The 115,343-nt window shown below is 65.6% G+C and carries 99 protein-coding genes (2 of these 99 only partly in view); 61 read left to right on the top strand and 38 right to left on the bottom strand.

Annotation, left to right across the window (positions count from 1 at the left end; all coding sequences use genetic code 11):
• A protein-coding gene (locus WCL10_RS06465) for an amino acid adenylation domain-containing protein (protein ID WP_336894815.1) crosses the window boundary here: on the top strand, positions 1-1,940 show its final stretch. 2,065 nt of this gene lie to the left of the window's left edge; the window shows 1,940 of its 4,005 coding nt (coding positions 2,066-4,005); its start codon lies beyond the left edge, outside the window; it ends in the stop codon at positions 1,938-1,940.
• On the opposite strand, the gene WCL10_RS06460 is transcribed toward WCL10_RS06465, so the two are convergent.
• Positions 1,937-3,688 carry a M10 family metallopeptidase C-terminal domain-containing protein gene (locus tag WCL10_RS06460; protein WP_336894814.1) on the bottom strand — a complete coding sequence of 584 codons (1,752 nt, stop codon included), beginning with the start codon at positions 3,686-3,688 and terminating at the stop codon, positions 1,937-1,939. The two genes, WCL10_RS06465 and WCL10_RS06460, sit on opposite strands and share 4 nt — an antisense overlap.
• A 189-nt stretch (positions 3,689-3,877) precedes the next feature.
• A complete protein-coding gene (locus WCL10_RS06455; protein WP_336894813.1) occupies positions 3,878-5,407 on the bottom strand; it encodes a glycerol-3-phosphate dehydrogenase in 1,530 nt (509 codons plus the stop codon).
• 278 nt (positions 5,408-5,685) lie between these two features.
• Between WCL10_RS06455 and WCL10_RS06450 the strand changes: the two genes are divergently transcribed.
• Positions 5,686-6,945, top strand: a complete 1,260-nt coding sequence (locus WCL10_RS06450; protein WP_336894812.1) for a dienelactone hydrolase — start codon at positions 5,686-5,688, stop codon at positions 6,943-6,945.
• 47 nt (positions 6,946-6,992) lie between these two features.
• Here the strand turns inward: WCL10_RS06450 and WCL10_RS06445 are convergent, their stop codons facing one another.
• Positions 6,993-7,913, bottom strand: coding sequence for a LysR family transcriptional regulator (locus WCL10_RS06445; protein ID WP_336894839.1), 921 nt, complete (start codon positions 7,911-7,913; stop codon positions 6,993-6,995).
• Positions 7,914-8,097: 184 nt separating this feature from the next.
• On the opposite strand from WCL10_RS06445, the gene WCL10_RS06440 reads away from it, so the two are divergent.
• The 5 genes from WCL10_RS06440 to WCL10_RS06420 all read left to right on the top strand — a co-directional run bounded on the left by WCL10_RS06440 (position 8,098) and on the right by WCL10_RS06420 (position 13,177).
• Entirely contained in the window at positions 8,098-9,054 is a 957-nt protein-coding gene (locus WCL10_RS06440; RefSeq protein WP_336894811.1) for a LysR family transcriptional regulator, read from the top strand.
• Positions 9,055-9,170: 116 nt separating this feature from the next.
• A complete protein-coding gene (locus WCL10_RS06435) occupies positions 9,171-10,307 on the top strand; it encodes a TauD/TfdA family dioxygenase (protein ID WP_336894810.1) in 1,137 nt (378 codons plus the stop codon).
• Entirely contained in the window at positions 10,304-11,032 is a 729-nt protein-coding gene (locus tag WCL10_RS06430) for a class II aldolase/adducin family protein (RefSeq protein WP_336894809.1), read from the top strand. Before WCL10_RS06435 ends, WCL10_RS06430 begins: the two co-directional genes overlap by 4 nt.
• A gap of 132 nt (positions 11,033-11,164) precedes the next feature.
• Positions 11,165-12,217 (top strand): alcohol dehydrogenase family protein, encoded by a 1,053-nt coding sequence (locus tag WCL10_RS06425; RefSeq protein WP_336894808.1) that lies wholly within the window; start codon positions 11,165-11,167, stop codon positions 12,215-12,217.
• 6 nt (positions 12,218-12,223) lie between these two features.
• A complete protein-coding gene (locus WCL10_RS06420; protein ID WP_336894807.1) occupies positions 12,224-13,177 on the top strand; it encodes an NAD(P)-dependent oxidoreductase in 954 nt (317 codons plus the stop codon).
• Positions 13,178-13,211: 34 nt separating this feature from the next.
• Here WCL10_RS06420 and WCL10_RS06415 read toward each other — a convergent pair whose 3' ends face one another.
• The 7 genes from WCL10_RS06415 to WCL10_RS06385 form a co-directional block, all read right to left on the bottom strand.
• Complete coding sequence (locus WCL10_RS06415) at positions 13,212-13,595, bottom strand: TonB family protein (RefSeq protein WP_336894806.1); 384 nt, start codon at positions 13,593-13,595, stop codon at positions 13,212-13,214.
• Between the two features lie 70 nt (positions 13,596-13,665).
• On the bottom strand, positions 13,666-15,276 hold the full coding sequence (locus WCL10_RS06410) for a GMC family oxidoreductase N-terminal domain-containing protein (RefSeq protein ID WP_336894805.1): 1,611 nt from the start codon (positions 15,274-15,276) through the stop codon (positions 13,666-13,668).
• Positions 15,276-16,463 (bottom strand): mandelate racemase/muconate lactonizing enzyme family protein, encoded by a 1,188-nt coding sequence (locus tag WCL10_RS06405; RefSeq protein WP_336894804.1) that lies wholly within the window; start codon positions 16,461-16,463, stop codon positions 15,276-15,278. Before WCL10_RS06405 ends, WCL10_RS06410 begins: the two co-directional genes overlap by 1 nt.
• Positions 16,460-17,914, bottom strand: a complete 1,455-nt coding sequence (locus tag WCL10_RS06400) for an aldehyde dehydrogenase family protein (protein ID WP_336894803.1) — start codon at positions 17,912-17,914, stop codon at positions 16,460-16,462. Before WCL10_RS06400 ends, WCL10_RS06405 begins: the two co-directional genes overlap by 4 nt.
• A complete protein-coding gene (locus WCL10_RS06395; RefSeq protein WP_336894802.1) occupies positions 17,907-19,217 on the bottom strand; it encodes an MFS transporter in 1,311 nt (436 codons plus the stop codon). The genes WCL10_RS06400 and WCL10_RS06395 overlap by 8 nt, the downstream gene beginning before the upstream one ends.
• Positions 19,218-19,251: 34 nt before the next feature.
• Entirely contained in the window at positions 19,252-21,324 is a 2,073-nt protein-coding gene (locus WCL10_RS06390; protein ID WP_336894801.1) for a sulfotransferase, read from the bottom strand.
• Positions 21,325-21,446: 122 nt separating this feature from the next.
• On the bottom strand, positions 21,447-24,098 hold the full coding sequence (locus tag WCL10_RS06385; RefSeq protein WP_336894800.1) for a TonB-dependent receptor: 2,652 nt from the start codon (positions 24,096-24,098) through the stop codon (positions 21,447-21,449).
• A gap of 602 nt (positions 24,099-24,700) precedes the next feature.
• Between WCL10_RS06385 and WCL10_RS06380 the strand changes: the two genes are divergently transcribed.
• From WCL10_RS06380 to WCL10_RS06345, 8 genes are read left to right on the top strand one after another with little or no spacing between them, the layout of a single operon-like run.
• Complete coding sequence (locus tag WCL10_RS06380) at positions 24,701-25,912, top strand: aromatic ring-hydroxylating dioxygenase subunit alpha (protein ID WP_336894799.1); 1,212 nt, start codon at positions 24,701-24,703, stop codon at positions 25,910-25,912.
• Positions 25,902-27,167 carry a cystathionine gamma-synthase family protein gene (locus WCL10_RS06375; RefSeq protein WP_336894798.1) on the top strand — a complete coding sequence of 422 codons (1,266 nt, stop codon included), beginning with the start codon at positions 25,902-25,904 and terminating at the stop codon, positions 27,165-27,167. Before WCL10_RS06380 ends, WCL10_RS06375 begins: the two co-directional genes overlap by 11 nt.
• A gap of 3 nt (positions 27,168-27,170) precedes the next feature.
• Positions 27,171-28,631 (top strand): NAD(P)/FAD-dependent oxidoreductase, encoded by a 1,461-nt coding sequence (locus WCL10_RS06370; RefSeq protein ID WP_336894797.1) that lies wholly within the window; start codon positions 27,171-27,173, stop codon positions 28,629-28,631.
• Positions 28,631-29,851: an FAD-binding oxidoreductase gene (locus WCL10_RS06365; RefSeq protein ID WP_336894796.1), complete on the top strand. Its 1,221-nt coding sequence runs from the start codon at positions 28,631-28,633 to the stop codon at positions 29,849-29,851. Before WCL10_RS06370 ends, WCL10_RS06365 begins: the two co-directional genes overlap by 1 nt.
• Entirely contained in the window at positions 29,848-31,107 is a 1,260-nt protein-coding gene (locus WCL10_RS06360) for a sarcosine oxidase subunit beta family protein (protein ID WP_336894795.1), read from the top strand. The genes WCL10_RS06365 and WCL10_RS06360 overlap by 4 nt, the downstream gene beginning before the upstream one ends.
• A gap of 13 nt (positions 31,108-31,120) precedes the next feature.
• Positions 31,121-31,384 carry a sarcosine oxidase subunit delta gene (locus WCL10_RS06355; RefSeq protein ID WP_336894794.1) on the top strand — a complete coding sequence of 88 codons (264 nt, stop codon included), beginning with the start codon at positions 31,121-31,123 and terminating at the stop codon, positions 31,382-31,384.
• The gene (locus tag WCL10_RS06350) at positions 31,381-34,146 is read left to right on the top strand and encodes a 2Fe-2S iron-sulfur cluster-binding protein (protein ID WP_336894793.1); all 2,766 of its coding nucleotides are present in this window, start codon (positions 31,381-31,383) and stop codon (positions 34,144-34,146) included. Before WCL10_RS06355 ends, WCL10_RS06350 begins: the two co-directional genes overlap by 4 nt.
• Complete coding sequence (locus WCL10_RS06345) at positions 34,139-34,633, top strand: sarcosine oxidase subunit gamma family protein (RefSeq protein ID WP_336894792.1); 495 nt, start codon at positions 34,139-34,141, stop codon at positions 34,631-34,633. The genes WCL10_RS06350 and WCL10_RS06345 overlap by 8 nt, the downstream gene beginning before the upstream one ends.
• Before the next feature lie 146 nt (positions 34,634-34,779).
• Here the strand turns inward: WCL10_RS06345 and WCL10_RS06340 are convergent, their stop codons facing one another.
• The 3 genes from WCL10_RS06340 to WCL10_RS06330 form a co-directional block, all read right to left on the bottom strand.
• On the bottom strand, positions 34,780-36,144 hold the full coding sequence (locus WCL10_RS06340) for an FAD-dependent oxidoreductase (protein ID WP_336894790.1): 1,365 nt from the start codon (positions 36,142-36,144) through the stop codon (positions 34,780-34,782).
• A 107-nt stretch (positions 36,145-36,251) separates the two neighbouring features.
• Positions 36,252-36,650 (bottom strand): PilZ domain-containing protein, encoded by a 399-nt coding sequence (locus tag WCL10_RS06335; RefSeq protein WP_336894789.1) that lies wholly within the window; start codon positions 36,648-36,650, stop codon positions 36,252-36,254.
• A gap of 214 nt (positions 36,651-36,864) precedes the next feature.
• On the bottom strand, positions 36,865-37,563 hold the full coding sequence (locus WCL10_RS06330) for a pirin family protein (RefSeq protein ID WP_336894788.1): 699 nt from the start codon (positions 37,561-37,563) through the stop codon (positions 36,865-36,867).
• Between the two features lie 124 nt (positions 37,564-37,687).
• On the opposite strand from WCL10_RS06330, the gene WCL10_RS06325 reads away from it, so the two are divergent.
• A complete protein-coding gene (locus WCL10_RS06325) occupies positions 37,688-38,617 on the top strand; it encodes a LysR family transcriptional regulator (protein WP_336894787.1) in 930 nt (309 codons plus the stop codon).
• Positions 38,618-38,620: 3 nt separating this feature from the next.
• On the opposite strand, the gene WCL10_RS06320 is transcribed toward WCL10_RS06325, so the two are convergent.
• Entirely contained in the window at positions 38,621-39,778 is a 1,158-nt protein-coding gene (locus tag WCL10_RS06320; RefSeq protein WP_336894786.1) for an acyl-CoA dehydrogenase family protein, read from the bottom strand.
• A 199-nt stretch (positions 39,779-39,977) separates the two neighbouring features.
• Between WCL10_RS06320 and WCL10_RS06315 the strand changes: the two genes are divergently transcribed.
• A complete protein-coding gene (locus WCL10_RS06315; protein ID WP_336894785.1) occupies positions 39,978-41,267 on the top strand; it encodes a DUF3391 domain-containing protein in 1,290 nt (429 codons plus the stop codon).
• Here WCL10_RS06315 and WCL10_RS06310 read toward each other — a convergent pair.
• On the bottom strand, positions 41,243-42,883 hold the full coding sequence (locus WCL10_RS06310; RefSeq protein WP_336894784.1) for an FAD-dependent protein: 1,641 nt from the start codon (positions 42,881-42,883) through the stop codon (positions 41,243-41,245). The two genes, WCL10_RS06315 and WCL10_RS06310, sit on opposite strands and share 25 nt — an antisense overlap.
• A gap of 39 nt (positions 42,884-42,922) precedes the next feature.
• On the bottom strand, positions 42,923-43,237 hold the full coding sequence (locus WCL10_RS06305) for a PilZ domain-containing protein (protein ID WP_336894783.1): 315 nt from the start codon (positions 43,235-43,237) through the stop codon (positions 42,923-42,925).
• A gap of 127 nt (positions 43,238-43,364) precedes the next feature.
• Between WCL10_RS06305 and maiA the strand changes: the two genes are divergently transcribed.
• Positions 43,365-44,000 (top strand): maleylacetoacetate isomerase, encoded by a 636-nt coding sequence (maiA, locus tag WCL10_RS06300; protein WP_336894838.1) that lies wholly within the window; start codon positions 43,365-43,367, stop codon positions 43,998-44,000.
• A 35-nt stretch (positions 44,001-44,035) separates the two neighbouring features.
• Positions 44,036-45,277: a dipeptidase gene (locus WCL10_RS06295; RefSeq protein ID WP_336894782.1), complete on the top strand. Its 1,242-nt coding sequence runs from the start codon at positions 44,036-44,038 to the stop codon at positions 45,275-45,277.
• Here WCL10_RS06295 and WCL10_RS06290 read toward each other — a convergent pair.
• Positions 45,274-46,758 carry an exopolyphosphatase gene (locus WCL10_RS06290; protein WP_336894781.1) on the bottom strand — a complete coding sequence of 495 codons (1,485 nt, stop codon included), beginning with the start codon at positions 46,756-46,758 and terminating at the stop codon, positions 45,274-45,276. The genes WCL10_RS06295 and WCL10_RS06290 overlap by 4 nt on opposite strands.
• A complete protein-coding gene (locus WCL10_RS06285; protein WP_336894780.1) occupies positions 46,755-48,953 on the bottom strand; it encodes an RNA degradosome polyphosphate kinase in 2,199 nt (732 codons plus the stop codon). The genes WCL10_RS06290 and WCL10_RS06285 overlap by 4 nt, the downstream gene beginning before the upstream one ends.
• A gap of 421 nt (positions 48,954-49,374) precedes the next feature.
• On the opposite strand from WCL10_RS06285, the gene WCL10_RS06280 reads away from it, so the two are divergent.
• The 6 genes from WCL10_RS06280 (at position 49,375) to WCL10_RS06255 (ending at position 55,845) form a co-directional block, all read left to right on the top strand.
• A complete protein-coding gene (locus WCL10_RS06280) occupies positions 49,375-50,415 on the top strand; it encodes a sulfate ABC transporter substrate-binding protein (protein ID WP_336894779.1) in 1,041 nt (346 codons plus the stop codon).
• A 12-nt stretch (positions 50,416-50,427) separates the two neighbouring features.
• Positions 50,428-51,279 carry a sulfate ABC transporter permease subunit CysT gene (gene cysT / locus WCL10_RS06275; protein WP_336894778.1) on the top strand — a complete coding sequence of 284 codons (852 nt, stop codon included), beginning with the start codon at positions 50,428-50,430 and terminating at the stop codon, positions 51,277-51,279.
• Positions 51,276-52,115, top strand: coding sequence for a sulfate ABC transporter permease subunit CysW (gene cysW, locus WCL10_RS06270; RefSeq protein ID WP_336894777.1), 840 nt, complete (start codon positions 51,276-51,278; stop codon positions 52,113-52,115). The genes cysT and cysW overlap by 4 nt, the downstream gene beginning before the upstream one ends.
• Positions 52,112-53,104 (top strand): sulfate/molybdate ABC transporter ATP-binding protein, encoded by a 993-nt coding sequence (locus WCL10_RS06265; protein WP_336894776.1) that lies wholly within the window; start codon positions 52,112-52,114, stop codon positions 53,102-53,104. The genes cysW and WCL10_RS06265 overlap by 4 nt, the downstream gene beginning before the upstream one ends.
• Positions 53,101-53,271 carry a YezD family protein gene (locus WCL10_RS06260; protein WP_336894775.1) on the top strand — a complete coding sequence of 57 codons (171 nt, stop codon included), beginning with the start codon at positions 53,101-53,103 and terminating at the stop codon, positions 53,269-53,271. Before WCL10_RS06265 ends, WCL10_RS06260 begins: the two co-directional genes overlap by 4 nt.
• Before the next feature lie 90 nt (positions 53,272-53,361).
• Entirely contained in the window at positions 53,362-55,845 is a 2,484-nt protein-coding gene (locus WCL10_RS06255) for a TonB-dependent receptor (protein ID WP_336894774.1), read from the top strand.
• A gap of 280 nt (positions 55,846-56,125) precedes the next feature.
• Here WCL10_RS06255 and WCL10_RS06250 read toward each other — a convergent pair whose 3' ends face one another.
• From WCL10_RS06250 to WCL10_RS06240, 3 genes are read right to left on the bottom strand one after another with little or no spacing between them, the layout of a single operon-like run.
• A complete protein-coding gene (locus WCL10_RS06250; RefSeq protein ID WP_336894773.1) occupies positions 56,126-56,962 on the bottom strand; it encodes an AIM24 family protein in 837 nt (278 codons plus the stop codon).
• Between the two features lie 50 nt (positions 56,963-57,012).
• Positions 57,013-59,076 (bottom strand): bifunctional diguanylate cyclase/phosphodiesterase, encoded by a 2,064-nt coding sequence (locus WCL10_RS06245; protein WP_336894772.1) that lies wholly within the window; start codon positions 59,074-59,076, stop codon positions 57,013-57,015.
• Positions 59,073-59,612, bottom strand: a complete 540-nt coding sequence (locus WCL10_RS06240) for a heme NO-binding domain-containing protein (protein WP_336894771.1) — start codon at positions 59,610-59,612, stop codon at positions 59,073-59,075. The genes WCL10_RS06245 and WCL10_RS06240 overlap by 4 nt, the downstream gene beginning before the upstream one ends.
• Positions 59,613-59,882: 270 nt before the next feature.
• On the opposite strand from WCL10_RS06240, the gene ahpC reads away from it, so the two are divergent.
• From ahpC to WCL10_RS06205, 7 genes are all read left to right on the top strand, one after another.
• Positions 59,883-60,446: an alkyl hydroperoxide reductase subunit C gene (gene ahpC, locus WCL10_RS06235; protein ID WP_336894770.1), complete on the top strand. Its 564-nt coding sequence runs from the start codon at positions 59,883-59,885 to the stop codon at positions 60,444-60,446.
• Positions 60,447-60,620: 174 nt separating this feature from the next.
• Positions 60,621-62,177, top strand: coding sequence for an alkyl hydroperoxide reductase subunit F (gene ahpF, locus WCL10_RS06230; protein ID WP_336894769.1), 1,557 nt, complete (start codon positions 60,621-60,623; stop codon positions 62,175-62,177).
• Between the two features lie 230 nt (positions 62,178-62,407).
• Positions 62,408-62,872, top strand: coding sequence for a MarR family transcriptional regulator (locus WCL10_RS06225; protein ID WP_336894768.1), 465 nt, complete (start codon positions 62,408-62,410; stop codon positions 62,870-62,872).
• Positions 62,873-62,957: 85 nt separating this feature from the next.
• Entirely contained in the window at positions 62,958-63,362 is a 405-nt protein-coding gene (locus WCL10_RS06220; protein ID WP_336894767.1) for a cytochrome c family protein, read from the top strand.
• 215 nt (positions 63,363-63,577) lie between these two features.
• Positions 63,578-64,873, top strand: coding sequence for a sugar MFS transporter (locus tag WCL10_RS06215; RefSeq protein ID WP_336894766.1), 1,296 nt, complete (start codon positions 63,578-63,580; stop codon positions 64,871-64,873).
• A gap of 56 nt (positions 64,874-64,929) precedes the next feature.
• A complete protein-coding gene (locus tag WCL10_RS06210) occupies positions 64,930-65,373 on the top strand; it encodes an Rrf2 family transcriptional regulator (RefSeq protein WP_336894765.1) in 444 nt (147 codons plus the stop codon).
• 99 nt (positions 65,374-65,472) lie between these two features.
• Positions 65,473-66,279, top strand: a complete 807-nt coding sequence (locus WCL10_RS06205; RefSeq protein WP_336894764.1) for an outer membrane protein assembly factor BamD — start codon at positions 65,473-65,475, stop codon at positions 66,277-66,279.
• 15 nt (positions 66,280-66,294) lie between these two features.
• Here WCL10_RS06205 and WCL10_RS06200 read toward each other — a convergent pair whose 3' ends face one another.
• The gene (locus WCL10_RS06200) at positions 66,295-67,359 is read right to left on the bottom strand and encodes a glycosyltransferase family 1 protein (protein WP_336894763.1); all 1,065 of its coding nucleotides are present in this window, start codon (positions 67,357-67,359) and stop codon (positions 66,295-66,297) included.
• Entirely contained in the window at positions 67,356-68,249 is an 894-nt protein-coding gene (locus WCL10_RS06195) for a UDP-2,3-diacylglucosamine diphosphatase (protein WP_336894762.1), read from the bottom strand. Before WCL10_RS06195 ends, WCL10_RS06200 begins: the two co-directional genes overlap by 4 nt.
• Positions 68,250-68,470: 221 nt before the next feature.
• On the opposite strand from WCL10_RS06195, the gene recN reads away from it, so the two are divergent.
• Genes recN through WCL10_RS06170 form a run of 5 tightly spaced genes read left to right on the top strand, consistent with a single transcriptional unit; the run spans position 68,471 to position 73,753 of the window.
• On the top strand, positions 68,471-70,147 hold the full coding sequence (gene recN, locus WCL10_RS06190) for a DNA repair protein RecN (protein WP_336894761.1): 1,677 nt from the start codon (positions 68,471-68,473) through the stop codon (positions 70,145-70,147).
• A gap of 10 nt (positions 70,148-70,157) precedes the next feature.
• On the top strand, positions 70,158-70,841 hold the full coding sequence (locus WCL10_RS06185; RefSeq protein WP_336894760.1) for a GNAT family N-acetyltransferase: 684 nt from the start codon (positions 70,158-70,160) through the stop codon (positions 70,839-70,841).
• A gap of 53 nt (positions 70,842-70,894) precedes the next feature.
• Entirely contained in the window at positions 70,895-72,943 is a 2,049-nt protein-coding gene (ligA, locus tag WCL10_RS06180) for an NAD-dependent DNA ligase LigA (protein WP_336894837.1), read from the top strand.
• A gap of 16 nt (positions 72,944-72,959) precedes the next feature.
• Positions 72,960-73,262, top strand: coding sequence for a hypothetical protein (locus WCL10_RS06175; RefSeq protein WP_336894759.1), 303 nt, complete (start codon positions 72,960-72,962; stop codon positions 73,260-73,262).
• A complete protein-coding gene (locus WCL10_RS06170) occupies positions 73,259-73,753 on the top strand; it encodes a CinA family protein (RefSeq protein ID WP_336894758.1) in 495 nt (164 codons plus the stop codon). Before WCL10_RS06175 ends, WCL10_RS06170 begins: the two co-directional genes overlap by 4 nt.
• On the opposite strand, the gene WCL10_RS06165 is transcribed toward WCL10_RS06170, so the two are convergent.
• From WCL10_RS06165 to WCL10_RS06155, 3 genes are read right to left on the bottom strand one after another with little or no spacing between them, the layout of a single operon-like run.
• The gene (locus WCL10_RS06165; RefSeq protein WP_336894757.1) at positions 73,731-74,630 is read right to left on the bottom strand and encodes a 50S ribosomal protein L11 methyltransferase; all 900 of its coding nucleotides are present in this window, start codon (positions 74,628-74,630) and stop codon (positions 73,731-73,733) included. The genes WCL10_RS06170 and WCL10_RS06165 overlap by 23 nt on opposite strands.
• Complete coding sequence (gene bla / locus WCL10_RS06160; protein WP_336894756.1) at positions 74,627-75,535, bottom strand: subclass B3 metallo-beta-lactamase; 909 nt, start codon at positions 75,533-75,535, stop codon at positions 74,627-74,629. Before bla ends, WCL10_RS06165 begins: the two co-directional genes overlap by 4 nt.
• Positions 75,525-76,238, bottom strand: a complete 714-nt coding sequence (locus tag WCL10_RS06155; protein ID WP_336894755.1) for an SDR family oxidoreductase — start codon at positions 76,236-76,238, stop codon at positions 75,525-75,527. The genes bla and WCL10_RS06155 overlap by 11 nt, the downstream gene beginning before the upstream one ends.
• Positions 76,239-76,393: 155 nt before the next feature.
• Between WCL10_RS06155 and sdhC the strand changes: the two genes are divergently transcribed.
• The 6 genes from sdhC (at position 76,394) to WCL10_RS06125 (ending at position 80,798) form a co-directional block, all read left to right on the top strand.
• Positions 76,394-76,819, top strand: coding sequence for a succinate dehydrogenase, cytochrome b556 subunit (sdhC, locus tag WCL10_RS06150; RefSeq protein WP_336894754.1), 426 nt, complete (start codon positions 76,394-76,396; stop codon positions 76,817-76,819).
• A gap of 44 nt (positions 76,820-76,863) precedes the next feature.
• Entirely contained in the window at positions 76,864-77,247 is a 384-nt protein-coding gene (sdhD, locus tag WCL10_RS06145) for a succinate dehydrogenase, hydrophobic membrane anchor protein (protein ID WP_336894753.1), read from the top strand.
• A 3-nt stretch (positions 77,248-77,250) separates the two neighbouring features.
• The gene (gene sdhA, locus WCL10_RS06140; protein WP_336894752.1) at positions 77,251-79,077 is read left to right on the top strand and encodes a succinate dehydrogenase flavoprotein subunit; all 1,827 of its coding nucleotides are present in this window, start codon (positions 77,251-77,253) and stop codon (positions 79,075-79,077) included.
• Between the two features lie 10 nt (positions 79,078-79,087).
• A complete protein-coding gene (locus WCL10_RS06135) occupies positions 79,088-79,861 on the top strand; it encodes a hypothetical protein (protein ID WP_336894751.1) in 774 nt (257 codons plus the stop codon).
• A gap of 10 nt (positions 79,862-79,871) precedes the next feature.
• Positions 79,872-80,273 carry a cupin domain-containing protein gene (locus WCL10_RS06130; protein ID WP_336894750.1) on the top strand — a complete coding sequence of 134 codons (402 nt, stop codon included), beginning with the start codon at positions 79,872-79,874 and terminating at the stop codon, positions 80,271-80,273.
• Between the two features lie 117 nt (positions 80,274-80,390).
• Entirely contained in the window at positions 80,391-80,798 is a 408-nt protein-coding gene (locus tag WCL10_RS06125; RefSeq protein WP_336894749.1) for a hypothetical protein, read from the top strand.
• An 8-nt stretch (positions 80,799-80,806) separates the two neighbouring features.
• Here the strand turns inward: WCL10_RS06125 and WCL10_RS06120 are convergent, their stop codons facing one another.
• A complete protein-coding gene (locus WCL10_RS06120) occupies positions 80,807-81,439 on the bottom strand; it encodes a hypothetical protein (protein WP_336894748.1) in 633 nt (210 codons plus the stop codon).
• 35 nt (positions 81,440-81,474) lie between these two features.
• Positions 81,475-82,368, bottom strand: coding sequence for a neutral zinc metallopeptidase (locus WCL10_RS06115; protein ID WP_336894747.1), 894 nt, complete (start codon positions 82,366-82,368; stop codon positions 81,475-81,477).
• Positions 82,369-82,519: 151 nt separating this feature from the next.
• Here WCL10_RS06115 and WCL10_RS06110 point away from each other — a divergent pair, with 151 nt between their 5' ends.
• The 4 genes from WCL10_RS06110 to WCL10_RS06095 all read left to right on the top strand — a co-directional run bounded on the left by WCL10_RS06110 (position 82,520) and on the right by WCL10_RS06095 (position 87,425).
• Complete coding sequence (locus WCL10_RS06110; RefSeq protein ID WP_336894746.1) at positions 82,520-84,112, top strand: M28 family peptidase; 1,593 nt, start codon at positions 82,520-82,522, stop codon at positions 84,110-84,112.
• Between the two features lie 80 nt (positions 84,113-84,192).
• Positions 84,193-85,650, top strand: a complete 1,458-nt coding sequence (gene guaB, locus WCL10_RS06105; protein WP_336894745.1) for an IMP dehydrogenase — start codon at positions 84,193-84,195, stop codon at positions 85,648-85,650.
• 21 nt (positions 85,651-85,671) lie between these two features.
• Positions 85,672-86,853 carry an RsmB/NOP family class I SAM-dependent RNA methyltransferase gene (locus WCL10_RS06100; RefSeq protein WP_336894744.1) on the top strand — a complete coding sequence of 394 codons (1,182 nt, stop codon included), beginning with the start codon at positions 85,672-85,674 and terminating at the stop codon, positions 86,851-86,853.
• 65 nt (positions 86,854-86,918) lie between these two features.
• Entirely contained in the window at positions 86,919-87,425 is a 507-nt protein-coding gene (locus WCL10_RS06095; protein ID WP_336894743.1) for a tetratricopeptide repeat protein, read from the top strand.
• Positions 87,426-87,435: 10 nt separating this feature from the next.
• Here WCL10_RS06095 and WCL10_RS06090 read toward each other — a convergent pair whose 3' ends face one another.
• Together WCL10_RS06090 and WCL10_RS06085 are read right to left on the bottom strand one after the other, a co-directional pair.
• Positions 87,436-87,921: an RNA pyrophosphohydrolase gene (locus WCL10_RS06090; protein ID WP_336894742.1), complete on the bottom strand. Its 486-nt coding sequence runs from the start codon at positions 87,919-87,921 to the stop codon at positions 87,436-87,438.
• The gene (locus WCL10_RS06085; RefSeq protein ID WP_336894741.1) at positions 87,921-88,874 is read right to left on the bottom strand and encodes an alpha/beta hydrolase; all 954 of its coding nucleotides are present in this window, start codon (positions 88,872-88,874) and stop codon (positions 87,921-87,923) included. The genes WCL10_RS06090 and WCL10_RS06085 overlap by 1 nt, the downstream gene beginning before the upstream one ends.
• A gap of 242 nt (positions 88,875-89,116) precedes the next feature.
• Between WCL10_RS06085 and WCL10_RS06080 the strand changes: the two genes are divergently transcribed.
• From WCL10_RS06080 to WCL10_RS06060, 5 genes are all read left to right on the top strand, one after another.
• Positions 89,117-91,006, top strand: coding sequence for a 2-oxoacid:acceptor oxidoreductase subunit alpha (locus tag WCL10_RS06080; RefSeq protein WP_336894740.1), 1,890 nt, complete (start codon positions 89,117-89,119; stop codon positions 91,004-91,006).
• 12 nt (positions 91,007-91,018) lie between these two features.
• On the top strand, positions 91,019-92,044 hold the full coding sequence (locus WCL10_RS06075; protein ID WP_336894739.1) for a 2-oxoacid:ferredoxin oxidoreductase subunit beta: 1,026 nt from the start codon (positions 91,019-91,021) through the stop codon (positions 92,042-92,044).
• Between the two features lie 12 nt (positions 92,045-92,056).
• Positions 92,057-93,001 (top strand): metal-dependent hydrolase, encoded by a 945-nt coding sequence (locus WCL10_RS06070; protein WP_336894836.1) that lies wholly within the window; start codon positions 92,057-92,059, stop codon positions 92,999-93,001.
• 57 nt (positions 93,002-93,058) lie between these two features.
• The gene (locus WCL10_RS06065) at positions 93,059-94,423 is read left to right on the top strand and encodes a deoxyribodipyrimidine photo-lyase (RefSeq protein ID WP_336894738.1); all 1,365 of its coding nucleotides are present in this window, start codon (positions 93,059-93,061) and stop codon (positions 94,421-94,423) included.
• Positions 94,424-94,484: 61 nt separating this feature from the next.
• The gene (locus WCL10_RS06060; RefSeq protein ID WP_336894737.1) at positions 94,485-95,756 is read left to right on the top strand and encodes a cyclopropane-fatty-acyl-phospholipid synthase family protein; all 1,272 of its coding nucleotides are present in this window, start codon (positions 94,485-94,487) and stop codon (positions 95,754-95,756) included.
• Between the two features lie 41 nt (positions 95,757-95,797).
• Here the strand turns inward: WCL10_RS06060 and WCL10_RS06055 are convergent, their stop codons facing one another.
• From WCL10_RS06055 to purF, 3 genes are all read right to left on the bottom strand, one after another.
• A complete protein-coding gene (locus WCL10_RS06055; protein ID WP_336894736.1) occupies positions 95,798-96,160 on the bottom strand; it encodes a PilZ domain-containing protein in 363 nt (120 codons plus the stop codon).
• 68 nt (positions 96,161-96,228) lie between these two features.
• Entirely contained in the window at positions 96,229-96,984 is a 756-nt protein-coding gene (locus tag WCL10_RS06050; RefSeq protein ID WP_336894735.1) for an SDR family NAD(P)-dependent oxidoreductase, read from the bottom strand.
• Positions 96,981-98,471, bottom strand: a complete 1,491-nt coding sequence (purF, locus tag WCL10_RS06045; protein WP_336894734.1) for an amidophosphoribosyltransferase — start codon at positions 98,469-98,471, stop codon at positions 96,981-96,983. Before purF ends, WCL10_RS06050 begins: the two co-directional genes overlap by 4 nt.
• Positions 98,472-98,644: 173 nt before the next feature.
• Between purF and WCL10_RS06040 the strand changes: the two genes are divergently transcribed.
• The 8 genes from WCL10_RS06040 to WCL10_RS06005 all read left to right on the top strand — a co-directional run bounded on the left by WCL10_RS06040 (position 98,645) and on the right by WCL10_RS06005 (position 107,745).
• Entirely contained in the window at positions 98,645-99,886 is a 1,242-nt protein-coding gene (locus tag WCL10_RS06040) for a lipoprotein-releasing ABC transporter permease subunit (RefSeq protein WP_336894733.1), read from the top strand.
• The gene (locus WCL10_RS06035) at positions 99,879-100,586 is read left to right on the top strand and encodes an ABC transporter ATP-binding protein (protein WP_336894732.1); all 708 of its coding nucleotides are present in this window, start codon (positions 99,879-99,881) and stop codon (positions 100,584-100,586) included. The genes WCL10_RS06040 and WCL10_RS06035 overlap by 8 nt, the downstream gene beginning before the upstream one ends.
• Positions 100,587-100,807: 221 nt before the next feature.
• The gene (locus WCL10_RS06030; protein WP_336894731.1) at positions 100,808-101,296 is read left to right on the top strand and encodes a glutathione peroxidase; all 489 of its coding nucleotides are present in this window, start codon (positions 100,808-100,810) and stop codon (positions 101,294-101,296) included.
• A gap of 167 nt (positions 101,297-101,463) precedes the next feature.
• Complete coding sequence (gene dnaE / locus WCL10_RS06025; protein WP_336894730.1) at positions 101,464-105,057, top strand: DNA polymerase III subunit alpha; 3,594 nt, start codon at positions 101,464-101,466, stop codon at positions 105,055-105,057.
• Between the two features lie 28 nt (positions 105,058-105,085).
• Positions 105,086-106,690 carry a long-chain fatty acid--CoA ligase gene (locus tag WCL10_RS06020; protein WP_336894729.1) on the top strand — a complete coding sequence of 535 codons (1,605 nt, stop codon included), beginning with the start codon at positions 105,086-105,088 and terminating at the stop codon, positions 106,688-106,690.
• 1 nt (position 106,691) lies between these two features.
• Positions 106,692-107,120, top strand: a complete 429-nt coding sequence (locus WCL10_RS06015; RefSeq protein ID WP_336894728.1) for a DUF1330 domain-containing protein — start codon at positions 106,692-106,694, stop codon at positions 107,118-107,120.
• Entirely contained in the window at positions 107,117-107,437 is a 321-nt protein-coding gene (locus WCL10_RS06010) for a YbjQ family protein (RefSeq protein ID WP_336894727.1), read from the top strand. Before WCL10_RS06015 ends, WCL10_RS06010 begins: the two co-directional genes overlap by 4 nt.
• Positions 107,434-107,745, top strand: a complete 312-nt coding sequence (locus WCL10_RS06005) for a hypothetical protein (RefSeq protein ID WP_336894726.1) — start codon at positions 107,434-107,436, stop codon at positions 107,743-107,745. Before WCL10_RS06010 ends, WCL10_RS06005 begins: the two co-directional genes overlap by 4 nt.
• A gap of 50 nt (positions 107,746-107,795) precedes the next feature.
• On the opposite strand, the gene WCL10_RS06000 is transcribed toward WCL10_RS06005, so the two are convergent.
• Positions 107,796-108,878, bottom strand: a complete 1,083-nt coding sequence (locus WCL10_RS06000; RefSeq protein ID WP_336894725.1) for a PA0069 family radical SAM protein — start codon at positions 108,876-108,878, stop codon at positions 107,796-107,798.
• 151 nt (positions 108,879-109,029) lie between these two features.
• On the opposite strand from WCL10_RS06000, the gene WCL10_RS05995 reads away from it, so the two are divergent.
• Positions 109,030-109,725 (top strand): hypothetical protein, encoded by a 696-nt coding sequence (locus tag WCL10_RS05995; protein WP_336894724.1) that lies wholly within the window; start codon positions 109,030-109,032, stop codon positions 109,723-109,725.
• 13 nt (positions 109,726-109,738) lie between these two features.
• Here WCL10_RS05995 and WCL10_RS05990 read toward each other — a convergent pair whose 3' ends face one another.
• The 4 genes from WCL10_RS05990 to WCL10_RS05975 form a co-directional block, all read right to left on the bottom strand.
• Positions 109,739-111,973, bottom strand: a complete 2,235-nt coding sequence (locus WCL10_RS05990) for a hypothetical protein (RefSeq protein ID WP_336894723.1) — start codon at positions 111,971-111,973, stop codon at positions 109,739-109,741.
• A 224-nt stretch (positions 111,974-112,197) separates the two neighbouring features.
• Positions 112,198-112,725 carry a molybdenum cofactor biosynthesis protein B gene (gene moaB / locus WCL10_RS05985; protein ID WP_336894722.1) on the bottom strand — a complete coding sequence of 176 codons (528 nt, stop codon included), beginning with the start codon at positions 112,723-112,725 and terminating at the stop codon, positions 112,198-112,200.
• Positions 112,715-114,490 (bottom strand): lytic transglycosylase domain-containing protein, encoded by a 1,776-nt coding sequence (locus WCL10_RS05980; protein ID WP_336894721.1) that lies wholly within the window; start codon positions 114,488-114,490, stop codon positions 112,715-112,717. The genes moaB and WCL10_RS05980 overlap by 11 nt, the downstream gene beginning before the upstream one ends.
• Before the next feature lie 65 nt (positions 114,491-114,555).
• Positions 114,556-115,343 carry the 3' portion of a hypothetical protein gene (locus WCL10_RS05975; RefSeq protein ID WP_336894720.1) on the bottom strand. Its footprint extends 1 nt past the window's final position, so only the last 788 of its 789 coding nucleotides appear in the window; the start codon is cut by the window's right edge — 2 of its three bases fall inside, at positions 115,342-115,343; the stop codon is at positions 114,556-114,558.

The following is a 115,343-nucleotide window of genomic DNA, read 5'->3' as shown; positions in this document are numbered from 1 at the left end:
TCACGCTGCTCGTCAAGCGCGTGGTGCTGGGGCGCTATCGCCCGCTGCGCGCACCGGTGTGGAGCACGTACTATCTGCGCCATTGGGTCACCGTGCAGTCGGCGCGTCTGATTCCCTGGCCGATGCTCTCGGGCACGGTGTTTCAGAATGCTGTGCTGCGCCTGCTCGGCGCACGCATTGGGCGCGGGGTCCATATTCACCGGGGTGTTCATCTGCACCGCGGCGGGTGGGATCTGCTCGAAATAGGTGACAACGTCACGCTGGGGCAAGACGCGCATCTTGGCCTCGTCGAGCTCGACCGGGGTGATATCTTGGTCGGCCCGATCGTGATTGGCGCGGATGCCACGCTGCAATCGCGCGCTTCGGTGGAGCATGACTGCCGCATTGGAGCGGGCAGCGTGATCGCGCCGCTCTCGGTGGTGAATGCCGGAGGAACGGTACCGCCGGGCGAGTTGTGGGACGGCGTGCCCGCGCGCTGCGTCGGCCCCGCGCCGGCCGCGCCAGCCGTAACGGGTGGTGGCGGCAGGATGAGCCCCGTCGCCCATGGCCTCGCGACGCTGGCCGCAGAAGGCATCGCGACGATTCTGGGCTTGCTGCCCACCGGGGCGCTGGCGCTGTTTCTCTGTCACCTGTTCGGCGTCGGCGAGAACGAGATCTGGACCTGGATTTACGATCCCAAGCTTGATCCCGGGGCCATGGCCGTGGTCTTCGGTCTTGCGGTGATCAGCTTGCCGGTCAGCCTCGTATGGAGCGCGCTGATGGTGCGCGCGATGGGCCGGGTGAAACCCGGCGTGATCGACCGATGGAGCCTTGGCTACATTCGCGTCTGGTTGAAATCGGCCGCCGTTTTCAATGCCGGACAATGGCTTTCGGGCACCTTGATGTGGAAGCAGTGGCTGCGCCTTGCGGGCGCAAATATCGGCGAGAAATGCGAGATCAGCACGATCTTCGACGTCACTCCCGAACTCGTGACGATCGGCGCGGAAACCTTCTTTGCCGATGGCATCTACCTTGGCGGGCCGGAAATCACGCGCGGCACGGTGCGGCTTGAACCCATCGTGCTCGGGCGCAACACGTTCCTTGGCAACCATGCGGTGATCCCGGCGGGCGAGGTCCTGCCTGACGATATCCTGATCGGCATCAGCACTGTCGCCCATGCGAGCGAGATCGCCGCCGGCCAGTCGCGCTTCGGGCGCCCGAGCTTCGATCTGCCGCGCCGGCAGGTCGTCACCATCGATCGCAGCCTCACGCACGACCCCTCGCCGATCCGCTACTGGAACCGCGTGTTCTGGGAAGTGCTGCGCTTCGTGCTGCCGGTGGGGCCGCTGTTCGCGACTTTGCTGTGGTACAAGCTCCTGGTCGAGGGCGCACCGGAATCGACCAATCTGGAATTCGCGCTGATCGTGATTCCGCTTGCCACGCTCGCGCCGATTGTCGCGCTGTGCCTCGCAGTGACGGCCGCCAAGTGGCTGCTTGTGGGTCGGGTCAAACCCGGGCAGCATGCGCTGTGGTCATGCTGGGCAAGCCGGTGGGACTTTGTCTTCGTCGTCTGGGCGCGCTATGCCAATGCGATCCTTCAGCAGCTCGAAGGTACCTTCCTGCTTACGGTCTACCTGCGCCTTATGGGCCTCAAGATCGGCAAGCTCGCCGTGCTGGGACCGCAGTTCTCGCAAGTCGTCGATCCCGACATGATCGAGATCGGCGACGGTGCCACCGTCACCGCGTTCTTCCAGGCGCATACCTTCGAGGACCGCGTGCTAAAGGTCGACAAGGTGCGGATCATGGCAGGCGCCACGGTTTCGGCCGGCACTGTGCCGCTCTATGGCTGCGTGGTGGGCGAAGGCGTCCATGTCGGCCCGGGCAGCGTGATCATGAAGCAGGAGCACCTGCTCCCCGGCCTTTCCTATCAGGGCGTGCCGCTGCGCGTGGTCAGGGATTAGAGCACGAAATCGCCAGCCGCGAGTGCAGGGGCCCCATCAATGCGGATGGCGAAATCGGGGGTGCCGTTGCCATCGATATCGCCGCTGACCAGGCCGATATTGCCGGTCACGACATAGCGCAGCTGGCCGGCGACCTTGGAGAAGGCCGCGCCGCCGATCCACGTGAAGGCGTCGTTCATGTTTGCCGTCTGCTTCACGGCATCGACGTAGGAAAGATCGATCCGGTCGCCCTGCGCGCTGCTGAAATCGAGGATCACGTCTGCGTTGGTCACCGCCGTACCCGGCAGATCCTTGATCGTGGCGAAGCGGAAGACGTCGCCGCCTTCGCCGCCCAAGAGCATGTCGCGGCCCCCGCCGCCGATCAGCACGTCTGCCTCGCCACCTCCGGCGAGCTGGTCCGCACCGCCGCCACCATCGAGCGTGTTGGCGCCGTCGCTGCCGACCAGCAGGTCCGCGCCGGTGCCGCCGAAGAGGTTCTCGATGCCCGTAAGCGTGTCGATCCCGCCGCCGCCGGTTGCCTGCGCGCCGCCGATCGCAAGGCTGACGCGCACCGCTACGCTGCTTGTCGCATAGCTCGCGATGTCGTTGCCCGCACCGCCATCCAGCAAGTCGTTGCCGGCGCCGCCGATCAGGACGTCGTCATCCTCGCCGCCGTCGAGCACGTCGTTGCCCGCGCCGCCGTCGAGCAGGTCAGCACCGGCGCCGCCGGTCATCAGGTCATTGCCGCCGATGCCGCGCAGCGTGTCAGCCCCGGCGCGGCCATCGAGCGCATTGGCGAGTTCGGAGCCGAGCAGCGTATCTCCGCCCGCACCCCCCAGCGCGTTTTCGATGTTGCAGCCAAACGCAATGCCGATGTTGCTGGCCAGCGAAACTCCGTCGTAGGCGAGCGAGGAGTAACCGCCGGGCTTCAAGTCCACCGTGCAGCCCTGGCTGAAATCGGCGACGCTGAAGGTGTCGGTGCCTCCGGCATCCCAGATCGCCTCGAACGAGGGCGCTGCGGGATCGAAGGCGTACATGTCGTCGCCGGTATGGTACGTCATGTTTGCGCCGTAGAGCTTCTGGATTGCCTGGATATCGTAGACCATCGGCGACTTGACGAGGTAGCTTGCGGCCAAATTGCCCGGGGCCGTCCACCAGACCTTGTCGGGCGCGGTGTAGGACATGATCGTGAAGCGCTGGTTGTCGAAGCCTGCCGGGATCTTGGGCGCCTCGAACGGATGCTTGAGGCCGAGGCTGTGGCCGATCTCGTGCAGCATCGCGAGGTAGTTGTACGTGCCCGGCGCGAAGGACTGGCCGATGTTCGCATCGTCGATCCAGATATCGCCGTGGGCATTGCCGCGCCCGTCCGAAATGCCCAGCGAATAGCCCCAGTATCCGGCGGAGACCGCCGAGGAGAACGCCACGCGGATATCGCCGACCGTGCCGTCGGCGGTCTCGGTCACCTGTGTGAAGGCGATGTTGGCGACGTTGGCCCATGCGCCGAACGCCTTGGTGATCATCGCGGCCTGGTCTGCGGTCACCGCGCCGGTCACGGCTGCGGTGTTCTCGCCCCGGCCATAGGGGGCGGAGAACTGGCTGAACGCGCCGTCCATCCATGGGAAGCTGTAGCTGACCTGGGTTACGCCGCTCGCATCCTTGCTGGACCAGGCGAGGCGGAAGGCCAGCTGCGAGGGGAGCAGCGCGGCGATGAAGGGGTTTCCGCCGGGGCCGGCGCGCAGGACGGGGGAGAGATCGGTGAAGCGGGGCATCGTTTCTGGCTCGCACAAGGGGGGGAGGTCCCTTGCAGCAATGCCAGTCCCGGCTGAACGCGCCTCTAAACCCGGTGCGCGGACTATTGCGCAGCCGCAATCCCTGATTTTCGGGGACTTACCGCAGATCAACCATCGCGCCGCGCCGGGTTCCCGGAGCCCAGTGGTTAAGCGTTTTGTCCTGGACGTTTAGGGAATTGGGCGCGTCCGCCCGGCAAGATAGGCTTCAACCGCCTCCGCCGTGCCCGGGGGCACATGCAGGCCGAGCTTGCTGCGGCGATAGAGCACGTCCTCGGCGCTTCTCGCCCATTCCTGATCCGCGAGGTAATCGACTTCGGCCTGGGTGAGGCCGCCGCCGAAATCGGTGCCGAGCGCGTCTATGCTCTGCGCGGTGCCGAGGATCGCCTTGGCCCGGGTGCCATAGGCGCGCGCGAGGCGGGTGAGCAGCGTGGAGGGCAAGGCGGGGTGGTCTGCCGCAAGCCTGCGCGCGAAGGCCTCGAAATCATCGTCCGGAATGTCGCCGCCGGGCAGGTCGGCCCCGGCCGTCCAGTCGCCCTTGGCGCCCGGGTAGAACGGCACCAGTTTTTCCATCGCATGCTCGGCAAGCTTGCGATAGGTCGTGATCTTGCCCCCGAACACACTGAGCAGCGGCGCCTGTCCGTTGCCGCCATCAAGGTCCAGAACATAGTCGCGCGTCACCGCCGAGGCATTGGCGGCATGGTCGTCATAGAGCGGGCGGATACCGGCATAGCTCCACACCACGTCCTGCGGCTGGATCTGCCGCGCGAAATAGCGGCGCACCGTCTCGCACAGGTAATCGGTTTCCTCAGGCGAGATCTGGGCCTTGCCGGGCAGTCCCTCCCACGGTTCGTCGGTCGTGCCGACGAGGGTGTAGTCATGTTCGTAGGGGATCGCGAAGACCACGCGGCGATCGGGGTTCTGCAGCAGAAAGGCGTGATCGCCCTCGTAAAGCTTGGGCACCACGATATGCGAGCCCTTGATCAGGCGCACGCCGCGATCCTGGCTCGCGCTTGCCGCGCGCTGCAGCACGTCTTCGACCCATGGCCCCGCCGCATTGACCAACCCGCGCGCCATGACGGTGCGCGTGCCATCGGGGCCAGCGATTTCCGCTTTCCACAGGGCGCCGTCACGCTGGGCCGAAACGAGGCGGGTGCGGGTCTCGATCCGTGCGCCGCGCTCGGCCGCATCGCGCGCGTTGAGCACGACGAGGCGGCTGTCCTCGACCCAGCAATCCGAATAGACGAAGGCGGTCTTGGCGCCGGGCTTCATCCCGTTCCCCAGCGGCGAGCGTGCGAGGTTGACCGTGCGCGTCGCGGGGAGCTTCTTGCGGCCGCCAAGGTGGTCGTAGAGAAACAGGCCCAGCCGCACCAGCCAGGCCGGGCGCGGCGAATTCATCTGCGGCAGCACGAAAGCGAGCGGCCAGATGATATGCGGAGCCATGCCGAGCAACCGCTCGCGCTCGATCAATGCTTCGCGTACCAGGCGAAATTCGTAGTATTCGAGATAGCGCAGCCCGCCGTGGATCAGCTTGGTGCTGGCCGACGAGGTGTGGCTGGCAAGGTCTTCCTGCTCGACCAGCAGCACCGATAGCCCGCGCCCCGCCGCATCGCGCGCGATCCCGGCGCCATTGATCCCCCCGCCGACAATTAGCAGGTCGCAGGTCTCCGGAGCAGGGGCATCGTCGATCAAGCCGGCCATTGCGGACCCTTCGTTGTTGGCGCGCGCTGCATAGCCCTGCACCCGGGGGCGAACAAATGCAGCAAGTGCAAGCGGCGATGCGAATACAAGATAGCCGCAAGGCGGGTAAATGCGGTAACAGGGGTCATGCGAGAGGCAAGGCAAAACCCGGCAACGAACCGGAAGACCCCGTTTACCCACCGTTCCAGCGGCCCGGCGCAGCCCGTCACGGACTCATTGCGGCAGTTCCGCGCTTGAGGCCGCTCTCCGCTTTTGCCGCGATGCTCACCGCTTCTTCGATGACCGTTTCCGCGGCCGAGGCTGCGCCGCCGCCCAGCGTGCCCGAAGTCGGCGCCCCGGCGCTTGCTGCGATCGGCCCCGACGGCGTCGGCGTGATCGAGCGCACGGTAGTCGATCGCGGTGCAGTCGATCCGCTTGGCAGCCTTGCGCAAGGCCAGCTTGTTCGTGCCGACCGCAGCCTGCCGCTGGTGATCTGGTATCCCGCGCGCACCGCCGCTAGCGACCGGCGTGCGACCTACCGCGCCAGCCTCGTTTCCGAACCGCCCCGTCCGCCTGCGCACTTCACTGTGCCAGCGTTGGCTGTGGCCGGGGCCAAGGCGGCGGGGCAGGGCTATCCCATCGTGCTCCTCTCGCATGGCTACAACAACGATCCGGTCATGCTTTCTTGGCTGGGCGAGAACCTGGCGACCAAAGGCTATGTCGTCGTTGCGATCCGCCACCGCGATCCCGCGATCACCGATACGGCCAAAACCCCCGCCACGCTGATCCGCCGACCGCTCGACATCACCTACGTGCTGCGGCGACTGCGCGACGGCCTGCTCGGGCCGCTCGGCGATCCGACCCGCATCGCGCTCGCGGGCTATTCGTTCGGCGGCTACGGCGCGCTTACGGTGGCTGGGGCACAGCTTGATCCAGGCAGTGTGGCGGTCAAACGCCTGCCCTCTGTGCTGATCGAGCGCTACACCGGGCCCGGGCCCGAAGCCGCCGCGCTGCATGATCCCGCAATCAAGGCCGTCGTCGCCATCGCACCGGCCGGGGGGGCGCCGTGGGCGGCCTGGGGCGCGGGCGGGCTTGCCGGGATCAAGGCGCCTTTGCTCGTTGTCGCGGGTACGGCGGACCGCACTGTCGGTTACGATCCCGGCCCGGCCACGATCTTCCGCGATGCCAAGGGCTCGGACCGCTGGCTGCTCGCGCTCAAAGGCGCAGGCCATGCCATCGGCACCAATCCGGCACCGGCCGAAATGCGCGGGACTTTGTGGGATTTCGACTGGTTCGAGGATCGCATGTGGCGCAAGCCGCGTGTCAACGCGGTCGCGCTCCACTTTATCACCGCATTCCTCGACATGACGCTCAAGGGCGAGGCGGCCAAGGGCGACTATCTCGTGGTCCCGTCAGAGGAGTCGGACGGTGCGGCGTGGAAAAGCGATAACAAGGCCTATGACGCAGTGAGCGAGGGCGGCGCCAATCCCACGTGGAAGGGCTTTACCAAGGACCATCAGGACGGGTTGATCCTGCGGCACCTGCCCCCTGCGCCTTGACGCGAAGGCGGTTAAGGACAGGATTCATTGCAGGCTTTACGGCTACCTCAGCCGCGCATCTCCGGGACCATCTCGGTAGGCGCCGGGGTATCGCGGCCCATGCCGTAGGAGAACTGCCGGATGATCCATTCGCGCAGCAGGAAGATGGCCGGATCGCCGAGGTCCTCGGCATGGGTCTTGAGGTAGTAGCCGAAGCCGTCGCCGGACACGCGGTCGTAAGGCATGACAAGCTGCCCGCTGGCGATTTCGCGCGCGAACATGTCGATATCGGCAAGCACAACACCCGAGGCGCCGGTCGCATAGCGTACCGCCGAAAATGCCGTGTCGAAGGCGAGACCGTCGTTGGTCTCGATCGCGAGGCGCTGCTGGGCGGCGTAGCTCGACCACAAGAGGCCGCGCGGCTCGCCCTCCAGCTTCACGTGCAGCAATTCGTTGTCGCGCAGGAACTGCTCGAAGCTCTTGCCCTGATGCGCCGCCGCTGTTTCGGGCGAGCAGAGCGGTGCCACGCGCACCATCCACAGAAGGTCCGCAACGGCATCGTCGATGTTGGGGCGGTCGAAAACGATCGCCATGTCGACATTGTCGCGCGGCGCGCCCGTCACGTTCGAGGTCGTCACGTCGATCCGGATCTCTGGATGCTCCTTGTGGAACTCGGCCAGCAGCGGCAGCGCGTTCTGATAGAGCAGCGAGGGCGGGATGTGCAGTCTCAGCGGACGGCTCTCGAGATCCTTGTTGCGGATGGTGTTGATCGTCTGTTCCATCCGGTCGAGACACTTGCTGACGACCGGGAGCAGGATCGTGCCTGCGGGCGTCAGTTTCAGCCCGGTCGGCCCGCGTTCGAACAGCGGGCGGCCGATCAGATCTTCAAGGCTACTGACGTGGCGGCTCATCGCGCTTTGCGACACAGTCAGCGCCTGGGCACCGGCTGTGAAGCTCATATGCCGTCCCACGGCCTCGAACGCGCGCAGCGCATTCAGCGGCAGCCAGCGACGATTGATGAGTCGGTCGGAAGCGATCGGGCCTTCTCCGTTGGAATTAGGGCAGTTTGCCCCTCGCATTGATCTACGTCAATCCGCGTCGCTGCGGGAACGTTCTTGCCCCAGGATAACTGGATATAATATAGGGCTTCATCACAATTAATCGTGAGGCCCGATGCTGCTCCCCGCCGAGTTCGATTTCCATGCGCTCGAAGTCTTCGTCCTCACGGTCGAGCTCGGCGGCATGACTGCGAGCGCGCAGCAGCTGCGCATCACCCAGTCGGCGGTCTCGCAGACCATAGCCCGGCTTGAACAGGGCATCGGCGCGATGCTGTTCGATCGAACGCTGCGTCCGCTTGGGCTCACGCCCGCCGGCCGCGCGCTTTATGAGCGGGCCACGAACCTCCTCGCCACTGCGCGCACCATGGTCGACGAGGTGCGCGAAGGGGCGGGCCAGCCGATCGACAAGGTCACCGTTGCCATGGCCGAATCGCTCGCAATTTTGCTCACCGCGCCGCTGCTCGGCCGGCTCGGCCCTCGTGTGGCGCGCTGGCGCGTTCGCTCGGGCATCTCGCTCAACCAGCAGCAGGACTTCCTCGCGCGGCGCTGTGACATGCTGATCACCGGCAGCAGCGTGCTCGAGAAGCAGGAAGGCGTGGTGCACCACGACGTGCTCGACGATCCGTTCGTGCTGGTGTTCCCGACGAGTTTTCGCAGCGCGGCCGATCCGATCGAGGCGGCGGAAGGGCTGCCATTCGTGCGCTATTCGCTCGACACCGGCATGGGCCAGCGCATCGAAAGCCAGCTTACGCGCATGCGTCTGCGTTTGCCCAACGTGATCGAGGTCGATATCGTTCCGCAGCAGCTCAATGCTGTCGCGCTCGGCATCGGCTGGAGCATCACCTCGCTGCTCTGCCTGGCCGCGATGCCCTGGCTGATCCCGCAGCTGCGCATCGAACCGCTGCCCCGGGCGCGCTTTGCGCGCCGCATCCAGGTGGTGAGCCGCGCGGGCGAGCTGGGCGATCTCGCCATGGAAACCGCCGCGCTTGCCGGCGAGGCGATCCGCAATGAAAGCTTGCCGCCCGTGCTCGAACAGCTTCCGTGGGCTGCAGACCTGCTGGGTGCGCCCTGACGAGAGCAGTCCCGCATTACCGCCGCTGATACTGCATATGATTCTTGATGATAGCCTGCTGGCGCGGTCCATTCCGGGCTAATATCCCCGCCAATCAAGACCTCGCGGAGAGATACATGACCCTCGCCACGTCCTCTGCCGCACCGGTCACCCCGACCGACACCGGCCTTGAACTCGTGTTGCCCGGCGGCGCCTGCGCCTATTTCAACAACTACTGGCTGCGCGACAATTGCCCCAGCTCGTTCGACAGCCAGACGCGCGAGCGGGTGTTCGACATCTTCCACCTCGACACCGCACCGCGCCCGCGCCGCGCCGAAGTGGTCGGCGATGCGCTGGAGATCGCGTGGGACGGCGAGAACCACACCAGCCGCTATCCGCTCGAATGGCTCGCGAGCTATGCCGAGGGCAAGCGCCGCCACGATCCTTCGGACTTGCCGCGTCGCGCCTGGTATGCCGATCATTACCCCGACGTCGCCCGATTCCCGCAGGCCGAACTCATGGCCGACAAGGCCAAGGTGGCCGAATGGCTCAAGGCGCTGATCGTCGAGGGCGTCGCGCTGGTGACGGACATGCCGGACAGCGACGAGGGCCTCACCGAACTCGTCAAGCTGATGGGCCACGTGCGCCCGACGTTCTTCGGCGAATACTTCGATGTGATGACGCATATCGAGCCGACGAATCTTGCCTACACCGCGAAGGCGCTGGAGCTTCATACCGATACCCCGGCCGAGGACATGGCCCCCGGCGTCCAGTTTCTCCACTGCCGGGCCAACAGCGTCGAGGACGGGGCGAACCTGTTCCTCGACGGAGTGGCGGTCGCCAACGATTTCCGCGAACTCTACCCTGAGGACTTCATGCTCCTCGCCGAGACCGAAGTGCCGTTCTACTGCGAGCACGACACGTATGACGTCCGCTCGCGCCAGCGGGTGATCGAGCTTGATGCGCATGGCGAGGTTTCCGGCGTCACCATCAGCCAGCACATGGCCGATGTGTTCGATCTGCCGCAGGACGTGCTCGATCGGTATTACCCCGCGTTCTGCCGCTTCGGCCGCATGCTGCAATCGGACAAGTACCTCATGCGTTTCCGCATCCATGCGGGCGAATGCATCGTGTTCGACAACCACCGCATCGTTCACGGGCGTGAGGCCTATTCGGCGACCAGCGGCGTGCGCTATCTGCGGGGGACTTATGCCGATCGCGGCGAGATGCGCAGCACCTACCGCGCACTGACGAGCGAGGGGCGCTTCAAGTGAGCGATCTTGATGAAGCCGGCGTCGCCGCGCTGCGCGAGGATCTTGCCGCCGCGTTCCGCATCACCGCGCAGATGGGCTGGTCGGAATCGGTCGGCAATCACTTCAGTGCGGCGGTTTCGGCGGACGGCAAGACGTTCCTTCTCAACCGCAAGTGGCAGCAATTCGCGAGCATCAAGCCCGAGGACCTGATGCTGCTCGATGCCGACGATCCGGACGTGATGAACCGCCCCGATGCGCCCGATGCCTCGGCCTGGACGATCCATGGCACTGTGCACCGCCAGTGCCCCGCCGCGCGGGTGATCATCCATTGCCACCCGCCGCATGCCACCGCGCTCGCGACGCTGGCCGATCCGCGCATGCTGCCGATCGACAACAATACCGCGCGGTTCTGGGGCCGGCTCGCGATCGATCAGGGCTTTGGCGGGATTGCCGATGAGGCGGAGGAGGGCCTGCGCCTTGCCGCAGCGTTGGGCGACAAGAAGACCCTTCTGATGGGCAACCACGGGATCACCTGCACCGGGCCGACCGTCGCCGAGGCCTTCGAGGACCTCTACTTCTTCGAAAAGGCCGCGCAGACCTTGCTGCTCGCCTATGCCAGCGGCCAGCCGCTCAACGTGCTGTCAGACGAAGTCGCGGAGAATACCGCGCGCGGGTGGGACGATTATCGCGGCATGTCCTACGCGCACTTTGACTGGCTGAAATCCCAGCTTCCGGCGCTGGATTGATCTGAATGCCAACAAAATCTTCCCCGTTCGTGTCGAGCGAAGTCGAGACACCAAGCGCGGCGTGTGGTGTCTCGACTTCGCTCGACACGAACGGAGGTTTGGGGTGGGGCAATGACTGAGATTCCATCAGAGATGTCCGCAGTCCTGCTCACCGGCAATGGCGGGTTCGAATGCCTGTCCTATCGCACCGATGTGCCGGTGCCGGAGCCCCGCGCGGGTGAAGTGCTGATCCGCGTCGGGGCATGCGGGGTCAACAACACCGATATCAACACCCGCACCGCGTGGTATTCCAAGGCCGTCACGGTCGCGACCGAAGCGGGCGGGGGCGACGGGTTTGCCGAGGCAAAGACCGAGGATTCGGGCTGGACCGGGGCCGTCCCGCAGTTTCCGCGCATTCAGGGCGCCGATGCCGCAGGTCGGATCGTCGCGGTGGGTGAGGGGGTGGACCCGGCCCGCATCGGCCAGAGCGTGCTGGTCGAGCCGGTGTTTCGCGGCGCCAGCCGGTTCGAGGCGACCTATTTCGGATCGGAAGTCGATGGGGCCTTCGCGCAGTTTGCCCGCGTGCCTTCAGCCCATGCGCACCGCATCGATACCGCGCTGACCGATATCGAACTTGCCTCGTTTCCCTGCGCCTATTCGGCGGCGGAAAACATGCTGACCCGCACCGCGCTCGCCGCCGGTGAGCGCGTGCTGATCACCGGCGCATCAGGCGGAGTCGGCTCGGCTGCGGTGCAACTGGCGAAGCGGCGCGGCGCGGAAGTCACCGCGCTTGCCAGCCCGGAAAAGGCCGACGGCGTGCGTGCGCTGGGTGCTGCCCGTGTCGAAGCGCGCGACGCACATTTCGAGCCTGAAACCTTCGATGTCGTGATCGATGTCGCGGGCGGGGCAGGGTTCCCCGCCCTGCTCGATGCCCTGAAACGGGGCGGACGCTACGGCGTCGCGGGCGCGATTTCTGGGCCGATTGCCGAGCTCGACTTGCGCACGCTCTACCTCAAGGATCTGACGCTCTACGGCTGCACGATCCTTGAGTCGGAGGTCTTCCCCAATCTCGTCGGCTATATCGAGCGCGGCGAGATCCGCCCCGTTGTCGCGGCGACATATCCGCTTTCCGAAATCGTAGCGGCGCAGCGCGCCTTCCTTACCAAGCAGCACATCGGCAAGATCGTGCTCATACCCGGAGCGTAATTCCCCATGAAGATCGGTTTCATCGGCCTCGGCAATGTCGGCGGCAAGCTCGCGGGCAGCCTCATCCGCAACGGCCACGACGTCACAGTGCGCGATCTCAATCCCGAGCTCGTCGCCGAATATGTCGCGCGCGGCGCCAAGGAAGCGGCGAGCCCGCGCGAATTGGGCGAAGCGGTCGATGTGATCATCACCTGCCTGCCGTCTCCTGCCGCCAGTGCGGCCGTGGCGGAAGGCGACGACGGCTTCCTTGCCGTCATGCGCCCCGGCCAGGTCTGGATGGAAATGAGCACGACCGACTACGCCGAAGTCCTGCGCCTCGGTCCGCTTGTCGAAGCGAGGGGCGGCCTTTTCATGGAATGCCCCGTCTCGGGCGGTTGCCACCGTGCCGACACCGGCAATATCTCGATCTTCGCCGCCGGCCCGCGCGCCGGGTTCGAGCGCGTACTGCCTGTGCTCACCACGCTTGGCCGCCGCGTGCTCCACACCGGCGATTGGGGTACCGCCTCGCAGCTCAAGGTCATGACCAATTTCCTCTGCACCGCCCACCTCGTCGCGCTCGCCGAGGCGCTGACGGTGTGCAAGGCCGTCGGGCTCGACATGAACACGACCTATGAGGCGATCCGCATTTCCTCGGGCAACAGCTTCGTTCACGAGACGGAGTCGCAGGTGATCCTCAACGGCAGCCGCGATATCAACTTCACGATGGACCTTGTCTCCAAGGACGTCGGCCTGTTCGACAAGATCGCCAAGGAAACCGGCGTGCCGGTTGAAATGTCCCCGCTGATCGTGCGCCTGTTCAAGGAAGGCGAGGCTTCTTTCGGCCCGCGCGAACACTCGCCCAACATCATCCGCCGCTATGAAGAGCCCGTCGGCATCAAGGTGCTGGGCACGGGCTTCCCCGAGCAGATGGTCGATGATGAGCCGGAGGAGGCCGGATACGAAGTGGTGCCGCGCCGGTGATGCATAGGTGGCGCTGCGAACCGTAGCGGCGCCATCACCTCGGAACGACGAAATCAACGCTCATCTTGCCCACCGTGGCGATGGCGTTGCCATTCCTGTCCCGCGCCGGCAAAAAGCGGGCACGTCTTTCGAGCAGAAGACACGGTACGCCATCGAGCCAAGCGGAGCCGCTGGACTTGGTGACCCGGCATTCGGTCAAACGACCATGGGCCGTGATGGAAAAGGACAAGACGACCCGTCCTTCATCGGTCCGGCGTGTCGGGCTTTCAGGATAATCTTCCAGCCCGATCCAGGGTCCGCTCTTGGGCAATGCGCCGCCATATTCCGCAATAGGCGGCCCCCAAGGAGAGGCAGCCTCTGTCCCCATTGCGGATTGGGTGGCCAGCGCAGCAGCAAAAAATGAGAGGCAAACTTTCAACCGCAAAAGCTGTCCCCGCGCCGAGAGCCGGTCAAAGCGTCAATATCAGGGTGGTGGTGCAAGTTCCAGATTACCCAGCACGCACCATCGCCGCGCCCTTTTCCGCCACCATCACCGTCGGCGCATTGGTGTTGCCGCTGGTGATGTTGGGGAAGATCGAGGCGTCGATCACCCGCAGGCCTTCGGTGCCATGCACGCGCAGCTGCGCATCGACCACCGAGGTCGCCGCATCAGGTCCCATCGCGCAGGTGCCGGTAGGGTGATAGACCGTATCCGCCCGCGCGCGGAAATCGGCGAGCTGGTCTTCCTCGCTTGCCACTGCCGGGCCCGGGATCAGTTCCTCGGTGATCATGTCGGACAGCGGCCGGCTCGCCGCGATCTGGCGCAGCAAGCGGTTGCCTGCGAGCACTTCGGCAATGTCTGTGTCGGTCGAAAGGTAATTGGGCTGGATCACCGGATAGGCCAGCGGATCGGATGAGCGCAGTTCGAGATGCCCCCTGCTCGTCGGGCGGCACGGATTGAACGAGAGCAGGAAGGCCGAGAACGGATCGGGATTGAGCAGCTTGCGCGCGGCGAGCGGCGTCTTGGTATAGCTCACCGGGCTGAAATAGAGCTGCAGATCGACCTGCGGCGCCTCGGGATCGCTGCGCACAAAGCCGCCGCTCTGGTTGACGCTCAGCGAAAGTGGCCCGCGCCGGTCGAAGGCGAAGCGCAGCGCGGCCTGCGCCTTGCCAAGCAGCGGGTGAAGCTCGTCGTTCAAGGTCGCGGTGCGCACCTTGTAGAAATAGGAAACCGCCAGATGGTCCTGCAGATTGCGGCCCACAGCGGGCAGGTGGCTTTGCACGGCAATGCCATGCTGCGCCAGTGCTGCACCGTCGCCGATCCCTGAAAGCATCAGCAACTGCGGCGAATTGATCGCCCCGCCCGAAAGGATTACCTCACGCCGCGCCTTCACCTGATGCAGCTTACCGCCGCGCCGGTATTCGATCCCGACGGCCCGCGCGCCTTCGAATAGCACGCGCGTCGCCTGCGATTTTGTGCGCAGCATAAGGTTCTTGCGCTTCAGCGCCGGATGCAGAAACGCATTTGCGGTCGAGGCGCGCCAGCCGCCACGTGTGTTGATCTGGTAGAAGCCAACCCCTTCCGGATGGCTGCCGTTGAAATCGCTCGTCACCGGAAAGCCAAGGCCTTCGGCCGTCTCGATGAAGCTGTGGCACACCGGATGCACGTGCGGCGTAATCTCCGTCACATGCTGCGGCCCGCCGCGCCCGTGGTGCGCGCTGAAGCGGTCGAAATCCTCGGACTTGGTGAAGAATGGCAGCACATCGTCCCAGCCCCAGCCGGGATTGCCCGCCGCACGCCAGTCGTCGAAATCGCGCGGCTGCCCGCGCACATAGACCATCGCATTGATCGAGCCCGAGCCGCCGATCACCTTGCCGCGCGGCCAGTAGCTGCTGCGCCCGGCAAGCCCCTCGACGGGCTCGGTATCGTACATCCAGTTGATGCGCTTGTCGAAAAAGGTGCGGCCATAGCCGATCGGCATCTGGATCCAGATCGAGAGATCGCTGCCGCCCGCCTCCAGCAACAGCACCGTCGACTTGCCGTCCTCGGTCAGCCGGTTGGCCAGCACGCAGCCGGCGGTGCCGGCGCCCACCACGATATAGTCGTAGGTCTCGGTCATCAGAACACCGGGTGCTGCGTCATTTCCAGGTGCAGCATGTCCCCGGTGTAGGGATGCGCGCGGGCCACGTCCTCGTTCAGTTCGACGCCAAGTCCAGGCTCGGTCGGCGGGATCACGTGGCCCTCCTCGAAGCGGATCGGGGTCTTGAGGATTTCGGTATGGAATCCGCCCCAAGCCTCGATGCTTTCAAGGATCAGGAAGTTGGGCGTCGCGGTGGCGAGCTGGATGTTGGCCGCGCCGACCACCGGGCCGCAATAAAGATGCGGCGCGATCTGCGCGTGACGCACTTCCGCCATGCCGGCAATCTTCTTGGCTTCCAGCAGCCCGCCGACGCGCCCAAGGTTCATCTGGAGAATTGCCGCGCCGCCAGCGTCGAGCAGGCGGGCGAAATCGTACTTGGTAGACAGCCGCTCGCCGGTCGCGATGGGAATGCTCGTCGCGCGCGCGACCTTGGCCATTTCCTCCGGCGCATCGGGCGGCACCGGCTCTTCCAGCCACAGCGGATCGGCCGCCTCAAGCCGCTTCGCCAGCCGGATCGCGCCCGCCGCGGTCATCTGGCCATGCGTGCCGAACAGCAAGTCCGCCTTGCTCCCCACCGCCTCGCGCAAAGTGTTGGCAAAGCGCTCGCTGAGGTCCAGCGCCTCCAGCGACAACTGCCGCCCATCGAACGCCGAGTAAGGCCCGGCGGGATCGAACTTCAGCGCCGTGAACCCCATGGCGAGGTATTCCGCCGAGCGCTCTGCCGCGAGGTCCGGATCATGATAGACGTCGGTCTGATCCCCCGGACGCGGGTAGATATAGGTGTAGGCGCGAAGCCGCTCGTGAACCTGCCCGCCGAGCAGTTTGTAAACCGGCTGTCCTGCCGCCTTGCCGATGATATCCCAGCACGCCATTTCCAGCGCGCTCAGCACGCCCATCAGCGAAAGATCGGAGTGCTGGGTAAACCCGCTCGAATAGACGCGCCGCCACAGGTTCTCGATGTCATGCGGATCACGCCCAGCCGCATAGCGCGCGAAGACGTCCTCGATCATTTTCGCCACGAGTTGCGGCGAGAAGGGCACGCAGTAGGCCTCGCCGATCCCGCTGATCCCGCAGGCCGTCGTCAGCTTCACGAACACGAAATACCGCCCGCCGAAATGCGGCGGCGGATTGCCGACGACGAAGGTCTCGATATCGGCGAGCTTCATGCCGCCTCGAAGCCGTTGATCACCTTGATTTCAAGGAAATCGTGGAGGCCAAATTCGCCCCACTCGCGCCCGTTGCCCGATTGCTTGTAGCCGCCGAAGGGCGAGCAATAGTCCTGCCCCGCACCGTTCACATAGACGCTGCCCGCACGGATCCGCCGCGCCACGCGCCGCGCGCGCTCCTGGTCGCCGCTCTGGACGTAGCCGGCAAGGCCGTATGGCGTGTCGTTGGCGATTTCGATCGCCTCGGCCTCGTCCTTGAACGGGATCATGGCGAGCACCGGCCCGAAGATCTCCTCGCGCGCGATCGTCATCTGGTTGTTCACGCCGGCAAAAACGGTCGGCTTGACATAGTAGCCGCGCTCGAACCCGTCGGCGCGGCCCGGGCCGCCTGTCACCAGCTGTGCGCCTTCGGCAATGCCAGCCTCGATCAGACGCTGGATCTTGTCGTAATGCACCTTGCTGACGACCGGGCCGATATGCGGACCCTTCTCCATCGGATCGCCGAGCTTGACGCTTTCGGCCACCTTTTTCGCGATCGCGACAGCCTCGTCATAGGCCGAGGCTTCCACCAGCATGCGCGTGGGCGCATTGCACGATTGGCCCGAATTGCCGAAGCAATGCCGCACCCCGCGGGTTACCGCTGCTTCCAGCCCCGCATCGGCAAAGACCACATTGGCCGATTTGCCGCCCAGCTCCTGGCTGACGCGCTTGACCGTCTCGGCGGCGGACTTCGCCACCTGGATCCCTGCGCGCGTCGAGCCGGTGAACGAGACCATGTCGGCCTCGGGGTGGCTGGTCAGCGCATCGCCAATGCCGGGCCCGGTGCCGTGAACCATGTTGAACACGCCCGCCGGGAAGCCCGCTTCGTGGATGAATTCGGCGAAGAGCTGCGCGGAAAGCGGGGCGATCTCGCTCGGCTTCAGCACCATCGTGCAGCCTGCGACCAGGGCCGGGCCGATCTTGGCGGCAAGCTGGTTGATCGGCCAGTTCCACGGCGTGATCAGCGCGCAGACGCCCACGGCCTCATGCACCAGCCGTCCGCGACCGCCCAAGGGCCGTTCCCACACCATCTCGCGCGCCGCCTTCACGGTTTCCTTGAGGTGCCCGGGGCCGCATTCGGCCTGCGCATTGTAGGACAAATCGTAAGGCGCGCCCATTTCGGTGCTGATCGCCGTGACCATCTCGTCGTAGCGGGCCTCGAACACCGCGATGAGCTTTTCGACGAGAGCGAGGCGTTCCTCTAGCGGAAGCGCCGAATACCCGTCGAATGCCGCGCGCGCAGCATGCATCGCGCGATCAACATCGTCCGGTCCGCAAAGCGCCACGCGCGCGCAGGGTTCTTCGGTGGCCGGATTGATCGCCTCGAACACCGCAATCGAGGTGGCGGGAAGGCTCCAGGCGCCGTTGATGTAGGAGGGGAGGGGGGGCAAAGTGCTTGAAAGTTCAGACATAACCGATGGCTCGCTTCTGGTCTTCGACGATCGTTCTGGCCGCCAGGAAATAGTGGAGCGCTGCCCAGAAGCCCGTGGGGGCAAGGATCAGCAGTGCGGAACGGAGTGATGCAGCATCAGGCCCGGCGGGTCCGGCGAAGTAGTCGCTCAGCATGCCGACGCCCTGCGGCGCGACGATGAGATTGAACACATTCGCCACGAGCAGTGCGATGGCGCTGAACATCGCGCGCATCTTCGGCGGAGCGAGGTTCTGGCCAAGCGCGAAGGCGGGGCCGATGTAGAAATAGATGCCCGGGATGAACAGCCACAGCGAGACCGTGGCGAGCGTGAGGTTGTGCGTATAGATCGCGATGATCCCAGGCACCGTAGCCACCGCCGTCACGCCGCCCAGCAAGTACACGATCTTGCGCGGATCGGTGTATGAGGGACGGCCAAGGATCCATGCTGTCAGCAGCGAGGCGCCGATACCCATGACAAGGTGGATCGGTCCGACGATTGCGCCGGCCGCACCTACGTCGATCTGGTATGTGCGCTGCAGGAACGTGGGGATGAACCACATGAGGCCCCAACCCCAGAGCGCGGCGACGCCGCTGCCCATCATCACGTGCACGGCCGAGCGCTGCTTCAGGCAGAAGCGCATGGTTTCCATGAGCGTCGGGTTGTCTTCTGTCTGCACCGCGTCAAGGCAGCCGCGCTTGGGCTCGCGGATCGTCGCCATGATCAGGAGGGCGAGCAGAACGCCCGGAATTCCCAGCACGAGGAACGCGGCCCGCCAGCCATAGGCATGAGCGACCGCGCCCGCCATGTCCGCACCGATCCAGGCGCCGATAGGCGCGCCGAGGCAGAAGATGGTAAGGGCCATCGGGCGCCGCGCGGCGGGAAAGTAGTCGCAGATAATCGAGTTGCATGAAGGCGTGCCGCCGGCCTCGCCGATGCCCACACCCATGCGCGCGAGCAGAAGCTGCATATAGCCACGCGAAAGCCCGCACATCGTCGTCATTACCGACCACAGCGTGATCGAGATGGCGAGCAAGTTGCGCCGGTTGTAGCGGTCCGCAATCCAAGAGAGCGGAATGCCCATGCTGACGTAGAACAGCGCGAGCGAAACACCGGTCAGGAAGGCGACACCGCCGTCGCTCAGGTGCAGGTCGAGCCGGATCTGCTCGAGCACGGTCGACATCACGTAGCGGTCCGCGATGTTGATCGTATAGGCCAGCATCATAACGAACAGCACGTACCAGCGCAGGGCTACGGAAGCATTTTCCTCGCCTGCGGGGGCTGTGGTCGCACCTATTGCTGCCATTGTCTGTTCCTGTCCCGGTTCTCGTTAGGTTGTTTTATCGTGCTTCGGTTCTCGGAGCCAGCTCCGGCCCCAGCGCCGCGCGCAAGGGCTCGAGCCAGGGTTCGAAATTCTTCCACTGCTCCAGCCCGTCGCGGAAGATTGGCTGGCGGACCTGCTCCGAACTCGGCGTGCGCACGCTGCGCTTGGTCTTGTGGAACTCGACGCAGGCACTCTCGAAGGGCAGGCCGCAATACTCGAGAATGCGCCGCACGCTGCCTTCGAGGTCATCGACCACGTCCTCGTGCTGCACGCGCAGCACGCGGCCCGGCAGCACCGCATCCCAGTGGTCCATCAGTTCGACATAGGTGCGGTAATAGCGGGCGATATCCTCGATGCCGTAGCTGAATTCCTGCCCTTGCGCGAAGAGCTGCTTGAGGTTGCTGAAGCAGCAGGCCATCGGCTCGCGCCGCGCGTCGATGATCTTCGCGTTCCGCAGGATGAGGTGCATGAGCCCGACATGCCGGAAATTGTTCGGCATCTTGTCGATGAAGTAAGGCCGGCCCAGCACGCGGTTGGGCATGGTATCGGCAATGTATTGCTCACCGAAACGATGGACGGCGTCCGCATCAAGCGCTTCCAGCGATGCGGGGTAGAGCGGCTTGTCGAAATCGAGTTCACGCCCCTGCAACTCGTGCACGATGCGCTGGATGTCGGGCAGTTCCTGCGTGCCCTCGACCAGGCTGTGCGAGGCGAGGATCTGCTCGATCAGGGTCGAGCCCGAACGCGGGAGGCCGACAACGAAGATGGGCGAGCCGTCCTCGATCCCCCAGCCTGCGCGTTCGGCAAAGAATGAGGGGGTGCAGATCCGCTTCTGCTCGCGCGTGTTGGTCTCGAAAACGGTGGGGATATAGCCGTTGCTGGCGCGGTGCATGGCATTGCCCTGCGCATAGGCAGCCCAGGAGGCCTCGTAGTCGCCTTTGTCTTCCAGGCCCTTTCCGAGCGCGAAGGCAAGGTGAATGCGGTCGACCTCGGCGGTTGCCTCGCTTGCCAGCTGCTCTTGCAGGATCGCGATGGAATCGTCCGAAAAGCGATAAGTCTTGAGGTTGGCGAGGCTCCACCACGCATCGCCGAAATCGGGGCGGTCGGTGGTCGCGGCCATATAGGCGTCGATGGCCTCCTCGGTCCGCGCTTCGGTCTTGAGCGCGTGGCCGAGCCAGAGGTTGAGGTCCGCCCGCCGGACCCGCGCCTCCAAGCTGTCGCCCTGGATTTCCGCGATCATCGTGCGGTAGTCGGGAATGACGCCTGCAAAATCGCCGAGCCCGACGCGGATCGTCGCGGCCTGGATGCGATGCGCGTGGCTTTTGGGATCGAGCTTCAGCAGCGGCTCGAGCGCCTCGCGTGCCCGGGGGAACTTGTGCCGCGCGATCAGCACCTGCACATATTCATGCCGCGCCTCGTGGTGGTCGGGCACCATCGCGAGAACGCCCTCGTAGAGCGCCTCGGCATCGTCGAGCACGTTGCGCAAATGCCCAATCTGGGCGAGCAAGCGCATCGCTTCGGGATGATCACCGGCTTCCATCAGGAAGCGGCGGATCAGCATTTCGGCGGCATCGATCTCGCCGTCGCCATAGAGAACCTTGGCGTGAACGATCGGGGGTGGCAGGCTCGCAAGGTGGGCGACATGGCGCCCGGCAAGGTCAGCGCTGCGCTGATCCCCGGTCATGCGATAGAGCCCGTCGAGCATGCGCCAGCCCATCGCGAGCGCAGGGTTCGCCGTAACGGCGGTACGCAGATCGAGGATGGCGGCGCGGGCATCGCGCCGGGCGACGTGGCACAGCCCCCGCTCCAGGTAGAGCTGGCTGAATCTGGGATGGTGGCGGGCAAAGCGTTCAAGCGCTTCAAGCGCGGCATCTACATGCTGCATCATTCGCAGCGAATGCGCTTCGATCAGCAGAAGATCACGGTTGGCGGGATCGGCCGGGAGCGATTTGCGCGCACCTGCCGCTGCAGCCGCATAGTCGCCTTTGGCCTGAAGCAGGTGCAGGGCTTTGAGTTCAGCCTCCGGCAGAGCCGCAGTCGGCGCGCGGTGTGACTGGAAAGTGGGATTCAGTTCAATTTGCGTGGCCATTAACGCACTTTCCTGCCGGCTTTCGCCGCTTGCCCATCACACTCGCCCATCAAAGGCTCCGGGCCACCGGAAAGCAAGGGGTGGCGTTTGCCACGCCACCCCTTCCATTCATTCGCATCTGATTACAGCTTGGTCGAAACCTTGATGCCGTAAGTCAGCGGACGGACGATCGTCGACGTCTTGATGTACTGCGACGAGTTGGTGAACGTCGATGCGTGGCTGTTGAACAGGTTGTCACCGAAGATCGTCACCGTCCAGTTTTCGCGCGTGAAGCCGATCTGTGCATCGGTGAGCGCGTAGCCCGGCATCTTGTAGCGCAGCACGGTGGTCGCGGGAACGATGATACCGTTGGGGCCCACTACGTTGCCGTTACCCGGAACATCGCCCGACGGGTAGGTTGCAGGCTGGTTGAACTGCGAGCTCGTGTAGTTCACGCCGCCGGCCACAAACCATTCCATGCCGCCCTTGCCGGTCCACTCGTACCGACCACGGATGTTGCCCTGGAAATGCGGGCTGAACGGCGTGATGCTGCCGACGGTACCAAACGGGCTCTGAACCGGCTTGATCACGCCACCCGAAAACACCTCGGTGATGCACTTGCCGAAGCTCGACACGCCGGGGTTGTTCGCGATGAAGCAAGGCGCATTGGACTGCTTCGAGTCGTTGTAGGTAGCCGAACCCTGAATCGTAAGCCCGTCCATGAGACGCGCCACAAACTGTGCTTCAACACCCTTGATGCGATAGTTCGGGCCATTGGTCCCGAACGCGGTGTTGCCGAAGCCGGCAGCCGGGTTGAAGAAGCCGACCTGCACGTTCTTCCAGTCCATGAGGTAGGCGGACAGGTTGAAGGTGACCTTCCGGTCAAAAAGATCGGTCTTAAGACCCACTTCCCAGTTTGTCAGATTGTCCGGGGCATAAGCCGCAGACACCAGCAGCTGGGGAGCGTGCGGTGCGATCGGGTCCTTCACGCGAGCCGAAGGGCCACGGTTGAAGGCGCCCGGACGGAAGCCCTGGCTGAACGTTGCGTAAACCATCGTTCCTTGCTGGGGCTTCCACGTGATCGTGCCCTTGCTCTTGAAGCCGTTATAGCTGGACTTGAGACCGAGGGCATCAAGGTTCGAGCCGGTCACGCACACCGGAACCTGATAGCAACCGGCGTTGAACGAGGAATAGACCGAGCCGACCTCGAATTCCTTGTAATAGTAGTGGCGTGTGCCGGCCGTGATGGTCAGGTTCGGCAAGATGTCGAAATCGACCGAAACGAACTGGGCATACTGCTTATAGCCGCGCTGGGTATCTTCACCGAAGGCAACAGCCGGACCACGCGGGCCGGGAACGTTGAGCGTGGCCGCGGGGTTCGGGGCAACAAGACCAAGGCACACCGTACCAGCAGCCTTGATGGCCGCTGACGTCAGCGAAGGATCGCACGACGGAATGGTCTTGTAGTCCCAATCCTGGTTGTCCTGAATCTTGAAGGATTCGTAGTACGCACCCGCGATGGCGCGGATACGGCCGCTATCGGGCGTGCTGATGCGGAATTCGTGGCTCTCGTGCGTGTTGCGCACCTTGTCCGTCCAATAGCTGGTCGGCTCGTGGCAGTAAGGCGCGCCGCCATAAGTGCCGAAGTAGTAGTTGGCACCGCCGGTGCACTGATAGAAGATGCCGTACGTCGCGCGAGCATAGTTGGTGTAGTCACCCTGCTGCGAGATGTGGCGCTTCAGATAGGCGCCGGTGTAGATCAGTTTGAAATCGCCGATCTTGCCATTGATGGTCCACGCAGTGTTTGTGTAGCTGTCCTTGGTGTACTGCGGCGCAAACAGCGTCGACGACAGGCCCGTAAGCGGGGCATAGTCATAGGTGTAGGTCTGGGTCGCGAAGGTGCCCTTGGATTCGAGCTTCTGGTACGATTCCGCAACCAGCAGGTCCCAATCGGGCGCGATCTGCCAGCCGATCGAGACACGGCCGCCGGTGTAGTCGACAGGGTTGAAATTGTCTTCGACCAGAGCGTTATTGTTGTACTTGCCCTGATTAACCTGCTGGTCCGGCGTCAGTTTGTTGCCGTTGCCGTTATACGCCAGATAGTACGAACCAAGGTCGGTCGGCTCGCGGGTGAAGGTCGAGAACTTGTTGTCGATGTAGCCGCCGTGATGATCGGTGTAGACCACCGCGCGGACGGCGAGCTTGTCATCCACAATCGGCACGTTGACCATCGCATTGAACGCGCCGTTTGCGCCGCCGCCGGCGGTTCCGCCGAAGCTGCCCTCGATCCGGGCCTCGAACTTACCGAGCTTGGGCTTGTTCGTGATGTAGCGAACCACACCAGCCTGAGCGCCGCCGCCGAACAGTGTACCCTGTGGGCCTTCGAGCACTTCGACGCGCTCGATGTCGGCGACATAAACGTCTGCATTGCGCGCAGGGAACTGCATCGACTGGTCATCGAGGTAGATCGCCACGTTGGGGAAGCCACCGATCGTCGCCGAAGACTGCTGACCGGCGAAGCCGCCCGACAGGCCGCGCAGGAAAACGCCACCGTTGCCGGGGCCGTTGTTCGCGAAGGTCACGTTGGGAGTGTACTTCAACAGGTCGCTGAAGGTGGTGATGTTGAGCTTGCTCAGCGTGTCGGTGCTGAACGCCTGAAGCGTGAAAGGAACGTCCTGGATCGACTGATCGCGGCGCTGCGCGGTCACGATGATCTCGTCCGACCGAACAGGGGCCGCATCAGCCTGCGGAGCAGTGCTCTGGGCCTGTGCCAGACCGCCCGAGCCGAATGCCACGGCCGCGGCGGCGCACGACAACATAAACCGTGATTTCATTGTAACCCCCATGTTTTCCATCCCTTGCCCGGCACGAAGCCGGAATTCGTCAAAGCACGGCAATGTGAACGAAAATGAGGCTGACCATCAGGGCTGGGCCGCGCAAGGAATGGGACAAGGGCATCAAGATGCCGCTTAACACCGGATCGGTCTGTTCGGCACCGATCTCCCGCACGCTGGCAATTCCCTGAATTTACTCCCCGTTTTCACCCACGCTTTCCCGCGTTTCGAAAAGCCTAGGTCAAAGCCGAATCGAAATCCACCCCCAGTTTGCGTCGCAGCAAGGTCCCTATCGAGTGTGGCTTTTCGGTCCTCCTCGCCGCGCTGCGCCGTGCCTCGAAATGTAAGAATCTGATTTTAATGAGATTTGTCCTACTGAAGCGGTAACGCCGGCCAGCCGCAGTTTGCCGCGCCGCGTCAAAGGCAGGGCCGGGCCATGCCTTTTTGTCAATTTTCCATGGCGGCATAAGGAAATCCGATTGGCTGCATCTGCCGACATGGTCCACCCGAGAGAGCATCCGTTCCTCGCGAAATCGGGACTGATCCCGAATGGAAACCCACGCATGATCGACATCAGCCGGATCGGCTCGCTTCTGGCCCAACGGCCGGCGGGGCACTGTCTCCCCCAGGCGCTCTATAACGATGCCGAGGTCTTCGACTTCGACATGAGCGCGGTCTACGGCACGAGCTGGCTCATGGCCGGCTTCGAGTGCGAGCTGCCCAAGGCGGGCAGCTACATTTCGCAGATGGTCGGCAAGTGGCCGGTGCTCATCGTGAAGGGCCGCGACGGCGAGATCCGCGCCTTTCACAATTCCTGCCGCCACCGCGGCTCCCTGCTCTGCGCGGCGGGCAGCGGTTCGGCGCCCAAGATCGTGTGCCCCTACCACCGCTGGACCTATGAGCTCGACGGCTCGCTGCTTTCGGCGATGCGCATGGAAGAAGGGTTCGACAAGGCCGCGCACAGCCTGCGTCCGATCCAGCTCGAGCGCGTGGCGGGCTGCCTGTTCATCTGCTTTGACGACAACCCGCCGCCGTTCAACGAGTTTGCGATCAAGCTGCAGGAATACCTCGGGCCCCACGATCTGACGAACGCCAAGCTCGCGTTCGAAAGCACGATCACCGAATACGCCAACTGGAAGCTCGTCATGGAAAACGGGCGCGAGTGCTATCACTGCGCCACCGGCCATCCCGAACTGGCAAAGACCTTCCCGGTCGGGATGAAGAAGCACTTCGACGTGGATGGCGATCTGCGCGTACAGACTTTCCATGAACAGATGGCGGCCGTCGGCCTCGCGACTGAGGCGATCGAAGGTGAGTGGTGGCAGCTGGCGCGCTTCCTGCTCAATCCCGAGGTGGTCTCGCTGTCGATGGACGGCAAGCACCTCGTCAAGAAGCTGATGTGCGATCGCAACGGCGGCGATATCGGTTCGATGCGCCTCGCGATCGACCCGCACAGCTTCCTCCACGCGACTGCCGACCACACCTTCATGTTCAGCGCGATGCCGGTGGGGCCGTTCGAGACGGCGGTTACCGGCAAGTGGCTGGTGCACAAGGATGCGGTCGAGGGCGTCGATTACTCGGTCGACGAACTCGCCGACCTGTGGACGCGCACCAACCTGCAGGACAAGGAGCTGGCGGAGAACAACCAGCTTGGCGTGAACAGCCCCGGCTACGTCCCCGGTCCCTATTCGCAGGAGGCCGAGATGCTCGCGCTGCGCTTTACCGACTGGTATTGCGACACCGCGGCCAAGTATGTCGAGACGCATGGCCGCTGATTCTCCCAAGGGGTACCGCCCTGAAACGCTAGCTGTCTCTTTCGGTTACGACCCGGCGGAGGCGCTCGGCGCGGTCAAGCCGCCTGTCTATCTGACCTCGACCTTCATCTATCCCACGGCCCAGCACGCGAAGGACGTCCACGAGGCGTTCTTTGACGGCACAGGGCCGCTGGCGGGGAAGAAGGGCGAGGGGCATATCTATTCGCGCCTTGGCCATCCCGGGCTCGACATTCTGGAAACGCGCCTCGCTGCCATCGACGGCGCCGAGGCTGCCGCGGCGTTCTCCTCGGGCATGGCCGCGCATTCCTCGATCGCGCTGACCTTCGTGAAGCCGGGGGACAGCGTGCTCCATGGCCGCCCGATCTACGGCGGGGTGGACATGCTCTATGGCTCGGTCATGCCGGGCTTTGGCACCCATGTCGAAACGTACACCGATGGCTGCGATCCCGACCACGTGCGCGCCGCCGCCCGCGCCGCACTTGCCAAGGGGCCGCTCGCGCTGATTGTAGCTGAGACGCCTGCTAACCCGACGGCTGCCATCGTCGATCTCGATCTGATGGTCGCGGTGGCGGACGAGATCGGCCGTGAGACGGGGCGCCGTCCGCTGGTCGTGGTCGACAACACGCTGCTCGGACCCTTCGTCCAGCGCCCGATCGGGCACGGCGTCGACCTGTGCATGACTTCGCTCACCAAATACTGTGCCGGCCACAGCGATCTGTTGGCGGGCGGGGTGACAGGGAAGCTTGAGCTGATCCACCAGCTGCGCACCTTGCGCACCACCTGGGGCAATCACCTCGATCCCTTCACGGCATGGCTTGTCGTGCGCAGCTTGGAATCCGCGTCGGTTCGGATCGAGCGCGCCATGTCGAACGCGAGGCTCGTGGCCGAATTCCTGCGCGATCATCCCAAGGTTGCCGGGGTGACTTACCTTGGCTTCCTTGCCGAAGGCACGCCCCAGCGCGCGGTCTTTGACCGCCAGTGCAAGGGTGCCGGCTCAACCTTCTCGTTCCACCTTCATGGCGGCGAGGCGGAATCGTTCCGCATGCTCGATGCCCTGAAGCTGTTGAAGCTCGCGGTCAGCCTTGGCGGATCGGAAACGCTGATCTGTCATTCAGCCACCACCACGCACTACGCCGTCCCGCGCGAGGGGCGCCTTGCCGGCGGTATTACCGACGGGACCATGCGCCTGTCCGTCGGGCTCGAACATGCCGACGATATCATCGCGGATCTCTCCCAGGCGCTCGAGGCAGTCTGAACCATGCATTCCAATAACGGAACCGATCCCCACGCGATCGGCACCAAGCTTCCCGCCCCCGAGGCGCGCTACGATATGGTAGTCGTCGGCGCTGGCCCTGCCGGGCTCGCCGCCGCCATCGCCGGGGCAGGGGAGGGCAAATCGGTCCTCCTCGTCGACGAAAACCCGGTTCCCGGCGCTGCCATGGGCAATGACGTGCCGCTGCTGTTCGGCGGCCGCATGACTGCCGCGACGCAGAATGCCGAGCGGATGCTCGAAACCGTGTTCATGAGCGAGCCGATGCTCGAGGCCGCGATTGAAGCGGGCGTCGAGGTGCTTCTCGGCACCAGCGCCTGGGGTGTCTACCGCAATGGCCCCGGCATCACCGGGCTCCCCGAGAACGTCGTGGCGCTGGCGGACAAGGATCGCGGCTGGATCGTCGGCTATGGCGAATTGGTGCTCGCGACCGGCGCGCGCGACCTGGCCATCGGCTTCCCCGGCTGGAACCAGCCCGGCGTCATGGGCGCGGCCGCGCTCGAGCGTCTGCTGGCGCATTACGAAGCTTTTGCCGGCAAGCGGGTTCTGATTGTTGGCAGCCATGATCTTGCGCTTAGCACCGCGCTCCTGGCGTGTGACAAGGGCGTCGAAGTCGCTGGTCTCGTCGAAGTGCGCGCGGCACCGCAAGGTGATGCCGCGCTCGCCGAAGCGGTTCGCGCCGCGCAGATCCCCTTCTATCTCGAAGACGCACCCGCCGAAGCCATCGGCGGCATCGACGGCGTCGAACGCGTCCGCCTGCGCTCCGGCGCCGAGATCGCGGTGGATACCGTGGTCCTCGCCATCGGCCTCGTCCCATCGATCGAACTGATCGACGCGATGGGCGGCAAGCGCGTGCTTGATGGCGCGCGCGGCGGCTATATCCCGGGCGACAACGCGGGTGTGACTTGCGTCGGCGATTGCGCCGGCCTTGCCGATACCGGCTTCGACCATGTTGAATACCGCATGGAATGGGCTCGCGAACTGGGCAAGCTCTCCGCGCCCGACACCATTGTCTGCCAGTGCGAGGAAGTCACCCGCGCCGATCTGCTCGGCGTCCAGCCCCCGCGCTATCTCGAACGCTCCGCGCCGATGGCCGCGCGTTCGCTCGATACATTGATCAAGGATGGCCCGCCCAACCCGGACCAGATCAAGCGCCTCACCCGCGCCGGTATGGGCGTGTGCCAGGGCCGCCGCTGCCGCGATCAGGTGGCGATGATGCTGGCGATGGCCGCGAACGGCCCGTTCGGCTCGGTTCCGCTCGCTACCCACCGCGCGCCCGTCCGCCCGCTGCCCTTGCGCATTCTGGCCGACTGGGAGGAGAGCGAAGACATGCGCGCCGGGTGGGACGTCTGGTTCGGCATTCCCACCCAGTGGGTGCCCTACCGTGATATCGACACGCCGCGCGAGCGTGAGCATCAAACCGCCATCGCCGAAGGCTGGAGCCTCTAATGACATACGTTGGTATGCCCACCCCGAGCGAAACGCCGCAGGAAACCATGGCCCGGATCGTCGGCACGGCGGCGAAGATGAAAGTTGTCATTGTCGGCGGCGGCGTCTCCGGCCTCAGCGCAGGCTGGTGGCTCGCGCGATCGGGCGCCTCGGTCACCGTGCTCGACAAGGGCATCGTCGGCTGGGAAGCCTCGGGCCGCAACGGCGGCGGCGCCTCGCACTACCAGAGCCCATTGTTCGAGGAAGAGCAGCGCATGTGGCCGCATATGGACGCGCTGCTCGGTTATCCGACCGAGCACCAGCAGGAGCGTCTCGTCATTGCGGTGAGCCCCAAGCAACTGAATCAATATCATTATCTTGCCAAGATGAACAACGACATGGGCTACCGTGTCGATCTGCTCACCGGCGATCAGGTGCGCGCGATGGTGCCGCTTGCCGGTGACAACTGCCTTGGCGGGATGCACTACCGCTTCGGCGGCCACGCCAACCCGCAGCGCAGCGTGCAGGCCTATGCATGGGCGCTGCAGGACCTTGGCGGCCGCATCGTCCAGCATAGCCCGGTCACCGGGTTCGAGACCGAGGGCGGCAAGGTCGTCGCGGTGCACGCCACGTCCGGTCGCCATGAATGCGATGCCGTGGTCGTCGCGGCTGGCCCGCAGATCCAGGGACTCATGGCCAAGCTCGGCGTCGAGGTTCCGCTTGCCGCCGCACGCGCGGAAATGATCGTCACCGAACCCGCTCCGATGATGCCCATCGGCGGGGTGGATGGCAACGGCCTCTACGGCCGCCAGACCTTGCGCGGCAATCTCGCCTATGGCGGCGGCCCTCATGAATGGCTCGAAACCTTCGAGGCCGGCCCGCCCTCGCGGCCTTCGTCGCCGCTCACGCGCAATCTCGCGCGCCGTGTCGCCGAACTCTTCCCCAAGGCCGCGCACCTCAACGTGATCCGCTCTTGGGCCGGGATCGTCGAGAACACGCCCGACGGCCGTCCGATCATCGACCGCATGAAGGACCCCGAGAACGTGACCGTCATCACGATGTCCGGCGTCGGCTTCGGCCTTTCACCCGCCTCGGGCCATGCGGTGCGCGATCTCGTGGTCGATGGGCAGTGCAGCTTCACCGATATCGCCAAGCTCGGCCTCTCGCGTTTTGACGGCATCGGGGCTGATTGGCGCGAGCAGCGCGGCTGGCAGGCTTCGAAAGCCGAACTCGCGGCATGAAGACGCCCTATTCCGCGTTCAGCCTGCTGCGTGGTGCGCTGAACGGGCAAAAGCACTGGGAACCGGCGTGGCGCGATCCGGAGCCAAAGGCGAGCTATGATGTGATCATCATCGGTGGCGGCGGCCATGGGCTCGCCACCGCCTATTACCTCGCCAAGGTCCACGGCATCCGCAATGTCGCGGTGCTGGAGAAGAGCTGGATCGGCGGCGGCAATGTCGGGCGCAACACCACGCTGGTGCGCTCCAACTACCGTTTGCCGCAGCTGCATAACTTCTTCGAGTTCGGCCTCAAGCTGTGGCACGGCCTCAGCGACGACCTCAATTACAACGTGATGTTCAGCCCGCGCGGCGCGATGTTCCTCGGCCATAACGATGGCGACATGATCAAGCTCGCCGAGCGCGGCGATGCCATGCGCTGCGACGGGATCGACGCCGAACTGCTCAGCACCAAGCAGATCGCCAAGATCGAGCCTTTGCTGGACCTCTCCCGCAGTGCCCGCTTCCCCATCGACGGCGCCCTGATTCAGTGGCGCGCCGGCACCGCGCGGCACGACGCCGTGGCCTGGGGCTATGCGCGCGCGGCGGATGCGCTTGGCGTTGACATCATCCAGAAGTGCGAGGTCACCGGCTTCGTGCGCGACGGTAACAAGATCACCGGTGTCGAGACCACGCGCGGACGCATCCTCGCGGGCCGCACCGGCATCTGCGTCGCGGGCCACAGCGGCCATGTCGCGGGGCTCGCGGGTCTCAAGCTTCCGATTGAATCGCAGACCTTGCAGGCGCTCGTCACCGAAGGCGTCAAGCCGATGGTCCAGTCGGTTGTCATGTCGCAGTCCCTCCACTTCTACGTCAGCCAGTCCGACAAGGGCGGCATCGTGATGGGCGGCGATCCGGACAACTGGCCGAGCTATGCCCGCCGGGGCCAGCCCACGATCAAGGAACACGCCATCGCGCAGGCTGTCACCTGCATGCCTGCGCTCTCGCGCCTCAGGATGCTGCGCACCTGGTCGGGTGTGACGGACATGAGCTTCGACGGTTCGCCGATCATCGGCACGACCCCCATCGACGGGCTCTACCTCAACGCCGGCTGGTGCTACGGCGGCTTCAAGGCGACGCCTGCCTCGGGCTGGACTTATGCGCACACCCTCGCGACGGGCAAGCCGCACGCGCTCAATGCGCCCTTCAGCCTCGAACGCTTCATGACCGGGGCGACTATCGACGAAACGTCGGTCGGTCCGTTCCCGAACCACCGCTGAGACAGGCCGAGACATGTACCAGATCACCTGTCCCCACTGCGGCCCCCGCGCCCAGACCGAATTCACGTACGAGCGCACGACCGACTCCATCGTCGATCCCGCAGCGGATGCCGCCACCGCGATGCAGGCGCTCTATACCCGCGCCAACCCGATGGGCCTCGACGATGAAATCTGGCGCCATACTTATGGCTGCCGCGCGTGGATGGTGCTCACCCGCCACCGCGTGACGCATGAGATTACCGCCGTGAAAGCCATCGGACCGGAGGCGCTGCCATGAGCGGCCCCATGCGCATCGCAACCGGCGATGAGACGATCCCGTTCACCTTTGACGGCACGACCTATCACGCCCGTCCGGGTGATACGCTCGCCGCAGCGCTGCTGGCGAACGGCGTGGGCCTCGTCGGCCGCAGCTTCAAGTACCACCGCCCGCGCGGGATCATGACCGCCGGAATCGAGGAGCCCAACGCGCTGGTGACCGTTGGGAAGGGTGGCCGTGCCGAGCCCAACACCCGCGCGACTGACCTGTTTGTCTATCCCGGCATGGTCGCCATGAGCCAGAACCGCTGGCCGAGCCTGTCGTTCGACGTCGCGTCGATCTTCGGCCTCGCCGCGCCCGCGCTCAGCGCCGGGTTCTACTACAAGACCTTCTTCGGCCCGGCGAAGCACTGGATGCTCTACGAGGGCTTCATCCGCCGCGCCGCCGGCCTCGGCAACGCGCCGACCGAGCCCGATCCCGACAACTTCTCCCAGCGCGCCGGTTTCTGCGAAGTGCTGGTGGTGGGGGCAGGGCCCGCCGGGCTCAAGGCAGCGCTCGAAGCCGCCGAAGCGGGCAAGCGCGTCATGCTGGTGGAGCAGGATGCGGTCCCTGGCGGGTCGCTGCTGCGCGATCCCGATCCATCGATCGATCCCGCTGCGATGGTCGAGAAGATCAAGGCGCTCGGCGGCTTGGTGCTCCTGCGCACGACCGCTTCGGGCTACTGGGACCACAATTTCCTCACGCTCACCCAGCGCCTTGCCGAACCCGGCGAAGTCCCGGCCCATGGCTTTGCCCAGCGGCTCTGGCACGTACGGGCAGGGCGGGTTGTGCTCGCCACCGGGCTGATCGAACGGCCCGTGCCCTTCGCCAATAACGACCATCCCGGCGTGATGCTTTCGCAGGCGGTGCGTAGCTACGTTCGCCGCTGGGGCGTGCTGCCGGGCAAGCGCGTTGTTATCGCCACCAACAACGATGATGCCTACCTCACCGCTGCGGCTCTCGTCGCAGCCGGGGCAGAAGTCGTCGCTCTGCTCGATGCCCGCGCCACCGGCCCCGCCGCGCCCGCAGGCGTCACCGTCTATCACGATGCGCGCCCCTCCAGCGTCACCGGCCGCAAGCATGCGCTGCGCAAGGTCACCGCGCTGATCGGCGGCAGCGAGCAGAGCTTCGATGCAGACCTCATCGCCGTCTCCGGCGGTTTCGTCCCCGTTTCGCATCTCCATATGCAGGCGGGCGGCAAGCTTGAATGGAACGAGGAGGCGCAGGCCTTCATTCCGGGCGGTACGCCGCAGGCTTGCGAAACCATCGGCAGCGCGCTGTCACCGCCGCCCGCTCCGGCTGTCGCACCCGCGGGCAAGGCCAAGAAGAGCTTCGTCGATTTCCAGAACGATGTCAGCCTCGCCGATATCGATCTCGCCTGGCAGGAAGGTTACCGTTCGGTCGAGCACCTCAAGCGCTACACCACGCTTGGCATGGCGACCGATCAGGGCAAGACCAGCAACATGGTCGCGCTCTCGCGCCTTGCCGAAAAGCAGGGCGTGACGGTGCCTGAGGCCGGTCTCACCACGTTTCGCCCGCCGTTTACGCCCGTCACCATGGGCCTTCTGGCAGGCGCCGGCGCACGCAATGCGGGGGCACACGTGCGCCGGATCCCCTTGCACGGCTTGCACGAAGCCCACGATCCGATCTGGCAGCCCTTGGGCTACTGGTTTCGCCCGCGCGCCTATCCGGTGAATGGCGAAAGCCTTCAGCAAGCGGCGCTGCGCGAAGCGCGCACTGTCCGCACCGTGGCGGGGCTCAGCGATGTTTCGACGCTCGGCAAGTTCGAGGTTTCCGGCCCCGACGCCGCCGCGCTGCTTGAACTCGTCTGCGCGACCACGGTCGGCAAGTTGGCGGTCGGGCGCGGGCGCTACACTTTCATGTGCCGCGAGGACGGCATGGTCTCCGACGACGGCACCGTCTGGCGCCTCGCCCAAAACCGCTACCTGCTGACCAGTTCCACCGGCGGCGCGGACCGCATGGCGCACTTCATCTCCTACGTGCGCAACTCGTTGCGACCGGACCTCAAGTGCTCGGTCGTCAATGTGCAGGAGCACTACGCGGGCATCGCGCTCGCCGGCCCGCGCGCCCGCGCGATCCTTGCTGCGCTGACCGGTGCCGAGCCGCCGCGCCATATGGGCTATGCCCCGGCAACGATCGTCGGCGTTCCGGTCCACGTCCTCGCCGCGAGCTATAGCGGTGAGCGCGCCTTCGAAATCCATGTCGAGGCGACGCACGCCGCCAAGGTCTGGCGCGTCATCGAAGCCGCGACCCGGGCTGAAGGCGGCGCGCCCTATGGGCTCGAGGCGATGGAATTGCTGCGCATCGAGAAGGGCCACGTTGTTGTCGGCGGCGAAGTCGATGGCCGCTCGACCCCGCAGGACCTCGGGCTCGCGGGCATGCTCAACAAGGCGGGCGGCTTTATCGGTGCGGCGGGCCTGACCCGGCCTGCGCTGTCCGCGCCGAACCGCAACAACCTTGTCGGCCTGATCAGCCTTGAAGGGGCAATCCCCGAAGGCGGCATGCTGATCGGCCGTGCGGGGACATCACCGCAAGGCCATGTCACCGCCGCCGCGCGCCGCATTCTCGAAGGCGGTGCCATTGCGCTGGCGCTGCTCGAAGGCGGGCACAAGCGCCACGGCGAGGAACTGACTGTCACCTCGCCCACCCGCGGCGAAAAGGCCCGCGTTCGCGTCACCTCGCCGCATTTCTATGATACCGCCGGGGAGCGCTACCGTGACTGAGCCGACCTCGATCATCGCCCTCCCGGCAGCGCCGCTTCATGCGCTGGAAATCTGGAGCAATCCGCAGGCCGTCGCTGTGCGCGTCCACAAGGCGCTTGATTTCGCGCTGCCCGCGATGAACCGCAGCGCGAGCAATGCCGCGATCACCCTGATGCGTTTCGAGCCCACTGTCTGGCTGGCCGAGGGGGATATCTCGGTGCTCGCCGATACGCTGGGTGATGACGGCGCACTGACGGCCATCGGTGGTGGCCTGGTGCGCTTCCGCCTCGCTGGGCCGGGCTGGCGCGAGCTTTTGCTCGAAGGCGGCGTGTTCGATACCAGCGCGGCGGTTTTTCCAGTCGGCGCGACTGCGGCCACGGTGATCGACCATGTCGGCGTGCGGCTCTGGGTCGAGAGCGAAGACGCCTGCATCGCCTATGTGCCGTCGAGCTTTGCGCAAAGCCTGCACCACTTCTGGGAAGAAGCCCTGCCGCTGATTGGTGCCTGAGGGCACGAAGCAATTCAAAGACCGCGCTTGACCGCTCTGGATCCCCGCCTGCGCGGGGATGACGAAGACACCAAACATTCGTCATCCCCGCGCAGGCGGGGATCCAGAGCGTCCCAAACTTAAGCTCTCGATGCCCGGCTGGGCCCTCAGTGTATCCGCGCGCCCTGCCGCCTGAGTTCCGCCTGCACCGCCGCAATATCCACGCCCGCGAAATCCCGTCCGGTCTTCACCGCAATCGCCGCAGCTACGCCTGCGCCCTGGCCTGAAACCGCGCAGCACATCATGTTGCGCACCGCCGCGTGGCTGACCTTGTCGCCGCCGATCACTCGTCCGGCCACCAGCAGATTGGTGATCCCCTTGGGCACGAGCGATCGATAGGGCACATGGAAATAGCGCCCCGTGGTCGGCAGGATCAGCAGTCCATAGCCGTCGATGAATTCGGGGAAGATGCCGATCGAATCTTCAAACCGGCCCTGCCCACGCACGTCATCGCCGGTCATGTTGTAGGCCGCGTCGATCTTGCGCGTGTCGCGAATGCCGAGTGTCATGCCGAAATTGCGCAATTTGGCCTGTTCGCAGCCCGGCATGAACCCGCGCAGCGCGGCAATCGCGTTCATCGCATCGGCGCGGCCCTGCATTTCGCCGCGCGTCAGGCTGTCGGGGTCGGTGCCGTCGAGGTAGTGGTGGACGAGGTTGAGGTAGGTGAGGTCGCCCTGATCCGAAACCGTGCCCCAGGTGCCGGCGATGGTCTTGAGATTGGGCGGGAGCAATCCGGCCGCAAGCGCCTGCTGGAAGGGCTTGCGCAGGAACGGCGAGAACATGGCGTCCTCCTTGCCGTCGGTGGTGATGTCCCACTCGCCGTTGCCCGCCCAGTCTCCATAGGTTTGTGGATCGGCCTTCACCGCCTCGATAAATCGCGCCTTGTTGACCCCGCTCATCGAGAACATGACCGAGACCGACATCATCTCGTCGACCGGATGCTTGATTGTCGGTGCCCCTCCGCGAAAGGCCAGATCGGCATCTCCGGTTGCATCGATCACGCGCGCGGCCAGGATCGCCTCGCGCCCCGCCTTGCTTTCCACGATCACGCCCCGGATCGTATCGCCTTCCATGATCGGCGCGACGACCAGCCGATGCAGCATCGGGATCACGCCCGCTTCTTCCACCAGCACGTCCGCCACATGCTTGAACGCCTCGGCGTCGAGCGCGTGGCTGATCGATTGCGGCTCTGGCAGCGCCGCATCCATCGCCACAGCCCGGTCCTCGAACTCGCGGCCGATGCCCTCGCTGTCGATCGTCGTGGGGTGGCGGTACCAGGCAAAGCCTTCCACGCCGACTTGCGTGATATTGCCGCCAAAGCAGCCGTAGCGTTCGACCAGCGTGGTCTTTACCCCCGCACGTGCTGAAGCGAGCGCTGCGGCGAGGCCTCCCGGCCCCGAGCCGACCACGAGCACGTCGGTCTCGTGGATTACGTCGATGCGGCGGGCGGGTTCCTCGATCTGTCTGGTCATGGTGCGCGAGCATGACGTCCGCTTCGGGCGGGTCAACCGGCACGCATGGTGCCGCGGGGCTTTAAGCAAGTCTGATGCAGGGCCTCAGCCCACGTGATGCGAGGCCGTCAGAGCCGGCGAATGCGCGAAGGATCGGACATCGGAGTATAGACCCGGTGCCGCGTCTCGACCTTCCATTCGCCCGAAACCTGCGCGACATGCGCCTGGCGCTGCAGCGCGCGGCCCAGTGCTTCGAGATCAAGCGGGGTGTCGAGCTGCATGCCAAAGGTATGGCCGCCGAACCAGCGGACGATTCCGGTGACTTCCTGTTCGCCGGGCAGCACCACCAGCACGCGCTCGCCGCGCACAGGCGCCGGGCCGCGAGCGCTTGCGCCAAGGCCGGTCGGCGAGACATTGCGAATGACGATGTCCTGCACCTCGCCATCCCGGTGGATCAGGCGCGCGCGGATGATGCGCGGCTGGCGCTGCTCCCGCACGACCTGGTCATTCGGTGGAATGGGAGCCATGAACGACATCTATCGCACCATCATCCTGCTGCCTCGTGAAAGGTGGTTACCTTTCGCCTTCGAGCCATACTGGACCAAAAAGGGTAAATGATCCGTTATGGACACCCGCATTCGTTACGGATGGCGCAGAATTTAGTCCCGCGAAGGGGAACGACCACGGTTGGGGAGGTGCCAGGGGCGGCGCCCGGTTGTCCGTTCGCCGCCCTGCTGGTGCTTACGCGGCGTCGACCATCACGATCTCGCTGTCTTCCAACGCGGTCACAGTGAGCACCTCGGTTTCGCGAATCGCCGCGCCGTCGCGGGCTTTGACAGTGATGCCCTCGATGCTGACCGCGCCCGTTGCCGGTACGAGGTAGGCCTTGCGCGCCGCGCCCAGCGGGTAGGTCGCGGTTTCACCGGCGCGCAGGCTGGCGCCCAGCACGCGCGCATCGGTGCGGATGGGGAGGGCATCGCCGTCGCCCTCATAGCCTGAGGCCAGCGCAACGAATTGCCCGCTCCGCTCGCCCTTGGGGAAGGGCCTTGCGCCCCAGCCCGGAGCCTCACCGCTGCGCGTCGGCATGATCCAGATCTGAAAGATGCGAGTCGTTACGTCCTCCATGTTGTACTCCGAGTGGCGGATACCGGTGCCCGCGCTCATCACCTGCACGTCGCCCGCCTCGGTCCGCCCCTTGTTGCCAAGGCTGTCCTCATGCGTGATCGCGCCTTCGCGGATATAGGTGATGATTTCCATGTCGCGGTGCGGGTGCGGCGGAAAGCCGGTGCGCGGGGCAATCGTGTCATCGTTCCACACGCGCAGGTTGCCCCAGTTCATCCGCGCCGGATCATGATACCCGGCAAACGAGAAGTGGTGCTTGGCATCGAGCCAGCCGTGGTTTTCGCCGCCGAGGCTGGCAAAGGGACGCAGTTCGATCATCTTGGTTCTCCTCTGGCGTCCGCCGCGAAGGGGCAAGGGCGCCGCTGTTGAGGCCGATATAGCGCTTGCCAGCTTTCCTGTTCAGAGGGATAAATCAGAGTGATTTGTTCGATGGAATGAAACAATGGCTAGCCCCGGCACGCCCACCTATGATCAGCTGCGCATTTTTCTCACCATCGTGGATACCGGCAGCTTCGCCGGCGCCGCGCGCACACTGGGCCGCGCGGTTTCGGTGATCAGCTATGGTGTTGCCAATCTCGAGGCGCAGCTCGGTGTTTCGCTGTTCGACCGGGAGGGCACCCGCAAGCCGCAGCTTACCGTTGCCGGCCGCGCACTTCTGGCCGAAGCGCGGGGCATTGCGCAAGGGATGGATGGTCTGCGCGCCAAAGTGAAAGGCCTGCTCGACGGGCTGGAGGCCGAGGTTGATCTTGCGGTCGATGTCATGGTCCCGCCCGAACGGCTCGCCACCGTTCTGCGCGGGTTTGCAGCCGAGTTTCCAACAGTGCAATTGCGCCTCCATGTCGAGGCGCTGGGCGCGATCAGCGCCATGGTACATGCGCGCACCGCGGGCATTGGCGTTTCCGGCCCGCTGGCGGCCGAAGTGCCCGAGCTTGAGGGCAGAGCCGCAGGCGCCACCTTGCTTGTTCCCGTCGCTGCGCCCGATCATCCGCTCGGCCGCATGATCACGATCCCGCCGGGTGCGGGGCGCGACTATATCCAGCTCGTCCTGTCGGACCGCTCCGGCACCACCGCCGGGCGCGATTTCGGCGTGGTCAGCTCCAAGACCTGGCGGCTCGCCGATCTGGGCGCCAAGCATGCGCTGCTGCGTGAAGGGATTGGCTGGGGCAATATGCCGCTGCCCATGATCGAGGGCGATCTGGCGGCAGGCACGCTCAGGCGGCTTGCCATGCCCGATTACCCCGGCGGCGCTTACCGCTTCATGGTGATCTGGCGCCGCGATTACCCGCCGGGCCCTGCCGCGCAGTGGCTGCTTGATCAGTTCGTCGCGCTGGGCGTGCCCGATGCCTTGGCTTGCGACACGCCCGAAGCCTAGACGTCAGGCCACGCCTGCCGCAAAGTCGCGCAGCATCTGTTTGGCGATCACCAGCTGCATGATCTGCGTCGTGCCTTCATAGATGCGGTAGATGCGCGCATCGCGGAAGAAGCGCTCGGCCTCGTATTCTGCCAGATAGCCCGCGCCGCCGTGGATCTGCACGCAGCGGTCCGCCACGCGCCCGCACATTTCGGAGGCGAACATCTTGAACGCGGCGGCTTCCATCAGGATCTTTTGCCCCGCATCGGCCTTGGCGATGGCATCGCGCATCATGCACTGGGCTGCGTAGATCTCGGCCTGGCTGTCCGCCAGCATCGCCTGGATCAGCTGGAATTGCGCGATCGGCTCGCCAAAGGCCTTGCGTTCGTTGGCATAGCGGATCGCGGTATCGAGGAAGCGCCGCGCCTGCGCCGTGGCCGCTGCGCCCACTGACAGGCGCCCGTTGTCGAGGCTCTGCATCGCGGTGGCGAAACCCTTGCCTTCCTCGCCGCCGAGCAGAGCATCGCCGGGGATGAACACGTCTTCCATGATGATATCGCCGATGTGGCTGCCCTGCTGACCCATCTTCTTGTCGGACTTGCCGCGCGTGATGCCAGACGTATCAAGCGGCACGAGGAAAGCCGAGACATGCGCGTTCTTCGGCAGGTTCTCGCGGTTCGTGCGCGCCATGATCAGGCCGATCTTCGCGTAGGGTGCATTGGTGATGTAGCGCTTGGTGCCATTGAGCACATAGCCGTTGCCCGAGCGCACCGCTGTCGTTGCAAGGCCCGCCGAATCCGATCCCGAGCCCGGCTCGGTGAGCCCGAATGCGGCGATCTCGCCGGCAGCGAGGCGCGGCAGCCATTCGGCCTTCTGTTCAGGTGTGCCCGCGTTCTTGATCGCAGAGCAGACCATGCCGAGGTTGATCGAAATGATCGAGCGGAACGCGGGCATGGCGTAGCTGATTGTGTGGATCGTCTCGATATACTGGCTGATGCTCATGCCCGCGCCGCCGTATTCCTCGGGCATGGTCAGGCCGAACAGGCCCATCTCGCGCATTTCGGCGAGCAGGTCTTCGGGGATACCGTCCCCGGCGATGACTTCATCCTCCGCCGGGATCAGCCGTTCGCGCACATAGCGCTGCAATTGCTCGTGGAACTGGGCAAAGACCTCACTGTCCATTCCTGCTCCGTGCCCTTGCGTCGTCATTCACACTTCCTCGTTGTTATTGCGTCACTTGGCGCGGACGCTAGCCAGAAAAGTGCGACTGGGGAATGGCCGATTGCGCGCATCGGGGTGATGCGTGGCTCTCCGATCAGGAGTTGTGCGTATCCGTCCGGTCAACCGGTTTCAGCCACATGGGTGGCAAGACCCGGACATCATGCTCAAACGCGTCGAAACCTCCGAGCTCCGGCTCGGCATGTTCATCCAGAAGCTGGAAGGGAGCTGGTTCAAGCACCCTTTCTGGAGGAGCCGCTTCCTGCTCGAGGAACAGTGGATGCTCGATGTTCTTCAGGAAAGTGCGGTCGAATCCGTGATCGTCGACACCGAGCGCGGGCTGGACAATGCAACCCGGCGCGAGGGTGCGGTTGCCAGTGCCATGGCCGCAACCGGTGCGCCGCCGCCGTCGGCCCGCGACATGAAGCTCGCGCCGCCGCGGCCTGTCGCCAACAGGTTCGCCGCCGCACGTGTCGCCACCGCCCGCGAGTTCGGCACCGCGCGCAAGATCGCCGAGCGTCATTCCAAGGTGGTCAGCCGCGTGTTCCTCGAAGCCCGTCTCGGGCGCGGCATCAGCGCGCGCACGGTCGATCCGCTGATCGACGATATCTACGCCTCGGTGCAGCGCAATCTTTATGCCTTCAACGGCCTGCTGCGCTGCCGCGAGGACAGCGAGGAAACCTACCGCCACGCGCTCGCGACCAGTGCGCTCATGATCGCGCTCGCCCGCCAGATGAACCTTTCTGCGAGCGAGACGCGCGAGGCGGGCATGGCCGGGCTGCTGATGGATATCGGCGCGGGCCAGGAAATCGGCGGCCCCCCACATCCAGAGGATGCGTGGACGGGCGGGGCAGGGGATCCCGAAGCCGATGCCCATTGCCAGCACGTGCTGGTCGGCCACGCCCTGCTCAAGGCTGCGGGCGATATTCCTGATGCTGTGCTCAAGGTCTGCATGCGCCATCACGAGCGGCTCGACGGCTGCGGCTATCCCCATCGCCTCGCCGGCGCCGACATCGACACTCTCTCGCGCATGGCAGCGATTTGCGACACCTACGATCTGCTCGTCGCGGGCAAGGACCACCGCCCCGGGCTCGATCCGGCCGAGGCGATCCGCCACATGGGCGAGCATTGCGACGGGCTTGACCCTGCGATCATGGTCGATTTCATCGAGATGGTCGGCATCTATCCGATCGGCGCCTTTGTCGAATTGCGCTCGGGGCGCCTCGCCATGGTGGTCGACGAGGACCCTTCCGAACGCGCGCTGCCCACGGTCTATACCTTCTGGTCGAGACCGCTCGCCAGGAAGGTCAAGGGGGAGACGATCCAGCTCTCGCAGTGCTATGGTTCGGACGAGATTGTCGGCATCGCTCAGCTGGCAGGGTTCGATCTGCCCCCGCTCGGCACGCTGCGCCAGTCGTTGCTTGGTGCCTATGCGCGCGCCGCTGAAGGCTGAGCGACCAAGACTTGCGCCAAGGCCTCGGCAACGCGGATGCCGTCCACCGCTGCCGACAGGATCCCCCCCGCATAGCCGGCGCCTTCGCCTGCCGGGTAGAGCCCCGCGGTGTTGAGGCTCTGGAAATCGGCCCCGCGCGTGATCCTGACCGGCGATGAAGTGCGCGTCTCGACCCCGGTCAACACCACATCCGGATGATCGTAGCCCGGCATCTGCCGTCCGAACACGGGCAGCGCCTCGCGCATCGCGGCAATCGCGAAATCGGGGAGGCACTGCGCCAGATCGGTCGGTGTCACCCCCGGCTGATAGGACGGCGTGATCGAACCGAAGCTGGTGGACGGCCGCCCGGCGAGGAAATCATCGAGCCGCTGGCCCGGCGCACGATAATTGGAGCCGCCCGCAACATAGGCCAGTTCCTCCCACTTGCGCTGGAACGCCACGCCGGCAAGCGGCCCGCCGGGATAGTCGCGCTCGGGGTTGATATCGACAACGAGGCCGGAATTGGCATTGAATTCGGCACGCGAGTACTGGCTCATGCCATTGGTCACCACACGTCCCGGCTCGGATGCCGCGGCCACCACGCGCCCGCCCGGGCACATGCAGAAGCTGTAGACCGAGCGCCCCGCGCTCGTCTGGTGCGCCAGAGAATAGGCCGCAGGACCAAGGATCGGATGCCCCGCGCTCTGGCCATAGCGCGCCACATCGACCAGCCGCTGCGGATGTTCGATGCGCACGCCAACGGCAAAGGGCTTGGCCTCGATATGCACACCCGCCGCGTGCAGCACCGCGAACGTGTCGCGGGCGGAATGTCCCACTGCCATGATCACGTGCAGTGCGGGCAGCACCTCGCCGGTCGAGAGCAGCAAGCCGTCAAGCCGGCGCTCGCCGTTCTCGTCCCTGCCGATGACGAAATCCTCGACCCGTGTCTCGAAGCGGTATTCGCCGCCCAGCGCTTCGATTGTCTCGCGAATCGACATGACCATGGTGACAAGGCGGAACGTGCCCACATGGGGGTGCGCTTCGGTGAGGATTTCCGGGGGCGCCCCGGCCTTGACGAACTCGACCAGCACCTTGCGCCCGAGATGGCGCGGGTCCTTGATCCGGCTGTAGAGCTTGCCGTCAGAAAAGGTGCCCGCGCCGCCTTCGCCGAACTGGACGTTCGATTCCGGCATGAGTTCGCTGCGCCGCCACAGGCCCCAGGTGTCCTTGGTTCGCGCACGCACTGCCTTGCCGCGCTCGATGATGATCGGCTTGAAGCCCATCTGCGCAAGGATCAGGCCTGCAAGCAGTCCGCATGGTCCCGCGCCGATCACCACCGGACGCGGGCCCTGCCAGCCTGAGGGGGCCATGATCGGAAAGCGGTAGCTAGTATCGGGGGCAGGGCGCACCTGCGTGTCCCCGACATGGCGCGACAGCACGGCGGCTTCGTCGGCCACGGTTGCATCGATCGCATAGACCAGCTTGATCGCGCTCTTCTTGCGCGCATCGTTGCCGCGCTTGGCCACGTTGTAGCGGATCAGCGCTGAAGGCACGATATCCAGCCGTCCGGCAATCGCGGCCTCAAGTTGGGCGGTCGTGTGATCGAGAGGCAGCTTGAGTTCGGTGAGGCGCAGCATGCGCGCATCCCTAGTCGTCCGGCGGACGCTGGGGAAGGGTCAGTTCATGTGGCCGGAAACGATCGCGTCGAACACCGCCTCGTGCAGCGGCTCGACAAACGCGCAGCCGGCTTCGAAGCGGTCGGTCCAGACCACCTTGGCCTGGCGCGGCGGCAGGCCGGGCAGCGTGATCCACACGCTCTCGCCCGCGCGCAGCCGCTCCATCCCCGCCAGCCGCAAGCCGTGGCGCGAAAGGTCGAGGATTTGCGCCGCAAGCCGCACGATCGTGCGCCGATATTGCACGCGCACCATCAGGGGCCGCCGCTCGGACTGGCGCTCCTGCTGTGGGCGGTCATCGGGAAGCTCGGCGGGCATATGAACTCCGGTGGGGCTGGTCCCGTGACGGGAGCCGCAACCGGTATAAGTCCGGAATGACTACCATTCGTTTAACCCGATAGAAAATATGGCAAGCCGCCGATTTCGGGGATAGACCCCATTGGCGATGCTCGTTCTCCACACCTACTGGCGCTCCTCCGCAGCCTGGCGCGTGCGCACGGTTCTCGCGCTCAAGGGGCTGGCCTGGATGCCCGCCGCGCACGATCTGCGCACGGATGCGCAGAAGGCGGCGGACTATACCGCGATCAATCCTCAGGCGCTGGTCCCTGCGCTCGAAGTGGATGGCACTGTGCTTACCCAGAGCCTCGCGATCTGCGAGTATCTCGACGAGCGCTGGCCCGAGCCGCCGCTGTTCCCGGCCGACCCGCTCGAGCGCGCCCGGGTGCGCGCCTTTGCCCTGGCTGTCGCCTGCGACATCCACCCGGTGCAGAATCTCAGGGTGCTCAGGATGCTGCGTGGGCACGGTCTTGACCAGAGCGCCGTCGATGGCTGGGCACGCGAAGTGATCGAGAGCGGGCTGGAGGCCTGCGCCCGGCTCATTGCCGATCGCTCCGGCCCCTTCTGCTTCGGCCAGACGGTGACACTTGCCGATGTCGTCCTGATCCCGCAGCTGGCCAATGCCCGCCGCTTCGGCGCGCGGATAGACTATCCCCGGCTCGAGGCCATCGAGGCCGCCGCGCTAGCGCTGCCCGCCTTCGCCGCCGCGCGGCCCGAAATGCAGGCCGATGCCGATCCGGTGTGATTGACATTCGCTGCGGACCGGCGATGCTGGGGTCCATGAACAAAACCCGCTTCATGCTTGCCGCCGCTGCTGCTGCGCTTCTCGCCGCCGGCCCCGCCACCAGCGCCCCCCCGCGCGGCGCTCCCGCCGATCCCGCGGCGGCGCTGCACATGCGCCTGCTCACGCTCGATACGCACCTTGATACACCGGCCTCGCTTGCGCTGCCCGGCTGGTCGATTACCGATGCTCACACCGTCACCGGCGATTTCACTCAGGTCGATCTGCCGCGCATGAAGAAGGGCGGGTTTGATGGCGGGTTCTGGGCGATCTACACGGCGCAGGGTCCGCTCGATCCCGAATCCACACGAAAGGCCCGCGATTTTGCCTTGATGCGCGGCGTCGCCGTCCGCGAGATGGTTGCGGCTCACCCCGAAAGCTTCGCGCTTGCCAGCAAGGCCGCCGATGCCGCCGCGATCAAGGCAAGCGGCAAGCGCGTGGTCTATCTCTCGATCGAAAACGCCTGGCCCTTGGGCGATGATCCCACGTTGCTGCGCAGTTTCTACGCGATGGGCGTGCGCATTTCCGGTTTCGCGCATTTTCGCACCAACCAGTTCGCCGACAGTTCGACCGACAAGGCCAAGTGGGACGGCCTCAGCCCGCTCGGCGTCCAGCTGCTGGCCGAGATGAACCGGCTCGGCGTAGTCCCCGATCTCTCGCACAGTTCGGACCGTGCGCTCGACGATGTGCTGCGCCTGTCGAAGGCGCCGATCGTTCTCACCCACTCGGGCTGCAAGGCGGTGTTCGATCATCCGCGCAATATCGACGATGCGCATCTGAAAGCGCTCGCGGCCGCCGGCGGGGTCATCCAGATCAACTCTGTCTATGTCAAAGGCCTCAAGCAGAGCCCGGAGCGCGAGGCCGCGCTCAAGGCGCTTGAAGAGAAGTACCCGGAGGCTAGGGCGCTCAGTGGTGCCGAACGGCAAGCCTTTCTCGCCGAGCGCCATGCCATCGATGCAAAGTATCCCGAATTGCGCGCCACATTCGACGATGTGATGGCAAACCTGCTCCACGCGATCCAGGTCGCGGGCATCGATCACGTCGGTATCGGGCTTGATTGGGACGGCGGCGGCGGGGTTGTCGGCCTCGAGGATGTTGCCGATCTTCCCCGCATCACCAGGGCGCTGCTCGCGGCGGGCTATACCGAGGCGGATGTCGCGAAGATCTGGTCGGGCAATGTCCTGCGCGTCCTCGCCGCCGCCGAGGCCGAGGCCGCGCGCGAGGCGAGCCCCGGCGCCTAGCGGACTTCCGCTTTCAGCCCGAGGTGCGCCGCCAGCGCCTTGAGATCGCGCTCCACGCCCTCGTTCACCAGCACCGCGATCTGCGGCTGGACTTGCAGCACGAGCGCGCTGCCCTCGACGCGCAGCGTGCTCCCGCTGACCCCTGCCGCTGTGCTGCCGCTGAAGCGCCGGCACAGCCTTGTGGCAAGGCCCCAGGCCTGCGCCTCACGCAGCTGTTCGGGCGCGGCGAGCAGGGCGAGTTCGGCGGGCAGATCGCTCCGCCCGGTATTGGCGATCATCGCGGCCGCCAGCATCGCGCGTTCGGCCGGGTTCGCTCCGATCCAACGCTTGCGCAGCGCCCAGTCGCGCGCGAGATCGCCGCGCAGGTTGGGCTCGACCATCGCAGTTGCAAGGCACAGCATCGTCGCCGCCAGCCGCAGCCGTTCCGCGCCGGGCGCTGTTTCGGGGAGGCGTGCAGAAGCGGTCCAGCCCGCAACCATCGCAGCAGTGCCAGCCGGAATGCCGTATTCGCTGGTGAACGCGGCGGCGCCGGCCACCAGCGGGTCCTGCAGTCGCACGCCGGGCGCCATGCGGTCCCAGAGCAAGCCCTCGCGCAGGCCCCACGAGGAAAACACGAGACGTCCCGGCTGGAGTGACCGGATCAACACTGCGAGCAATGCCGCGGTATCGGGCAGCGCAGCAAGGCGCGAGCTCGATATGCCGGACGTCGTTGTCAGCGCTTCGGGCTTGCGGCGTGCGAGCGCCTTGGCAATCGCCTGCGCGGCGGCAGCGTCGATCTCGAAGCCGTGGGGATCGTCGATCGGCCATGCCGAAACGCTCATCGCATGGCGGGCAAAGGCGCGCAGCGAACCGCCGACAAGATAGAGCGTCGCGCCGGGCGCAGCTTGCCATTCGGCGCGCCTGAGTGCCTTGGCCACGCTTTGCCCGAAGGCGCGTTCGCCCGCGGCGCGCAGGCCCGGCAGGCGCAGCGTGCCCAGCGGCAGCGAAATGCCATGGCGGCAGCCTGCGGCATCGACATCGACCAGTTCAAGGCTCCCGCCGCCCAGATCGCCGACCACTCCGTCGGCCGCCGGAAAGGCACCGATCACGCCGTGTGCGCTGGTCACCGCCTCCTCCTCGCCGGTCAGCAGGCGAGGCGAGAGGCCCAGCGCCCGGATCTGCTCGAGGAACCCCGCACCATTCTCCGCATCGCGCACCGCTGCGGTAGCGACAACGTCGACCTCGCGGATACCCTTGAGATCGAGCAACGTGCGATAGCGCGCCAGGCTGGCCAGCGCCGCGCCGGCCGCGCGCGCGCCGAGCTTGCCGTTCTCGGCCACGCCCTTGCCGAGGCGCGCGGTGATTTTCTCGTTGTGCAGCACATCGGGCGCCCGCGCCGGCCCGCCGTAGATGACCAGCCGCACGGTGTTCGAGCCGATGTCGATGATCGCCCGGGTGGGGATATAGGCGGACGTGCGGGTTATGCGGGTCATCTGGTTCATGCTGGAGGCAATCCGCCGCGTCGCAGCGCGAGCTTGGGAACCTTGCTGCCCTTGGTAAGCGCGGCGCCGCGCCCGGACAGCGAGGGGTTGGTCATGAAGTAGCGGTGCACATTGAACGGGCGCGTGCCCGGCTCGGCGCGGTGATAGGTCCCGTCCGGCTCCAGCAGCCAGCTCTGCTCGGTATCGAGCAGGTTGGCGAGCATGACCTGATCGAGCACCTGGTCGTGCACGGTCGGGTTCTTGATCGGCACGAGCACCTCGACGCGCCGGTCCAGATTGCGGGTCATGCCGTCAGCCGAGGAAATGAACACCTTGGCGCGGCGGTTGGGCAGCGGCGCGCCGTTGCCGAAGGCCCAGATGCGGCTATGCTCGAGAAACCGGCCGATCACCGACTTGACGCGGATCCGCTCCGAAAGCCCCGGCACGCCGGGCCTGAGGCAGCAGATGCCGCGGATCACAAGATTGATCTCCACCCCGGCAGCGCTGGCGGCATAGAGCCGGCTGATCAGTTGGCTGTCGGTCAGCGAATTGAGCTTGGCCCAGATCGCGGCCGGTTTCCCCGCTTCGGCGAGCGCGATCTCGCGGTCGATGCACTCATAGAGTTTCCGGCGCACGCCGATCGGCGCGATTGCGAGCATCTCGGTGGTCTTGGGCTCGATATAGCCGGTGATGAAGTTGAACAGCAGGCCCGCATCGCGCCCGAACTTGGGATCGGCGGTGAAGAAACTGAGGTCGGTGTAGATGCGCGCGGTAACCGGGTGGTAGTTGCCCGTACCGAAGTGGCAGTAGGTGCGGTAGCCATCGCCCTCGCGCCGCACGACCATCGAGACCTTGGCATGGGTCTTCCAGTCGACGAAGCCGTAGATCACCTGAACTCCGGCGCGTTCGAGCTGGCTTGCCCAGTGGAGGTTCTGCTCCTCATCGAAGCGCGCCTTCAATTCGACAACCGCCGTCACCGATTTGCCCGCCTCGGCCGCCGCGATCAGTGCGGCGATCACCGCTGATTGCTTGCCGGCGCGGTACAACGTCTGCTTGATCGCCACCACATCGGGATCGGATGCTGCCTGCCGCAGGAAATCCACCACCACGTCGAAGCTTTCGAACGGGTGGTGGATGACAAGGTCCTTGGTGCGGATCGCGGCAAAGCAGTCGCCGTCATGTTCGCGCACGCGCTCGGGATAGCGGGGGATATAGGGCTCGAACTTGAGCTCCGGCCGGTCGGTATCGACGATTGCCGAAAGCCCGTTCATCGCGAGCAGGCCGCCTGCCTTGATCACCGTGGCATGGTCGAGCCTGAGCTTTTCCCGCAGCAGCTGCTCGGCTTCGGGATCGAAGTTTTCCTGAACTTGCAGCAGGATCACCTTGCCGCGCCGCCGCCGCTGGATCGCGGTGCGGAAATAGCGCACGAGGTCTTCGGCGTCTTCCTCCACCTCGATGTCGCTGTCACGCAGCACGCGAAAGGTGCCGTGGCCCTGGATGCGAAAGCCCGGGAAGAGTTTGCCCGCGCCGCGCAGGATCAGCTCCTCGATGCTGATCCAGCTGGCAGGATCACCCGGCAGGCGCACGAAGCGGGGCAGGGCGGGCGGCACGAGGATCATCTCGGTCACCGGCTCGCCATCGGCCAGCCGCACGAGCGTGAAGAGAATGCCGGTGCCCTGATTGTTGATGAACGGGAAGGGGTGCGCGGGATCGATCGCCTGCGGGGTCAATGCCGGGAACACGTGCTGTTCGAAGTAATGGGCCAACCAGTCGGCTTGCGCCTTGTCCAGCTTGCGGTCGCCGACGATGCGGATACCGGCAGCGTCGAGCAGACCGGTGAGGTCGGCAAGGATCGCCTGCTGCGCGCGCACCAGTTCCTCGACGCCGAGATAGGCCGCCTGCAACTGCTGCGCCGGGGTGAGCCCGTCGATCGAAAGCTCGTCGATCCCCTGACGCACCTGTGCGGCGAGCCCCGCCACGCGCACCATCATGAACTCGTCGAGATTGCTGCCCGAGATCGAGAGGAAGCGCAGCCGCTCCAGCACCGGGTAGTTGGGGTTCTGCGCCTCGGCCAGCACGCGGCGGTTGAACGCGAGCCAGCTCAGCTCGCGATTGAAGAAGCGGTAGGCCGGGGCGGGCGGGGTTTCAGTCGGCGGCTTCGAGCCTTGCACCGCGTCGCTGGCCGAAGGGGCTGCGTTTGCCTGCAGATCATCCATGTTCGTGTCCCCCGCATGACCTTGCCTGATGGCGAAGGCTGATGGCGCGGCATGGTGGCCGATTGCTACGGAGCGGTGACATGATGCCTTGCGCATAGCACGAGGCGGGGCCCGGTGCACAAGGGGCGCCTGCCGGTTTTGCCCCGCCGGTTTTCCAGCGCGCGGCGGGGATCATCACCGCAAGGGGCGGATAATCTCTACTCATCTTAGCGACATTTTGCCTCGCTTCGGCGCGGGAGTATTCTCTACTGTATGAGTTGAGATAAGCTTCGAGGCAGGGGCGGTTTTTCCGATTCGAAAGGCTGGGGCAATCCGGTCCGAATGGTGGCATAGCTTCGCTTGGCCTCTGCGAAGCAGAACTGTAATGTCTATCTGATCTATTGAGTTTAAGGACGACCCTATGCCAACGGGAGTACACCGCATGATCAGGCCAGTTCGGACCAACCCGCTTTCCGGCGGAGCCCTGCTCGCCGGTTCGCTCGCCCTCGGCCTGCTGCTTTCGGCCTGCTCGGGCAGCGGGAAGCCGGGCGCGACCGAGCTGACCAATGTTTCCTATGATCCGACGCGCGAGCTCTATCAGGCGATCAATCCGGCCTTCGCGGCCTATTGGAAGCAGAAGACTGGCAAGGACGTCACCTTCCGCATGAGCCACGGCGGTTCGGGCAAGCAGAGCCGCGCGATCATCGACGGCCTCGATGCCGATGTCGCGACGCTTGGCCTTGCCTATGACATCGACGCCATCGCGGCCAAGGGCAAGCTGCTCCCCGCCGACTGGCAGAAGGCGCTGCCCGACAACAGCGCGCCCTACACCTCGACAATCGTGTTCCTCGTCCGCAAGGGCAATCCCAAGGGCATCAAGGACTGGGGCGACCTGATCAAGCCCGGCGTGGAAGTCATCACCGCCAATCCCAAGACCGGCGGCGGCGCGCGCTGGAACTTCCTCGCCGCCTGGGCCTGGGGCCGCAAGGCCGGCGGTTCGGACGCGGCGGCAGAAGTCTATGTAAAGCAGCTCTTCGCGCATGTCCCGGTGCTTGACAGCGGCGCGCGCGGTTCGACCACAACGTTCGTCGAGCGCGGCATTGGCGACGTGCTGATCTCATGGGAGAACGAAGCGTTCCTCGCCGAGAAGAAGCTTGGGGCTGGCAAGTTCGAGATCGTCGCGCCCTCGCTCTCGATCCTTGCCGAACCGCCGGTTGCAGTGATCTCTGCGAACGCGAAGAAGCATGGCACCAGCGAAGTCGCCGAGGCATACCTTCGCTATCTCTATACGCCCGAGGCGCAGACCGCGATCGCGCACAATTTCTACCGCCCGCGCGATCCCGCCATCGCGCAGCAGTTCAAGGCGCAGTTCCCCGATATCCCGATGGTCACCATCGACAAGGATTTCGGCGGTTGGGCCAAGGCGCAGAAGACCTTCTTCGACGATGGCGGCGTCTTCGACCGCATCACCGCGAAGAAGTAAGGCGCCCACACCATGACCCGTCCCGACCCGCGCCCCGCGCGCTGGAGGCAGCCTTCGGTCCTGCCCGGCTTCGGCCTCAGCTTCGGCTTTGCGCTCGCCTGGCTGACGCTGATCGTGCTGATTCCGCTCGCCACGATTTTCCTGCGGGCAGCGGGCCTGGGCTGGCACGAATTTCTCGCGGTCGGCTTCTCGCCGCGCGCCATGGCTGCCTATCGCCTCAGTTTCGGGACCGCGGCGATGGCAGGCCTGGTCAACGCCGTCTTCGGCCTGCTCGTCGCCTGGGTGCTTGTGCGGTATACATTCCCCGGCAAGCAGGTCGTCAGCGCGCTCGTCGATTTGCCGTTCGCACTGCCAACTGCGGTTGCCGGCATCGCGCTCACCGCGCTCTATGCGCCAGAGGGCTGGATCGGCCAGTATCTTGAACCGCTCGGCATCAAAGTGGCCTTCACGTCGATCGGCATCACCATCGCGCTGGTCTTCATCGGCCTGCCCTTTGTCGTCCGCTCGGTCGAGCCGGTGCTCGCCGACCTTGGCCGCGAAGTGGAGGAAGCCGCCGCCACTCTCGGTGCCACGCGCTGGCAGACTTTCACCCGTGTGATCTTCCCCGCTATCGGGCCCGCGCTCCTGACCGGCTTCGCGCTCGCGTTTGCGCGCGGGGTGGGGGAGTACGGCTCCGTCATCTTCATCTCGGGCAACATGCCCGGGCGCACCGAGATCGCACCGCTGCTCATCGTCACCCAGCTTGAGCAGTACGCCTATGCCGGCGCCACAGCGATCGCCACGGTGATGATGCTCGCCTCCTTTGCAGTTCTGCTGCTGATCAACACGGTCCAGGCCATGAGCCGCAGGAGGATGGGCGCATGAGTGCGGGCACACCCACCAGCGAAGGCCCGCTCGCCCGCGCGCTGCTCATCGGCGCTGCGCTGCTGTTCCTTGGCTTCTTCCTGCTGCTGCCGCTGCTGGCGGTGTTCAGCGAGGCACTGAAGCAGGGCGCGGGGCCGTTCCTCGATGCGCTCCACACCTCCGACGCGCTTGCCGCGATCCGGCTGACGCTGATCATTGCCGCGATCGCCGTGCCGCTCAACATGGTCTTCGGCATTGCCGCCAGCTGGGCGATCACCAAGTTCCAGTTCCCCGGCAAGGCGCTGCTGATCACGCTGATCGATCTGCCGTTCTCGGTCTCGCCGGTCGTCTCGGGCCTGATCTTCGTGCTGCTGTTCGGCGCCAACGGCCTGTTTGGTGCGTGGCTGGCAGAACATGACCTCAAGATCATCTTCGCGGTGCCCGGCATCGTGCTGGCGACTGTGTTCATAACTTTCCCCTTCGTCGCGCGCGAGCTCATCCCGCTCATGCTCGAACAGGGCAAGGACGACGAGGAAGCCGCAATCTCGCTCGGCGCTTCGGGCTGGCAGACCTTCTGGCATGTCACTCTGCCCAACATCCGCTGGGGCCTGCTCTACGGCGTCCTGCTGTGCAACGCGCGGGCCATGGGCGAATTCGGCGCGGTCTCGGTCGTTTCGGGGCACATCCGGGGCGAGACCAACACGATGCCGCTCCATGTCGAGATTCTCTACAACGAGTACGATTTCGTCGGCGCCTTTGCGGTCGCCTCGCTACTTGCGCTGCTCGCACTGGTGACGCTTGTCGCCAAGACGGTGCTCGAGTGGCGCTTCGGCCTCCATGCGGGAGCAAGTCATTGATCAGCGTTCGCGGCATCACCAAGCGCTTCGGCACTTATGCAGCGCTCCACGGTATCGACCTCGATATCGAGCCGGGCGAATTCATCGCGCTGCTCGGCCCCTCGGGTTCGGGCAAGACGACCTTGCTGCGCATCATCGCCGGGCTTGAATTCCAGGATGGCGGCGAAGTCCTGTTCAATGGCGAGGACGTTTCGCGCCTTCCGGTCGCGGCCCGCCATGTCGGGTTCGTGTTCCAGCACTATGCGCTGTTCCGCCACATGACCGTGGCCGACAACGTCGCCTTTGGCCTCAACGTGCGCCGCGGCAGGAACCGCCTGACGAAGGCGGCGATCGGGGCCCGCGCGGAGGAACTCCTCCGCCTCGTCCAGCTTGAAGGGTTGGGCAGCCGCTATCCGGGCCAGCTTTCGGGCGGCCAGCGGCAGCGCGTCGCACTTGCCCGCGCGCTCGCGATCGAGCCGCAGTTGCTGCTGCTCGACGAGCCCTTCGGCGCGCTCGATGCCAAGGTGCGCAAGGACCTGCGGCGCTGGCTGCGCGATCTGCACAAGGCAATGGGCCTTACATCGATATTCGTGACGCACGATCAGGAAGAGGCGCTCGAGCTTGCCGACCGCGTCGTGGTCATGAACCAGGGCCGGATCGAGCAGATCGGCCCTCCCGACGCGGTCTACATGAACCCGGAGACCCCGTTCGTTTCGCACTTCGTGGGCGAGACCAACCGGATTGCCGGACCCGGCGGCGAGATCCATTTTCGCCCGCACGAGATCACGCTTGCGCCCGATGGCAGCGAGGCCCTGATGGTCGACAACGTGTTCCGCAAGGGCGCGGTCTGGCGGGTCGAGGGCCTGCTCGAGGCCAGTGGCCAGTTTGTCGAGCTCGATCTCACGAGCGCGGCAGACGCCCCGCGCCTGGGCGAGACGATCCGTTTCAACCCGCACCGCGCCCGCATTTTCAACCCAGATGGAGCACAGTCCGAAGGAGACCAGACATGACCACACCGCCCGCGTCGCCTGACGCGGAACGCCACCTCGAGGAAAGCCTCGCCAGCGTGCGCGAAGCCCTGACGGGCCTGCGCTTTGGTACCGTTGCACTCACCGTGCACGAGGGCCGCGTCGTCCAGATCGACGTGACCGAGAAGAAGCGCCTCAAGCCAAGCTGATTTTCTACTCACCCACATACTCTCTCCAAGACAATCACACAGCCCACCGGACCACCGGAGGCATCGTGAGACCCAGACAAAGGATCGACGATGACTTTGCGTGTTCTCCTCCTCGCGGGGGCGGCTCTGCTGCCGCTTGCCGCGTCTCCCGCGCTTGCCGCGCCCACTCCCGAAACCCCTGCCGCCGAGGCACCTGCTGACCAATCGACTTCGGTCGGCACCGGTCAGAGCGACAACGACACCATCGTGGTCACCGCGCGCCGCCGCGCCGAAACCGCGCAGGACGTGCCGCTCGCCATCTCGGTTGTCGGCGGCGATCACATCGACGCGACCGGTGCGTTCAACGTCGGCCGCCTCCAGCAGCTTACCCCCACGCTGCAGTTCTATTCGTCCAACCCGCGCAACACCTCGGTGAACATCCGCGGTATCGGCGCGCCGTTGGGGCTCACCAACGACGGCATCGAACAGGGCGTCGGCATCTATGTCGACGACGTGTTCTTTGCGCGCGTCGCCTCCTCCACGTTCGATTTCCTCGACGTGAAGCAGATCGAAGTCCTCCGCGGGCCGCAGGGCACGCTTTACGGCAAGAACACCACCGCGGGCGCGATCAACATCACGACGCGCCAGCCCAGCTTCACGCCCGAAGGCCGCTTCGAGATCAGCGCCGGCAACCTCGGTTTCATGCAGGCCAAGGCCGCAGTCTCGGGCCCGATTTCCGATACGCTCGCGGTGCGTCTTGCGGCTTCGCTCACCCGGCGCGACGGCACGATCTTCAACGTCACGACGAACAAGTGGGTCAACACGCAGGAGAACCTTGGTCTGCGCGGCCAGCTGCTGTGGAAGCCGTCGAGCACGTTCGAGGTCACTCTGGCGGGTGATTTCAGCCACCAGAACCCGCTCTGCTGCACGCAGGTCTATGTCCGCACCGGCGCCACCCAGCGCCCGCTTGCCCGGCAATATGCCGCACTGACCGCCGCGCTTGGCTATGCGGTGCCCAGCACCGATCCGTTCGACCGGCTGACCGATGTCGATACTCCGCTGCGCGCGCGCAACCAGGTCGGCGGCGTCTCGCTCAGGGCCAAGCTCGATACCGGGATCGGCTCGATCACCTCGGTCACCGCCTGGCGCTACTGGTCGTGGGATCCCTCGAACGACCGCGACTTTCTTGGCCTGCCGATCACGGCAAAGTCGCAAAACCCCTCGCACCAGGACCAGTACTCGCAGGAACTGCGCCTGTCGGGCGAGAAGGGCCGCATCAGCTACGTGCTGGGCGCATTCGGCTTCTACCAGAAGATCCAGACCAACGGCGTGCAGCAACAGGGTGCAGCGGCGAGCCGGTTCCTGATCAACCCGACGAACCCGCTGTCGAATGATCCCACCGTGCTCGACGGGCTCACCGCCAACAACGACATCTCCTTCAAGAACACCAGCGCGGCGATCTTCGGCAAGCTTACGTGGAAGCTGGCGGACACGTTCTCGCTCCAGCCCGGCTTCCGCCTCAACTACGACAAGAAGGAAGGCGACTACAATTCGGTCGTGACCGACGGTACGGGCAAGCTGGTGCGCTTCAAGACCGCTGCCGAAGGCGGCAACAGCGGCCGTGAACGCGCACAGCTCGCTGTCCTGTCCCCACAATCGTTCCTCGCCACTTTCAGCGACTGGAACTTCTCGGGCGACGTGACCCTCTCGTGGGATCCGGTGCGCGATGTGCACTTCTACGCGACCTACGCCAAGAGCTTCAAGACCGGCGGCATCAACCTCAACGGCGTGCCCGCCGATCCCGCTGGCGTACCGCTGCTCGAGCTCGCGACGATCAAGCCGGAATCGGTCAATCACTATGAAGTAGGCATCAAGACCCAGTTCCTCGATCGCCGGGCGACCTTCAACATCGCCGCCTTCCGCACCGATATTGCCGATTATCAGGCGCAGGTCTCCAACTTCACCGTTGGCGCGATCCGCGGCTATCTTGCCAATGCGGAGAAGGCCCGTTCGCAGGGCTTCGAGTTCGATGCTTCGTTCCGTCCCAGCGAGCGCTTCAATATCTACGGCAGCGGCGCCTATACCGATGCCAAGTTCGTGAAGTTCACCAATGCACCTTGCCCGCCCGAGCTTTCCGGCGGCAGCCAACCGGTCGATGCGAACGGCAACCTGACGAGCCCGCCGAGCGCGCCGGGCACTCCCGGCGGCGTCAGCCCGCTTGCCTGCGACATTTCGGGCTCGCGCCTGCCGGGCGTGTCGAAGTGGTCGTTCTCCTATGGTTTTGAAGGCAATGTGCCGGTCAAGGCCTTCGGCACCGAGGGCCAGGTCTACCTCGGTTTCGACGGCAACTATCGCTCGGACTGGTCGTCCAACGCCAGCCCCTCGGCCTATACCAATGTCGATGGCTATGCCCTGTCGAACTTCCGGCTCGGCTTCCGCACCGAAAAGGGCATCGACGTCTACGGTTGGGTCCGCAACGCCTTTGACGTGCAGTACTTCGACCAGCTCGCTGTCGCCTCGGGCAACACCGGGCTCATCGTCGGCAACCTCGGCGATCCGCGCACGTTCGGCGGCACGGTGAAGTTGACGTTCTGAGACGGGCGGGGAGGGCCGGTGCATGAACCGGCCCTCCCGCCGATCCGGATCAAGCCCACAGATCGCGGACGTGCTTGCCCGAGGGCGGCAGATCCTCGAAGCTCTCCAGCCCGTCGAAAGGATCGATCGCCAGATCGGTGACAGTTTCCGGCTCGGCCATGCGAAGGTTCACCGCAAGTCTTCGGCGCCCCTCTTCGTCCCGCTCACGCTGCCACACGACGCACCCGCAGTCCCCGCAGAAGTGAAATTCGCTGGTTCTGCATGGGTGGTGCGCATCGGCTCAATTGTTCCCCTGAATGAAGTCCCCCAGCACGCCAAGAGCCGAGCCTTCACCCCGGTTCTGCCCGCCGCCCGGCATGGCCGCAGCCAGCATCCGGCCTGCAAGGCGCGCGAAGGGCAGCGACTGGATCCAGACCTTGCCCGGCCCCGTCAGCCGCGCAAAGAACAGGCCTTCGCCGCCGAAAAGCACGCTTTTCACGCCCCCCGCGCCGATCAGATCGAACGTGACGCCCGGCGTATAGGCGGCAAGGCACCCGGTATCGACATGGAGTTCCTCACCGGGCGCAAGGGTGCGCTCTGTGAGCGTGCCACCCATCTGCACAAAGACCCAGCCATCGCCTTCCAGCTTCTGCATGATGAAGCCTTCACCGCCGAACAGCCCGGTCATGATCCGGCGCTGGAACGCAATGCCGATGCTGACACCGCGCGCGGCGCACAGGAAGCTGTCCTTCTGGCAGATCAGCGTGCCGCCAAGGTCCGAAAGCTTCAGGGGCAGGATCACGCCGGGTGTGGGAGAGGCAAACGCCACGCGCGCCTTGCCGGTGCCGTGATGGGTGAAGACCGTGGTGAACAGGCTCTCGCCGGTGATCAGGCGCTTGCCGGCACCGAGCAGCTTGCCCATGAAGCCGCTTCCCTGATCGGCGCTGCCATCGCCGAACACGGTGGTCATCTCGATCGAGCCGTCCTTCCACACGAAAGCGCCGGCCTCGGCCACCGCGCTTTCACCGGGGTCGAGCTCGATCTCGACGAATTGCAGCTCTTGCCCCTTGATCTCGAAGTCGATGTCGTCGGCAATGCTTGCGCTGCGGGTGTGGCTCCAGGGGCTGCGTGTTGCCATGGCGAAGGGCTCCTTGATGGGGACGGTCGGTATGTCCCCATCATAACCGATCAGCCGGATGACGCAGCAGGGATTTGCGCCAAGGCGGCGACAGGATCCGCAAGCCCGGCAAGCGCAAAGGCGCTGGCCTCGTCCAGCGGGCGGCCAAGGTGGAAGCCCTGACCGAACTCGCAGCCCATCTCGTGCAGCGAGGCGCCCTGTTCCGGGGTCTCGATCCCCTCGGCCACAACCGAAAGGTTGAGGTTGCTGGCAAGATCGAGGATCGCGCGGATGATCTTGCGGCTCTTGGGCTCGTCCATCGAGGCGATGAACGAGCGGTCGATCTTGAGCGTATCGAAAGGCAGGTTCTGGAGATAGCTTAGCGAGGAATAGCCCGTCCCGAAGTCGTCGAGGCTGGTTTTCACGCCCCAGCCGCGCACTTTCTCCAGCACTGCGCGGGTCTGGTCGGGGTCGATGATCGCCACGCCCTCGGTCACTTCCAGCCGCACGCACTCGGGCGACACGCCGGTCTCGAGCAGCACGCGCTGGACATGGGCGGAGAAGGTCGGCTGCAGGAACTGCTGCGGGGCAATATTGATGCTGATATAGGGCAGCTCGCATGGCGGTATGCCTTCGCTTGCAAGTCTGGCGTGGAGCCGGGCCATGGCACTGCAGGCCTGGCGCAGCACCCAGTCGCCGATGAACACGATAAGTCCGCCCGCTTCGGCCGCGGGAATGAACCGCCCGGGCTCGACAAGGCCGCGCGTGGGATGGTTCCAGCGGATCAGCGCCTCGTATCCGCGCAGGCGTCCCGTCTTGTGCGGCTCGGCGTCCAGCGCAAAGATCGGCTGGTAATAGAGCGTGAACTGCGCCTCGCGGATCGCGTCCCGCAGCTCGTTCTCCAGCGCCATGCGATTGCGCCGCTCTATCCCCAGCGCCTCGCTGAATGTCACGACCCCGCCATGCCCGCCCGACTTGGCCTCGTACATCGCAAGGTCGGCGTCCTGTCGCAGTTGCTCGACGGTGCAGTAACCCGGCCCGCTGTGGGCGATGCCGATCGAAAGGCCGACGTTGACGTGGTCCTCGCCCACATGGATTGCGGGCCTCAGCGCTTCGATCAGCGCACAGGCCAGCGCCATCGCAACATCCGGGCTCGGCAGTGCATCGAGCACGATCACGAACTCGTCGCCGCCCACACGCGCCAGCGTGGCGCGCCAGCCCGGCTGGTCCTTCCGGCGCCTTGCGCCGGTGCGCGCGGCAATTACGGCATCGAAGCGCCGCGCCGTTTCGATCAGCACGGTATCCCCGGCGTGGTGGCCATACTTGTCGTTGATCGCCTTGAACCCGTCGAGATCGATGACCAGCACAGCGAGCCCGGTGCGGCACTCCGGCAGGCGGCCGAATGCGGTGCGCGAGCGCTCGTCGAGCAATGTGCGGTTGGGCAGCCCGGTCATGGCATCATGCAGGGCATCGTGCATCAGCGCCGCGCGCGCCCGCTCGCGCTCGATTACCCGCGCCAGCTGCGTTGCGGCCTGCGTCACGGTGAGCAGGATCGCGTCCTTGTCGATCAGCGCGGTGCGGGCGAGGAACTCCAGCACGCCGACGATTTCCTCGCCGATCAGCACCGGGAATGCGCAGGCCGACCGGATCGCGCAGCTCGCCGCCTCGACCCGGTGGCAATAGGTTGTCGCCAGCTCCGCTTCATCCAGCCAATGCGGATGGCGGTCGCGCAGTACGCGCCCGGGCAGGCCATCGCCTTCTACAAAACGCGCCCCGCGCACCGCCTCGGTCAGCGGAAAAAGGCGCGCCGGCTCGGCGGCATGCCAGGCGTGGCAGACAAGTGCTTGGCCGTCCTCGGCCACCCGCCAGGCCGCGCCGAACGTCCAGTTCATGTGCTCGCAGATTTCCTTGAGCATGTCGCCGATCGCTTCGCCGAAATTATCCGAGCGATTCGCGCAATCGGTGATCCGCTGCAACAGCGCCAGCCGCACCTGGCTCTCGTAGAGCTCGCGAAGGCCCCGCTCGGCTATCGCCTCGGCTTGCAGACGTCCCTTGCGCTCGCGCTGGACAAGCCGCTGGAGCCGCTCGATGACCGCGTCCTGATCGGTGGGAAGCGGAATCGCTTCCAGTTTCATTGCGCCCATCCCAGCGCGATGCGGCATACCGGATGACCATCGAGCATGCACGAAAGGTGCTCGATCTCCACCTTGTCGCCAAAATGGTCCGCCGCGCCCTCGATGAACCCTTGCGCAAGGCGGCACATGCGCCGCGGCGATTGGTAGGTAAGCCCCGTGCGTCCGTCTTCGAGGTCGTGGAAATGGAAATGCGGGCAGCCCGCGCCGGCATAGAGCTTTCGCACCTCGGGGTGGATGATGTCGTTGACACTGGCGACAAACGTCTGCGCGCAATGGTGGGGCGTGAAGAACATCTCGTAGCGTTTGTGCAGCAGCGGGATGGCGCTGCGTCCGAACCAGCGCAGCACCTCGCCCGGCGGCAGTACAAGGACTGTGGAGGCGGCCTCGACCAGCGCAACGACTTCACCGTCGGGATAGCTTCCCAGCGAGGTGTAGGCGCCATCGAGCCGGGCCAATTCCAGCATGCTGTCCCAGGCCGCCATACCGTGCGCGCAGATCACGGCATCCTCGAGCAGGTTGAATACGACACCTTTCATTGCTCGGCCCACCTTCAGCGCTGCACGCACCGGGACTTTGCCTTGGTGCGATGCGCAAACGGTGAAGCGGGCAATCGGGCCAAATGCCTACAGGCGGCAGAGCGCCTGCTAACCATGATCCAACCGGCGCCGCGTCCTCGCTCATTGATCGACCCAGTCAATCAATCTGGGCAGGATTGATCATTAGCGCCCGCCAGCGACTCGCGCTAAAGGCGCTCCTGCCATTCAGGCGGATCATCCCGGTTCGCCAGCACAAGGAAACGAGACGCCATGTCCCTGATCAGCACCCCGATCAAGCCCTTCGCCAATACAGCTTACAAGGAAGGCAAGTTCATCGACATCACCGAGGCCGATATCGCCGGCAAGTGGGCGGTGTTCTTCTTCTACCCGGCCGACTTCACCTTTGTCTGCCCGACCGAGCTTGAAGACCTGCAGGACAACTACGCCGAGCTGCAGGGCATGGGCGTCGAGGTGTTCGGCGTCTCGACCGACACGCACTTCAGCCACAAGGCCTGGGCGGACAGCTCGCCGGCCATCGGCAAGATCACCTATTACCTCGTCGGTGACCAGAACCACACGCTGACCAATGCCTTCGACAACCTGCGCCCCGGCGTCGGCCTCGCCGATCGCGGCACGTTCGTGGTCGATCCGGACGGTATCATCCAGCTCATCGAGATCACTCCCGAGGGCGTGGGCCGCAACGCTGCCGAGCTCGTCCGCAAGATCAAGGCCGCCAAGTACTGGCGTGAGCACCCCGGCCAGGTCTGCCCGGCGAAGTGGGAAGAAGGCGGCGAGACGCTTGCCCCCTCGATCGACCTCGTCGGCAAGATCTGATTGCACTTGCGCGAGCGGGCCGGCGCCCTTCAGCCGGCCCCTCGCACTCCGCCGGGCGGCGGCCTTTCCCTCCCCTTCGCCGCCGTCCGGCCCCTCTCTTTTCGCTGACCGCTGTCCCCCGCGCCGGTGATCCCACCGTGTGCGTCTCTTCGACCGCCTCAAGGAACCCGGCCCATGCCGCTGCTCGATCCCGCCACCTCCGCCCAGCTCAAGGCCTATCTTGGCAACTTGCGCCGCCCGATCGAGCTCGTTGCCAGCCTGGGTGAGGGCGGCAAGAGTGCCGACATGCGCAGCCTGGTCGAAGAAGTCGCCGCGCAGTCCGACAAGGTCAGTGTCCGCTTCGACGGTACCGACGCGCGCCGCCCCAGCTTCGCCATCGCTGCCACGGGCGAGGCACCCCGCGTCACCTTCGCCGGCTTGCCGCTCGGCCACGAGTTTACCTCGCTGATCCTCGCGCTGCTCCATGTCGGCGGCCATCCGCCCAAGGAAGACGCCGATCTCCTCGAAACCGTGCGCGGCCTCGAAGGCCCGCTGCACTTCGAGACGTTCTTCTCGCTCACCTGCCAGAACTGCCCCGATGTCGTGCAAGCGCTCAACATCATGGCGGCGCTCAATCCTGCCGTCACCCACGTTGCCATCGACGGCGCACTGTTTCAGGACGAGGTCGAGCGCCGCAAGATCATGGCCGTGCCGCAGGTGTTCCTCAATGGCGAGCCGTTCGGGCAGGGCCGCATGGACCTCGCGCAGATCGTCGCCAAACTGGATACCGGCGCGGTGGCCCGCGCCGCTGAGAAGATCGCCGCCAAGGATCCGTTCGACGTGCTCATTGTCGGCGGCGGCCCTGCCGGGGCGGCGGCGGCGATCTATGCCGCGCGCAAGGGGATCCGCACCGGCGTCGTCACCGAACGCTTCGGCGGACAGGTGCTTGATACGATGGGGATCGAAAACTTCATCTCGGTCCAGCACACCGAGGGCCCGCGCCTCGTCGCGCAGCTCGAACAGCACGTCAAAGACTACGACGTCGACGTGATGAACCTGCAGAAGGCCGTCGGTCTAAAGCCCGCGAACGGCGACGGCCTCGCCACGGTAGAGCTCGAAAGCGGCGCCAGCCTGCGCGCCAAGACGGTCATCCTCTCCACCGGCGCACGCTGGCGGCAGATCGGCGTCCCGGGCGAGGAGGAATACCGCAACAAGGGCGTGGCCTATTGTCCGCATTGCGACGGCCCGCTCTACAAGGGCAAGCGCACTGCCGTGATCGGCGGCGGCAACTCGGGTGTAGAGGCCGCGATCGACCTCGCCGGGATCGTCGCGCATGTCACGCTGATCGAGTTCGACAGCGAACTGCGCGCCGATGCGGTGCTGCAGACCAAGCTGCGCAGCCTGCCCAATGTCTCAGTGATCACCTCGGCGCTCACCACCGAAGTGAAGGGCGACGGAGAGAAAGTCACCGGCCTCGTCTACCGCGACCGCAAGACCGATGCGGCTCATGAGGTGGCGCTCGAAGGCATCTTCGTGCAGATCGGCCTCGTCCCCAATACCGAATGGCTGCACGGTGCGCTCGCGATGACCAATCGCGGCGAAATCGAAATCGACAGCCACCTTGCGACCAGCCTTCCCGGCGTCTTCGCGGCAGGTGATGTCACCACGGTGCCCTACAAGCAGATCGTGATCGCGATGGGTGAAGGGTCGAAGGCCGCGCTCTCCGCCTTCGACTACCTGATCCGCCACTGACGCCTGAAGGCCCTCCCGCCCATCGCGCGCTTGTCGAAGGGGGGAGGGCCGACGGCCAAGCCGCTGCGAACCGGGCTCTCTTCACGCGATCGTCGCTGCACTGCGACAAAAGTTTTGCGTCTGCGCGCTACTGCACTTAAGATTAGCTTATCCTTGCCGTGCTTACCTGTCTGGGCACCGGCCAAAAGTCGCAATTGCTGAAGAAAGGCCCACCTTTGACCACCGAGACCATGACCCGGCAAGCCGTTACCCCGGGCCTCGACCTCGATGGCATTGACCAGGTCCTCGGGCTCCATATCGGCACGGCCAATTCGCTGTTTCTGTCGCGGCTCGAACGCCAGCTTGAATCCTTCAAGGTCACGCCCAAGCAGGTCGCGATCCTCTGGCTGGTCAATGCCAATCCGGGGGTCAAGCAGTCGGATCTCTCGCGCTTCTTCAAGATCGAGCGGCCTACGGTGCACCAGTTCGTGCGCCAGCTCACCATGAACGGCCACCTCGTCTCAGAGCCTTCCAAGCTCGACCGCCGCGCCGGCGGGCTGTGGATCACCGAAACCGGCACCGCGACGCTCACCGCGGCGCGCGAGATCATCTTCACCGACGAGGCCGAGTTGCTCGCCCCGCTCACGCCGGAAGAGCGCACCGAGCTCTACCGGCTCGTGATCAAACTCTATCTTTCGGCGCCGGCCCGGTCCTGAACCTTTCTGGCGGTGGAACAGCGCATTAAGCTCGGATACAGGCCCGCCGGTGCATAGCCGTGCCGGTTAGACAGGGGAGTTACTCATGAAGTTTTCGAAGACACGCTTTGGTTTGGTGGCGCTTGGTGCAGCCGCGCTCGCCGCGCTCACGGCGGCAGGCGCCGCGCAGGCAGCCGGCACAGCGGGCGACGCCGGCCGGGGCAAGACTGTCTTCGCGCGCTGCGCGGCCTGCCATGATCTCAACACCGGCGCGATCCGCATGGGGCCCAGCCTCAAGGGTGTGGTCGGCCGCAAGGCGGGCACTTTCGCGAACTTCAGCTATTCCGCCGGCATGAAGGGCAAGGGTGTGGTTTGGGGTGCGGATACGCTCGATGCATTCCTCACCGCACCGATGAAATATGTGCCCGGCACGCGCATGGCCTTCCCGGGCCTCTCGAACGCGCAGGACCGCGCCGACGTCATCGCCTACCTGAAGGTGGCTGCGAAGTAAGACGATACTGATAACGTTCACTTTTTGACCCCGCTTCGACCAAGTCGGAGCGGGGTTTATCGTATGAAGTGTCGGAAATCGCGCGATCTTCCCGGGAATTTGTCCACCACGGCGATACGTATGCGCCGCATATGCATGTGGACTTTCCCGTGCGCCTTGGCACAACGGCAGGCGGAGAGGCCGGGGGGTGACCGGCTCATGGGAGAGACCGCGTCATGGCCATGGCCCCGACTGCATCCGCTGGTTCCGCTGCAACCGACAACGGCAATATCGATGCGCCCGAACTGCGCATCTTCGTCATGGCGCTGTTCTTTCTCTTCGGCGGTATCACTTCGCTCAACGACGTGATCATCCCGAAGTTGAAGGATCTTTTCACGCTCAACTACACCCAGGCGATGCTGGTGCAGTTCTGCTTTTTCACCGCCTATTTCGTGGTCGGCGTGCCCGGTGCGGCGCTGGTCAAGCGGATCGGCTACATGCGCGGCGCGGCGGTCGGGCTGCTCACCATGATGGCGGGCTGCCTGCTCTTCATTCCCGCCTCCCAGAGCGCGCTCTACGTCCTGTTCCTGTTCGCGCTGTTCATTCTCGCCAGCGGCGTCGTTCTCGTGCAGGTCGTCTCGAACCCGCTGATAACGCTGCTTGGGCCCGCACGCACGGCGAGCAGCCGGCTGACGTTCGCGCAGGCGTTCAACTCGCTGGGCACCGTGCTGTTCCCGCTGATCGGTGCCAGTGTCATTCTCGGCAAGATCAAGGACGTGAAGGTCGACCAGCTCGCTGGCCCCGCGCTCGATGCCTACCGCGTCACCGAGAGCAGGCTCGTGGTCAACACCTATATCGGCCTTGCCATCAGCCTTGCGCTCGTGGCTGCCGTGGTGTGGATGAACCGCCATCGCCTCAAGGGCGAAAAGCACGAGGAAAGCTCGCTTGGCGCCAGCCTCGCGCTGCTCTCGCGCCCGCGCTTTGGTTTCGGCGCGCTGTGCATCTTCCTGTATGTCGGCGCCGAAGTCTCGATCGGCTCCGTGATCGTCAACTACCTTGCTTTGCCCTCGGTCATGGGCCTCGATCACGAGGCGGCGGGCGGCGAGATCTGGAAGTATTGGTTCGGCGCCATGGTCGGACGCTTCATCGGCTCGGCCCTGCTGCGCGTGGTGAGCCCGGGCAAGACGCTGGCGGGCTGCGCGGCGGGTGCGATCGCACTGCTGGCAATCTCGACGCACACCACCGGGCTGGTTTCCGCCTACAGCCTGCTCGCGATCGGGCTCATGAACTCGATCATGTTCCCGACGATCTTCACGCTCGCCTGCGAGGGGCTCGGTTCGCGCGCCGCCGATGGTTCGGGCATCATCAACGTCGCCATTTTCGGCGGGGCGGTGGTGCCGCTCGCTACCGGCGCGCTGGCAGACGCGACGGGCAGTCTCACTACCGCGCTCGTGCTGCCGGCGCTGTGCTACGCCGTGATCGTCGCATTCGGCGTCTATGCCCTGCGTCCCGTGGCACCACTTGAAGGGTAGGGGGATAATTCTACTCCCGGCGTTGACAATTGGCCTGCCCTTGCCAAATCTGGGGCATGCTATCGCAGAAGACGCGCTACACGATCCGCGCCCTCCAGCACTTGTCCGATACGTTCGGGCAGGGACCCGTGCGGCTTGACACGATTGCCGAAGCGCAAAATATCCCGCGCAAGTTCCTGACCGTGATCCTCTCCGAAATGGCGCGGGAAGGGATTGTCGTCTCACACCGCGGCCGCGAAGGGGGTTATGAACTGGCGCTCCCGCCGGTCGATGTGCGCTACGGCGACATCATCCGCCTGACGCGCGGCAGCCTTGCGCTCACCCCCTGCGCCAGCCGCAACGCGCACGAGACCTGCAACAACTGCCTGCCGGAGGCCGAATGCCGCCTGCGCGGTCTCATGCTCCAGTTGCGCGATGAAATGGCCGCGATGCTCGACCGGATCACGCTCGCCGATCCGATCACGCTCGAGCCTCCGTTCGAGGAGCAGGCGGTCGAGTAGGTCGGGGCGCCAGGCATCGTCAACATCGCTTGGCAACAGGTCCGGCAAAAGCGCGCAACTTCACTTGGCGTTCATGCCCCTGCTGGCTATAGCACCGGCATGATCGCCAAAGCCTCCGGCCGCAACCCGCTGCGCCTCGTATTTCTCGCCGCCGCCATTGCCGCGCTCGGCCTCACCGCCGGTTGCGCCGGCACGAAGGCCAAGAAGGATGTTGCCTACGTCGCCCGCGACGTCGACACCCTCTATGCTGCCGCCAAGGACCGGCTTGATCGCGGCGATGCCAAGCAGGCCGCCGCGCTGTTCGACGAGGTCGAGCGCCAGCACCCCTATTCACCATGGGCCCGCCGCGCCCAGCTGATGAGCGCGTTCAGCTATTACGCCGCGCGTGATTACGCGAAGTCGGTCCAGTCGGCGCAGCGCTTCCTTTCGATCCATCCTGGCAACAAGGACGCGCCTTACGCCTATTATCTCGTCTCTCTCTGCTACTACGAGCAGATCAGCGACGTGACGCGCGATCAGAAGATCACGCAGCAGGCGCTTACCGCGCTGACCGAAGTGACGCGCCGCTATCCCAACACGAGCTATGCAACCGACGCGAGGCTCAAGCTCGATCTCGTCAACGATCACCTTGCCGGCAAGGAAATGGAGATCGGCCGCTTTTATCAGCGCAGCGGCAAATGGCTCGCGGGCACCTTGCGCTTCCGTTCGGTGGTCGAAAAGTACCAGCAGACCAGCCACACGCCCGAGGCGCTTTACCGGCTTGTCGAGAGCTATCTGGTTCTCGGCCTCCCCGAACAGGCGCAGAAGGCTGCAGCCGTGCTCGGGACCAACTATCCCGGCAACGAGTGGTATGAGCGCGCTTTCAAGCTGATGAACGACAAGGCTCCTGGCACAATCGCCAGCTGAAGCCCGGTCAGCGGGTCACGCTGCCGCCCGCAGCTTGCGGGCCTTTGCGGCTGAGCCGAGCGCGGCGAGGAACTGGTCGGTCGCGCGATCCCAACTGAAGCTTGCGCCATGGGCTGCGGCAGCCGTGCGGTCACAGGTCAGCGCGGCGGCGATCGCCTTGGCGAGATCCTCGTCGAGTGCACCAATCGGCTGCGCCAGATCGCCATGCGGGCCAAGACCGCCCGCGCCGACCACATCAATCGGACCCTGCACCGGATAGGCCGCGACCGGAACGCCGCAGGCCATGGCCTCGATCATGACGAGGCCGAAAGTATCGGTCCGGCTTGGGAACACGAAGACATCTGCCGCCCGGTAGGCCTGCGCCAGGGCCGTCCCCGAAAGCGCGCCGAGAAAGCGGACATGCGGATAGCGCGCGCGTAGCTGGGCAAGGTCGGGCCCTTTGCCAACCACGACCTTGGTGCCCGGCACATCGGCATCGAGGAAGGCGCCGAGGTTCTTCTCGACCGCCACGCGCCCGACATTGAGCAGGATCGGGCGCGGCAGGTCCGCCAGCGCCTCGTGCGGGGCATGGCCGGAATGAAACACCGCGTCATCGATCCCGCGCGACCACGGCTTTGCATTGGTGAAACCCTGTCCGGCAAGCTCGGCGGCGAGGGTGGGGGTAGAGACCAGGACGGCATGGCTTGCCGCATGGAAGCGCCGCATGATCGGCCAGAACCGGTCGGGGCTGAGCCCGGTGCGGACAGCGGCATAGTCGGGAAAACGAGTGTGGAAGGCGCTGGTGAAGGGCACGTCGTTCGCCTTGCACCAGCCGCGCGCGGCCCAGCCGATCGGGCCTTCGGTGGCGATATGCACGATATCGGGCGCGAAGTCGCGAAGCATGCGCCGTGTGCGGAAGCGCGGCAGCATGGCAAGGCGAATCTCGCTGTAGCCGGGCAAGCCGAAGGTGAAGAACTGGTTTGGCGTGACCAGCATCACCTCGTGGCCGCGCGCGACCACGCGCTCGACCGTGGTTGCCAGCGTGCGCACGACGCCGTTCACCTGCGGGTGCCAGGCGTCAGTGCAAAGCGCGATTCTCATGCGTCTTCCCTGGTCCGCTCGGGCTTTGCCTCAGTTTCGGTCTTGGCCGTGGCAGCCTTCGCCATGGCTTCCTCGAAGCAGATCGCGGCCCAGTCGACGATCGAAATGGCGCCCGCATGGTCCTCGACCAGCGCGGTGCAGCTTTCGACCCAGTCGCCGTCATTGTAGTAGGTCACCTCGCCGATCTGGCGGATTTCGGCGCAGTGGATGTGGCCGCAGACGACCCCATCCACGCCCATGTCACGCGCGGCGTGGGCCACAGCTTCCTCGAACGCGAAGACGAACTGGACCGCGTTCTTCACCCGCTTCTTGAGGTAGGCGGAAAGCGACCAGTAGGGCAGCTTGAACATCCGGCGCACCGCGTTGAACCAGCGGTTGGCACGCAGCAGGAAGGCGTAGGCCTGATCGCCCAGGAATGCGAGCCAGCGGGCATAGAGCACCACCCCGTCAAACCCGTCGCCATGCGTCACCAGAAGGCGGCGCCCATCTGCGGTCACGTGGATCGTCTCGAGCGCGAGTTCGACACCGCCGAAGCTCATGCCGGCGTAAGGGCGCAGCATCTCGTCATGATTGCCCGCGATCAGCACCACGCGGGTGCCCCGGTGCGCCATCTTGAGCACGCGGCGGATGACCTCGTTGTGGGCATCCGGCCAATACCACCCGCGCGACAGCCGCCAGCCATCCACGATGTCGCCGACCAGATAGAGCGTCTCGCACTCGATCGAGGACAGGAAATCGAGCAGCATGTCGGCATTGCAGCCGCGCGTGCCGAGATGAATGTCGGAAATCCACACCGTGCGCACCTTGCGCTTGGGGCGGAAGCTGCGCGGCTCGGGCAAGTCGAGCCAGGCGGGGATCGACTTGGCAAATTCGGAGACGGATGGGGTCATTCCCCACGGTTGTGCTTGGCGGGTCATTGGGAACCCCTCATTTCAGTTCGGTAACTGAGCCGAATCGCTGTCACAATCGCGTTTCGTTCCCGTGGCACCCTGTCACGTCGATGTCACAAAACTACGGATTTGCCCCATTTATCCACAGAATTGCCAACAAGGGCACCTCCAAGCGCGAGCAGGGTGACGTGGAGCGACGGACCCGGTAAGGATCACAGGCGATGCTCACGGGCCTTTCCATACGCAATGTCGTCCTGATCGAGGCGCTCGATCTCCTGTTTGCCCGCGGTCTCGGCGTGCTGACCGGGGAAACCGGCGCGGGCAAATCGATTCTGCTGGATTCGCTCGGGCTTGTGCTGGGCGACCGGGCCGACGGCGGATTGATCCGCGCCGGCACCGACGAGGCAAGCGTGACCGCGACCTTCGAGTTCGCCCGCATGCCGGATTCGCTCGCCACCGCGCTGGCCGAGGCGGAACTCGCGGTCGAACCGGGCGAGCCGCTGATCATCCGCCGCCGCCTGCGCGCCGAAAGCGGCAATGCGGTCGGCTCCCGCGCTTTCGTCAATGATCAGCCGGTCAGCGTCGCCCTGCTGCGCGAACTGGCGCGGAGCCTTGTCGAACTGCACGGGCAGCATGATGATCGCGGCCTCGTCAACGCGCGCGGGCATCGGGCCTTGCTCGATCGCTATGCGGGCGCCGATGTCGGCGAGGTTTCCGCCGCGTGGGACAAATGGCGCGCGGCCGAGACCGCGCTGGCCGAAGCACAGGCCCGGCTTGCCGCCGCTTCGGCGGAGCAGGATTTGCTGATTGCCCATCTGGCCGAGCTGGCCCTGCTTGCCCCGGTCGAGGGCGAGGAAGAAGACCTGGCCGGGCAGCGCGCCGCGATGCAGAAGGGCGAGCGGCTTTCAGGCGATCTTGCTGCACTGGAGCACCTCTGGTCCGGTTCGGATTCGGCCCTCGCTACATTGCGCAGCGCCTCGCGCCGGCTTGACCGGATCGCTCACGAGCATCCCCTGCTCACCGAAGCGCTCGAGGCGCTTGACCGTGCGGTGATCGAGGCCGGTGAGGCGGAGGACAAACTTGCTCGCGCGGCCGAGGCGCTTTTGCACGATCCCATGGCGCTCGACCGGATCGAGACGCGCCTGTTCGATTTGCGCGCCACTGCCCGCAAGCACGGCTGCACTGTGGACCAGCTGCCCCGCCGCATGATCGAAATGCGCGCCGCGCTCGACCAGATCGAGGGCGGCGAGGCGGCAATTGCCGATCTCGCGCGCGCCGCGCGCGACGCCGGGCTCGACTACCGCGCCAAGGCCGAAAGCCTCTCGGTCGCACGTGCGGAGGCAGCGCGGCGGCTCGATACGGCGGTGGCGGCCGAACTGGCGCCGCTCAAGCTTGATGCCGCGCGCTTCCGTACGGCGGTCGTGCGGCTGCCGGAGGAGCGCTGGGGGCCTCAGGGCGTTGACGCCGCCGAGTTCCTAATCTCGACCAATCCCGGCGCGGACTTCGCACCGCTCGCCAAGATCGCCTCGGGTGGCGAGCTTTCGCGCTTTATCCTCGCGCTCAAGGTCGCGCTGGCGGAGCAGGGCGGGGCGGCGACCGTGATCTTCGACGAGATCGACCGGGGCGTCGGCGGCGCGGTAGCCAGCGCCATCGGTGAACGGCTCGCTCGGCTTGCGGCGGGGGGCCAGCTGCTGGCGGTCACGCACAGCCCGCAGGTCGCCGCGCGCGGGACGGCGCATTACCTGATTGCCAAGGCAAGCGACGGGCTGGTGACCCGCACCTCGGTCGCGCTGCTCGACGGCGAGGGACGGCAGGAGGAAATCGCGCGGATGCTCTCGGGCGCCGAGATCACGCCCGAAGCGCGGGCGCAGGCCGAGCGCCTGCTTGAACAGGCCTGAGCCGAGGGACATGAGTCAGCATCCGCTCGACCGGCCGATCTGGAATCTGCTGAACGGACCGCAGGCCGCGCTGGCAGTGGCGAGCGGCACGGTCTGTCGAATCGATCCGACCTATGGTCCGTTCGCAGCTGCGGCTCCGGGGTACGAGGGCGAGCTGGCCGGCTTGCTGGTCAGCGCGGACGACGAGATCTGGCTGGTCGAAACGGAAGAGCAATCCGCACCGCCCGGAACCCGCGTGCTGCGTACCGCGCCGCTGGTGCAGATGATCGCGGACGGGCCCCTCGAAATCTTCGCGATTGATCCCGGACTGGTCCTCATGGACGAGGCGGACGCGGCGGAAATGACGGCGCTCGCGCTGGAAACGCAGCCGGGCCCGTGGCGATCCCACACCCATCGTTACGGACCCTATTACGGCCTGCGTGAGGAAGGGCGCCTGATCGCCATGGCGGGCGAGCGCATGCGCCCCGCGCCGGGCCTTGCCGAACTGAGCGGGGTCTGCACTGCGCCCGACCGGCAGGGCCGGGGGCTTGCGGGCAGGCTGATCCGCCGTGTCCTGGCAGGGTTCGCCGCGCGCGGGGATACGCCGTTCCTGCACAGCTACGCCCAGAACACCCACGCCATCCGCCTTTACGAATCGCTCGGTTTTCGCACACGGCAGCACTTGGTGGTGACGGTGCTGGGGAGGGCGGATTGAACCCGGAATGGCTCAAAGCCCCGTCCTCTGAAGAGGAGGGGGCTATCGTGGATATGTCCGAAGCCGAGGCGGCGAATGAGTTGATGCGGCTCGCGAAGGCGATTGCGCATCACGACCGGCTATATCATGCGCAGGATGCGCCCGAAATCAGCGATGCTGAGTACGATGCGCTCGTGCGGCGCAATGCCGAGATCGAGGCCGCGTTTCCGCACCTGATTCGCCCCGACAGCCCGAGCCGCAAGGTTGGCCATGAAGTGGCCGCCTCGCCGCTCGCCAAAGTGGCGCACGAGGTGCGCATGATGAGCCTCGACAACGCTTTTTCGGACGAAGAGGTCGAGGAGTTTGTCGCGCGGGTTCGCCGCTTCCTCGCACTGCCGGCCGAGGCCGAGGTCGTGATGACCGCCGAGGACAAGATCGACGGCTTGTCCTGCTCGCTGCGCTACGAGAACGGCCGCCTTGTGCGCGCCGCCACGCGCGGTGACGGGCAAGTGGGCGAGGATGTCACCCCAAATGTCGCGCAAATTGCCGATATCCCGCAGATGCTGCGCGGCGAGGCACCGGCCGTGTTCGAGATCCGCGGCGAGGTCTATATGGCCAAGGCTGATTTCGCCGCCCTGAATGCCGCGCAGGAGGAGAAGGGCGAGAAGCTCTTCGCCAATCCGCGCAATGCCGCCGCCGGATCGCTGCGGCAGAAGGACGCGAATGTTACGGCGAGCCGCCCGTTGCGCTTCCTCGCACATGGCTGGGGCGCCGCAAGCGAGGTGCCGGGCGAGACGCAGTTTGATGTGATGCACCGGATCGCCGATTGGGGTGTGCCGGTCTCGCCCTTGCTGGTGCAGTGCGCGTCGGTCGAGGCAATGGTCGCGCATTTCCGCAGCATCGGCGCGCAGCGGCCGGGGCTGCCCTATGATATCGACGGAGTCGTCTACAAAGTGGACCGGCTCGACTGGCAGGAACGGCTCGGCTTCGTCGCCAAGGCGCCGCGCTGGGGCCTTGCGCGCAAGTTCCCGGCTGAGCGTGCCGAAACGGTGATCGAGGCGATCGACATACAGGTTGGGCGGACGGGCAAGCTCACACCGGTCGGGCGCCTGCGTCCGGTGCTGGTGGGCGGCGTCACCGTCACCAATGTCACGCTGCACAACCGCGACGAGATCGGGCGGCTCGGCCTGCGTGTCGGCGACCGGATCGTGCTCCAGCGTGCGGGCGATGTGATTCCGCAGGTCGTCGACAACCTGACGCGCGATGAGCCGCGCGAGGCTTACGCGTTCCCCGATCATTGCCCCGAGTGCCAGTCCGAAGCGGTGGCCGAGGAGGGCGAGGTCGATGTGCGCTGCACCGGCGGGCTGGTCTGCCCGGCACAGCGGGTGGAGCGGCTGCGCCATTTCGTCAGCCGGGGGGCGCTCGATATCGAGGGGCTGGGCGAGAAGACGATCATCGAGTTCTTCGGACTGGGCTGGCTTGAAAGCCCGGCCGACATCTTCCGCCTCCGCCGCCGTCGCGACGAAATCGTTGGTCGCGAGGGCTGGAAGGACAAGTCTGTGGATAACCTGTTGGCAGCGATCGAGGCGAAGCGGGCGCCGGATGCCGCGCGACTGCTCTTCGGGCTTGGCATCCGCCATGTTGGCGCGGTGACGGCGCGCGATCTGTTGAAGCGCTTCACGACGCTGCCTGTGCTGCGTGCGGTGGCGGAGCGGGCCAAAGCGGAAGACGCCGAGGCGGCTGCGGAATTGCTGGGAATCGAAGGCGTTGGTCCCGTCGTGGTCGAGGCGCTGGGTGATTTCTTCCACGAGCCGCACAATGTGGCAGTGTGGGAGGATCTGCTTTCCGAAGTCAGCCCGCCCCCCTACATCGTCGAGACCAAGGCAAGCGTGGTGGCGGGCAAGACCGTCGTTTTTACCGGAAAGCTCGAAACCATGAGCCGTGACGAGGCCAAAGCACAGGCCGAGGCGCTGGGCGCGCGGGCGGCGGGTTCGGTTTCGGCCAAGACCGATCTGGTGGTGGCTGGCCCTGGTGCCGGCTCGAAGCTCAAGCAGGCGGCGGCGCTCGGCATCGAAGTGATCGACGAGGCGGCCTGGGCCGAGATCGTCAAAGCGGCGGGATAGGGGGGAACGGGCTGTGTTGTTTCTGACGATGGCTGCAGCGGCAATGGCGGCAACTCCGGTGGAACTGCGCGTTCGGCGCGAATTGCATGCAGCACCGCGGCCGGTGCGGGCGTTTCTGCTGCGCCGTGCAGGGTGCAACCACTGGGGCGGCGAAGAAGGCTATGATGCCGAGCGCGCGAAGCAGATCGCCGATGCGGTGCGTGAGCTTCGCTGCAGCCGCCTTGAAGCCGATGAGCGCCGGATCAAGCGCACTTACGCCAAGTCGCGCCGCGTGCGATGGCTGCTGTCCGCCACTCGCGATTGGGACACCTTGCCATGACTTTCGAAGACCTGACCCCCATCGGCACCTCCGTCGGCACTCTGCTCAAGGCGCGGGGCCAGTCTGTCGCCGTGGTCGATGGCGCGACCGGCGGGCTGATTTCGGCGGCGCTGCTCGCGATGCCGGGGGCTTCGGCCTACTACCGTGGTGGCGGGGTGATCTACACGATCAAGGGTCGGCGCCTCGTATTGGGGCACGAGCCGGGCTCGCTGCGCGGGCTGACTTCGGCAACCGGGGACTATGCCCTCGCGCAGGCCCGGCTGATCCGGGCGCAGTATGAAAGCGATTGGGGCGTGGCCGAGACCGGCGCGGCGGGTCCGGGGGTGCATCCGCTGGGCGTGGCTTCGGGCACCAGTGCCGCGGCGGTGGTAGGGCCCGGTTTCGAGGCAGCCATGGTGGTCGAAACCGGACATGACGACCGGCTCGCCAACATGATCGCCTTTACGCGCAACGCGCTCGATTTGCTGCTTAGCGGCCTGTCCGGCGTCTGAGCCAAAGGATTGACCAGTTGCCGCGCTGCATGCGGGCGCGCAGCGAAAAGCCTGCGCGCGTATAAGCAGAGCGCACGGTGGGTTCCTGCGCTGTCAGCAGACCCGCCAGCAGCACGCTGCCACCGGGCGTGACGGCCTTGGCGAATGCAGGCGCGAGTTCGGCCAGCGGCCCGGCGAGGATGTTGGCAATCAGCAGGTCATAGGGCGCGGCGGCGCGGAGCAGGGGGTGCTCCATCCCGGCGGCGATCACCATGCCCAGCTTGCCGGGGCCATCGCCAAGCGCAATGCCGTTGAGCGCGGCGTTCTCGGCCACCACCGGTCCGCACAGCGCATCGATATCGCTCGCGGTCGCCCGCGCGCGCTGCCAGAGGTGGAGTGCGGCGAAGGCCAGGAGGCCGGTGCCGGTGCCGATATCGGCGATATTGCGTACGACGAGGCCCTGCGCCTTGATATGCGCGAGCATGGAAAGGCAGCCGGCGGTCGTCTCGTGATGGCCGGTGCCGAAGGCCTGGCTGGCGGGGATGACAAAATCGCGCTCGGCCGGGGCTGGTGGGTGATCGGGGGTTCGGACGTAAAACGGCCCCTCGCGGATCGGCTCGACATTCTGCTGGCTGAGCGTGACCCAATCGGCGTCTGCCAGTTCTTCCACGATCAGGTCGGGCGCACCGCAGGCGAACAGTGCAGCGATGGCGGCCTTGTCCTCGGCTTCGGGTTCACGCTCGAGCCATGCCTCAAGTTGCCATGCGCCCGGCGCTTCTCGATCGATCTGCCCGCCGCCGAGTACGATCGAGAAATCCCAGTCCTCGGCATCCTCGTGCGCAACGAGCGCGGCGCGCACCACTTCGGCAGGAGCATGTACGGTGATTTTCCAGCTCATTTGGATGAACCCGCCGCTTCCTTGGCAAGCTGGGCATCAAGCCCCTCGCGGCCCATCTGTGCGTACTTGCGGCAGGCGTCCGGCGCGGCCAGCGGCGCCTTGCCGAGCATGCGTTCGAACAGGTCGCTCACCGAGGGGTGCGGGGTGACGAGGATCCCGCAGCGCCGCGCCGCGATCGCCGCGAACGTGCGGCGGAAGAGGGCGACGACCTCGGGGTGGTCGGTGAAGCGATAAGCCTTGGCTGCGAGCGCGGAAATACTGTCCACATAGCTGACCGTGCGGCAGCGTTTGCCCGCGCAGCTCTGCCAGGTCCAGCTGGTCGAGCCGGCGGTATGACCCGGCGTTGCTGCCATCGTCAGTCGCAGCGGACCGGCGCGCACGACCGAGCCGGGCTTGACGATGCGGTCTGTCTTCACCGGCGCGAACGGATGGTCCTTGAGCACGCCGTATTGCGAATCCGCCGGGTCGGGCTGGCCCGTCTCGGCAATCACTGCCGCCGGCGCGCTCAAAGCGACCTTTGCGCCGGTTGCCTTCTGCAATGCGGCGAGCCCGCCGACATGGTCGAAATGTTCGTGGCTGCTCACGATCCAGCGAATGTCCTCCGGCCGAAAGCCCAGCGTACGGATATTCGCGAGAATCGACGGAACGGCCTGCTCGGTCGCGGTGTCGACCAGCACATGGCCCTGCGGCGAGGTCACCAGCAAGACGCTGACGGTGCAGGTGCCGACATAATAGGTATTGCCATAGAGCCGCGCTGGCGGGGCGGGAGCGGAGAAATCCTCCTTGCCTTCGCACTGCTTCATGATCGCCTCTGTGGCAGCGCGGTCCGGCCCGGTGGGCGCGGGTTTGGCCAGAGCAAGGCCCGGAGCGAGCGCCAGCAAGGCGAGGGCGGCCCTAGCGGACAAAGCTGGCTCCATTCGCGTCGATCACCGCGCCGGTCATGCTCGGCGGCGCATCGAGCGCGCAGAACACGCCGATGACGGCGATTTCTTCAGGTGTTGCGACGCGGCCCAGCGGTATATCGGCCAGGAGCCCCGTGCCGCCTCGACTTGCAAGATAGTCGCCGGCCATCGCGGTATCGGTGAAGCCCGGGGTCACGGCGAAACTCAGGATGCCTTGCGCTGCATACCCGCGCGCTATCGTCTTGTGCATGGCGATCATACCGCCCTTGGCCGCAGCATAATGCCAGTGAGCAGGCGAATCCCCGCGATAAGCGGCGCGGCTTGCCACATGCACGATCCGTCCGGGCACACCGCGCGCCTGCCAGTGCTTGACGGCGAGGCGCGAAAGCTGCGCGGCGGCAGTGAGATTGATGCGCAGCGTTTCTTCCCAGCCATCGAGCCAGGCAATGTCCGAGGCTTCGATCGGGTTGGCGGCAAAGAGACCGGCGTTGTTGACGAGTACGTCGATCCGGCCTTCGCCAAGTGCGAGCGCATCTTCCCAAAGCATTTCCGCCGCAGCCGGTGCGGCAAGATCGGCGCCGACCACGCCGGGGGCAGCGCTTCGACCATGGCGGATGACGGCGGCGCCGCGCGCGCCGAGGGCTTCGGCCAGGGCGGCGCCGATGCCGCGGGTGGAGCCGGTGACCAGAATGACGGGTGGTTTCATGCCGGCGCTCTACCAGCGAATGGGGGGTAGCAACAGGGGCATCGGATTTGCCCTTCCACGGTGGTTGCACGCACTGGCATTTGGGCTAATACGAATCGCGAAGCGGCCATGCTCCAAGGGCATGGCAGGTTTGGCTAATTTATTGAGGGGTTTCTATGGCGCAGGCGCCCGGCAAGCGGCCACTATCGCCGCATCTCGAAATCTGGCGCTGGGGTCCGGCCATGTTGGTCTCGATCCTGCACCGTATAACCGGCAACGGACTGGCTTTCGTCGGCCTCGGGCTACTGCTCTGGTGGGTGAGCGCGCTGGCGGGCGGCCCGGCGAGCTATCAGACCTTTATCGACTGGGTCTGGCTCGCGCCGGAACCTGGCATCCAGACATTCACCGCGATCCTTGGCAAGATCGTCCTTGTCGGCCTGACCTGGGCCTTCTTCCAGCACATGGCGACCGGCATCCGGCATTTCGTGCTCGATATCGGCGCGGGCTACGAGCTTGAGGCCAACGCGCGCTGGTCGTCGATGACGCTGCTGTTCTCCGTCGCCGCCACGAGCGTGTTCTGGGCTTTTGTGCTGCTGCACTGATCCCTTCTCCGATCCAGCGATCCATACCCTATTGAGGATTTTTCATGGGTAACGGTACTTCCATTGGCCGCGTGCGCGGTCTCGGCTCGAGCCACCACGGCACGCACCACTTCTTGTCCTCCCGGTTGACCGCGGTCGGCAATCTGGTGCTGATCCCGTTCCTGATGATCAGCCTCGCGCTCATGCCCACGCATGACTATGCAACGATCCACGCCTGGGCGGCCAAGCCGCTTCCGGCGACGGCGCTGATCCTGATCATGATCAACACTTTCCAGCATGCGCGCCTTGGCGTGCAGGTCATGCTGGAAGACTACATCCACGAAGAAGGCGGCAAGGTCGCGGCCTGGCTTCTCGTCAACATCGTGCCGTTCGCGGGCGCTGCCTTCGGCATCGTTTCTGTCGTGCGCATCGCTCTCGGGGGCGCCTGAGCCATGGCTTCCAATCCTGCTTACAAGATCATCGACCATACCTACGACACCGTCGTCGTCGGCGCCGGCGGTTCGGGCCTGCGCGCCACGATGGGTTCGGCCCAGGCGGGCCTGCGCACGGCCTGCATCACCAAGGTCTTCCCGACGCGTTCGCACACGGTTGCGGCACAGGGCGGCATTGCCGCCAGCCTCGGCAACAACAGCCCGGACCACTGGACCTGGCACATGTACGACACCGTCAAGGGTTCCGACTGGCTCGGCGACCAGGACGCGATCGAGTATATGGTGCGTGAGGCACCGGCTGCGGTTTACGAGCTTGAGCATGCGGGTGTGCCCTTCAGCCGCAACGCCGAAGGCACGATCTACCAGCGCCCGTTCGGCGGCCACATGCAGAACATGGGCGAAGGCCCGCCGGTGCAGCGCACTTGCGCTGCGGCGGACCGCACCGGCCACGCCATGCTCCACGCGCTCTACCAGCAGAGCCTGAAGTACGACGCGGACTTCTTCATCGAATATTTCGCGATCGACCTCATCATGGAAACCGGCGCCAACGGCGTGCCGGAATGCCGCGGCGTGATCGCCATGTGCATGGACGACGGCTCGATTCATCGCTTCCGCAGCCATGCCGTGGTGCTGGCGACGGGCGGTTATGGCCGCTGCTACTTCACCGCGACTTCGGCGCACACCTGCACGGGCGACGGCGGCGGCATGGTGCTTCGTGCGGGTCTGCCGCTGCAGGACATGGAATTCGTGCAGTTCCACCCCACCGGCATCTACGGCGCGGGCGTGCTCATCACCGAAGGCGCGCGCGGCGAGGGCGGGTATCTCACCAACTCCGAAGGCGAGCGCTTCATGGAGCGCTATGCGCCGTCGGCAAAGGACCTTGCCAGCCGCGACGTCGTCAGCCGTTCGATGGCACTCGAAATCCGCGAAGGTCGGGGCGTTGGTCCGCACAAGGACCATATCTACCTGCACCTCGATCATATCGACGCCAAGGTGCTGGGCGAGCGCCTGCCGGGCATTACTGAAAGCGGCAAGATCTTTGCCGGCGTGGACCTGACGCGCCAGCCGCTGCCGGTCGTGCCGACGGTGCACTACAACATGGGCGGCATCCCCTGTAACTACCACGGCGAAGTCGTGACGATCGGCGCGGATGGCAATCCGGAAACCGTGATCCCCGGCCTCTTCGCTGTGGGCGAGGCGGCCTGCGTTTCGGTCCACGGCGCCAACCGCCTCGGCTCCAACTCGCTGATCGACCTTGTCGTGTTCGGCCGCGCCACCGGCCTGCGTCTCAAGGAAATCATCAAGCCCGGCTCGTCGCACAAGGCCCTGCCCAAGGACAGCGCCGACCTCGCGCTGACCCGCATCGACACGTTCCGCCACGCCAATGGCGGCTCGCCGACGGCGCAGGTTCGCAACGAGATGCAGCGCACGATGTCGGCCCACGCGGCTGTGTTCCGCACCGACGAACTGATGGACGAGGGCAAGGTAAAGCTCGCCGCGACCTACGAGCGCATGGCCGATATCAAGGTTTCGGATCGTTCGCTGATCTGGAACTCGGACCTCATCGAGACGCTAGAACTCGACAACCTGATCGCGCAGGCCTCCGTCACGATGCATTCCGCCAGCAACCGTAAGGAAAGCCGCGGCGCCCATGCGCACGAGGACTTCCCCGATCGCAATGACGGCGAGTGGATGAAGCACACCGCCAGCTGGTTCGATGGCTGGGGCGGCAAGGGCGGCGCGGTGAAGCTCGATTACCGCCCGGTGCACGAATACACGCTGACCGACGACGTCGAGTACATCAAGCCGAAGAAGCGCGTTTACTGAGAGGCCGGCAGTGGCTTTGCTCACTGTCTACAGATTTTGCGCGACGCTCGCTCTGGCGGGTGCCGCGCTTTTCTGTTGGGGCCTCCTGACAAAGACTAATTCGGACTATGGCGCTGCTTACGAGCTGCTGATCACCGATTGCGACGAGATGGGCCGCGTCGCGCCCCATTGGCACGAACGGATCGCGGCATTGCGAACGGTGCGTTGGCCGCTGATGGATAGCGGTGGCGGCTTGATGCTGCTGGCCGCTACGCTGTTTGGTTTGGTGCGATGGAACATCGGCATGACCGGCCATTGGTGCGTAACGCCTTTGAAACGCTGGTATTTCTTTGCTGTCGGAATTGTCGGTCTTGGTCTGGGCTGGTTCGGCGAGGTTGCGGCGATCTGGCAGCTTGTCGACCGCCATATGGTGCCGTCCTGCGCAGACTCCCCCGGCATTCCCCTGATCGGTATCACTGCGGCGTTTCTGCTGTTCCTGTTTGTCGGTCTGGTTGGTGGTCTGCTGCTTATGCGCGGCTTCGCACCGTTGCCCCTGCCGCTCTTGGCATGGGATGGAACCCGGCCCACAAGAACCCTGGTGATCACCCTGTGCCTCACCCTCGTCTTCGTACTCTTCGTTCTGACACTCGCAGATGCGTTGCGGTCAGAGAGTTCCCTGGCAGTGCCCGGCTATGTGCTGCTGCTTTACCTCGTCGAAGCGACCCGATCCGCGCTCGTCGGCAAAAAGGACGTCGGCGGTATCGCCTCGTTGGATCATGTGGCCGATAAGTCCGATGTCAGCTAGAAAGGCCTTCATGTCACCTCGTTTCAAACTCGTGCCGATTGCTGCAGCCGCGCTTCTCGGACTCACCGGCCCGGCCGCCGCCATTCCGCCGCCCGAGGCCAGAGCCTATCCCGATCCGCTCGAGGCGGGCTGGAAGGGCAAGCCGGTCTGCGTCGTGCTCAAGGAGAACGAGCGCCTGCGCACCTTGCGCTGCACCTTCCCGCCGGGCTGGGGCCATGAGCGGCACCGCCATGCGCCGCACTGGGGCTATATCCTCCAGGGTTCGACCATGCGCATCACCACCGCCAGCGGCACGGTCGTGCGCAAGCTCAAGGCGGGGGACAGCTGGTGGAGCGACGGGATCGACTGGCATGAGGGGCGCAACATCGGCCGCACGACCGGGGTCTATCTGATCGTCGAAGCCAAATCCTGAGCCCGCATCTGCTGTTCGTCGGGCCGCTGTTGGCTGTTGGGCGAACGGCGGCGGACTTTCCGGTGGGGCGGGGGCAGGCTCGTTGTCATCGAAAAACCGCTTGGAAAGGACCTCCCCATGCCCCCTCGCACATGGCGCGCGCTGATCGCGGGCGCGGCGCTTCTGGCGCTTGGCGGCGCTGCTGCGGCGCATCCTTCGGCGCCGGCCGAAGTCGCTCCGCCCGCACCCCCAACACCCCCAACACCCCCAACACCCCCAACACCCCCAACACCCCCATCACCGCCGGAGCCTCCCGCTCCGCCCGAACCGCCCCTGGTCGACACCGCCGCGATCGAGCGTGAGGTGGCCGAAAGCATGGCCGAGGCGCGCCAGGAAATCGCCGAGGCACGCAAGGATATCGCCGAGGCGCGCGCGGAGGTCATGAGCGAGAAGGACATGCCCGCAAACGCCCGGAAGCAGGCCCTTGCCGCGCTCGACAAGGCAGAGCGTGACCTCGACCGGGCTTTCGCCCGCGTCGCGAACTAGATTGCGGATCAGCGGCGGCGGGCCTTACGGCTGCCGCCGCGCTTGCGCTTGACCGCCTTGGCCGGGGCAGGGGCAGTGCTCGCCTGCGCGGGTGCGCTATCTGCCCCCTTGGCCTCGGCCTGCAGGGCTGCGGCCTGCGCCGGAGTTGCCGCGCGCGCCGGATAGGGGCAACCGCGCGCCTGGCCATAGCCCTTGAGGAACGCGCGGCGGCTCGCGCCCGCATAGAGCGCCACTTGCCATTGCCGCTCCTTGCCCGCCGCGCCCGTCACTTCGCGGATCACCCCGCCAAAGGGAATAAACGAGCCGATCACCGATCTGGCCATTTGCCCCACGGCATTGCCGCGCTTCTCGCCGCGCGTCTTTTCGGCGGCGACATCTATATCGGGACCGAGGACCGTGTCGAGCCGCCCGATTTCGGCAGCGAGCGCGCGGCAGGACTTCGCCCCGGTCAAAGAGTAAGTCGCCTCGCGCGCGGCGATGAGGATGGGCGGGATTTCATCCTTGCGCAGATTGAGATCGTCGAGCGGCTTGGCAACGACATCGCCTGCCGTAACGTTCGAGGGGGCAACGACGGTCTGCGCGGCGGCAGAAGTGGCGGCGGCGCAAGAGAGAAGCGCGATGGCCAGGCGGCAGGATTTCATGAAAGGTCTCCGTTTCGCCATCAGTGCGGCTCCCGCTATTGTGCTCCCGCGGGTGACTGCGCACTGAACGTGTCGCATGCGTCCTCGTTGCCGGTTTCCAGCCCCTTGCGCAGCCACGCCATACGCTGCGCGCTGCTGCCGTGGGTGAACGCGGCTTCGGCCGGCGTCCGCCCGGCTGCGGCCATCAGCGTATCGTCGCCGATCTGGTGCGCGGCGCGCAGGCCTTCCTCGATATCGCCCGGATCGATCCGGTCCTTGTTCCGCGCGGCCCAGACCCCGGCATAGCAATCGGCCTGCAGCTCGAGCTTGACCGAAAGCCGGTTGGCCATCGGCGGATTGCGGCGCTGCGCTTCGCTTACTTTCTCGGAAGTGCCGAGGAGGTTCTGGATATGATGGCCATATTCGTGCGCCATGACATAGGCCCGCGCAAAATCGCCCCCTGCGCCGAGCCCTTTGTCCATCTCGGTGTAGAAATCGGTGTCGATGTAGATGCCCTGGTCCGCCGGGCAATAGAACGGCCCCATCGCGCTCTGTGCGTCGCCGCAGCCCGATTGGCCCTGGCGCGCATAGAACACCAGCTTGGGCGCGGCGAAATCGATCCCGGCTTGCTGGAACAGCGGCGCCCATGTCTTGTTGAGCGAGGCAAGCGCGTTGCAGCTTTCGTGGCTGAAGGCGTTGACGGAGCAGCTTTCGGCAAGGCTGCCGGGCTCGCGGGGGGCTGTCTGCGTGGGGGCGGAACCTCCGGCCCCTTGCAGGTTCTGCAGCGCGCCCAGCGTTTGCAGCGGATTGATCCCGAATACGAGCGCCCCGATCAGCGCAATGACGAGGCTGCCGCAGCCGATCTTGCCGCCCGGTCCGCCAAACCGCGCACCACCGCCGGCGCGCTGGTCCTCGACATTGATCGAGTTGTCGAAATCGTCGAGCCGCATCCGCTTTGCTCCTTACCGTCGGGACCACCCTAGCGCCGCGAAGGCCCCGCCTACAGAGGAAACTTGCGCAGGTCCCCCGCATTTGCCAGCTTGTTCCGCGCGTTGGACCGTTGGGGGAAGGCGATGAGTCGTTTGGGGTGAACCGGTTGCCATGATCCCATCTGCCCTCACTGGTGCGCGCCGCATCCGGCAAGGGCTGCTGGCTGCGCTGGTTCCGGGCCTGCTCGTGCTGGCGTTTCCATCGGCCACTGCGGCTGCGCCGACCAAGCGCCAGCTTGCCTTGATCGAGGCGCAGCTGCGCCAGCATGTTACCACGCTCGCCAGCGACGAATTTGGCGGGCGCGAACCCGGCACACCGGGTGAGACCCTGACCTTGCGCTACCTTGCGCGGCAGTGGTTCGATGTCGGGCTCGAATCAGGCACCAACGATCCCGGAAACGCATGGTTTGCGCCGGCGGAACTGGTCGAGCGCGAACCGCAGGGGTCTCGCGCCCAGTTCGTCCACGGCCGCCGCCGCGTGGCTCTTGCCGAAACCGGCTACTTCGTCGTCACCTCGGGCCTGCGCAGCCTGATCGAGAATGCACCGCTGGTCTATGTCGGGCGCAGCACAGGCGGGGAGGCGCTGCGCACCGAACTGGCCGGCCGGGTCGCGGTGATCCTCGACAGCGAGGCGCCGCCGCGCGAAACGGGCAAAGCGGCTGCCATCGGCCAGCAAGCCCGGTCGATCGATCGCGCGGGCCGTTTGCTTGAAGGCGGCGCTGCGGCCGTGCTCACCGTGCTTGATGGCGAGCGCAGCCTTGAGGATATCATCGCGCGCCGCCGCCGCGCCGGGTATGCATTGGTGGGCGAGCGGCTCGGCGGCGATATCGAGGCTTTTGTAACCCCGGATGCCGCCCGCCAGATCCTCGCTGCGGCGGGCGGACCCGATCTTGCCGCTCTGCGCGCTGCCGGCGCCGCGCCTGGGTTCAGTTCGCGCCCGCTTGGCGTGACCGCGTCGTTCGAGGCGACCAATCGCGAAACCCGGATCAAGACGCACAATCTCATTGGCAAGCTCGAGGGACGGCGTCCGGGCTCGGGTGCGGTGGTGCTCATGGCGCACTGGGACCACTTCGGCAAATGCGCTGCGCCGCCGGCCGAAGACCTAATCTGCAACGGCGCGGTCGACAACGCTTCGGGCCTTGCGGTGATCACCGAAGTTGCGCGGCTGCTGTCCGCCGGCAAGCCGCTTGATCGCGACGTCTATGTTGTTGCCACGACCGGCGAGGAGCTGGGCCTGCTCGGTGCGCTGGCCTTTGCCGAGAACCCGCCGCTGCCGCTGGGGAGCGTGGTTGCCGCTTTCAATGTCGACAGCACGGGCCTTGTGCCCGCCGGGCTCCCGCTGAGCGTGGTCGGGCAGGGGCTGACGCCGCTGGATCCCGGCATTGCCAAGGTGCTCAAGGGGCTGAAGCGCAAGCTGGCGCCCGGCGATGCGGCCAATGCCTTTGCCCGGCGGCAGGACAGCTGGATCCTGATCCAGCATGATGTCCCCTCGGTCATGGTCAGCAGCAGCTATTCAGACCCCGCACGGCTCGAGGCGTTCATGGACAACGTCTATCATCGCCCCTCGGACGATGCCTCGCGCGTGGTCTATGGCGGGATGGTCGACGATGTGGTCGTTCAGGCCGAGCTGGTGCGCTTCTTCGCCGACGTGAAGGCCTGGCCGGCTTCCGGGCAGGTCGCCGGGCCGAGCATTGGGGCAAAGTAGTCCTTAGGCCCTAGCCGAACCCGCCCTGCTTGATTACATGGGCCGCCACGATTCGTCCCCTCCGGCAAGTGGCGCGCTCCATGGATATCCCTCTCGGCCTTACCTTCGACGACGTCCTGCTGCGTCCCGGCGCATCGGATCTGGTGCCGACCCAGGCTGACACCCGCACGCGCCTGACCGCCTCGATCACGCTCAACATCCCCGTAATCTCGGCCGCGATGGACACCGTGACCGAAGCGGACATGGCGATCGTCATGGCCCAGCTCGGCGGGATCGGCGTGCTTCACCGCAATCTCACGGTCGAGCAGCAGGCCGCCGCGGTCCGCGCGGTCAAGCGCTTCGAGAGCGGCATGGTGGTCAATCCGATCACGATCACCCCCGATGCCACGCTGGGTGAGGCCCAGGCGATCATGCGCGCGAGCAAGATCAGCGGTATCCCGGTGGTAGAGAAGAGCGGCAAGCTCGTCGGCATCCTCACCAACCGCGACGTGCGCTTTGCCGACAATCCGGCACAGCCGGTGCACGAGCTGATGACGCACGAGAACCTTGCAACGGTAAAACTCGGCACTTCCGGCGACGAGGCGCGCCGCCTGCTCCACCAGCGCCGGATCGAAAAGCTGCTGGTGGTGGACGACGCCTTCCGCTGCATCGGGCTCATCACGGTCAAGGATATCGAGAAGGCGGTCACTTACCCGGATGCCACCAAGGACGCCGCCGGGCGCCTGCGCGTCGCGGCGGCGACCACGGTCGGCGACAAGGGCCTCGAGCGCACCCGCGCGCTGGTCGATGCCGAATGCGACGTGATCATCATCGACACCGCCCACGGACACAATCGCGACGTCGCGCGCGCGGTCGAGGCGGTGAAGGCCATGTCGAACACCGTGCAGGTGATCGCGGGCAATGTCGCGACGGCCGAGGCGACGCGCGCGTTGATCGATGCGGGCGCGGACGGCGTTAAGGTCGGCATTGGCCCGGGTTCGATCTGCACCACGCGCATTGTCGCAGGCGTCGGCGTGCCGCAGCTTACCGCGGTGCTCGAATGCGCGGCCGAAGCGGCGAAGTCGGGCGTGCCGGTCATCGCTGATGGCGGCCTGCGCACCTCTGGCGATGCGGCCAAGGCGCTGGCGGCGGGGGCAAGCACGATCATGGTCGGCTCGATGCTCGCGGGCACCGAGGAAGCGCCGGGCGAGACGTTCCTTTATCAGGGCCGCGCCTACAAGTCGTACCGTGGCATGGGCTCAGTCGGCGCGATGGCGCGCGGTTCGGCGGACCGCTATTTCCAGCAGGACATCAAGGATTCGATGAAGCTGGTGCCTGAAGGGATTGAGGGCCAGGTGCCCTACAAGGGCCCGGCCAAGGACGTTGTCCACCAGCTTGTCGGCGGCATCAAGGCCGCGATGGGCTATACCGGCAGCCCCACGCTCGAGGATTTGCGCACCAATGCGAAGTTCGTGCGCATCACCAATGCGGGTCTGCGCGAAAGCCATGTCCACGATGTCTCGATCACCCGCGAGGCACCCAACTATCCCTCGCGCTGAGCCACCGCTGAAGGGCGCGTCATGACTCCCGCCGCGCGGGTGCAATCGGCCATCGAGGTGCTCGATCTGGTGATCGCTTCCGTGCGCCGCGAAGGCGCCTCGGCCGACCGGATTGCTGCCGAATGGTTCCGCACGCACCGCTTCGTCGGCTCGAAAGACCGGCGCGCGATCCGCGATCTGGTGTGGCAGGCAATCCGCACCTGCGGCGAAGTGCCGATGAGCGGGCGCGCTGCCATGCTTGCGCTGGCGGCGGCTGATCCGGCGCTCGCCGCGCTGTTCGATGGTTCGGGCTATGGCCCGGCAGCCATCGTTCCGGACGAGCCGGTAGCCGTGGCGGGCCTCGCCCCGGCGTGGCTAGAGGCGCAGCTCGCGGCATCGGACATTACGGCTGAACAGGGAGTCGGGCTGCTCGGCCGTGCCCCGCTCGATCTGCGCGCCAATCGCCTAAAGACTACCCGTGATGCACTGCTGGCGCAGCTTCCCGTGACGGCCGAAACCACGCAGGCGCCCGATGCCCTGCGGCTGCCAGGCGGAACACCGGTCGAGACTTGGCCGGCCTTCGCCGAGGGCTTGTTCGAAGTGCAGGATACCGGCAGCCAGCTTGCCTGCCGAGCGCTTGCCGTGCAGCCCGGCGAGGCGGTGGTCGATCTATGCGCGGGCGGCGGGGGTAAGACGCTGGCGCTGGCCGCGGCTCTGGACGGGCGCGGGCAGCTGCTCGCCTGCGATATCGACCGCGCGCGCCTCTCGCGCCTGCCGCAGCGTGCCGCGCGCGCCGGAGCTCTGGCGGAGATCCGCCTGCTCGATCCGGGCCGCGAGTTGGTGGCGCTCGCCGACTGGGCAGGCAAGGCAGATGCGGTCATGGTTGATGCGCCCTGTTCGGGCACCGGCACTTGGCGGCGCGGCCCGGAAGCGCGCTGGCGGCTCACCGCGCAGGCACTGGCTCGCTATGCCCGGATGCAGGCCGATGTTCTGCGTATCGGGGGAGAGCTCGTGCGCCCCGGCGGGCGGCTTACCTATGTCGTCTGCTCGCTGCTCGATGCCGAGGGGCCTGACGTGATCGCGGCGTTTCTGGCCGCCAACCTGCAGTGGCGTGCAGCCGAACAGGATGTTGGCGCTGGGACCCCGCGCGGCGCCGGCCTCAGGCTTACCCCTTGGGACGATGCGACTGACGGGTTTTTCTTCGCAACGTTGCAACGGCTGTGATACGAATGAATGTTATGGAAGCCGGGAGATCGCGCGCGCCGGACGGCCGGCTCTGGGAGTTGTTGATGCGTTACTTGCCTGCTGCGATTGCCTTGTCTCTTCTCGTTGCGGTAACAGGGAGTGCCGGTCTGGCCGGCGTTGCCGCGCCCACCGATCCCCGCGCCCGGGCCCTGATCGAAACCGGGCGAGGCTTGCTGGGACGCGGCGATGTCGAAGCGGCGACCGACAGCTTCGAGGCCGCGCTGACGATCGATCCGGGTAATCCGGCGACCTATCTTGCCCTAGGCGATGCCGCGCGTGCCGCTGGAATGCAGGGCAAGGCGATCCACTATTACCGCGAGGCGCTGAACCGCGATCCCAACAACCTCGCCGCGCTTTCGGGTGAGGGCGGGGCCATGGCTGAAAAGGGCGCGATCGAGAAGGCCAAGGGCAATCTCGCGCGGCTCGAAGGGCTGTGCGGGCGCAGTTGCCCCGAGGTGCAGCAGCTCGCCGACATAATCGCCAAGGGCCCGGTTGCCCGCGTCGTTTCCGCTGATGCGGTAAAGCCCGAGCCCGAAGTCGAGGCGAACTGACGCCGCAGCCTCAGATCAGAGCGCGGAATTCCTCGACGACCTGCCGGTACACCCGCTTCTTGAACGGCACGATCAGGTCGGGCAGTTGCTCGGCCTCCACCCATTTCCACGCAAGAAACTCCGGGTGGGCATGGGCGTCGAGCCGGACCTGGTGATCTTCGCCATTGAAGCGCAACAGCAGCCAGCGCTGCCGCTGGCCCCGATAGCGCCCGCCCCACAGGTTGCCGAGCAGTTCGTCAGGCAAGTCGTAGAGGTATTCCTCGCGGCTCTCGGCGATGATCGTCACCAGATCGGGTGTGACGCCGGTCTCCTCGTGCAGTTCGCGTAAAGCGGCGGGATGGAGGTCCTCACCCTCGTCGATCCCGCCCTGCGGCATCTGCCAGGCATCGCCTTCCTTGCTGTCGATCCGCTTGCCCACGAAAACGCGGCCCTCGGCATTGACGAGCATGACCCCGACGCAGGGGCGATAAGGGAGCCCGGCAGGATCCACGCGCATCAGTTCCTGTCCAGCAGTAGCCGCACCGCCGCGAAGATCCGCTGCATGTCGCCGTGCGCGCTGGGGAATGCCTTGCGTAGCTGGGCGAAGGCGTGGGTCGTGCCCTTCATTTCGAGAAACACGACTTCCGCGCCGGCGCGGATCAGCTCGGCGCCGTAGACGCGGCCGCTGTCGCGGATCGGATCGAGGCTGGCGGTTACGAGAACGGTCGGCGGCGTATCCGCATGGTTGCCATAGATCGGGTAGGCGCGGGGGTGGCCCAGCTCGGCCTGATAGGCATCGGAGAACCACTTCATTGTCTCGGCAGTGAGGACGAAGCCGTCGGCGAACTGGTTGAAGGAGGCATGGTCTGGCTTGTCGTCGCTCAGCGGATAGATCGGCACCTGCAGCACAACCGGCACCGACGCCGGGCTTTCGGCCAGCGCCTGCGTGATCACGATCGTCAGGTTGCCACCGGCCGAGTCGCCCATGGGGATGAGGCCGGTAATCGAACGGCCCAGCACTTCGGGGCTCGTCGCCACCCAGCGCGAGGCCGCCTCGCAGTCGTCGGGCGCGGCGGGGAAGGGATGCTCGGGCGCGAGGCGGTAGTGCACCGCGATCACTGGCAGATCGAGCTCGGCCGCGATCTCGGTGCAGAGCGAATGGTGGCTGTCGAGATCGCCGATCACGAAGCCACCGCCGTGGAAGAACATGACCGCAGGGCCGGGCTCACGCGTCTCGCGCGCGTCGTAGAAGCGCAGCGGAATGTCTCCGGCGGGTCCGGGGCAGGCGAGGTCTTTGATCACCGCGAGTTCGCGCGGCTCGGCTTCGGCCATCACGCCCATCTGCACATAGCTTGCCCGCGCGCCTTCGGGACCCATCTGTGACATGGTCGGTCCGGGCACCGATGCCATGAAATCGAGGAAGGCCTTCACATCGGGGCGGACGTAAGGGGTGGTGGCGGTGTCTGACATGGACTTCCTCTTCCTCATTCGGTTCTACTCTGACGGAGTAGCCGCGCAGGCTGTCCGGCAAAACTCATTTTTGCGAGCTTGACCTTCGCAGGCAATCGGAATCAAGAGCAAGCACGCGATTTGCGGTGTATCAGTTTTTCTTCTTTGCTTGCCGCTAGATGAGAGCATAGGCGCAGCGGTGCGCAAGAGGACGCGGGGCCCGCCCACCAGAGCGACGGGCGCCGCGCAGAGCAGAGGATCATATGGCGACAGTTCTTGAGAGCGAACCCGAAGGCCACACCGGCGGGAGCGGTCCTGCCGACGCGCCCGAAGCCGTTGTCGTCCGCTTTGCAGGCGATTCAGGCGACGGCATGCAGCTTACCGGCGGCCAGTTCACGCTCTCGACCGCGCTCGCTGGCAACGATCTTGCGACCTTCCCCGATTTCCCCGCCGAGATCCGCGCGCCGCAGGGCACGCTGTTCGGTGTCTCGGCGTTCCAGATCAACTTCGGCTCGACCGAGATCGACACCGCCGGCGATGCGCCCGATGTACTTGTGGCGATGAACCCGGCGGCGCTGAAGACCAACGTCCAGGCGCTGAAGGCGGGCGGACTGATCATCGCCGACACCGGCGAGTTCAACAAGCGCAACCTCGAAAAGGCCAAGTATGACGTCAGCCCGCTCGAGGATGGCAGCCTCGAGAAGTGGCAGGTGCTCGCCTTCGATATCTCGGCGCTGACGCTCGAGGCGGTGAAGCCGTTCGGCCTCGGCAACAAGGAGGCACTGCGCTGCAAGAACATGTGGACGCTGGGCCTCGCCCTCTGGATGTTCGACCGTGACCGGCAGCCGCTGATCGATTGGCTCAAGGCCAAGTTCGCCAAGGCGCCGGTGCTCGCCGATGCCAATATCGCCGCGCTCAATGCCGGCCACGCCTATGGCGAGACCGCAGAGCTGGCTGGCCCGCTCAAGCAGTACCATCTTGCGCCGGTCGAGAGCGAACCCGGCCTTTACCGTACGGTTACAGGTGCGGAGGCGATCAGCTATGGCCTCGTCGCGGGCGCGCAGCTTGCGGGGCTGGAGCTGTTCTTCGGCGGCTATCCGATCACGCCTGCTTCGGCGATCCTCCACAATCTCGCGCGCCTCAAGGAGTTCGGCGTCACCACCTTCCAGGCGGAAGACGAGATTGCCGCAATCGCTGCCGCGATCGGCGCGTCCTATGGTGGGCACCTTGGCGTGACGTCATCCTCGGGCCCCGGCATTGCGCTCAAGGGTGAGGCGATGGGCCTTGCCATCATGACCGAGCTGCCGCTGGTCATCGTCAATTCGCAGCGTGGCGGCCCCTCGACGGGTTTGCCAACCAAGACCGAGCAGTCGGACCTTTATCAGGCGGTCTATGGCCGTAACGGCGATGCTCCGATGCCGGTCATCGCTGCGCGCAGCCCCTCGGACGCGTTCGAATGCGCGATCGAAGCCTGCCGCATCGCGACGCAATACATGACTCCGGTCATACTGCTGACTGACGGGTATATCGCCAATGCTGCAGAACCGTGGAAGGTGCCTGATCCCAATGGTTTCACGCCGTTTCCGGTGGCGTTCCTTGAAGAACCGAACGGCCCCGAAGGCAAGGTGCTGCCCTATGCGCGCGACGAGAAGGGCGCGCGGCCCTGGATCAAGCCCGGCACGCCCGGCCTCATGCACCGCATCGGTGGGATCGAGAAGAACCCCGGCACCGGCAACATCGACTATTCGCCCGCCAGCCACCAGACCATGACCGACGCGCGCCGCGCCAAGGTTGATGGTGTGGCGCGCAGCATCCCGGCGCAGGAAGTCACGCTTGGCGAAGCGGGCGGCAAGCTTGCGGTGGTGGGCTGGGGCTCGACTTATGGGCCGATCCACCAGGCCGTGCGCCGTGCGCGCCGCAAGGGGCTCGATGTCAGCCAGATCCATGTGCGTCACATCTGGCCGCTGCCGGACAACCTCGGAGAGCTTCTAAGGAACTATGACCAGGTGCTTGTTCCGGAAATGAATACCGGCCAGTTCAAGACCGTGCTGCGCGATCAGTATCTGGTCGATGCCAAGCCGCTCAACAAGACGAGCGGACAGCCGTTCACCATTGCCGAAATCGAGGCGGCGATTGCCGCGGCGCTGGCCTGAGGGAAGACAGCCATGAACGACATGACCCCTATCAAGACCACGCTCAAGGACTGGGAAACCGATCAGGAAGTGCGCTGGTGCCCGGGCTGCGGCGATTACGCGATCCTGAAAGCGGTTCAGCGCGTCCTGCCGGAAATCGGCGCGGACCCCGCCAAGACAGTGTTCGTCTCGGGCATCGGCTGTTCAAGCCGTTTCCCGTATTACATTGAAAGCTACGGTTTTCACACGATTCACGGCCGCGCCCCGGCTTTCGCGACCGGTCTCAAGCTGGCGAACCCCGAGCTTGATGTCTGGCTGGTGACGGGGGACGGCGACGGCATGTCGATCGGTGGCAACCACACGATGCATGTGCTGCGGCGCAATCTGAACACGCAGATCCTTTTGTTCAACAACGAGATCTATGGCCTTACGAAAGGCCAATATTCGCCCACGAGCCGCCTCGGCACCGTCTCGCCGACCACGCCGCTGGGCTCGGTCGATCGTCCCGCGCTGCCTTGTGCCTTCGCGCTGGGTTCGGGCGGGCGCTTCATCGCGCGGGCCTACGACGTCTCGAAGGAACTGCCCGCGGTTCTGAAGGCGGCGCATGCCCATCAGGGTGCGGCCTTCGTCGAGATTTTCCAGAACTGCATCGTCTACAACAAGGACGTCTTCGCCGATTTCACCGAGAAGGCCGGTGCTGCCATGGGTCAGCTCTGGCTGAAGCACGGCGAGCCGATGCTGTTCAACAAGGGCACCAAGGGCATCGCGCTTGATACCGAGACGCTGTCGCTCAAGGTTGTCGACGTGGTGGACGGCGACTGGCAGGCGGCGGGGGTGCGCGTTCACGATGTGAAGAACCGCGCGATGGCGCATCTCCTCGTTGAAATGCCCTTCGGCCCGTTCCCGATGGCACTCGGCGTGATCTACGACGATCCGCGCCCGACTTTCGAGGCTGCCGTGATTGAGGAACGCACGCGCTCGGCCGCCGGCAAGTCCGCAAACCTCGCCAAGCTGCTGAGCAAGGGCCAGACCTGGACGGTGGAAGCCGATCTGGCCTGACGGGAGCAGCGTCTGGACAATCTGACTCACAGCCTCGTCGGCTGGGCGCTCGCTGAAACGGGCCTCAAACACCGAACTCGCAAGGGGCTCGCGGCCGCCGTGCTGGCAGCGAACCTGCCCGATATCGATGTGGTGTTTGGCTGGGTGCCATGGGCCCCATTGGCAACCCACCGGGGTTTTACGCATGGACTGATCGGCGGTGTGCTGGTGCTGCCCCCGCTGCTGGCGGGGATGCTGTGGCTGCTTGACCGGCGGAAGGCCCGGCTCGGCGGTTTCGCTGCCGATACGCCTCCAATGCGCTTTGGTTGGCTTCTGGCGATCACCTTTCTTGCCGCGCTGACTCATCCGCTGCTTGATTTGCAGAACGTCTATGCGGTGCAACTGTTGTCTCCCTTCAGCGAGCGCTGGTTCCACACCGATGGCCTGTTCATTGTCTCACCGTGGCTGCTGGCAATGCAGGGCCTGGGCATCTGGGCGGCCCGGCGCAAGGCTTCCGGTACCCCGGCAGTCGCAGGTCTTGTTGCAAGTATGGCGTTCATCGCCTTGAATATCGGCATTTCATCACTGACCTGGCAGGCGCCTCGCAGCGACGCACCCTATGCCAAGCCCGACCGAGTCTTCGCCTCGCCCGAGCCGCTGGCGTTCTGGCGCCGCGATGTGATGTGGCGCGAGCGCGGGGCGATTGCCTTTGGCACTTACGATCCGCTGCAGAGGCTCACCGGTTTAACTGGGTTCGGCAATCCGGTGCCCGACAACATGACCGATCCGCGCGTCGTGGCGGCAAAGGGCGCAACCCCGCATGTCCGCCGCTTCCTCGCATGGTCGCAATTGCCGATGGCGCATCTGGAGGAGGCCGGCTCGTGCACCCGCGTCACGTTCGGCGATGCCCGCTTTACCGGCCCGGCGCTGGCCCGCAATTTCAGTGTTTCCGCGAGCGACTGCGGCGAGGGTGATTGACGGCGTGCCCGAATGGTCAGGTGCCGCGCAGGCCCTCGCGCGGTGCAGAGCAGCGGTATGACCGAACCCTCCATCGTCTGGCTGCGCCGCGATCTGCGCCTTGCCGATCAGGCTGCTTTTGCCGCTGCAGCAGCTGCCGGGCCGGTGATCCCGGTCTATGTGCTCGATGACGAGACACCCAAACACCGCCGCATGGGAGCGGCCTCACGCTGGTGGCTGCACCATAGCCTTGCGAACCTTGATGCCGACCTCAGGGCGAGAGGCTCGCGGTTGATCCTGCGGCGGGGGCGCTGTGAGCAGGTTCTGGCGGACCTCGTACGCGAGACGGGGTCTAGCACAGTCCACTGCCTGCGCCATTACGAGCCTTGGTGGCGCAATGCCGAGCGTGCGGTGGGCGAAGCGCTAACGCTCCAGCGTCATGACGGCAATTATCTCGCCCCGCTGGGTTCGGTAACTACGGGGAGCGGCCAGCCCTACAAGATCTATACGCCTTTCTGGCGCGCGCTTGACGCACGCATGCCGCCCGCAGCGCCGGTCCCGGCGCCGGCCCGGATCCCCGCGCCGGAAGCGTGGCCTGCCTCTGAAAGCCTTGTCGACTGGAACCTCCTACCCACCACGCCCGATTGGGCAGGCGGCATGCGTGCCGAATGGATACCGGGCGAGGCAGGAGCCGCCGCGCGCCTCGAGGCCTTCCTGCCGCGTGCAAAAGCTTATGCGGAGCGCCGCAATCTGCCGTCGGTCCCCGGCACCTCGCGCCTCTCGCCGCACCTGCACTTCGGCGAGATTTCGCCCGGAGCCGTTTGGCATGCGGCGATGACCCGTGGCGGCTCGGTCGGCACGTTCCTCGGCGAACTGGGTTGGCGCGACTATGCCCAGAACGTGATCTTCCAGCTGCCCGACTATGCCGGAAAGCCCGCGCGCGAGGGCTTCGCCGGCTTCCCTTGGCGCGAGGACCCGGCGGGGCTCAAGGCCTGGCAGCAAGGCAGAACCGGTTACCCCATCGTCGATGCAGGAATGCGCGAGCTGTGGGCAACGGGCTGGATGCACAACCGCGTGCGGATGATTACGGCGAGCTTCCTCATCAAGCACCTCCTGATCGACTGGCGCGAGGGTGAGCGCTGGTTCTGGGATACGCTCGTCGATGCCGACTACGGCTCGAACGCGGTCAACTGGCAGTGGAGCGCGGGCACCGGAGTCGATTCCAACATGTTCGTGCGGATCATGGCGCCGCTCAGCCAGTCGCCCAAGTTCGATGCGGCGGCCTATATCCGCCAGTGGGTGCCCGAACTGGTCCACCTCGACGATACGCGCATCCATGATCCCGAGGTGCGCCCTCGAGCCTACCCACCAAGGATCGTCGGCCATGCCGAGGCGCGGGCACGGGCTTTGGCGGCTTATACCGCGTGGAACGAGCGCAGTTAGACTTGGGACAAGTGGCGTCATTCGGTTGCTCTCGCTCCCGGTTCGCGCCATATCCTCGGGCATGAATGCGCATGTGCCCGGACGGGGCGGGCATCTCATCGCGGGCGGCAAGCCCCTCGCCAGCACGGGCGGCAGGCTCACGCGCCTGTTTGCCGGGCCCATTGGGCGCATTCTCGATCGTATCGACGCTGGCCTTGCCCAGGGATCGCTGATCGCGCACTTCCCGGGCGGACTGACGCGGCTGCTCGGCGGACGGGGCGATGGGCCTGCGGCGCAAGTCACCGTGCACGATTGGCGTGCGGTGGTGCGGCTAGTGACCAGCGGCTCGGTCGGCTGCTATCAGGGCTACGAGGCAGGCGAGTGGGACAGCCCCGATCCGGTGCTGCTGTTCACCTTGTTCGTGCGCAATGCGGCAACGCTGGGCGATACCGCGCGGGCCAAAGGGCTCTGGCGGCTCGGCGCACGGCTGCTCCACAGCCTGCGCCGCAACAGCCGCGGTCGCGCCGCGCGCAACATTTCAGCGCATTACGACCTCGGCAACGATTTCTACGCGCTTTGGCTCGATCCTACGATGAGCTATTCGGCTGCCTGCTGGGACGGCCTTCCCGCCGGAGCTTCGCTTGAAGACGCGCAGCGCGGCAAGGTGGACCGCATGGCCGAACGGCTCGCGCTCCAGCCCGGCGACAAGGTGCTCGAGATCGGCTGCGGGTGGGGCTACATGGCGCGCCGCATTGCCGAGCGGCACAAGGTCGGCGTCACCGCGATCAGCCTTTCGGAACCCCAGCTCGCCTGGGCCCGCGTGCAGGCCGCGGAGCAGTCGCTGCCGGGGCTGGAATACCGGAGACAGGACTACCGCGATGTCGAGGGCGTGTTCGATGCCGTCGTCAGCACCGAGATGGTCGAGGCGGTCGGCCGCGAGTGGTGGCCGACCTACCTTGCCTGCATTGCTCGCGCGCTGAAGCCGGGCGGCCGCGCCGCGCTGCAGTACATCGCGATCCGCGACGACCTGTTCGAGGCCTATGCCCGCAGCGCCGATTTCATCCAGACCTACATCTTCCCCGGCGGCATGCTGCTCAGCGTCAGCGAGTTCCGCCGCCTGGCCGCCGAGCGCGGGCTGGAATGGGCTGACCAGACCGACTTCGCCGCAGACTATGCCCGCACCCTGCGGCTGTGGCGCGAGGCTTTCGACCGCGCGGTGGAAGGGGGGCAGCTGCCGGCCGGGTTCGATGCCCGCTTCGTTCGGCTCTGGCGGTTCTATCTGATGTATTGCGAGGCCGGCTTTGCTGGCGGAGGGATAACCGTCAGCCAGGTCACACTCCTCAAGCAGACTTGAGGTTCGTTGAAAGATTTTAATAAAATCTTTACGAATCGTCCTCACGCAACCGGGCGGTAGACCCCATCGCCGCGATAGCGCTGAAGGATGTTGTCGTGGATGATCGGGCTCAAAAGGCTCGCGAAAGCGCAGCCGACCTGGCCGCGCTGCCACCAGACCACCTCGCTCTGCAGCGATTCCAGCCCTGGCAGGGTGAGCCAGCAGATCGTGCCGACATGCATGCGGTTGAGTGCCGTCGCGGAGAACCCGCCGAGCGAGAGATCGTGCACCACCGTGTGGAAACCCTTGGCACCCGTGGGCCTCAGGCTTGCCGGGATATTGACTTTGCTGCGCGGCGCACAGCGGTCTTCCTGAGTTGCCAGGTAGTAGGCTTCGTTGGCGTAAGGATCCCAGTCCTTGTGCATGGCGATTGTCCTGAGCCGAGTCGCGATCCCCGCTCGGGAACGCCTCACCAGACTATCGCCAGACGCGTTTAACCCGGTGTTAGAACCTTTGGTTCGCGGGGCTGGTTAATTGATTCCCGATGTGGGCTGGCAAACGATTCACCAAGCAGGTGGACGATGTGATCCGCCACGACTTCGGGCGGCTTCACGCTTGTCGGATCTTCGCCGGGATAGGCCTTGGCGCGCATCGCTGTCCGCGTCGCGCCGGGATCCAGAATCGCAACCCGGATCGCCGAGATCGCGCGGACTTCCTGGGCATAGGCATCGAGCAGGTTCTCGAACGCCGCCTTGGTCGCGCCATAGGCACCCCAGTAGGCGCGGGGCCGCGCAGCGACACTGGAAGTCACCCCGATCACCCGCGCGTCGGTGCTCTTCTTGAGCATGGGATCAAAGCCCGCGATCAGCGACTGGGTCGCCAGCACGTTGAGCGTCATGGCCCGGCTGAGGTCCTTGGGCTCGATCTGCCAAACGGGTGTCAGCGTCGGCAGCACGGCGGCGTTGATCACCAGAATATCAAGCGCGTCCCAGCGCCGGCCGATTGCGGCGGCGAGGCGGGCGATACCGTCGGGTTCGGCAAGGTCTACGGGTGCGATCGTGGCGCTGCCGCCGGTCTCGTAGATTGCCTGCTCGACGCCTTCGAGGTCCTTGCCCGCGCGCGCTGTCAGGATCACATGCGCGCCCGCTGCGGCCAGCGCCTTGGCGGTTGCCGCGCCGATCCCGCGGCTTGCGCCGGTAACGAGAGCGAGCTGGCCGGTGAGCGGCTTGTTGTTCACGGCCTCGCTCATGCCACCTTGTCCACGGCAAGCGGCAACTGGCCCGCGCCGTCACGCTCGGCAAGGTCGGTCAGCCGGGTAGGGTATTCGCCGCTGAAGCAGGCGTCGCAGTATTGCGGACAGGACGCATTGCGCTGCGCCTCGCCCACCGCGCGGTAAAGGCCGTCGATCGAAACGAAGGCAAGGCTGTCGGCATGGATGAAATGGGCCATGGCATCGACATCCATGCGCGCGGCAAGCAGCTTGGAGCGTTCGGGCGTATCGACGCCATAGAAGCAGGAATGCTCGGTCGGCGGGCTGGCGACGCGGAAATGCACCTCGCGTGCGCCGGCATCGCGCATCATCTGGACGATTTTCATCGAGGTGGTGCCGCGCACGATCGAATCGTCGATCAGCACGATGCGCTTGCCCGCCACCAGCGCGCGGTTGGCGTTGTGCTTGCGCTTCACATCGGCATGGCGCGCGCCGTCCGAAGGCTGGATGAAGGTGCGGCCGACATAGTGCGAACGGATGATGCCGAGTTCGAAAGGAATGCCCGACTGGTTGGCGTAGCCAAGCGCCGCCGGAACGCCGCTGTCAGGCACCGGGATCACGAGATCGGCATCGATGGCTGATTCCCGCGCCAGCTCGGCGCCGATCGCCTTGCGCACTTCATAAACCGAGCGGCCGCCCATCAGCGAATCCGGGCGGCTGAAATAGACGTGCTCGAAAATGCACGGGCGCGGGCTCGTCTGGCCGAAGGGGTGGTGGCAGCGGATCTCGCCGTCATGCCCCACCTGGATGAGTTCGCCCGGTTCGACCTCTCGCACAAGATCGGCGCCGATCACGTCGAGCGCCACGGTCTCGCTCGCGAAAACCACCGCATCGCCCAGCTTGCCCATGACCAGCGGGCGGATGCCCAGCGGATCGCGGCAGGCGATCATGCCCTCGTTGGTGAGGCAGATCAGCGAATAGGCGCCTTCGACAAGGCGCAACGCATCGATGAAGCGGTCGAGCAGGGTTGGATAGCGGCTCGTCGCGACGAGGTGGATGATCACCTCGGTGTCCGATGTCGACTGGAAGATCGCGCCCTTGCCGACAAGGTCGCGCTTCAGGGTCATCGCGTTCGAGATATTGCCATTGTGCGCGATGGCAAAGCCGCCGGTGGCAAGATCGGCGAACAGCGGCTGCACATTGCGCAGGCCCGAACCGCCGGTGGTCGAATACCGCACGTGGCCTGCCGCCATCGTGCCGGGCAGTTCGGCAATCGCCTGACCGCTCGAGAAATTCTGCGCGACATGGCCAAGGCCCCGGCGCGAATAGAACTCCTGCCCGTCGAAACTGGTGATCCCCACCGCTTCCTGGCCGCGGTGCTGCAGCGCGTGCAGCCCCAGCGCGGCGATGGCAGCGGCATCACGCGCGCCGAGCACGCCGAAAATGCCGCATTCTTCGCGCAGCTTGTCGCCATGCTCATCGAAAAAGGGATGGGCCGCGCCGCAAAGGGGATCGGTGAAGTTCATGGGCGTTCCGGGTTCTGCGCTGCGGCGCCTGTGCCAGCGCCTTCCCGCGCCATGTGGCGAGCTTTGGGGCGTAACGCAAGTGTCTCGGAAGCGGCGTTCCGCCCCGTGCTCACGGTTGCCACGCCCGGCACTTGCGCCTAGATGGCGGCACGCATGCACAAGAGAGCCCCCACTTGATCCTCTCGCCCTTCGAATGGACCATCGCCAAGCGCTACATGCTGCCGGGCCGGGGCGAGGCATTCATTGCCATGGTCGCAGGCATCAGCCTTGTCGCGGTCATGCTCGGCGTTGCGGCGCTGGTCATCGTGATGAGCGTGATGAACGGCTTTCGCGCCGAACTGCTCGACAAGATCGTCGGGCTCAATGGCCACGCGATCATTCAGGCCTATGGCGGGCGGCTAGACGATTGGCAGGACATCCTGAAGCGGGTTGAAGCCACACCAGGAGTCACCCGCGCCACGCCGCTGATCGAGCAGCCGCTGCTTGCCACCTTCAACGGCCGGGTCGAGGCGATTTTGGTCCGAGGCAACACCTCGGCGGATATCAAGCGGCTCGAAGCCAAGCGCGTCGTCGGCAACTTCGCCGAACTCCGTCCCGGTTCGACCAATGTTGCGATCGGTTCGCGCCTTGCCGAAAGCCTCGGCGCGCAATTGGGCGACACGATCACGATCATCAATCCGCAAGGGCGCGCCACTCCGTTTGGCACCGTGCCGCGCCAGATCGGCTACCGGGTCGCGGCGATCTTCGAGATCGGCGTCTATGATTACGATCAGGCCTATGTCGTCATGCCGATTGCCGACGCGCAGACGCTGCTGCTGACGGGCGACACCATCGGCATGATCGAGGTGACGACCACCGACGCCGATACCGCCGCGCAGACGCTCGCGCCGATCAAGCAGTCGCTGGCAGGCCGCGCGCAAGTGACCGACTGGAAGACGATCAACGCCAGCCTCTTCGAGGCATTGGCGGTCGAACGGGTGGCCATGTTCGTGGTGCTTTCGATCATCGTGCTCGTAGCGGTGTTCAATATCCTCTCCTCGCTGATCATGCTGGTGCGCGCCAAGACGCGCGACATCGCGATCCTGCGCACCATGGGGGCCACCCGCACGAGCCTGCTCAAAGTCTTCGTCACGATCGGCTTCGTGATCGGCGCGCTGGGCACGGCGGTCGGGTTGGGGCTTGGCCTGGTGTTCCTCTACTTCCGCCAGCAGGTCGTGAACGGCGTGGAGCTCCTGACCGGCCAGCCATTGTGGGATCCGCAGATTCGCTTCCTCACCGAACTGCCCAGCCGCAGCGATCCGATCGAGATCACCGTGATCTGCATTATGGCGCTCGTGCTCAGCTTCCTCGCGACACTCTATCCGGCGCTCGCGGCGGCGAGCACCGATCCGGTGCAGGTGCTGCGTTATGAATGATCCGGACGAGCCGACGTTGTTCGACGCCCTGCCGCCCTTCGTTCGCCTTGAGGGCTTGAAGCGCAGCTTCAGCCAGGGCGAGGAGACGATCGAGGTCCTGCGCGGCATCGATCTTGCCATCCGGCCCGGTGAGATCGTGGCGCTGCTCGGGCCTTCGGGTTCTGGCAAATCGACCATGCTCCAGGCGGTCGGTCTGCTCGAAGGCGGGTTTACCGGCAGGATCGAGATTGCCGGGATCGAGGCGAGTGCGCTTTCGGCGGATGCACGCACTGCGCTGCGCCGCGATCACCTCGGCTTCGTCTACCAGTTCCACCACCTGCTGCCCGATTTCAACGCGACCGAAAACGTCGTCCTGCCGCAGCTGATCGCGGGCAAGTCGGCCGCGCAGGCGAAGGCGCGGGCCGAGGAACTGCTCGCCGCGCTCGGCCTCGGCCACCGCCTGACGCACCGGCCGAGCCAGCTTTCGGGCGGCGAGCAGCAGCGCGTCGCCGTCGCCCGCGCGCTCGCCAATCGCCCTGGCCTCGTGCTGGCGGACGAGCCCACCGGCAATCTTGACGAAGCGACCGCCGACAAGGTGCTCGGCGAGTTCCTCAAGCTGGTGCGCGGCGAGGGCAGTTCGGCGCTGGTCGCGACGCACAACGAGCGCCTCGCGCTGCGCATGGACCGTGTGGTGCGGCTGCACGAGGGTTTGCTCGCCTGATTACCCCTCCGTCAGCCCCGCGGGCTGCCACCTCCCCGTTTGGCCCTTCGACAAGCTCAGGGCAAAACAGGGAGGGTCAAAACGGTCCTCCCCATTTTTGCGCAGCCCAAACGGGGAAGGGGACCGCCGCGAAGCGGTGGTGGAGGGGTGAAGAGCGCGCCCCTTGATCCCCGCGCGCGCCCGTGCGAGCCTGCGCACAAAGCACATCAGGGAGCCCGCGCATGACCAGCCCGCAGACCATCGCCGATTTCACCGTCAAGATGCCCGGCGGCAAAGAAATGAACCTCGCCGACAAGGCCGGCAAGGTGCTCCTCGTCGTCAACACCGCCTCCAAGTGCGGCTTCACTCCGCAGTACGACGGACTCGAGGCACTGTGGCGCAAATACGGCGAGCGCGGCTTTGAAGTCCTGGCGTTCCCCTGCAACCAGTTCGGCGGGCAGGAGCCGGGCACGGCGGACGAAATCGAGAGCTTCTGCAAGGTCAATTTCGGCGTGAGCTTCCCGCTCATGTCCAAGATCGAAGTCAACGGCGCCAATGCCGACCCGCTTTACCAGTGGCTGAAACAGAAGGCTCCCGGCGTGCTCGGCACCAAGGGCATCAAGTGGAACTTCACCAAGTTCCTGATCGGCCGCGATGGCAAAGTCGTGCGCCGCTATGGCCCGACGGACAAGCCGGAGAAGCTGGAGAAGGATATCGAGGCGCTCCTTTAAGTCAAACACACCCACATCCGTTCGTGTCGAGCGAAGTCGAGACACCAGGCGCTGCGTGTGGTGTCTCGACTTCGCTCGACACGAACGGGAGGAGAGAGGGTTTTTCCCGGTTGATAATGCCCCTCTCAACCCTCGCAGAATCACCCCCCGCGCCCTAACCTGATGCGATGCCCCACGCCCCCTTCGTCCCGCTGCGCATCTTTTCCTCCTACACGATGCTCGACGGCGCGATCGATCCCAAGGCGATTGCCAAGACGGCGGCGGAGCGGGGGTTTCCGGCGATTGCCATCACCGATCGCAACGGGCTTTATGGCAGCGTCGCCTTTGCCAAGGCCTGCTTCGATGTGGGGGTGCAGCCGATCATCGGCACCATGCTTGCGGTCGCGCGGCCCGCGCGGGAAGGGGCGGCTCCTACCGGCTTCGGCGCCGGCGCGCCCACCATCGACTGGCTCGCGCTCTATGCGCAGGATGCCAAGGGCTATGACAACCTCTGCCACCTCGTCAGCCGCGCCCACTTGGCGCGGCCGGTCGAATTCGCGCCGCATGTGCCGCTGGCCGAGCTTGAGGGTCACAGCGAGGGCCTACTCTGCCTGACCGCCGCCGGGGAGGGGGCGCTGGCCCGCCTGCTCGCCGATGGCCAGCAAAGCGCGGCAGAGGCCTATCTCGCCGGGCTGGAAGCGCTTTTGCCCCAGCGGCTCTACATCGAACTCGCCCGGCGCGGCGATCCTGCCGAAATGGCCGCCGAAGCGGCGCTGATCGATCTCGCCTACGCCCGCGATCTGCCGCTCGTCGCGACCAACCCCGCCAGCTTCGCCGAACGCGCGTTCTACGATGCGCATGATGCCATGCTCTGCATCGCAAGCTCGACCCACGTCGATTCCGCCGATCGTCCGCGCTCCTCCAAGGAATGGTGGATCAAGCCGGCGCCGATGATGGAGGAAATTTTCGCGGACTGCCCCGAAGCGCTCGCCAACACGCTTGTCGTCGCGCAGCGCACCGCGTTCAAGCCGCCCAAGCGTAGCCCGATCCTCCCCAGCCTTGCCGGCGACAAGGAAGGCGAGGCGCGGATGATGGCGGCGGACTCGCGCCATGGCCTCGTCGCGCGGATGAAGCCTTATTATCCTGAGGCCGTCTGGGACGAGCTGGTCGAGGCGCTGACGTGCCCGGTTGAAGACCTGGACGCGAAGACCTTCGAGGGGCTCAAGGCCGCTGACCATTGGGACGAGGTAAAGCAATACCGCGACCGGCTCGAATTCGAGATCAACATCATCAACCGCATGGGCTTCGGCGGCTACTTCCTGATCGTGGCCGACTTCATCAAGTGGGCCAAGGAACAGGGCATTCCGGTGGGGCCGGGGCGCGGATCGGGCGCGGGCTCGCTGGTAGCTTGGGCGCTCACCATCACCGATCTCGATCCGATCAAGCTCGGCCTGCTGTTCGAACGCTTCCTCAACCCGGAACGCGTCTCGATGCCGGACTTCGATATCGACTTCTGCGAAACCCGGCGCGGCGAGGTGATCCGCTACGTCCAGCGGAAGTATGGCGACGATCACGTCGCGCAGATCATCACGTTCGGCAAGCTCAAGGCCCGCGCGGTGCTGCGCGATACGGGGCGCATCCTCCAGATGAGCTACGGGCAGGTCGACCGCCTGTGCAAGATGGTGCCCAACCACCCGACCGACCCCTGGCCGCTTCCGCGCGCGCTCAACGGCGTGGCGGACTTGAAGCGCGAATACGACCGCGATCCCGAAGTGCGACGCCTGATCGACTTGGCGATGCAGCTCGAAGGTCTGCCGCGCAACAGCTCGACCCACGCGGCGGGCGTGGTGATTGGCGACCGGCCACTGGCGCAGCTTGTCCCGCTTTACCGCGATCCGCGTTCGGACATGCCGGTCACGCAGTTCGACATGAAGTTCGTCGAGGAAGCGGGCCTCGTGAAGTTCGACTTCCTCGGCCTCAAGACGCTTTCCGTCTTGCGCAAGGCCGTCGATCTGATGGCGAGGCGCGGTATCCAGATCGATCTCGACCGCCTCGCCTGGGATGATGCGCAGGTCTACAAGCTGCTCCAGTCGGGCGATACCGTCGGCGTGTTCCAGCTGGAATCCGAAGGCATGCGCCGCACCCTCGCGGCGGTAAAGCCCACCAACTTCGGTGACATCATCGCGCTCGTCTCGCTTTACCGCCCGGGCCCGATGGATAACATCCCGCTGTTCGGCCGCCGCAAGAACGGGCTTGAGGAAATCGAGTACCCGCACGAGAAGCTCTCGGTCATTCTCGCCGAGACCTACGGCATCTTCGTCTATCAGGAACAGGTCATGCAGGCCGCGCAGATCCTGGCGGGCTATTCGCTGGGCGATGCAGACCTCTTGCGCCGCGCCATGGGCAAGAAAGTCCAGGCTGAAATGGACGCGCAGCGCCAGCGCTTTGTCGATGGCTGCCTCACCGTGTCCGGGATCGACGCCAAGAAGGCCAACGAGCTGTTCGACTTGATCGACAAGTTCGCCGGGTACGGCTTCAACAAGTCCCACGCCGCCGCCTATGCGCTGCTCGCCTACCAGACCGCCTGGCTCAAGACACACTACCCGCACGAATTCTACGCCGCCTCGATGTGCTTTGACATGCACCAGTCGGAAAAGCTCGCGGTCTTCGTCGACGACATGCGCCGTGCCGGCCTTGCGCTCTACGGGCCCGACATCAATCGCTCGGAGGCCGAGTTCACGGTCGAGCGGACCGAGGATGGCTATGCCGTGCGCTATGCGCTCGCGGGGCTTCGCAATGTCGGCGAGAAGGCGATGGAGGCCATCGTGGCCGAGCGCGAGGCGAACGGGCCCTATGCGAGCCTTGATGATCTGTTCCGCCGCCTGCCGGCCGGCGCGATGAACCGGCGCGGGCTTGAAGCCTTGGCCGCCGGAGGGGCATTCGATGCGCTGGAGCCAAACCGGGCGCAGATCACCGCCAATGCCGAATTGCTGATGGCGGTGGCCGATGAGGCGGTGCGTTCGCGCACTTCGGGTCAGGCCGGGCTGTTCGGCGCGGAGGATCACGCCGTGCCCGCCACCCGCCTTGCCGAAACGCCGCCATGGTCGCGCGCCGATCAGATGGCCGCAGAGCGTGATACATTCGGCTTCTATTTCGCCGCGCATCCCGTCACCGAATACCGCGCGGTCGCTTCCGCCAATGGCGCGCGGACTTATGGCAGCCTGATGAGCGGGGAAGGCGACCCGGCGGGCAGCCGCACCGGTGCGGTCATGGCAGCGCTTGTCGAAGGGGTGAACCGGCGCAAGACCAAGAAGGGCAGCGACTTCATCGCCGCCGATTTCTCCGACAGCAGCGGCCAGTTCTCCGCTTCGTGCTTCGAGGAGGCCCTGGTCGAACCCTTCCAGCAATGGGCGCGCGAGGGGACCTGCGTGCTGCTCACAGTCGAGCTTGACCGGCCCAATCCGGACGAGCCGCCGCGCATCACCGTGCGCGGGGCGCGTCCGCTCGCCTCGGTCAGCAGTGCTGCACGGATGTTGCTGCGGCTCGACGTGACGCGGCCTGAGGCCATGTCCGAACTCGCGCTGCTGCTGCCGCGCGCCGAAGGGGCGAGGGGCGAAGTCATCGCCCGCCTTCGCACCGGCACCGTCCGCGAGCCCTGCCTGCGCCTGGGCGCGAACTTCGCGCTCGACAGCGATCTCATCGAGCGATTGATTCCGGTCGAAGGGCTTGCCAATGTAGCCCTGACCGCAAGGCCGGACCGGCACTTGCGGCTCGTCGAATAGAAAAAGCACAGAAACAGGGGAGTTTGGAATGCAGCTGGGCGCCATGCAGGATTGGTCCCTGCGCGTGACGCGTTTCATCGATCATGCCACGCGCGAACATGGCGGCCGCGAGATCGTCTCGCGTTGGGCCGATGGCAGCGAGACACGCACGACCTGGGCCGGCATTCGCCACGATGCGATGCGCATGGCGCAGAAGCTGGCGAAACTCGGGATCCAGCCAGGCGACCGCGTCGCCACCCTGGCGATGAACCATCACCGCCACCTCGTCACCTGGTACGGCGCAGTCGGCGTCGGCGGCGTGCTGCATACGATCAACCCGCGCCTGTTCGACGAACAGCTCGACTACATCGCCAACCACGCAGAGGACCGCGTGCTGCTGTTCGATGCGGCCTTCGCGCCGATTGTCGAGCGGATGAAACCGCGCTGGAAAACCATCGAACATTACATCTGTTTCGACAGCAGCGGCCCGGCCGAACACTTCGAGGACTGGATCGCGAGCGAGGACGGCCAAGGCGAATGGGCCGATGGCGACGAGCGCGATCCGTGCATGCTCTGCTACACCAGCGGCACGACCGGCAATCCCAAGGGGGTGCTCTACGAACACCGTTCTACCGTGCTCCATGCCATGGCCTGTATGACTACCGGCACATTCGGAATTGACTGCCGCACGGTGATGATGCCGATCGTGCCGATGTTCCATGCCGCCAGTTGGGGCCTGCCCTGGGCGGGGGCAGCGGCAGGCGCCAAGTTCGTTTACAGTGCGGTGAACGATGGCGGAGTGCTCCATGGCCTGATGGAGCGCGAGGGGGTTACGGCCTCGGCGGGCGTGCCGACCGTCTGGCTCAGCCTGCTCCAGCATATCGACGGGACCGGCAAGGATATTCCCGCCAGCCTCAAGATGATCGTCTGCGGCGGTTCGGCAATGCCGCGCGCGATGATCGAACGCTTCATGAAGAAAGGCCTGCGCGTCAGCCACGCCTGGGGCATGACCGAAACCTCGCCCATCGGCACCACCGGCACCGAGACGTGGAATTGGGACGAGCTTTCGTTCGAGGAACAGGTCACGATCAAGGCCATGCAGGGCCGCGTGCCCTTCGGCGTCGAGCTGCGCTGCGTCGATCTGGGCGATTACAGCAAGGTCCTCCCGCGCGACGGAAAGACCTCCGGCGCGCTGCAGGTACGTGGGCCGTGGGTGGTGAAGCGCTACTTCAAGGCCGAGGCCGATGCGACTGATGCCGAGCAGTGGTTCGATACCGGCGACGTTGCCGTGATCCATCCGGACGGCACGCTCCAGCTTACCGATCGCACCAAGGACGTGATCAAGTCGGGCGGCGAGTGGATCAGCTCGGTCGAGCTTGAGAACGCTGCTATCGGCTTCCCCGGCGTGGTCGAGGCGGCAGCGATCGGCATCTATCACCCGCGCTGGGACGAGCGGCCGCTGCTGGTCGTAGTCAAGAAGCCGGACGCCGATGTCTGCCAGGATGCGCTGCGCGAGTACCTGGCCGGTCATGTCGCAAAATGGTGGCTCCCCGATGCGGTCGCCTTCGTTGACGAAATCCCGCACACCGGCACGGGCAAGATCAGCAAGAAGGACCTGCGCGAGCAGTTCCGCGACTTCCAGTGGAGCGCCTGACATGGCTGAAGCCTATATCGACCCGAGCCGCGAGAATTTCGAGAAGTTCAAGGCACTGCCGCGCAATACCCCGATCCACATGCTCAACCTTGTCCGGTTTCGCGAACAGGCCGCCTATCCCGAAGGACATCCGCTTGCCGACAAGGGCCTGACCGGCGCCGAGGCCTACCGGGAATACATGCGCACGATCCAGCCCGTGCTGGAACGCGCCGGTGGCCACATCGTCTGGGCAGGCGGGTTCGAGGCGATGGTCACCGGGCCCGCCGAATGGGAATGGGACGAGACCTTCGTCATGGCCTATCCCGATGCCGCAAGTTTCATGGGCATGGTCAAGGATCCGGACTATGCTCCGGTCGTCGTCCACCGGCAGGCGGCGGTCGCCACATCGCGGCTTGTGCGCTTTGCCCCCAGAGAGAGCCTGACAGCATGATCGTATCGACAACCGAAGCCGTCGCCGGGCGCGAAGTGGCAGAATGCCTTGGTCAGGTGTTTGGTGTGGTGGTGCGCAGCCGGGGCATCGGCGGCAATATCGTCGCAGGCCTGCGTTCGATCATTGGCGGCGAAATCAAGGAATACACCGCGCTGGTCGAGGATACCCGCCGCCACGCGATCGACCGCCTGGTAATGAACGCCAGCCTGATGGGCGCTGATGCCGTGGTGATGATGCGCTTCGATTCCGGCTCGATCGGCCAGACGATGAACGAAGTGGTTGCCTATGGCACCGCTGTGAAGCTGAAGCCGCTGTGAGTCCTGGCGCGCGTCTAGCTGCGCTGGGCCTGGCTGCAGCCCTCGCGACCGGCGCATTGGCCCTGCTTGGCCTCGGTGGCGACAAAGGCAGCCCGATTGCCTATATGCTGGGGTTGCAAGCCGTGCTGATCGTGATCGGCACGGTGTTTGAAGCTCGCTATCGCGGACGGAAATCGGTTGCCGGAGCGCAGTGGCAACGCACCAGCGAGCGGGAAATCGACCACGAGACCGGCACGACTCTCGAAGTCTGGTTCGATCCGGTAACCGGCGAACGCCGCTACGTGCCGGCAGGTCAATTGCCGGGTTAGAGTTCGATGACAGGGGTTTGATCCACCTTGATCGGCCATGTCATCAGGCTCTAGAACAGCGCCAGTTGCCCGTCGCGGCTTGGCGGACGGAACTGGTTGCAATCCAGCACGGGCTTGGCCTGCGGTATCCCCGAGCGCTTCAGCCCCAACCGGAAGCGCGTGCGCACCAGCTCGGCCCAGACACCGGTGGGCTTCATCCGGCTGAAAAAGCGCGCGTCGTTGTCCTTGCCGCCGCGCACCGACTGGACAATGGCCATGACCTTGGCCGCCCGATCCGGGAAATGAACGCCCAGCCATTCGCGAAAAAGCGGCGCCACCTCGTGCGGCAGGCGCAGCATGATCCAGCTGGCGGAGGCTGCGCCGTGTGATCCCGCTTGCCTGAGGATCGCTTCGATAAAGTCGTCGGTAATCGCCGGGATGATCGGCGATACGGAGACATTGGTGTGAACGCCCGCCATGGCCAGCGCCTCGATTGCCGCCAGCCGCTTGGCCGGGGCCGAAGCGCGCGGCTCGAGCAGGCCGGAGAGCCTTGGATCAAGGCTCGTGACCGAAATCGAAACCGCCGTCAGGCCCCGCTCGGCCAGCTGTCGCAGCAAATCGAGGTCGTCCAGAACCCGCGCCGACTTGGTGGTGATCGTGACCGGATGCCCTGATTCCAGGCACAGCTCGAGCACCGCGCGCGTGATGCGGTAACGCGCCTCGATCGGCTGATAGGGGTCGGTGTTGGTGCCCAGCGCCAAGGGGGCAGGGCGGTAGTTCCGTCCCGCAAAGGCCTGCCGCAGCAGCGCGGGTGCGGAAGGCTTGGCAAAAAGCTTCGTCTCGAAATCCAGCCCGGGGGAAAGATCGTGCCAGGCGTGGGTAGGCCGCGCGTAGCAATAGACGCAGCCGTGCTCGCAGCCCCGATAGGGGTTTAGCGAGCGGTCAAACGGAATGTCGGGCGAGGTGTTGAACGAGAGCACCGATTTCGGTGCCTCCTCGGTCACGGTGGTGCGCAACTTGGGCCCGGGCCCATCGATCGCCTCGGCCACATCACGCCAGTCTCCATCAGCCTCGCGCGTGCTGAGGCCAAAGCGCGTCGGCACTCTGGCGGACTGGGCCCCGCGCCCGTGAACGATGGAATCGGATGTTCTCATGCGTTGGAACATAGATAGAACAAATGTGCGGTTCCAGCGTTTTTATCTGGATCGCCCCGCAGCCTCTCTCTCCATTTCGGGGGCGACTTTCATTGCCGGGCCGGGCCGGAGACGCTTGTCTTGGCTTTCACGACAGCGGGCGGAGCGCGCGATGGAAGACGGCTATCTGCACTACCAGGAACTCAAGGGCTGGGATGAGGCGCCCTTCATGCAGCCGTCGCGTGCCGATGCGCAGTTTTTCGCGCATTATCTGGGGCGTGCGGTCGATGCGGAGGCGCTGGTTGCTGAAGTGGGCTTCGGCAACGGCAACTTTCTGGGGTGGGCGTCAGCGCGGGGGGCGCGGGTCTTCGGCTCGGAAGTGCAAGCCGCCGCGCGCGATAAAGCACTTGCCGCAGGAGTGGGACTGCTGCCGCTCGATTTTGCCGCCTGGCCGGGCGTGCTTCCGGGCCGGCTGCGTGTTCTGGCCGCGATCGACGTGATGGAACATCTTACGCGAGAACAGAACATCGCGCTGCTGGCCGCCGCCGCCCGCCTGATCGAGCCGGGCGGCCTCTTGTTCCTGCGCTTTCCCAATGGGCAAAGCCCGCTTTCGCTGCCGATCCAGCATGGCGACCAGACGCATGTTTCGGTGCTTTCGGCCGCCATCGTCGAACAGCTGGCGCAGGGTCTGGCGCTCAGGGTTGAATATGCCGGCCGACCTTTCCGGCCCTATGCCGGCGGGCCGGTCGGACGTGCCGCGCGCAAGCTACAAGACCTCGTGCGCGGCGCTGCGGACCGGGCGATCCGCCTGATCTACGGCCCCCTTCAGATGCATGCCAATACCGTGATGGTACTGCGCCGCGCCTGAAGGGGCGTTACCGTCAGTGCAGCATGGCCTTGTCGAGCGTGCCGAGATCGAAGCGCTGTGCCCCGTTTTCGAGCACCATCGGCGCGCCTTGCGGCAAGGCGGCAAAAGCTTCGGGCGTCAGGATGAAGCGCGCGGCTTTAAGGCCCTGGGTCGGCACCGATACCGCCTGGCCGAGGCGGAAGGTCTGGTCCCCGATCCGCAGTGTCAGCAGCGCGCCGCCGATCACCAGTGGTTCCGGCACCGAGATTGCGATGGTCACAACCTCGCGCGGGGCAGGCCAGACCGGTGCGGCGGCAAACTTGGCGCTTCCGATGACCTGGCTGGCACTGACCACGCTGCGCCGCTCGCGCAGGATGCGGCTGACCTGCGCGCCGCCGATCATTCGCGGCGCGGGCATATGCATCACCGGTGCTGCGGCTGCGGGGGCGGCCGGCGGGGATGACGGAACCTCTGCCGTCACGAACGGCCCCGGTATCGGTCCCGGACCGGTGCTCTTGCCGGCATCGAGCACGCGGGTGAAGCGCAGGTTGCCAAGATAGATCGCGCCGATAGCGGCCCGGTCAAAGGTCAGCCGCGCGCCGCGCACTCTGGCGCCCTTGAGCAGGCCGAAATCGGCCAGCGGTATGCGCACCGTTTGCAGCACCGGGTGGCCGTTGCCGTTGAAAACGTCGGGCGGTTCGTTGCCGGGCAGGATCGCGCCCGCTACGCGGGGCTCCTGATTGATGATGATCGGGCCGTACCCGATGCCCACCGGTGCCAGCGGCCGGGCATAGCGCGAGAGCGAGACCGTCCGGCTCATAAAGCCGTCGGGCGAGAGTATGGCGACGCTGAAATCAGTCGTGCCGGATGGATTGAGGGCGGGGTCTGCCTCACAGCCGTAGAAGCCGCCATCGGCAAAGCCCTTGCAGGCAAGGCCGATGCGAAACTCCAGTGTGTCGAAGGCATCGACGGTAAAGCCCGAGCCCGGAACCGCAGCACTGGCTTGATAGAAAGGCATGCCGCCCTTGCTCTTCAGGACTGTGGTATCCCACGCCAACACGCCGAACTGGGCAACAATGTCATGTTCGGGCACGGAGGTCTGGGTGAAATACTTGAGGTTGCTCGTTTCGTTGCCAAGGCCCGTCTCGCCGGCTCCGATGGGCCGGACGAAATCGTCGAGCACGATGCTCCCCTTGCGCGCGACATTGTCGGTATAGGTGCGGCGGAAGCGGGTCACGCGGGTGAGCTTGTTAGGCATGCGGTATTGCGGATCGAGCAGGTTGCCGAAGACCGCGGCCGGATCGTTGCCGAGATTGGCTCGGAAGAACGCGGTTACGGGATAGAGCGCGGTCGTGCGCTGCGCTTCCGAGCCCGCGGCATTGGGATCGAACACAACCGGCTGCTGGGGATCAGTGCTGTAGCACCCTTGCGAATCGGATTGCTGCCATTCCGTGTTGTAGAAATTGTGGTTCGTACCCTCGACAGTGAACATCGATTTGGGCGACGGCGTGGTCTCGGCGCGGGCCGTGATCATGCGATCGAACACGTGCTGACCCTGCAGGTCCGACACGTCGCCGTCGCAGGTCGGCAGCAGCACGTTCCAGGCAACCCCTTCGGCGTTGAGCACGCGGTTGGTCTGTCCATCGACTGGCGCCAGCTCGAAAATCGCGCGGATCTTGGGCTTGTTGCGGAACTGGCTCGGCCAGATACTGCCGATGTCACGGTACTGGTTGAGCGCCGCGCGCACCCCTTCGCCGCCGCGCGAATGGCCGAACAAGCCGATCTGCTCGAAATCGAGCTGGCCGCGCAGATTGAAGCCCAGCGCCTTGAGCGAGCCGTTGCCGGTGTTCCAACGGTCAAGCTGCATCAGATGGCGCAATATCAGCCGCCCGCGCCTGAGATTGAGGCCGAAATCCTCGTCATCGCCCCAGCCCGCGTTGATCCCGCGGTTGGCATTGATCGACACGACGAAGTAGCCCCAGGTGGCGAGCTGGTTGGCAAGATAGGCGTAGCCCTCGTGGCTCGGCACCACGACATAGCCCTCCGGGCATCGACCACTGTCGGTATAGGTCGAATCGTCGTCCACCCGTCCTGGCAATGCCGGGTCGAAGCGACCGCAGGTAGAGTGGTTGCCGTGAAGCATCACGATCACCGGACGCGGCCCGGTAGCATTGGTCGGACGGTAGATGCGCGCCCAGAGTTCGGTCACCGTGAAGGGCGCCACCAGCACGTCGCGCCGGGCAGGCAACTTGTATTCTGTGCTGGCCACCGTGTAGGGGCCGCGCGCTGTAGGATCGGGAGCAATTTGCGCCAGCGCAGGCGTGGTGGCCGCAGTCAGGCCGGCGATGACAAGGAAAAAGCGCAAGACGCGCAAGCCCGGCAAATGCATCGTGATCCCCCGAAAGTACCGCGCCTGAATCGCTTCAGCGCCCGCAACTAACATCCTGCCAGCAGATGAACCGTGGCTGTATGACAGTCGTCGGGGAAAGGAGCTTATTTCTCGAGAAGGCGGGGCATCAGCTCGACGAAATTGCAGGGCCGGTTGCGGCTGTCGAGCTGTTCGGCGAGGATCCCGTCCCAACCGTCCTTCACTGCGCCGTTGGAACCGGGCAGGGCGAAGATATAAGTCCCCCGCGCGACCACCGCGCAGGCGCGCGACTGGATCGTGCTGGTGCCGATGGTCTTGAAGCTGAGCCAGCGGAACAGCTCGCCAAAGCCCGGAATGTCACGGGTCTTCACCCGGTCAAGCGCTTCGGGCGTCACGTCCCGGCCGGTAAGGCCGGTGCCACCGGTGATGACCACGGCATCGACCGAGCGGTCGTCGATCCAGTTGTTGAGCCGGCTCGCGATCCGCGATGCGTCGTCCTTCTCGATGGCGCGCGCGGTTAGATGATGGCCGGCCGCCTTGATCCGCCCGGCCAGGATATCGCCCGAGGTGTCGTCTTCGGGTCCACGCGTGTCCGAAACGGTCAGCAGCGCGATGTTGATCGGCTTGAAGGTGCGGGAAGTGTCAATCGCCACGCGATGCGATCCTCACGCTTTCGGCCCCGGTGAGGCCCGGGAACTTTGGCCACATGCCCTGCGCAAGGCCGATGCGGCTTTCCGAAGGGCCGCCTGCCTGGCGCTCGTACATCCAGTAATTGCGCATCACGATCGAGACGTAGCCGCGCGTTTCCCAATAGGGGATCGATTCCATCCACAGGAGCGGGTCGCCCTTGTCGCGAATGTCGGTGTTCCAACGCGCGATCGGCATCGGCCCGGCGTTGTAGGCGGCGATGACCTTGGGAAGGAGCCCGCCGGTCGCGCCCGAATCGCGCAGCTGAACGAGATAGCCCTGCCCGAAGGCGAGATTGACGTCCGGTAGGTCGAGCTGCTTCTCGCGGCCTGTCATCGCCGGTTCGGAACGGGTGAGCCCGCGCGCGGTGCCGGGAAGGACCTGCATCAGCCCGCGCGCGCCGGCAGGGCTGATCACGGCGGTGCGGAAGTTCGATTCCTGCAGCGAATGGGCAAACAGCAGTGCGGGATCGACCTTCCAGCCGGTTGCGGGCACCCAGCGCGGCGCGGGGAAACGCGCGGCGGCATCGGGGCGTGCCCCGCTCGGCGCGTTGTAGGCCATCCACAGCTGCGTCGCGGGCAAGCCCAGATCGCGTGCGAGACGCGAGAGCGGAGCGTAGAGCGAGGGATCACCAATCCGCGCCTGATGGCGCAGCAGGTCGTCGGCAAGTCCATCCTCGCCGATTTCAGCCAGCTCCACGGCAAGCCGCACGTTGCTGACCTGACGCAATTGCTGCCAGTCGTCGGTGGTGAAATCGGGCGCGGCGGCGGGGGTGCTCTCCTTGAGGCCGAGCGCCTCGCTGGCGATCATGCCATAGAGCGTATCGCGCAGCCGCGCGGCGCCGCGCAGTGCGGTCGCCACTTTCTCCGGGGCGCGGCAGCGCATCCACGCACGACCCGCCCAATAGTTGGCGGCGGCATTCAGTTCGTCGTTCTGCGCGAGGCTAGCGGCTTGTTCGAAGCTTGCAGCCGCGTTCTGGCAATCGCCCAGACGCCATGCGGCGAGCCCCGAGGTCCACAGCGCCTCGGCCACCCAGGGCCCGGTCGCGCCCTGCTGCGCGCCCAGCGAGACGTTGCGCGCATTGATGTCGTCGTTTTCGATGTAGAAAGCCCAGCCTACACGCTGGTGCCATTCGGCACGCGCCTCGGCCGAAAGGCTGGCCTCGATCCCGTCGAGCAGCACGCGCGCTCCGAGTGGATCGTCGTTCTTGATGCGGTCCTGGATCGCGGCTGCCACGGATTCGGGCATCGTGCCGTCTGCCACGGGCCTCGGCTTGATGCGCTTGGGCAAGCCCGGGAGCGAGACCATTGGCTGCGCGCTCGGCAAGGCGGGAAGGTCGGTCGCCCCGCGCTTCAGCGCGAGGCGGCCAAGCTGCTCGGCCCAGGGGAGGTCGGGCGCTGCGGAAAGAAGCTGGCTGAGCGGGGCAAGCTCGGTGCGCGGCGAGCTTGCGGCGAGATAGAACTGCGCACGCGCCACAGCATGGAGCGGGCCTTCGCCGCGTTGGGCCAGCAGGGTCTGCACCGCCGCCCATTCCTCGCGCTCGATCGCGCCGAACACCTGCTTGTAATAGGCCCGGTCTTCCTGGCTGAGCAGCGCAGGCACGGCAGTACGGTCGGCGCGCGAGCGGAAGTACTCTGCGGCGGCGCTGTTGGCCTTGGCCGGCACGGCGCCAAGCACGGCTATCGTGGCGGCTGCTCCCAGCAGCACCGCACGGCAAATCCGGCCTGTCATCACGAAATTTTCACTGCGGATTTGTTCCCGTCCACAAAAGCCATCATCCCGATCCGTCAGCGCCTCTACTGCGCCGGTAAGGAACCGGCGCGGTCCCAATCCAGCCAGCGCTGCCAGACCCCGGCTTTCCAGCCCGGCTTGGTCAGCAAAGTTTCGAGATCGTATTCGAAACACGCCGGAACCGTGCCAGACTCATGGTTAAACCCGCGTAAATGCAGAGCGCTATGCGCCGAGCTGTGCCCCATAAGCGCCGAGATGTCTGCCCGTCCGAAGACCAGCAAACGCTCGGGCGCGGCCAGCGTAACATGGCGTGCCAGCACCGCGCCGAGCCCGGCGCCGCCGAGGCCTGCCCAATCGGGCAATGCGATTCGCGCGGGCAGCGCCGAAGCGCGGTAGACGCGCTCGCCATCCAGCCCCATCGCGGCGAGCATGGCATCGAGCAGCTTCCCGGTCTTGCCGGACAGCAGCAGATCCCCGTCGTCCTCGGCGGGCATCGGTACCAGCACCATGAGCGTTGCACCCACGTTGCCGCGCGGGGCCAATCTCGAGGCGCCGCGCGGAGCGAGCGAGGGTTCGGTCAGCCACCAGGGCACGAAATCCTCGAGCCGGGCCGGCCAGCCGCTGCGATCAGCGGCAATCGGCGCGGCTTCGGGCGGGGTTGCCACTGTGCGGGAAGGCTTGGGGGGAGGGGGCGGCAGCGCCGCGGCCGCTTTGATGGGCGCAGAGACCTCGGCCGCGAGCCAGTCCTGCGGCGCATCGACAAAGGCCGCATCGACCCCCGCCTCGCGCCACCAGGCCAGCGCGGCTTCAAGGTCTGCGCCCAAGGTCCTGCCGTTTGTGTCAAGCTGTCCCA

The sequence above is a fragment of the Novosphingobium sp. genome, assembly GCF_037133355.1.
Taxonomy (GTDB): domain Bacteria; phylum Pseudomonadota; class Alphaproteobacteria; order Sphingomonadales; family Sphingomonadaceae; genus Novosphingobium.
Note: the sequence above shows the minus strand (reverse complement) of the source record. Positions and strands in the feature narration are given on the sequence as shown.

Excerpts from the sequence above, each read along its gene's own strand:
- dnaE (WP_336894730.1), top strand. The coding sequence starts at position 101,464 with ATGCCCCACGCCCCCTTCGTCCCGCTGCGCATCTTTTCCTCCTACACG.
- WCL10_RS06280 (WP_336894779.1), top strand. The coding sequence starts at position 49,375 with ATGATCAGGCCAGTTCGGACCAACCCGCTTTCCGGCGGAGCCCTGCTC.
- WCL10_RS06440 (WP_336894811.1), top strand. The coding sequence starts at position 8,098 with ATGCTGCTCCCCGCCGAGTTCGATTTCCATGCGCTCGAAGTCTTCGTC.
- ahpF (WP_336894769.1), top strand. The coding sequence starts at position 60,621 with ATGCCGCTGCTCGATCCCGCCACCTCCGCCCAGCTCAAGGCCTATCTT.
- WCL10_RS06020 (WP_336894729.1), top strand. The coding sequence starts at position 105,086 with ATGCAGCTGGGCGCCATGCAGGATTGGTCCCTGCGCGTGACGCGTTTC.
- WCL10_RS06335 (WP_336894789.1), bottom strand. The coding sequence starts at position 36,650 with ATGGCTCCCATTCCACCGAATGACCAGGTCGTGCGGGAGCAGCGCCAG.
- WCL10_RS06365 (WP_336894796.1), top strand. The coding sequence starts at position 28,631 with ATGACATACGTTGGTATGCCCACCCCGAGCGAAACGCCGCAGGAAACC.
- WCL10_RS06290 (WP_336894781.1), bottom strand. The coding sequence starts at position 46,758 with ATGAACCAGATGACCCGCATAACCCGCACGTCCGCCTATATCCCCACC.
- WCL10_RS06405 (WP_336894804.1), bottom strand. The coding sequence starts at position 16,463 with ATGAAGCTCGCCGATATCGAGACCTTCGTCGTCGGCAATCCGCCGCCG.
- WCL10_RS06075 (WP_336894739.1), top strand. The coding sequence starts at position 91,019 with ATGAACGACATGACCCCTATCAAGACCACGCTCAAGGACTGGGAAACC.
- WCL10_RS06305 (WP_336894783.1), bottom strand. The coding sequence starts at position 43,237 with ATGCCCGCCGAGCTTCCCGATGACCGCCCACAGCAGGAGCGCCAGTCC.
- WCL10_RS06030 (WP_336894731.1), top strand. The coding sequence starts at position 100,808 with ATGACCAGCCCGCAGACCATCGCCGATTTCACCGTCAAGATGCCCGGC.
- WCL10_RS06090 (WP_336894742.1), bottom strand. The coding sequence starts at position 87,921 with ATGCGCGTGGATCCTGCCGGGCTCCCTTATCGCCCCTGCGTCGGGGTC.
- WCL10_RS06115 (WP_336894747.1), bottom strand. The coding sequence starts at position 82,368 with ATGCGGCTCGACGATTTCGACAACTCGATCAATGTCGAGGACCAGCGC.
- WCL10_RS06245 (WP_336894772.1), bottom strand. The coding sequence starts at position 59,076 with ATGAAACTGGAAGCGATTCCGCTTCCCACCGATCAGGACGCGGTCATC.
- WCL10_RS06205 (WP_336894764.1), top strand. The coding sequence starts at position 65,473 with ATGATCGCCAAAGCCTCCGGCCGCAACCCGCTGCGCCTCGTATTTCTC.
- WCL10_RS06055 (WP_336894736.1), bottom strand. The coding sequence starts at position 96,160 with ATGCACAAGGACTGGGATCCTTACGCCAACGAAGCCTACTACCTGGCA.
- WCL10_RS06085 (WP_336894741.1), bottom strand. The coding sequence starts at position 88,874 with ATGTCAGACACCGCCACCACCCCTTACGTCCGCCCCGATGTGAAGGCC.
- WCL10_RS06110 (WP_336894746.1), top strand. The coding sequence starts at position 82,520 with ATGATCCCATCTGCCCTCACTGGTGCGCGCCGCATCCGGCAAGGGCTG.
- WCL10_RS06285 (WP_336894780.1), bottom strand. The coding sequence starts at position 48,953 with ATGGATGATCTGCAGGCAAACGCAGCCCCTTCGGCCAGCGACGCGGTG.
- WCL10_RS06100 (WP_336894744.1), top strand. The coding sequence starts at position 85,672 with ATGACTCCCGCCGCGCGGGTGCAATCGGCCATCGAGGTGCTCGATCTG.
- WCL10_RS06315 (WP_336894785.1), top strand. The coding sequence starts at position 39,978 with ATGCTCAAACGCGTCGAAACCTCCGAGCTCCGGCTCGGCATGTTCATC.
- WCL10_RS06035 (WP_336894732.1), top strand. The coding sequence starts at position 99,879 with ATGAATGATCCGGACGAGCCGACGTTGTTCGACGCCCTGCCGCCCTTC.
- WCL10_RS06130 (WP_336894750.1), top strand. The coding sequence starts at position 79,872 with ATGTCACCTCGTTTCAAACTCGTGCCGATTGCTGCAGCCGCGCTTCTC.
- sdhD (WP_336894753.1), top strand. The coding sequence starts at position 76,864 with ATGGGTAACGGTACTTCCATTGGCCGCGTGCGCGGTCTCGGCTCGAGC.
- WCL10_RS06330 (WP_336894788.1), bottom strand. The coding sequence starts at position 37,563 with ATGATCGAACTGCGTCCCTTTGCCAGCCTCGGCGGCGAAAACCACGGC.
- WCL10_RS06435 (WP_336894810.1), top strand. The coding sequence starts at position 9,171 with ATGACCCTCGCCACGTCCTCTGCCGCACCGGTCACCCCGACCGACACC.
- purF (WP_336894734.1), bottom strand. The coding sequence starts at position 98,471 with ATGAACTTCACCGATCCCCTTTGCGGCGCGGCCCATCCCTTTTTCGAT.
- WCL10_RS06195 (WP_336894762.1), bottom strand. The coding sequence starts at position 68,249 with ATGACCCCATCCGTCTCCGAATTTGCCAAGTCGATCCCCGCCTGGCTC.
- WCL10_RS06255 (WP_336894774.1), top strand. The coding sequence starts at position 53,362 with ATGACTTTGCGTGTTCTCCTCCTCGCGGGGGCGGCTCTGCTGCCGCTT.
- WCL10_RS06260 (WP_336894775.1), top strand. The coding sequence starts at position 53,101 with ATGACCACACCGCCCGCGTCGCCTGACGCGGAACGCCACCTCGAGGAA.
- cysT (WP_336894778.1), top strand. The coding sequence starts at position 50,428 with ATGACCCGTCCCGACCCGCGCCCCGCGCGCTGGAGGCAGCCTTCGGTC.
- guaB (WP_336894745.1), top strand. The coding sequence starts at position 84,193 with ATGGATATCCCTCTCGGCCTTACCTTCGACGACGTCCTGCTGCGTCCC.
- WCL10_RS06065 (WP_336894738.1), top strand. The coding sequence starts at position 93,059 with ATGACCGAACCCTCCATCGTCTGGCTGCGCCGCGATCTGCGCCTTGCC.
- sdhC (WP_336894754.1), top strand. The coding sequence starts at position 76,394 with ATGGCGCAGGCGCCCGGCAAGCGGCCACTATCGCCGCATCTCGAAATC.
- WCL10_RS06015 (WP_336894728.1), top strand. The coding sequence starts at position 106,692 with ATGGCTGAAGCCTATATCGACCCGAGCCGCGAGAATTTCGAGAAGTTC.
- WCL10_RS06355 (WP_336894794.1), top strand. The coding sequence starts at position 31,121 with ATGTACCAGATCACCTGTCCCCACTGCGGCCCCCGCGCCCAGACCGAA.
- WCL10_RS06425 (WP_336894808.1), top strand. The coding sequence starts at position 11,165 with ATGTCCGCAGTCCTGCTCACCGGCAATGGCGGGTTCGAATGCCTGTCC.
- maiA (WP_336894838.1), top strand. The coding sequence starts at position 43,365 with ATGCTCGTTCTCCACACCTACTGGCGCTCCTCCGCAGCCTGGCGCGTG.
- WCL10_RS06320 (WP_336894786.1), bottom strand. The coding sequence starts at position 39,778 with ATGGACAGTGAGGTCTTTGCCCAGTTCCACGAGCAATTGCAGCGCTAT.
- WCL10_RS05995 (WP_336894724.1), top strand. The coding sequence starts at position 109,030 with ATGGAAGACGGCTATCTGCACTACCAGGAACTCAAGGGCTGGGATGAG.
- WCL10_RS06380 (WP_336894799.1), top strand. The coding sequence starts at position 24,701 with ATGATCGACATCAGCCGGATCGGCTCGCTTCTGGCCCAACGGCCGGCG.
- WCL10_RS06370 (WP_336894797.1), top strand. The coding sequence starts at position 27,171 with ATGCATTCCAATAACGGAACCGATCCCCACGCGATCGGCACCAAGCTT.
- WCL10_RS06395 (WP_336894802.1), bottom strand. The coding sequence starts at position 19,217 with ATGGCAGCAATAGGTGCGACCACAGCCCCCGCAGGCGAGGAAAATGCT.
- WCL10_RS06080 (WP_336894740.1), top strand. The coding sequence starts at position 89,117 with ATGGCGACAGTTCTTGAGAGCGAACCCGAAGGCCACACCGGCGGGAGC.
- cysW (WP_336894777.1), top strand. The coding sequence starts at position 51,276 with ATGAGTGCGGGCACACCCACCAGCGAAGGCCCGCTCGCCCGCGCGCTG.
- WCL10_RS06200 (WP_336894763.1), bottom strand. The coding sequence starts at position 67,359 with ATGAGAATCGCGCTTTGCACTGACGCCTGGCACCCGCAGGTGAACGGC.
- WCL10_RS06400 (WP_336894803.1), bottom strand. The coding sequence starts at position 17,914 with ATGTCTGAACTTTCAAGCACTTTGCCCCCCCTCCCCTCCTACATCAAC.
- recN (WP_336894761.1), top strand. The coding sequence starts at position 68,471 with ATGCTCACGGGCCTTTCCATACGCAATGTCGTCCTGATCGAGGCGCTC.
- WCL10_RS06310 (WP_336894784.1), bottom strand. The coding sequence starts at position 42,883 with ATGCTGCGCCTCACCGAACTCAAGCTGCCTCTCGATCACACGACCGCC.
- WCL10_RS06390 (WP_336894801.1), bottom strand. The coding sequence starts at position 21,324 with ATGGCCACGCAAATTGAACTGAATCCCACTTTCCAGTCACACCGCGCG.
- WCL10_RS06225 (WP_336894768.1), top strand. The coding sequence starts at position 62,408 with ATGACCCGGCAAGCCGTTACCCCGGGCCTCGACCTCGATGGCATTGAC.
- sdhA (WP_336894752.1), top strand. The coding sequence starts at position 77,251 with ATGGCTTCCAATCCTGCTTACAAGATCATCGACCATACCTACGACACC.
- WCL10_RS06460 (WP_336894814.1), bottom strand. The coding sequence starts at position 3,688 with ATGCCCCGCTTCACCGATCTCTCCCCCGTCCTGCGCGCCGGCCCCGGC.
- WCL10_RS06210 (WP_336894765.1), top strand. The coding sequence starts at position 64,930 with ATGCTATCGCAGAAGACGCGCTACACGATCCGCGCCCTCCAGCACTTG.
- WCL10_RS06060 (WP_336894737.1), top strand. The coding sequence starts at position 94,485 with ATGAATGCGCATGTGCCCGGACGGGGCGGGCATCTCATCGCGGGCGGC.
- WCL10_RS06125 (WP_336894749.1), top strand. The coding sequence starts at position 80,391 with ATGCCCCCTCGCACATGGCGCGCGCTGATCGCGGGCGCGGCGCTTCTG.
- WCL10_RS06185 (WP_336894760.1), top strand. The coding sequence starts at position 70,158 with ATGAGTCAGCATCCGCTCGACCGGCCGATCTGGAATCTGCTGAACGGA.
- WCL10_RS06450 (WP_336894812.1), top strand. The coding sequence starts at position 5,686 with ATGACCGTTTCCGCGGCCGAGGCTGCGCCGCCGCCCAGCGTGCCCGAA.
- WCL10_RS06325 (WP_336894787.1), top strand. The coding sequence starts at position 37,688 with ATGGCTAGCCCCGGCACGCCCACCTATGATCAGCTGCGCATTTTTCTC.
- WCL10_RS06000 (WP_336894725.1), bottom strand. The coding sequence starts at position 108,878 with ATGAGAACATCCGATTCCATCGTTCACGGGCGCGGGGCCCAGTCCGCC.
- WCL10_RS06120 (WP_336894748.1), bottom strand. The coding sequence starts at position 81,439 with ATGAAATCCTGCCGCCTGGCCATCGCGCTTCTCTCTTGCGCCGCCGCC.
- WCL10_RS06295 (WP_336894782.1), top strand. The coding sequence starts at position 44,036 with ATGAACAAAACCCGCTTCATGCTTGCCGCCGCTGCTGCTGCGCTTCTC.
- WCL10_RS06340 (WP_336894790.1), bottom strand. The coding sequence starts at position 36,144 with ATGACCAGACAGATCGAGGAACCCGCCCGCCGCATCGACGTAATCCAC.
- WCL10_RS06165 (WP_336894757.1), bottom strand. The coding sequence starts at position 74,630 with ATGAGCTGGAAAATCACCGTACATGCTCCTGCCGAAGTGGTGCGCGCC.
- WCL10_RS06420 (WP_336894807.1), top strand. The coding sequence starts at position 12,224 with ATGAAGATCGGTTTCATCGGCCTCGGCAATGTCGGCGGCAAGCTCGCG.
- WCL10_RS06375 (WP_336894798.1), top strand. The coding sequence starts at position 25,902 with ATGGCCGCTGATTCTCCCAAGGGGTACCGCCCTGAAACGCTAGCTGTC.
- WCL10_RS06050 (WP_336894735.1), bottom strand. The coding sequence starts at position 96,984 with ATGAGCGAGGCCGTGAACAACAAGCCGCTCACCGGCCAGCTCGCTCTC.
- WCL10_RS06215 (WP_336894766.1), top strand. The coding sequence starts at position 63,578 with ATGGCCATGGCCCCGACTGCATCCGCTGGTTCCGCTGCAACCGACAAC.
- WCL10_RS06350 (WP_336894793.1), top strand. The coding sequence starts at position 31,381 with ATGAGCGGCCCCATGCGCATCGCAACCGGCGATGAGACGATCCCGTTC.
- ligA (WP_336894837.1), top strand. The coding sequence starts at position 70,895 with ATGTCCGAAGCCGAGGCGGCGAATGAGTTGATGCGGCTCGCGAAGGCG.
- WCL10_RS06095 (WP_336894743.1), top strand. The coding sequence starts at position 86,919 with ATGCGTTACTTGCCTGCTGCGATTGCCTTGTCTCTTCTCGTTGCGGTA.
- WCL10_RS06455 (WP_336894813.1), bottom strand. The coding sequence starts at position 5,407 with ATGGCCGGCTTGATCGACGATGCCCCTGCTCCGGAGACCTGCGACCTG.
- WCL10_RS06010 (WP_336894727.1), top strand. The coding sequence starts at position 107,117 with ATGATCGTATCGACAACCGAAGCCGTCGCCGGGCGCGAAGTGGCAGAA.
- WCL10_RS06360 (WP_336894795.1), top strand. The coding sequence starts at position 29,848 with ATGAAGACGCCCTATTCCGCGTTCAGCCTGCTGCGTGGTGCGCTGAAC.
- WCL10_RS06220 (WP_336894767.1), top strand. The coding sequence starts at position 62,958 with ATGAAGTTTTCGAAGACACGCTTTGGTTTGGTGGCGCTTGGTGCAGCC.
- ahpC (WP_336894770.1), top strand. The coding sequence starts at position 59,883 with ATGTCCCTGATCAGCACCCCGATCAAGCCCTTCGCCAATACAGCTTAC.
- WCL10_RS05980 (WP_336894721.1), bottom strand. The coding sequence starts at position 114,490 with ATGACAGGCCGGATTTGCCGTGCGGTGCTGCTGGGAGCAGCCGCCACG.
- WCL10_RS06155 (WP_336894755.1), bottom strand. The coding sequence starts at position 76,238 with ATGAAACCACCCGTCATTCTGGTCACCGGCTCCACCCGCGGCATCGGC.
- WCL10_RS06170 (WP_336894758.1), top strand. The coding sequence starts at position 73,259 with ATGACTTTCGAAGACCTGACCCCCATCGGCACCTCCGTCGGCACTCTG.
- WCL10_RS06410 (WP_336894805.1), bottom strand. The coding sequence starts at position 15,276 with ATGACCGAGACCTACGACTATATCGTGGTGGGCGCCGGCACCGCCGGC.
- WCL10_RS06240 (WP_336894771.1), bottom strand. The coding sequence starts at position 59,612 with ATGAAAGGTGTCGTATTCAACCTGCTCGAGGATGCCGTGATCTGCGCG.
- WCL10_RS06250 (WP_336894773.1), bottom strand. The coding sequence starts at position 56,962 with ATGGCAACACGCAGCCCCTGGAGCCACACCCGCAGCGCAAGCATTGCC.